Annotated in this window: 78 protein-coding genes; 23 read left to right on the top strand and 55 right to left on the bottom strand. The window is 74.7% G+C overall.

Features of this window, described 5'->3' with window-relative positions; genetic code table 11:
- Positions 1-82: 82 nt before the first annotated feature.
- From cimA to serA, 3 genes are all read right to left on the bottom strand, one after another.
- On the bottom strand, positions 83-1,657 hold the full coding sequence (gene cimA / locus ACI78Z_RS11250; protein ID WP_457036618.1) for a citramalate synthase: 1,575 nt from the start codon (positions 1,655-1,657) through the stop codon (positions 83-85).
- Between the two features lie 284 nt (positions 1,658-1,941).
- Complete coding sequence (locus tag ACI78Z_RS11245; protein ID WP_457036617.1) at positions 1,942-2,964, bottom strand: 3-isopropylmalate dehydrogenase; 1,023 nt, start codon at positions 2,962-2,964, stop codon at positions 1,942-1,944.
- 16 nt (positions 2,965-2,980) lie between these two features.
- On the bottom strand, positions 2,981-4,582 hold the full coding sequence (serA, locus tag ACI78Z_RS11240; protein WP_457036616.1) for a phosphoglycerate dehydrogenase: 1,602 nt from the start codon (positions 4,580-4,582) through the stop codon (positions 2,981-2,983).
- A gap of 185 nt (positions 4,583-4,767) precedes the next feature.
- Between serA and ACI78Z_RS11235 the strand changes: the two genes are divergently transcribed.
- The gene (locus ACI78Z_RS11235) at positions 4,768-5,523 is read left to right on the top strand and encodes a hypothetical protein (RefSeq protein WP_457036615.1); all 756 of its coding nucleotides are present in this window, start codon (positions 4,768-4,770) and stop codon (positions 5,521-5,523) included.
- A gap of 20 nt (positions 5,524-5,543) precedes the next feature.
- The gene (locus tag ACI78Z_RS11230; RefSeq protein ID WP_457036614.1) at positions 5,544-5,969 is read left to right on the top strand and encodes a hypothetical protein; all 426 of its coding nucleotides are present in this window, start codon (positions 5,544-5,546) and stop codon (positions 5,967-5,969) included.
- A 123-nt stretch (positions 5,970-6,092) separates the two neighbouring features.
- Here the strand turns inward: ACI78Z_RS11230 and ilvC are convergent, their stop codons facing one another.
- The 6 genes from ilvC to ilvD form a co-directional block, all read right to left on the bottom strand.
- Positions 6,093-7,121 carry a ketol-acid reductoisomerase gene (gene ilvC, locus ACI78Z_RS11225; RefSeq protein WP_457036613.1) on the bottom strand — a complete coding sequence of 343 codons (1,029 nt, stop codon included), beginning with the start codon at positions 7,119-7,121 and terminating at the stop codon, positions 6,093-6,095.
- Between the two features lie 191 nt (positions 7,122-7,312).
- Complete coding sequence (gene ilvN / locus ACI78Z_RS11220) at positions 7,313-7,840, bottom strand: acetolactate synthase small subunit (protein WP_457036612.1); 528 nt, start codon at positions 7,838-7,840, stop codon at positions 7,313-7,315.
- 95 nt (positions 7,841-7,935) lie between these two features.
- Positions 7,936-9,807, bottom strand: coding sequence for an acetolactate synthase large subunit (locus ACI78Z_RS11215; protein ID WP_457036611.1), 1,872 nt, complete (start codon positions 9,805-9,807; stop codon positions 7,936-7,938).
- Between the two features lie 302 nt (positions 9,808-10,109).
- Positions 10,110-12,797 carry a putative bifunctional diguanylate cyclase/phosphodiesterase gene (locus ACI78Z_RS11210; RefSeq protein WP_457036610.1) on the bottom strand — a complete coding sequence of 896 codons (2,688 nt, stop codon included), beginning with the start codon at positions 12,795-12,797 and terminating at the stop codon, positions 10,110-10,112.
- On the bottom strand, positions 12,797-15,433 hold the full coding sequence (locus ACI78Z_RS11205) for a putative bifunctional diguanylate cyclase/phosphodiesterase (RefSeq protein WP_457036609.1): 2,637 nt from the start codon (positions 15,431-15,433) through the stop codon (positions 12,797-12,799). The genes ACI78Z_RS11210 and ACI78Z_RS11205 overlap by 1 nt, the downstream gene beginning before the upstream one ends.
- Positions 15,434-15,551: 118 nt before the next feature.
- A complete protein-coding gene (gene ilvD / locus ACI78Z_RS11200) occupies positions 15,552-17,258 on the bottom strand; it encodes a dihydroxy-acid dehydratase (protein ID WP_457036608.1) in 1,707 nt (568 codons plus the stop codon).
- A gap of 171 nt (positions 17,259-17,429) precedes the next feature.
- On the opposite strand from ilvD, the gene ACI78Z_RS11195 reads away from it, so the two are divergent.
- From ACI78Z_RS11195 to ACI78Z_RS11185, 3 genes are read left to right on the top strand one after another with little or no spacing between them, the layout of a single operon-like run.
- On the top strand, positions 17,430-18,257 hold the full coding sequence (locus ACI78Z_RS11195) for a helix-turn-helix transcriptional regulator (protein WP_457036607.1): 828 nt from the start codon (positions 17,430-17,432) through the stop codon (positions 18,255-18,257).
- Positions 18,258-18,291: 34 nt separating this feature from the next.
- Entirely contained in the window at positions 18,292-18,663 is a 372-nt protein-coding gene (locus ACI78Z_RS11190) for a PH domain-containing protein (protein ID WP_457036606.1), read from the top strand.
- A 40-nt stretch (positions 18,664-18,703) separates the two neighbouring features.
- Complete coding sequence (locus tag ACI78Z_RS11185; RefSeq protein ID WP_457036605.1) at positions 18,704-19,867, top strand: PQQ-dependent sugar dehydrogenase; 1,164 nt, start codon at positions 18,704-18,706, stop codon at positions 19,865-19,867.
- A gap of 112 nt (positions 19,868-19,979) precedes the next feature.
- Here the strand turns inward: ACI78Z_RS11185 and gatB are convergent, their stop codons facing one another.
- The 4 genes from gatB to gatC all read right to left on the bottom strand — a co-directional run bounded on the left by gatB (position 19,980) and on the right by gatC (position 23,674).
- The gene (gene gatB, locus ACI78Z_RS11180; protein ID WP_457036604.1) at positions 19,980-21,479 is read right to left on the bottom strand and encodes an Asp-tRNA(Asn)/Glu-tRNA(Gln) amidotransferase subunit GatB; all 1,500 of its coding nucleotides are present in this window, start codon (positions 21,477-21,479) and stop codon (positions 19,980-19,982) included.
- Positions 21,476-21,655, bottom strand: coding sequence for a hypothetical protein (locus ACI78Z_RS11175; RefSeq protein ID WP_457036603.1), 180 nt, complete (start codon positions 21,653-21,655; stop codon positions 21,476-21,478). The genes gatB and ACI78Z_RS11175 overlap by 4 nt, the downstream gene beginning before the upstream one ends.
- Positions 21,656-21,728: 73 nt before the next feature.
- Positions 21,729-23,252 (bottom strand): Asp-tRNA(Asn)/Glu-tRNA(Gln) amidotransferase subunit GatA, encoded by a 1,524-nt coding sequence (gene gatA / locus ACI78Z_RS11170; protein ID WP_457036602.1) that lies wholly within the window; start codon positions 23,250-23,252, stop codon positions 21,729-21,731.
- Positions 23,253-23,260: 8 nt separating this feature from the next.
- Positions 23,261-23,674, bottom strand: coding sequence for an Asp-tRNA(Asn)/Glu-tRNA(Gln) amidotransferase subunit GatC (gatC, locus tag ACI78Z_RS11165; protein WP_457036601.1), 414 nt, complete (start codon positions 23,672-23,674; stop codon positions 23,261-23,263).
- Between the two features lie 204 nt (positions 23,675-23,878).
- Here gatC and ACI78Z_RS11160 point away from each other — a divergent pair, with 204 nt between their 5' ends.
- Entirely contained in the window at positions 23,879-24,556 is a 678-nt protein-coding gene (locus ACI78Z_RS11160) for an ACT domain-containing protein (protein WP_457036600.1), read from the top strand.
- A 144-nt stretch (positions 24,557-24,700) separates the two neighbouring features.
- Here ACI78Z_RS11160 and ligA read toward each other — a convergent pair whose 3' ends face one another.
- The 11 genes from ligA to ACI78Z_RS11105 all read right to left on the bottom strand — a co-directional run bounded on the left by ligA (position 24,701) and on the right by ACI78Z_RS11105 (position 39,311).
- The gene (ligA, locus tag ACI78Z_RS11155) at positions 24,701-26,866 is read right to left on the bottom strand and encodes an NAD-dependent DNA ligase LigA (protein WP_457036599.1); all 2,166 of its coding nucleotides are present in this window, start codon (positions 26,864-26,866) and stop codon (positions 24,701-24,703) included.
- Between the two features lie 57 nt (positions 26,867-26,923).
- A complete protein-coding gene (locus tag ACI78Z_RS11150) occupies positions 26,924-27,985 on the bottom strand; it encodes a methionine synthase (RefSeq protein ID WP_457036598.1) in 1,062 nt (353 codons plus the stop codon).
- Between the two features lie 126 nt (positions 27,986-28,111).
- Positions 28,112-29,185: a tRNA 2-thiouridine(34) synthase MnmA gene (gene mnmA, locus ACI78Z_RS11145; protein ID WP_457036620.1), complete on the bottom strand. Its 1,074-nt coding sequence runs from the start codon at positions 29,183-29,185 to the stop codon at positions 28,112-28,114.
- Positions 29,186-29,187: 2 nt separating this feature from the next.
- On the bottom strand, positions 29,188-30,378 hold the full coding sequence (locus ACI78Z_RS11140; RefSeq protein WP_457036597.1) for a cysteine desulfurase family protein: 1,191 nt from the start codon (positions 30,376-30,378) through the stop codon (positions 29,188-29,190).
- The gene (locus tag ACI78Z_RS11135; protein WP_457036596.1) at positions 30,375-31,844 is read right to left on the bottom strand and encodes an MFS transporter; all 1,470 of its coding nucleotides are present in this window, start codon (positions 31,842-31,844) and stop codon (positions 30,375-30,377) included. The genes ACI78Z_RS11140 and ACI78Z_RS11135 overlap by 4 nt, the downstream gene beginning before the upstream one ends.
- A gap of 184 nt (positions 31,845-32,028) precedes the next feature.
- Positions 32,029-32,991, bottom strand: a complete 963-nt coding sequence (locus ACI78Z_RS11130; protein ID WP_457036595.1) for an electron transfer flavoprotein subunit alpha/FixB family protein — start codon at positions 32,989-32,991, stop codon at positions 32,029-32,031.
- Between the two features lie 31 nt (positions 32,992-33,022).
- Positions 33,023-33,802 (bottom strand): electron transfer flavoprotein subunit beta/FixA family protein, encoded by a 780-nt coding sequence (locus tag ACI78Z_RS11125; RefSeq protein WP_457036594.1) that lies wholly within the window; start codon positions 33,800-33,802, stop codon positions 33,023-33,025.
- Between the two features lie 133 nt (positions 33,803-33,935).
- On the bottom strand, positions 33,936-34,721 hold the full coding sequence (locus tag ACI78Z_RS11120) for an enoyl-CoA hydratase/isomerase family protein (protein ID WP_457036593.1): 786 nt from the start codon (positions 34,719-34,721) through the stop codon (positions 33,936-33,938).
- A gap of 228 nt (positions 34,722-34,949) precedes the next feature.
- Complete coding sequence (locus ACI78Z_RS11115; protein ID WP_457036592.1) at positions 34,950-36,578, bottom strand: glycosyltransferase family 39 protein; 1,629 nt, start codon at positions 36,576-36,578, stop codon at positions 34,950-34,952.
- 211 nt (positions 36,579-36,789) lie between these two features.
- A complete protein-coding gene (locus tag ACI78Z_RS11110) occupies positions 36,790-38,433 on the bottom strand; it encodes a hypothetical protein (RefSeq protein ID WP_457036591.1) in 1,644 nt (547 codons plus the stop codon).
- Between the two features lie 86 nt (positions 38,434-38,519).
- The gene (locus ACI78Z_RS11105; RefSeq protein WP_457036590.1) at positions 38,520-39,311 is read right to left on the bottom strand and encodes an ABC transporter ATP-binding protein; all 792 of its coding nucleotides are present in this window, start codon (positions 39,309-39,311) and stop codon (positions 38,520-38,522) included.
- Positions 39,312-39,386: 75 nt separating this feature from the next.
- Between ACI78Z_RS11105 and glgX the strand changes: the two genes are divergently transcribed.
- Positions 39,387-41,519, top strand: a complete 2,133-nt coding sequence (glgX, locus tag ACI78Z_RS11100) for a glycogen debranching protein GlgX (RefSeq protein ID WP_457036589.1) — start codon at positions 39,387-39,389, stop codon at positions 41,517-41,519.
- 313 nt (positions 41,520-41,832) lie between these two features.
- On the opposite strand, the gene ACI78Z_RS11095 is transcribed toward glgX, so the two are convergent.
- A complete protein-coding gene (locus ACI78Z_RS11095; protein ID WP_457036588.1) occupies positions 41,833-42,816 on the bottom strand; it encodes an FHA domain-containing protein in 984 nt (327 codons plus the stop codon).
- 141 nt (positions 42,817-42,957) lie between these two features.
- Complete coding sequence (glgP, locus tag ACI78Z_RS11090; RefSeq protein ID WP_457036587.1) at positions 42,958-45,507, bottom strand: alpha-glucan family phosphorylase; 2,550 nt, start codon at positions 45,505-45,507, stop codon at positions 42,958-42,960.
- A gap of 183 nt (positions 45,508-45,690) precedes the next feature.
- Here glgP and ACI78Z_RS11085 point away from each other — a divergent pair, with 183 nt between their 5' ends.
- From ACI78Z_RS11085 to ACI78Z_RS11065, 5 genes are all read left to right on the top strand, one after another.
- Positions 45,691-47,718, top strand: coding sequence for an alpha-1,4-glucan--maltose-1-phosphate maltosyltransferase (locus ACI78Z_RS11085; protein WP_457036586.1), 2,028 nt, complete (start codon positions 45,691-45,693; stop codon positions 47,716-47,718).
- 46 nt (positions 47,719-47,764) lie between these two features.
- A complete protein-coding gene (gene treS / locus ACI78Z_RS11080; RefSeq protein WP_457036585.1) occupies positions 47,765-49,591 on the top strand; it encodes a maltose alpha-D-glucosyltransferase in 1,827 nt (608 codons plus the stop codon).
- Complete coding sequence (locus tag ACI78Z_RS11075) at positions 49,588-50,970, top strand: maltokinase N-terminal cap-like domain-containing protein (RefSeq protein WP_457036584.1); 1,383 nt, start codon at positions 49,588-49,590, stop codon at positions 50,968-50,970. The genes treS and ACI78Z_RS11075 overlap by 4 nt, the downstream gene beginning before the upstream one ends.
- A 40-nt stretch (positions 50,971-51,010) precedes the next feature.
- On the top strand, positions 51,011-53,926 hold the full coding sequence (gene glgB, locus ACI78Z_RS11070) for a 1,4-alpha-glucan branching protein GlgB (protein ID WP_457036583.1): 2,916 nt from the start codon (positions 51,011-51,013) through the stop codon (positions 53,924-53,926).
- 576 nt (positions 53,927-54,502) lie between these two features.
- Positions 54,503-55,654, top strand: coding sequence for a neutral zinc metallopeptidase (locus ACI78Z_RS11065; RefSeq protein ID WP_457036582.1), 1,152 nt, complete (start codon positions 54,503-54,505; stop codon positions 55,652-55,654).
- Between the two features lie 67 nt (positions 55,655-55,721).
- On the opposite strand, the gene ACI78Z_RS11060 is transcribed toward ACI78Z_RS11065, so the two are convergent.
- The 5 genes from ACI78Z_RS11060 to ACI78Z_RS11040 form a co-directional block, all read right to left on the bottom strand.
- The gene (locus ACI78Z_RS11060) at positions 55,722-56,690 is read right to left on the bottom strand and encodes a tetratricopeptide repeat protein (RefSeq protein ID WP_457036581.1); all 969 of its coding nucleotides are present in this window, start codon (positions 56,688-56,690) and stop codon (positions 55,722-55,724) included.
- A gap of 49 nt (positions 56,691-56,739) precedes the next feature.
- Positions 56,740-57,261, bottom strand: a complete 522-nt coding sequence (locus ACI78Z_RS11055) for a MarR family winged helix-turn-helix transcriptional regulator (RefSeq protein ID WP_457036580.1) — start codon at positions 57,259-57,261, stop codon at positions 56,740-56,742.
- 127 nt (positions 57,262-57,388) lie between these two features.
- Complete coding sequence (locus ACI78Z_RS11050) at positions 57,389-58,858, bottom strand: phytoene desaturase family protein (RefSeq protein ID WP_457036579.1); 1,470 nt, start codon at positions 58,856-58,858, stop codon at positions 57,389-57,391.
- Between the two features lie 23 nt (positions 58,859-58,881).
- Complete coding sequence (gene meaB, locus ACI78Z_RS11045) at positions 58,882-59,901, bottom strand: methylmalonyl Co-A mutase-associated GTPase MeaB (protein WP_457036578.1); 1,020 nt, start codon at positions 59,899-59,901, stop codon at positions 58,882-58,884.
- A 73-nt stretch (positions 59,902-59,974) separates the two neighbouring features.
- Positions 59,975-61,165: an acetyl-CoA C-acetyltransferase gene (locus ACI78Z_RS11040; RefSeq protein WP_457036577.1), complete on the bottom strand. Its 1,191-nt coding sequence runs from the start codon at positions 61,163-61,165 to the stop codon at positions 59,975-59,977.
- Positions 61,166-61,434: 269 nt separating this feature from the next.
- On the opposite strand from ACI78Z_RS11040, the gene mce reads away from it, so the two are divergent.
- The 6 genes from mce to ACI78Z_RS11010 all read left to right on the top strand — a co-directional run bounded on the left by mce (position 61,435) and on the right by ACI78Z_RS11010 (position 67,392).
- Complete coding sequence (mce, locus tag ACI78Z_RS11035) at positions 61,435-61,890, top strand: methylmalonyl-CoA epimerase (protein WP_457036576.1); 456 nt, start codon at positions 61,435-61,437, stop codon at positions 61,888-61,890.
- Positions 61,891-62,010: 120 nt separating this feature from the next.
- On the top strand, positions 62,011-63,342 hold the full coding sequence (gene ccrA / locus ACI78Z_RS11030; RefSeq protein WP_457036575.1) for a crotonyl-CoA carboxylase/reductase: 1,332 nt from the start codon (positions 62,011-62,013) through the stop codon (positions 63,340-63,342).
- A 251-nt stretch (positions 63,343-63,593) separates the two neighbouring features.
- Positions 63,594-64,865, top strand: coding sequence for a hypothetical protein (locus ACI78Z_RS11025; protein ID WP_457036574.1), 1,272 nt, complete (start codon positions 63,594-63,596; stop codon positions 64,863-64,865).
- Between the two features lie 101 nt (positions 64,866-64,966).
- Entirely contained in the window at positions 64,967-65,824 is an 858-nt protein-coding gene (locus tag ACI78Z_RS11020; protein WP_457036573.1) for a hypothetical protein, read from the top strand.
- An 85-nt stretch (positions 65,825-65,909) separates the two neighbouring features.
- Positions 65,910-66,761, top strand: coding sequence for a DUF4397 domain-containing protein (locus ACI78Z_RS11015; protein WP_457036572.1), 852 nt, complete (start codon positions 65,910-65,912; stop codon positions 66,759-66,761).
- Between the two features lie 10 nt (positions 66,762-66,771).
- Positions 66,772-67,392, top strand: a complete 621-nt coding sequence (locus tag ACI78Z_RS11010) for a class F sortase (RefSeq protein ID WP_457036571.1) — start codon at positions 66,772-66,774, stop codon at positions 67,390-67,392.
- A 69-nt stretch (positions 67,393-67,461) separates the two neighbouring features.
- Here ACI78Z_RS11010 and ACI78Z_RS11005 read toward each other — a convergent pair whose 3' ends face one another.
- From ACI78Z_RS11005 to nucS, 3 genes are all read right to left on the bottom strand, one after another.
- Entirely contained in the window at positions 67,462-67,698 is a 237-nt protein-coding gene (locus ACI78Z_RS11005; protein WP_457036570.1) for a hypothetical protein, read from the bottom strand.
- A gap of 73 nt (positions 67,699-67,771) precedes the next feature.
- Positions 67,772-69,553, bottom strand: coding sequence for a 3-hydroxyacyl-CoA dehydrogenase family protein (locus ACI78Z_RS11000; RefSeq protein ID WP_457036569.1), 1,782 nt, complete (start codon positions 69,551-69,553; stop codon positions 67,772-67,774).
- Positions 69,554-69,664: 111 nt separating this feature from the next.
- Entirely contained in the window at positions 69,665-70,336 is a 672-nt protein-coding gene (gene nucS / locus ACI78Z_RS10995) for an endonuclease NucS (RefSeq protein ID WP_457036568.1), read from the bottom strand.
- Between the two features lie 78 nt (positions 70,337-70,414).
- On the opposite strand from nucS, the gene ACI78Z_RS10990 reads away from it, so the two are divergent.
- Entirely contained in the window at positions 70,415-71,266 is an 852-nt protein-coding gene (locus ACI78Z_RS10990) for a hypothetical protein (protein WP_457036567.1), read from the top strand.
- Between the two features lie 57 nt (positions 71,267-71,323).
- Here ACI78Z_RS10990 and ACI78Z_RS10985 read toward each other — a convergent pair whose 3' ends face one another.
- Positions 71,324-72,670 carry a dicarboxylate/amino acid:cation symporter gene (locus ACI78Z_RS10985; protein ID WP_457036566.1) on the bottom strand — a complete coding sequence of 449 codons (1,347 nt, stop codon included), beginning with the start codon at positions 72,668-72,670 and terminating at the stop codon, positions 71,324-71,326.
- 209 nt (positions 72,671-72,879) lie between these two features.
- Positions 72,880-73,653 carry an enoyl-CoA hydratase-related protein gene (locus ACI78Z_RS10980; RefSeq protein WP_457036565.1) on the bottom strand — a complete coding sequence of 258 codons (774 nt, stop codon included), beginning with the start codon at positions 73,651-73,653 and terminating at the stop codon, positions 72,880-72,882.
- Between the two features lie 55 nt (positions 73,654-73,708).
- Between ACI78Z_RS10980 and ACI78Z_RS10975 the strand changes: the two genes are divergently transcribed.
- Together ACI78Z_RS10975 and ACI78Z_RS10970 are read left to right on the top strand one after the other, a co-directional pair.
- A complete protein-coding gene (locus ACI78Z_RS10975) occupies positions 73,709-74,437 on the top strand; it encodes a YqjF family protein (RefSeq protein ID WP_457036564.1) in 729 nt (242 codons plus the stop codon).
- A 23-nt stretch (positions 74,438-74,460) separates the two neighbouring features.
- Positions 74,461-75,486, top strand: coding sequence for a Gfo/Idh/MocA family protein (locus ACI78Z_RS10970; RefSeq protein ID WP_457036563.1), 1,026 nt, complete (start codon positions 74,461-74,463; stop codon positions 75,484-75,486).
- Here the strand turns inward: ACI78Z_RS10970 and ACI78Z_RS10965 are convergent.
- Positions 75,483-77,501, bottom strand: coding sequence for a protein meaA (locus ACI78Z_RS10965; protein WP_457036562.1), 2,019 nt, complete (start codon positions 77,499-77,501; stop codon positions 75,483-75,485). The genes ACI78Z_RS10970 and ACI78Z_RS10965 overlap by 4 nt on opposite strands.
- Positions 77,502-77,597: 96 nt before the next feature.
- Here ACI78Z_RS10965 and ACI78Z_RS10960 point away from each other — a divergent pair, with 96 nt between their 5' ends.
- Complete coding sequence (locus ACI78Z_RS10960; protein WP_457036561.1) at positions 77,598-77,915, top strand: hypothetical protein; 318 nt, start codon at positions 77,598-77,600, stop codon at positions 77,913-77,915.
- A gap of 66 nt (positions 77,916-77,981) precedes the next feature.
- Here ACI78Z_RS10960 and ACI78Z_RS10955 read toward each other — a convergent pair whose 3' ends face one another.
- Both ACI78Z_RS10955 and murA read right to left on the bottom strand, forming a co-directional pair.
- On the bottom strand, positions 77,982-79,013 hold the full coding sequence (locus ACI78Z_RS10955; RefSeq protein ID WP_457036560.1) for an adenylate/guanylate cyclase domain-containing protein: 1,032 nt from the start codon (positions 79,011-79,013) through the stop codon (positions 77,982-77,984).
- 40 nt (positions 79,014-79,053) lie between these two features.
- Complete coding sequence (gene murA, locus ACI78Z_RS10950; protein ID WP_457036559.1) at positions 79,054-80,331, bottom strand: UDP-N-acetylglucosamine 1-carboxyvinyltransferase; 1,278 nt, start codon at positions 80,329-80,331, stop codon at positions 79,054-79,056.
- A gap of 140 nt (positions 80,332-80,471) precedes the next feature.
- Here murA and ACI78Z_RS10945 point away from each other — a divergent pair, with 140 nt between their 5' ends.
- A complete protein-coding gene (locus tag ACI78Z_RS10945; RefSeq protein WP_457036558.1) occupies positions 80,472-81,098 on the top strand; it encodes a cob(I)yrinic acid a,c-diamide adenosyltransferase in 627 nt (208 codons plus the stop codon).
- Between the two features lie 59 nt (positions 81,099-81,157).
- Here the strand turns inward: ACI78Z_RS10945 and ACI78Z_RS10940 are convergent, their stop codons facing one another.
- The 16 genes from ACI78Z_RS10940 to prfA all read right to left on the bottom strand — a co-directional run bounded on the left by ACI78Z_RS10940 (position 81,158) and on the right by prfA (position 94,291).
- Complete coding sequence (locus ACI78Z_RS10940) at positions 81,158-81,562, bottom strand: DUF2550 domain-containing protein (protein ID WP_457036557.1); 405 nt, start codon at positions 81,560-81,562, stop codon at positions 81,158-81,160.
- A gap of 39 nt (positions 81,563-81,601) precedes the next feature.
- Positions 81,602-81,991, bottom strand: a complete 390-nt coding sequence (locus ACI78Z_RS10935) for a F0F1 ATP synthase subunit epsilon (protein WP_457036556.1) — start codon at positions 81,989-81,991, stop codon at positions 81,602-81,604.
- A gap of 133 nt (positions 81,992-82,124) precedes the next feature.
- Entirely contained in the window at positions 82,125-82,304 is a 180-nt protein-coding gene (locus ACI78Z_RS10930; RefSeq protein WP_457036555.1) for a hypothetical protein, read from the bottom strand.
- Between the two features lie 257 nt (positions 82,305-82,561).
- The gene (atpD, locus tag ACI78Z_RS10925; protein WP_457036554.1) at positions 82,562-83,998 is read right to left on the bottom strand and encodes a F0F1 ATP synthase subunit beta; all 1,437 of its coding nucleotides are present in this window, start codon (positions 83,996-83,998) and stop codon (positions 82,562-82,564) included.
- Positions 83,999-84,075: 77 nt separating this feature from the next.
- Entirely contained in the window at positions 84,076-85,050 is a 975-nt protein-coding gene (locus ACI78Z_RS10920) for a F0F1 ATP synthase subunit gamma (protein WP_457036553.1), read from the bottom strand.
- A 2-nt stretch (positions 85,051-85,052) separates the two neighbouring features.
- Entirely contained in the window at positions 85,053-86,690 is a 1,638-nt protein-coding gene (atpA, locus tag ACI78Z_RS10915; RefSeq protein ID WP_457036552.1) for a F0F1 ATP synthase subunit alpha, read from the bottom strand.
- 55 nt (positions 86,691-86,745) lie between these two features.
- A complete protein-coding gene (locus ACI78Z_RS10910; protein ID WP_457036551.1) occupies positions 86,746-87,618 on the bottom strand; it encodes a F0F1 ATP synthase subunit delta in 873 nt (290 codons plus the stop codon).
- Positions 87,618-88,208 carry a F0F1 ATP synthase subunit B gene (locus tag ACI78Z_RS10905; protein WP_457036550.1) on the bottom strand — a complete coding sequence of 197 codons (591 nt, stop codon included), beginning with the start codon at positions 88,206-88,208 and terminating at the stop codon, positions 87,618-87,620. The genes ACI78Z_RS10910 and ACI78Z_RS10905 overlap by 1 nt, the downstream gene beginning before the upstream one ends.
- 44 nt (positions 88,209-88,252) lie before the next feature.
- Positions 88,253-88,492, bottom strand: a complete 240-nt coding sequence (atpE, locus tag ACI78Z_RS10900; protein WP_457036549.1) for an ATP synthase F0 subunit C — start codon at positions 88,490-88,492, stop codon at positions 88,253-88,255.
- Between the two features lie 79 nt (positions 88,493-88,571).
- Positions 88,572-89,402, bottom strand: a complete 831-nt coding sequence (gene atpB / locus ACI78Z_RS10895) for a F0F1 ATP synthase subunit A (protein ID WP_457036548.1) — start codon at positions 89,400-89,402, stop codon at positions 88,572-88,574.
- A complete protein-coding gene (locus tag ACI78Z_RS10890) occupies positions 89,399-89,623 on the bottom strand; it encodes a hypothetical protein (RefSeq protein WP_457036547.1) in 225 nt (74 codons plus the stop codon). The genes atpB and ACI78Z_RS10890 overlap by 4 nt, the downstream gene beginning before the upstream one ends.
- Positions 89,624-89,742: 119 nt before the next feature.
- Positions 89,743-90,216 (bottom strand): hypothetical protein, encoded by a 474-nt coding sequence (locus ACI78Z_RS10885; RefSeq protein ID WP_457036546.1) that lies wholly within the window; start codon positions 90,214-90,216, stop codon positions 89,743-89,745.
- The gene (locus ACI78Z_RS10880; RefSeq protein ID WP_457036545.1) at positions 90,213-91,466 is read right to left on the bottom strand and encodes a glycosyltransferase family 4 protein; all 1,254 of its coding nucleotides are present in this window, start codon (positions 91,464-91,466) and stop codon (positions 90,213-90,215) included. The genes ACI78Z_RS10885 and ACI78Z_RS10880 overlap by 4 nt, the downstream gene beginning before the upstream one ends.
- Before the next feature lie 217 nt (positions 91,467-91,683).
- Positions 91,684-92,340 (bottom strand): L-threonylcarbamoyladenylate synthase, encoded by a 657-nt coding sequence (locus tag ACI78Z_RS10875; RefSeq protein ID WP_457036544.1) that lies wholly within the window; start codon positions 92,338-92,340, stop codon positions 91,684-91,686.
- A gap of 14 nt (positions 92,341-92,354) precedes the next feature.
- Complete coding sequence (gene prmC, locus ACI78Z_RS10870) at positions 92,355-93,197, bottom strand: peptide chain release factor N(5)-glutamine methyltransferase (protein WP_457036619.1); 843 nt, start codon at positions 93,195-93,197, stop codon at positions 92,355-92,357.
- 14 nt (positions 93,198-93,211) lie between these two features.
- Positions 93,212-94,291 (bottom strand): peptide chain release factor 1, encoded by a 1,080-nt coding sequence (gene prfA, locus ACI78Z_RS10865; protein ID WP_457036543.1) that lies wholly within the window; start codon positions 94,289-94,291, stop codon positions 93,212-93,214.
- Positions 94,292-94,421 lie beyond the last annotated feature (130 nt).

Here is a 94,421-nt window from a genome sequence, read left to right as displayed (position 1 = left end):
GCCTGTGGCGCGTTACCGCCGGGAACGCGCCACAGGCGCACACCACCCGGTCACCGGAGGAGCCGTCGCTCCGCCGCCGAGGTCAGCGGTTGCGGACGGCGTAGGTGAGGGCGTCGACGAGGGCGTGCCAGGAGGCCTCGACGATGTTGTCGTGGACCCCGACGGTGGTCCACTCCCCCACCCCGTCGGTGCTGTCGATGAGCACCCGGGTCGTGGCGCTGGTGCCGCCCTTCCAGCCGAGGATGCGCACCTTGTAGTCGGCCAGCGAGACGTCGGCCAGCTGCGGGTACCGGCTGACCAGGGCCTGGCGCAGCGCGTTGTCCAGCGCGTTGACCGGGCCGTTGCCCTCGCCGGTGCTGATGACCCGCTCCCCGTCGACGTGCACCTTGACCGTGGCCTCGCTGACGACGACGCCGTTGCCCCAGTGCTCGACCGAGGTCCGGTAGCTCTCCAGGTCGAACAGCGGCGGCGGGGCGTCGGGCAGCTCGGCGCGCAGGAGCAGCTCGAAGGAGGCGTCGGCGGCCTCGAACGACCAGCCGTCGGCCTCCAGCACCTTGACCCGGTCGACGACCCGGCCGATGACGTCGGAGTGCCCGTCGAGGTCGACGCCGAGCTCGCGGCCCTTGAGCTCGACCGAGGCCCGGCCGGCCATCTCGGTGACCAGGATGCGCATGTCGTTGCCCACGACCGCCGGGTCGAGGTGGTTGTAGAGCTCGGGGCTGACCTTGATCGCGCTGGCGTGCAGGCCGGCCTTGTGCGCGAACGCCGAGGCGCCGACGTAGGGCTGGTGCTCGTCGGGGGCGATGTTGGCCAGCTCGGCGATGGCGTGGCTGACCCGCTGCAGCTCGGCCAGGCAACCCGCGGGGACCACCGGCAGGCCCATCTTGGTGACCAGGTTGGCGATCAGCGCGAAGGTGTCGGCGTTGCCGGCGCGCTCGCCGTAGCCGTTCGCCGTTCCCTGCACGTGGGTGACCCCGGCCTCCACCGCGGCCAGGGTGTTGGCGACCGCGCACCCGGTGTCGTCCTGGCAGTGGATACCGAGCTTCCCGTCGACCCGTGCCCGGACGTCGGCGACGACCCGCCCCACGCCCATCGGCAGCATCCCGCCGTTGGTGTCGCACATGACCCCGACCTCGGCGCCCGCGGCGAAGGCGGTCTCCAGCACCCGCACCCCGTAGTCCGGGTCGGCGGCGTACCCGTCGAAGAAGTGCTCGCAGTCGACGAACACGCGCCGGCCGTGGCCGACGAGGAACGCCACGGTGTCGCGCACCATGGCCAGGTTCTCCTCGAGGGTCGTCCGCAGGGCCTCGCGCACGTGCCGGACGTCGGACTTGGCGACCAGGCAGACCACCGGCGTCTCGGCGTCGAGGAGGGCCCGCACCTGGGCGTCGTCCTCGACCCGCACGCCGGCCTTGCGGGTGGAGCCGAACGCCACCAGGACGGCGTGGCGCAGCTTGAGCTCGGTGCGGGCGCGGGCGAAGAACTCGGTGTCCTTGGGCAGCGCGCCCGGCCAGCCGCCCTCGATATACCCGACGCCGATCTCGTCGAGCAGCCGGGCGACGGCCAGCTTGTCGGCGACGGAGTAGCTCACGCCCTCGCGCTGGGCGCCGTCGCGCAGCGTGGTGTCGAAGACGTGGAAGTCGGTCTCGGTGGCCATGACGAGCTCCTGGTCGGCGGGCGGGACCCGGCAAACAAAAAGACCCCCCGGGAACGGGAGGTCTGCGCGCAGTCCGGGGAGGTGGACTGCGCGCTAGGCGATGGTGATCGTGCCGGTGGGGTGCATCGCCTCCAGTAGACCACGCTCCCCGCCGTCCCCGGCACCGGGGACGGCGGGGACGGCCACCCTTCGGGGGCCCTCGCCGAGCCTGGTGAGAGAGAGGACACCCTTGCCCCCCACCGCTCGCGAGCTCCCGGCGGGGCCCTGCACGGGGGACCGGCTTCTCAGCCGCCGGCGAGCGCGCCGAGGCGGTCCCCGACCTCCTGGGTGCGGACGGGGGCCTCCGGGTCGCGGGTGGAGAGGTCGAAGGCGACCGCGGCGTTGACCTTCTTCGCCTGGTCGGCGTGGCCGAGGTGATCGAGCAGCAGGCCGACCGACAGCACCGTGGCGGTCGGGTCGGCGACGCCCGTGCCGGCGATGTCGGGGGCCGAGCCGTGCACCGGCTCGAACATGCTCGGGTTGGTGCCCGAGGCGTCGAGGTTGCCGCTGGCGGCCAGCCCGATGCCGCCGGTGACGGCCGCGGCCAGGTCGGTGACGATGTCGCCGAAGAGGTTGTCGGTGACGATGACGTCGAAGCGGCCGGGGTCGGTGACGAAGAACATCGAGGCGGCGTCGACGTGCTGGTAGGCGACGGTCACCTCGGGGAACTCCGCGGAGACCTCCTCGACCGTCCGCGACCACAGCGACCCGGCGTGGGTGAGCACGTTGGTCTTGTGGATCAGCGTGAGGTGCCGGCGCGGCCGGGCCAGCGCCCGCTCGAAGGCGTAGCGGACGACCCGCTCGACGCCGAACGCGGTGTTCAGGCTGACCTCGGTGGCGACCTCGTGCGGGGTGTCCTTGCGCAGGACGCCGCCGTTGCCCACGTAGGGCCCCTCGGTGCCCTCGCGCACGCACAGCATGTCGATGCCGCCGGGAGCCGCCAGGGGGCTGCGGACGCCGTCGAACAGCCGGGCCGGGCGGAGGTTGACGTGGTGGTCCAGCTCGAACCGCAGCCGCAGCAGCAGCCCGCGCTCGAGGATGCCCGGCGGGACGCTCGGGTCCCCGATGGCACCCAGCAGGATCGCGTCGTGCTGGCGCAGCTCGTCGAGCACCGTGTCCGGCAGCAGCTCGCCGGTGCGCTGCCAGCGCGACGCACCGAGGTCGTAGGGGGTGCTCTCGACGTCCGGGGCGACCGCGCGGAGGACCTTGAGGCCCTCGGCCACCACCTCCGGGCCGATGCCGTCTCCGGGGATCACTGCCAGGCGCATGGGATCCGACCCTAGGTCAGGCGGCGGTGAGGTCCGCCGAGCGGGCCTCCCGCGCGCCGATCCGGCCGGCGATGTCACCGAGCAGCTCGGCCGGGACCGGGCTGTCGACGGTCACCGCCATGAGCGCCTCGCCGCCGCGGGTCGTGCGGCTGACCTGCGCGCCGGCGATGTTGATGCCGGCCTCCCCCAGCGCGGCGCCGACCGTGCCGACGACGCCGGGCCGGTCGGTGTAGACGAAGAAGAGCAGGTAGCCCGAGGCGTCCAGGTCCATGTCGAAGCCGTGGACCTCCACCAGTTTCGGCACCTGGTTCTTGCCGAAGAGGGTGCCCGAGACGGTCACCTCGGTGCCGTCGGCCATCGCGCCGTGGACGCTGATCAGGTTGCGGTAGTCCGGGCTCTCCACGTCGCTGGTCAGCCCCACCTCGAGGCCGCGCTGCTCGGCGAACAGCGGGGCGTTGACGTAGGTGACCTGCTCCTCGACCACGTCGGAGAAGACGCCCTTCAGGACGGCGAGCTGGACGACCGAGTCGTCGAACTCTGCGATCTTGCCGCGCACGTCGACGGTGAGGGACTGGGCCAGCCCGCCGGCGACGGCGGTGAACACCCGGCCGAGCTTCTCGGCCAGCGGCAGGGCGGGGCGCACGTCCTCGGCGACGACCCCACCGGCCTGGACGTTCACCGCGTCCGGCACGAAGTCGCCCTGCAGCGCCAGCCGCACCGAGTGCGCCACCGCGGTGCCCGCCTTGTCCTGCGCCTCCGTCGTCGACGCGCCCAGGTGCGGGGTGACGACGGTGTTCGGCAGCCCGAACAGCGGGCTGTCGGTGCACGGCTCCTTGGCGTAGACGTCGATGCCCGCCCCGCCGACCTGGCCCGACGCCAGCGCCTCGGCCAGCGCCGCCTCGTCGACCAGCCCGCCGCGGGCGGCGTTGACGATGATCACGCCGCGCTTGGTGGTGGCCAGCTCGGCGGCGCCGATCAGGCCGAGGGTCTCCGGCGTCCTGGGCAGGTGGATCGTGATGAAGTCCGACTCGCGCAGCAGCTCCTCCAGCGACACCATGCGGACGCCGAGCCCTGCCGCGCGGCCGGGCTGGATGTAGGGGTCGTAGGCGATCAGCGTGACGTCGAAGGCGGCCAGCCGCTGCGCCACGAGCTGGCCGATCCGGCCCAGGCCGACCACGCCGACGACCTTGTCGGTGACCTCGACGCCGGTGAACGCCGAGCGCTTCCAGGTGCCCTGGCGCAGCGACGCGTCGGCGGCCGGGATGTGCCGGGCGGCGGCCAGCAGCAGCGCCACCGCGTGCTCGGCCGCGCTGACGATGTTCGACGTCGGCGCGTTGACGACCATCACGCCGCGCTCGGTCGCCGCGGCCACGTCGACGTTGTCCAGGCCGATGCCGGCGCGAGCGACGACCTTGAGGTTGGGCGCGGCGGCGAGCGCCTCGGCGTCGATCTGCGTGGCGCTGCGGATCATCACGGCGGAGGCGTCGGCCAGCGCCGGCAGCAGCGCGGCGCGGTCGGCGCCGTCCACGTGCCGGATCTCGACGTCGCGCCCCAGCACCTCCAGCACGCTGGGGGCGAGTTCCTCGGCGATCAGGACGACGGGCGCGGTCGCGGTCACGGGACCACAGCCTAGGGACGGCGGTCACCCCGGGGCCGACCAGCCCCTTCCTGCCACCGCCGACACCTCCCGCCGAAGGGGTGGGGTCGCTTGCCCGGGTGGGCAGCGGCCGACATCCTGGCCGCACGGCCGGGCGGACGTCCGGCCGTGGAGGTCGGCGGGGGCCGGCGCCGACGGAGGAGACCATGAGCACCCACGACGACGAGCACGGCTCCGGCACCGATCCGCGGTACCGGCCGCCGCAGCAGTACGGGCAGCCGCCGCAGCCCGCGGGCGGCGGACAGTCCGGCCAGCCGTACGGGAGCCAGCAGTACCAGCCGTCCCCCTACGGCCACGGCCAGCCGAGCCAGCCCGGCCAGCCGCAGCAGTACGGCCAGCCCGGCGGCTACGGCCAGTACGCACCGCCGGGCCAGTACGGGCAGTACGGGCAGTACGGGCAGACGGCGGTGCCGGCCCGGCCCACCCCGGTCGTGGTGGCCGCGGTGCTCGGCTTCGTCTTCGGTGCCTTCGGCGCGCTGGTGGCGTTCGGCCTGATCCTGGGCGGCGCGGTGGTCGGGACGATCCTCGAGGACCTGACCGCCAGCGACCCGGCCTTCGAGGACCTCGACACCAGCGGTGTGGACACCGGCCAGATCACCGGCGTGCTCGTCGCCCTGGGGGTCCTCGCGCTGGCCTGGACCGTGCTCGTGATCTGGGGCTCGGTGCGCGCGCTGACCGGTCGCGGCCGCGTGCTGCTGCTGGTGGGCGGCTCGATCGCCGTGGTCGCGACCGGGTTCTTCCTGATCGCCGTCCTCTCGGGGCTGTCGACGGGCGGGGTCGGCGGCGGTGAGGTGGTCTTCACGCTGCTGCTGTTCCTCGCCGCCCTGGCGATCGTCGTGCTGCTCTGCCTGCGGCCGGCCGCGCAGTTCTACGCCGCGCACCGCGCGCGGCGGGGTCGTTGACCGCGGGCGAGGGGCCCGGGGTGTCCCGGTTCGGTCGCCCGGTGCCGGCCGGCGGCGAGGGGCGCCCGCCGCACGTCGTGCTGGCGGCGGTCGCCGGCTTCGTCGAGGCGGTCCTGCTGATGATGGCCGCGTTGCTCTACTTCACGTACAGCGGGCTCGGCCCGTGGCTGGCGGCCTTCGGCGTGGTGTTCCTGGGTCTCGCGGTCGCCTGCGTCGTCGGCGGCGTCCTGGCGCTGCGCGGACGGACGCCGCGCGTCCTGCTCGTCGCCGGGGCGGCGTCCGCCGCGATCGCGCTCGTCCTCATCGCGATCTCGGTGGCCGGCGGGAGTGGCTTCGACGCGTTCTCCGCGTCGGTCGTGCTGCTCGGCGTGGCCGCCGTGGTCCTGCTGCTCCAGGCGCCGTCCCGCGAGTGGTACGCCGCGCGCCGCGGCGACCGGTCCCGGTAGGAGCGACGAGAGGCCCCCGCTGCCGGGCGGCAGCGGGGGCCTCTCGTGAGGTACGGGAGCGGCCACCCTCCAGGGACCCGCCGCCTGAGCCTTCGAGGCGTGGGCGGGAGGGTGGCCCTTCCATCAGCTCCGCGCGGCGGTGCCGGTGTAGTCGTCGGACGCCGACACCCAGCTCATCAGCCCGCGCAGCTTGCGCCCGGTCTCCTCGATCGGGTGCGCCTCGGCCTCGGCCCGGCGGCGCTTGAAGTCCGGCGCACCGGCGTCCTGGTCGGCGATGAACTCCGCGGCCCAGGAGCCGTCCTTGATGCGGGCCAGGACGTCCTTCATGGCGTCCTTGACGTGCTGGTCGATGATCTTCGGGCCCGAGGTGTAGTCGCCGTACTCGGCGGTGTCGGAGACCGACCAGCGCTGCTTGGCGATGCCGCCCTCGTACATGAGGTCGACGATCAGCTTCAACTCGTGCAGGCACTCGAAGTAGGCGATCTCGGGCTGGTAGCCGGCCTCGGTGAGGGTCTCGAACCCGGCGGTGATCAGCGCACTGGCGCCGCCGCAGAGCACGGCCTGCTCGCCGAACAGGTCGGTCTCGGTCTCCTCGGCGAAGGTCGTCCTGATGACGCCGGCGCGGGCACCGCCGATGGCCTTGGCGTAGGACAGCGCCAGCTGCAGCGCCTGGCCGCTGGCGTCCTGCTCCACGGCGACCAGCGCCGGCACGCCCTTGCCGTTCTCGAACTCACGACGCACCAGGTGGCCGGGGCCCTTGGGGGCGACCATGGCGACGTCGACGCCGGCCGGGGGCTTGATGTAGCCGAACCGGATGTTGAAGCCGTGGGCGAAGAACAGCGCGTCGCCGTCCTGCAGGTTCGGCTCGACCGACTCGGCGTACACCCTCCGCTGCACGTGGTCCGGGACGAGGATCATGATCAGGTCGGCCTCGGCGGCGGCCTCGGCCGGCGTCACGACCCGCAGGCCCTCGGCCTCGACCTTGGCGCGGCTCTTGCTGCCCTCGGGCAGGCCGACGCGAACGTCGACCCCCGAGTCGCGCAGCGACAGGGCGTGCGCGTGCCCCTGGCTGCCGTAGCCCAGGACGGCGACGGTGCGCCCCTGGATGATCGACAGGTCGGCGTCGTCGTCGTAGAAGATCTCGGCGGCCATGTGCTGTGCGGTTCCCTTCGGTGCAGTGGACGGGGGGGGGGGGGGGGGGGGGGGGGGGGGGGGGGGGGGGGGGGGGGGGGGGGGGGGGGGGGGGGGGGGGGGGGGGGGCGGGGGGCGCCGGGGGGGGGGGGGGGGGGGCGCCGCGCCCCCCCCCCCCCCCCCCCCGGAGGTTCGGCCCGGGGGTTCGGGGTTCAGGCGGTCCGCTCGACCGGGCGCAAGGTACCGGCGCCCGACATAGAGCGCGGACCCCGGCCCAGGGCGACCGTGCCCGACTGCGCCATCTCCTTGATCCCCAGCGGGGCGAGGACGGCGAGCAGGGCCTGGAGCTTGTCCGGCGTGCCGGTCGCCTCCAGGGTCACGGTGTCGGTGTTGACGTCGACGACGCGGGCGCGGAACAGCTCGGCGGTCTGCAGCACCTGCGTGCGGTCGGCCATGGGCGCGCGGACCTTGACCAGCAGCAGCTCGCGCTGGACGGCCGCGGCCGAGTCCAGTTCGACGATCTTGATGACCTCGATGAGCTTGTTCAGCTGCTTGGTGATCTGCTCCAGCGGCTGGCTCTCCGCGTCGACCACGATCGTCATCCGGGACAGGTCGGGGTTCTCCGTCGGCCCGACGGCCAGCGACTCGATGTTGAACGCGCGCCGGCTGAACAGCGCCGAGACGCGGGCCAGGACGCCGGGGTTGTTCTCCACGAGGACCGACAGGGTGTGGCGGCTCATGCCAACGTTCCTTTCAAGGCCATCCGGCTGGGCGGCCCCCGTTCAGGGGCCCGCCACGAGCGGAGCGAGGGGTGGGGGGAACGGGGTCCTTCGACTCACACCTGGTCGTCGCCGAAGACCGGGCGCAGGTCGCGCGCGGCCAGGATGTCGTCGTTGCTGGCGCCCGCGGCGACCATCGGCCACACCTGGGCGTCGGCGCCGACGATGAAGTCGATGACCACCGGCGCGTCGTTGATGGCCATGGCCTTCTCGATGACCGCGTCGACGTCGTCCTTGGACTCGCAGCGCAGGCCGACGCAGCCCAGCGCCTCGGCCAGCGCCACGAAGTCGGGGATGCGCACCGGCTTCGGCCGGCCCTCGGCGTCGACCGGGTGCAGCTTGGTGTTGGAGTAGCGGCCCTCGTAGAAGAGGGTCTGCCACTGCCGCACCATGCCGAGGTTGCCGTTGTTGATCAGGGCGACCTTGATCGGGATGCCCTCGATGGCGCAGGTGGCCAGCTCCTGGTTGGTCATCTGGAAGCAGCCGTCGCCGTCGATGGCCCAGACGGTGGTGTCGGGGCAGCCGTACTTGGCGCCCATGGCGGCGGGGACGGCGTAGCCCATCGTCCCGAGACCGCCGCTGTTGAGCCAGGTGCCCGGCTTCTCGTACCTGATGAACTGGGCGGCCCACATCTGGTGCTGGCCGACGCCGGACGCGTAGATGGCGTCGGGCCCGGCGAGGGCGCCGAGCCGCTCGATGACGTACTGCGGGGACAGCGTGCCGTCCTCGGGCCAGTCGTAGCCCAGCGGGTAGGTCTGCCGCCAGCGGTCCAGCTGCGCCCACCAGGCAGACAGGTCCGGCGTGCGGCCGGCCTCGCGCTCGGCCCGCACCGCCGGGATGAGCTCGGCGATGGTCTCCCGCGCGTCGCCGACGATCGGGACGTCGGCCTTGCGGTTCTTGCCGATCTCGGCCGGGTCGATGTCGGCGTGCACCACCTGCGCGTGCGGCGCGAACGTCGAGAGCTGGCCGGTGACCCGGTCGTCGAACCGGGCGCCGAGGGCGACGATCAGGTCGGCCTTCTGCAGCGCGGTGACCGCGGTGACGTTGCCGTGCATGCCCGGCATGCCCAGGTTCTGCGGGTGGCTGTCGGGGAAGGCGCCGCGCGCCATCAGCGTGGTGACGACGGGCGCGCCGGTGAGCTCGACCAGCTCGGCCAGCTCCGTGGTGGCCTGTGCCTTGAGCACGCCGCCGCCGACGTAGAGCACCGGACGGCGGGCGGCGGCGATCAGCGCGGCGGCCTCGCGCACCTGCTTGCCGTGCGGGCGGGTGGTCGGCTTGTAGCCGGGCAGGTCCAGCCGCGGCGGCCAGGAGAAGTCGGTCGTCGCCTGCAGGACGTCCTTGGGGATGTCGACCAGCACCGGGCCGGGCCGGCCGGTGGCGGCCAGGTGGAAGGCCTCGGCGATCCGCTGCGGGATCTGCCGGGCGTCGGTCACCAGGAAGTTGTGCTTGGTGATCGGCATCGTGATGCCGCGGATGTCCGCCTCCTGGAAGGCGTCGGTGCCGATCGCGGCCGTCGGCACCTGGCCGGTGATGGCGACCATCGGCACCGAGTCCATGTAGGCGTCGGCCAGCGGGGTGACCAGGTTGGTGGCGCCCGGGCCGGAGGTGGCCATGCAGACGCCGACCTTGCCGGTGGCCTGCGCGTAGCCCTGCGCGGCGTGCCCGGCGCCCTGCTCGTGGCGGACCAGCACGTGGCGGACCCGCGAGTCGAACAGCGGGTCGTAGGCGGGCAGGATCGCCCCGCCCGGGATGCCGAAGACGACCTCGACGCCGACCGCCTCGAGCGACCGCACGAGGCTCTGCGCCCCGGTGATGCCGCTGAGCGGCTCGGCGGCGGCCTCCTCGACCGAGCGGGCGGCCGTCTCGACCCCGGTCAGTGCCTCGGCGGCCTCACGGGTGGCGGACCCACCCGGGGTGGTGCTGGTCATGGCGTCTCCTGGCGGTGCCTGTGTCATGGCCTTGCTCTCTGCGGGGCGCCCCGGGGAGGGGCCGTGCGGTGTGCGGCGCGGGTGCCTGCGGCGCGGGCCGGCGGCCGTCGGTGGTGAGGTCGGGGCCCGCAAACGAAAGACCCCCCGTGCCTGCGGGCACAGAGGGGTCAGCGCGTCGGTCGGGAGGGACCGACGCGCTAGGCGACTACGAGGAGCAGGCAAGCCGGGCGCACGGGGCCACTGTGCGCCTCGACGCGGCCGGTCGTCAACCAAGCCGTCCCATTGCGTGGGACCGCGTGTCGTCAGACGTGGGACGCGAGCTCCGCGCCGTCCAGCACGCCGGAGACCGGTGCGGCGAGCACCGCGGGCAGCTCGGCGGCGGGGACGGGGCGGCCGAGCAGGTAGCCCTGCAGGAACCGGCAGCCCAGCCGGCGCAGCGCGGCGAGCTGTCCGGGGGTCTCCACGCCCTCGGCGACGACGTCCATGCCCAGGGTCCGGCCGAGCTCCACGACGCTGGCCACGACGGCCGCGGTGCGCGGGTCGTCCTCGATGCGGGCCACGAAGTCGCGGTCCATCTTGAGCACGTCGACGGGCAGCCGGGACAGCCGGGCGAGGGTGGAGTGGCCCTTGCCGAAGTCGTCGATCGAGATGACGCAGCCGGAGTCGCGGAGCGCGGCCAGCTCCTGCTCGACCCGGTCCTCGGCGTCGACGAGCACCGACTCGGTGATCTCCAGCATCAGCCGGGCGGCCGGGACGCCGGAGGCCGTCAGTGCCCGGGCGACGTCGGCGGCCAGGCAGCCGGCCTGCAGGTGCCGGACGGAGACGTTCACGCCGAGCTGGAGGTCGTGCCCCTCGGCGAGCAGGGGGGCCAGGGCCGCGGTCGCGGCGCCGAGCACCCAGCGCTGCAGCGGCACGATGAGGCCCTCGTCCTCGGCCACGCCGACGAACTCCTCCGGCGGGACGTCGCCCAGCACCGGGTGCCGCCAGCGCACCAGTGCCTCGAGCCCGAGCACGCGACCCTCGTCCACGCCCACGACGGGTTGCAGGACCAGCGACAGGCCGCCGTCGGCGATGGCGTCGGGCAGCTCGCGGGCCAGCCGGGCGCGCCGGTCGACCACCCGGTCGAGCGCCTCGCCGGTGGTCCGGACGCAGTTCTTGCCGGCTGCCTTGGCCGCGCGCAGCGCCAGGTCGGCCCGGCGCACGGCCTCGGCGGGGTCCCCGCCGGCGCGCAGCTCGGCCACGCCGACGCTGCCGGAGATCGGCAGGACCAGCCCGCCGCGGGCGCTGCCGTCGGGGGCCGGCGGCCGGTGGTCGCGGTCGAGCAGCACGACCAGGCGCTCGGCCAGCACGGTGGCCTCCGCCCGGCCGGCCCGTACCAGGACGGCGAACTCGTCACCGCCGAGCCGGGCGACGACGTCGTCCTCCCGCGCGGCCGCGCGCAGGGTCTCGGCCACCTCGCAGAGCAGCCGGTCACCGGCGTCGTGCCCGGCGACGTCGTTGACCGCCTTGAAGCCGTCCAGGTCGACCAGCAGCAGGCAGCCGGGGGCGGCGCCGTCGGACACCTCGTCGAGGGCGGCCATGAAACGGGCGCGGTTGGGCAGCCCGGTGAGGAAGTCGGTGTAGGCCATCCGCTCCAGCTCGCGCTGGCTGCTGCTGCGGTCGGTGACGTCGCGCAGGTGCAGGACCAGCCCCCCGCGGGCGGCGGGCCCGGACACCCCCGCCGGGGCCGCTCCGGCCCGGGCGGCGCCGGTGACGTCGACGTCGCGCCGGTCCCCGGTCCGGGTCCTCAGCCGCACGGTCGCGGGCAGCACGCCCACGGTGGTGCCGCCGCGCACGGCCTGCGCCACCCGGGCCACCAGGTCGCGGTCGCCGTCGTCCAGCAGCTCGGCGAGCGGCCGCCCGGTGAGCTCGCGGTCGGTCCAGCCCAGCTGGGCCTCCACGGCGCCCGAGGCCCAGCCGATCCGGCCGGTGCCGTCGAGCACGAGGGTGACCGCGTCGCCGCTGTGCACCAGGGCGCGGAAGTAGCCCTCGGTCCGCAGCAGGCGTCGGGTGAGCCGGTGGCCGTCGGCCGCCCAGAGGACCATGCGCAGGGCGGTGAGGACGACGAGGGCCGCTCCCGCGGCGGCCTCGGCCGGCGCGATCGGCCGGCCGAGCAGGACGCTGAGGACGAGCACCAGCTGGACGGCGTAGGCAGCGGCCGACGCGAGCACGACACCGCGCAGCGGGACGGCGGGCTGATCGTGGTCGGGCGCTGCCGGGTCCCCGCGGTCGGCCCGCACGCCCAACACCACGGCGGCGAGCATGGCCACCCAGGCCTGATCGGTGACGACGACGGTCGCGGTGCTGCCGACGGTGTGGCCCAGAGCGCCGCTCACCGCGACGACGGCCATCGCGACGTAGGTGAGCAGCAGCCAGCCGGCCGCACGTCGGCGGGCGCGGCGGACCGCGGTGACGGTGACCAGCCCGACGCCGCACAGCAGCGCGCCCGCGGCCGGGTAGCCGACCGAGATCAGCCCGTCGGCCGCGCTCTCCACCTCGGAGAGCCGGTCGGCCAGGAGCACGTGGCCGACGACCCCGACGGCCAGGGTGAGGATCGCGCCGTCGAGCAGCACCCGGGACCCCAGCCGGCGGGACGACCGCGCGGGCAGCAGCCGGACGGCCGCCACGACGGCCACCGGCACGGCCGCGAGCATCGGCACGTCCTCGACGCCTCCGGAGCCGAGGTCGCCCCCGGCGCGCACCGCCGTGATGCCCTGTCCCACCGCGAGCAGCGCCGCGGCGAGCGCGAGCGCGCGCCAGGGCGCCCCGGACGGGCCGGACAGCCGGGTCGCGGCCCGGCCGACCACGGAGGCCGTCGCGCCCGAGGCGAGCGCCAGGCAGGCGTGGACGAGGACCGCCCTCAGCGGGTGACCGGTCAGCTCCAGGGACGCGGTGACGACGGCGAGCAGGCCGAGCAGCGCCAGCACGGGGACGGCCCGGACGGCGGGCATCAGTGGGACCCCACGAGGCCCGGCCACAGCTGGCCGGCCCCGTCCCCGAGCACGTCGACGAGGTCCTGCGGGCGCATCGGGCGGGCCAGCAGGAAGCCCTGCGCGAAGCCGCAGCCCGCAGCGCGCAGCGAGCCGAGCTGCGCCGGCGTCTCCACGCCCTCGGCCACGACGTCCATGCCCAGCGCGGCGGCGATCCCGACGACCGACTCGCACAGCGCACGCGCCTTCGGGTCGCGGTCCACCCGGAGCACGAACGTGTGGTCGAGCTTGAGCACGTCGATCGGCAGCCGGGTCAGGTGCGCCAGCGAGGAGCGACCGGTGCCGAAGTCGTCGAGCGCCACGTGCACGCCCATGAGCCGCAGCGCCTCCATGTCGACGGCCACGTGCTCGCCCTCGGACATCAGGGTCGCCTCGGTGATCTCCAGGATCAGCCGCTCCGGCGCCAGCCCGGTCGACTGCAGCACCGCGGCGACGTCGCGGACCAGGGTCCGGGCAGAGACGTGCGAGGCGGAGATGTTCACGCCCAGCCGCAGCGGCGTGCCGGCGTGCGGCAGGGTCAGCACGACCGCGGCGGCGTGCTCCAGCGCCCACCGCTGCAGCTCCCCGATGACCCCGGCGCGCTCGGCGATCGGCACGAACTCCGCCGGGGGCACCTCGCCGAACACGGGGTGCTGCCAGCGCAGCAGCGCCTCCACGCCGGTCGCCCGCTGCTCCGCGAGGGAGACCACCGGCTGGAAGAGCACCGACAGCTCGCCGCGCTCCCAGGCGCCCGGCAGGTCCTCGCGCAGGCGGGCCCGCCGGTCGGCGGCGCTGCCGAGGGCCGGCCGGTACCGCTGCGCGGTCCCCGGGCCGGCGGCCGTCGCCGCGCGGACGGCGAGCTCGGCGCGGGTCAGCAGGTCGGGCACCGACTCCGCGGAGCCGAGGTCGACGACGCCGATGGCGGCGCTGAGGTCGAAGACGCCGGCGCTGGTGTCCAGCGGCTGCTCGATCACCGACAGGCAGCGGTCGGCCAGCAGGTCCACCGCCTGCGGCGTGCCATCGGCGAGGACGGCGAAGGCCCCGCCACCCACCCGGCTGACGGGGTCGGAGCCGCGCACGGTGGCCCGCAGCCGCCGCCCGACCTCGACCAGCACCTCGGGGACGACGTCGCGGCCGGCGTCCTCGCGCACCTCGTCCAGGCCGTGGAGCTCGATGAGCAGCAGGCTGCCGCAGGCCGGCCCGCCGGAGGCCAGCGCCTGCTCGAGCCGGCGCTCGCAGCCGGCCCGGTTGGGCAGCCCGGTGACGGGGTCGGTGAACGCGACCTGCTCGAGCGTCTCCTCCCGCGCGACCCGCTCGGTCGTGTCGCGGCAGTGCAGGACGACGGCGCCCACGACCGCGTCCGAGCGCAGGTCCGAGATGCCGGCCTCCAGGTGCCGCCAGCTGCCGTCGGCGTGCCGCAGCCGGAGCTGCAGCACGCCGGCCGGCGCGGCGGACCCGGCCGCGGGCTGCAGCGCCCGGGCGAGGGGCGAGGCGTCGTCGGGGTGCACCAGCTCGCGCAGGTCGGCGCCCACGGGAACGGCCCCGGCGTCGCCGAGCGTCGTCCCCAGGCTGGGTGAGGACCAGGTCACCCGCAGACCGCCGTCGAGGATGAGGACGGCGTCGCTGCTGGCGGCGACGAGGGAGCGGAAGTAGGCCTCGCTGCGCCGCAGCCGGGCGCCGAGGTGCTGTTCCTCGCGGGCGGTGAGCCAGCGGTGCAGCACGGCCAGCACCGCGCACAGCGAGCCGCCGACGGCGATCACCGGGTTGATCCGGTGCCCGGTGAGCGACACCGCGGCGGCGCCGAAGCAGGCGACGGTCATCGCCAGGTGCGGCAGCAGCTGGCGCAGGAGCGTCGACCGGCCGGTGCGCGGGTGCCGGCGGACGTCGGGGCACGGGCCCGGGTCGAGCAGGGCCGCGGCGCCGAGCAGCACCAGCCCCGCGGCGACGAGGAAGCGGCCGACGTCGCCGACGGCCTGCTCCCCGAGCAGGGTCGACGAGGTGCCCAGCGCCCGGCCGGGGGCCAGCAGCGTGGTGGCCGCAAGGAGGACGAGCGCCACGTGCTGGCGGCGGCTCTCGATGACGCCGAGGAGCAGGACGGCGGCGGCCACGGTGGCCGAGGTGACGACGACGGCCGCGGCGAGGACGGCGCGCCCGGTCGGCGTGAGGTCCAGCCAGCTGAGGTCGGGGCCGAGCACGAGCACCTGCACGACGAGCACGCAGGCGGTGAGGAAGAGGGCGAGCTCGACGGCCGGGCGTGCTCCGCCCCGCAGCCGCGCGGGCGGCACGAGGGTGAGGATGGCGACGACGGCGATGACGTAGCCGGGGACGGTGGGCAGCCAGCGGACGGCGGCCTGCTCCAGCGGCGAGTCCGGCGCCGCGACCGTGACCGCGACCAGGCCCAGCACCGGCATCAGCGGGGCGAGGGCGAACAGCCGCCAGCCCCGCCACCCGGAGGGCCCGGACCGTCCCGCGATCCACAGCACGGCGGCGGTGGCGACGCCGAGCGCGGCGAGCGCGAGGTCCCCGAGGTACCCCGGGCCGGGCGTGCCGGCGCACACCGCGCAGGCGACGCCCACGGGCACGGTGCTCCCGAGGAGCCACCACCGCAGCTTGTCCACACCTGCTCAGTCGGCAGGTGGCCGGGGTTCCGACACCCGCGGAGCCCCGGCCCTCACCCCTCCGGGGGACGGCCCCGCGGCCGGCCCCCCTCGCAGGGGCGGGCGCGGGGGTCCGCTGCTAGCCGCAGACCGCGCCCTGGGCCGCCGAGCTCACCAGCTTGGCGTACTTGCCGAGGACGCCGGTGGTGTAGCGCGGGGCCAGCGGCCGCCAGTCCTGCCGCCGGCGGGCGAGCTCGTCGTCGTCCACCAGCAGGTCGAGGGTGCGGGTGGTGAGGTCCAGCCGGATCCGGTCGCCGTCCTGCACGAAGGCGATGGGGCCGCCGTCGGTGGCCTCGGGCGCGACGTGGCCGACGCACAGGCCCGTCGTCCCGCCGGAGAACCGGCCGTCGGTGAGCAGCAGGACGTCCTTGCCCAGGCCCGCACCCTTGATGGCACCGGTGACGGCGAGCATCTCGCGCATGCCCGGCCCGCCCCGGGGACCCTCGTAGCGGATCACCACGACGTCGCCGGCCTGCAGCGTGCCCTCGGTGACGGCGTCCATCGCGCCCTGCTCCCCGTCGAAGACGCGGGCGGTGCCCTCGAAGACGTCGGCGTCGAAGCCCGCGGACTTCACGACCGCGCCGTCCGGGGACAGCGAGCCGCGCAGGATGGTCAGCCCGCCGGTCCTGTGGATCGGGTCGCTCATCGCGTGGACGATCGTGCCGTCCAGGTCCGGCGGGGAGATCTCGGCCAGGTTCTCCGCCATCGTCTTTCCGGTCACGGTGAGGACGTCGCCGTGCAGCAGGCCGGCGTCGAGCAGGGCGCGGAGCACCACCGGGACGCCGCCGACGCGGTCGATGTCGGTCATGACGAACCGGCCGAACGGCTTGACGTCGGCCAGGTGCGGCGTGCGGTCGCCGATCCGGTTGAAGTCGTCGAGGGTCAGGTCGACCTGCGCCTCGTGCGCGATGGCCAGCAGGTGCAGGACGGCGTTGGTGGAGCCGCCGAGCGCCATGACGACCGTGATCGCGTTCTCGAAGGCCTTCCTCGTCATGATCTGGCGGGCGGTGATGCCCTGCCGCAGCAGGTTGACCACGGCCTCGCCGGAGGCGATCGCGATGGCGTCGCGGCGGCTGTCGGGAGCGGGCGGCGCGGCGCTGCCGGGCAGCGCCATCCCCAGCGCCTCCGCGACGCTGGCCATCGTGTTGGCGGTGTACATGCCGCCGCAGGAGCCCTCGCCCGGGCAGGCCGCCTTCTCGATGGCGTCGAGGTCCTCGCGGCTGATCAGCCCGCGCGCGCAGGCGCCGACGCCCTCGAAGACGTCGATGATCGTCAGGTTGTCCCGGTCGCCGAGCCGTCCCGGCAGGATCGAGCCGGAGTAGACGAAGACGCTGGCCAGGTCGAGCCGGGCGGCGGCCATGAGCATGCCGGGCAGGGACTTGTCGCAGCCGGCCAGCAGCACCGAGCCGTCGAGCCGCTCGGCGAACATCACCGTCTCGACCGAGTCGGCGATGACCTCCCGGGAGACCAGCGAGGCGCGCATCCCCTCGTGGCCCATCGAGATGCCGTCGGAGACGGAGATGGTGCCGAACTCCAGCGGGTAGCCGCCGGCGGCGTGCACGCCCTCCTTGGCCCGCTTGGCCAGCCGGTCCAGCGAGAGGTTGCAGGGGGTGATCTCGTTCCACGACGAGGCGACGCCGATCTGCGGCTTCTCCCAGTCGTCGTCGCCCATCCCGACCGCGCGGAGCATCGCCCGCGCCGGGGCCCGGGTGATGCCGTCGGTCACCTCGCGGCTGCGGGGCTTGACGTCGGCGGTGGTGGTGCGGGGGTCCTCGACGGTCGTCACTCGTTCTCCTCGCTGGCGCTGGTCGACCTCGTGCCGACTCGTCGTGCTCTGTCGCTGCGCGAGCTGGCGGGCTCCCGCACGTCACAGCAGCGTAGGCCGGTCGGCCGGGTGGCCCCAGAGACGACTGATACTGGTACCGACACCACCACCGAGACCCTCCCGGAGTCCGCCGTGCCCCCCAGCGCCACCGCCCGCCGCGAGCTCGCGGAGTTCCTGCGGTCGCGGCGCCGCCAGGTCGACCCCCGGGTCGCGGGGCTCCCGTCGGGGGGTCCGCGGCGGACGCCGGGCCTGCGCCGCGAGGAGGTCGCGCTGCTCTCCGGGGTGAGCCACACCTGGTACACGTGGCTGGAGCAGGGCCGCGACATCCGCCCGTCGCGGCAGGTGGTCGACGCGCTGGCGCGCACGCTGCGGATGTCGCCGGCCGAGCACGAGTACGTGCTGCGGCTGACCGGGCACGGCGGCGTCGCCCCCGCCTGTGCGGCCGACGAGCTGCCCGCGCACGTGCAGCGGCTGCTCGACGCGCTGGGGCCCTCTCCCGCCTACGCGATCACGGCCGGCTGGACGATCGTCGGCTGGAACCGCGCCTACGAGCGGCTCTACCCCGGCGTGGCCGCCGTCCCCGCGGCCGAGCGCAACCTGCTCTGGCTGGTCTTCACCGATCCGGCCGTCCGGGGCCTGCTCGGCGACTGGACCACCGACAGCCGCCGCTTCCTCACCCAGTTCCGCGCCGAGGTCGGCCCGCGGCTGGCCGACCCGGAGGTGGTCGACCTGGTGGCCCGGCTGGAGGCGGCCAGCCCGCACTTCCGCGCCGGCTGGGCCAGCCACGACGTCGACCGGTTCAGCTCCTCGGAGCGGCGCTTCGAGCACCCGCGGGTCGGGACGCTGCTGCTCGAGCACCACCAGCTCACCCCGGCCGACGCCCCGGGCCTGCAGCTGGTCGTCTACACCGCCGCGGAGGGCGGCGACGCGGCCGACCGGCTGGCGCGGCTGTCGGCCTGATCCGGCCTGATCCGGTCTGGGAGGATGTCCGGACGTGGCGACGGCGAGCTTCCGGATGAGCCGGGTCGCGCTGCTGCCGGTGCTCGTCCTGGCCGTCTGCACCGTGCCCCTGGCCTCCGCCGCGGTGTGGACGCCGGTGTTCCTGCTCGTCCCCGTCGTGGCCGCGGCCTGGGTGCTGCGGGTCGGGGTGGACGTCGGCGACGGCGGCGTCACCGTCCGCTCCCTGGCCGCTGCCCGGTCCGTGCCGTGGACCGAGGTGGCGGGGATCCGCGTGGCCGAGCGGGGCGACCTGTGGCTGGTGACGACCCGCGGCACCGAGCTGCGGCTGCCGGTCCTGCGCGCCCGCGACCTGCCCCGCCTGGCCGCCGTCTCCGGTGGCCGCATCGCCGCACCCGGCCCCGCCTGATGCGGCCGCGCTCCCGGCCCCCGCACGTACTGTTCGAGGAGTGAGCCGGCAGCGCGCGCGACGGGGACGGGGCCTGGCGGGCGCCGCCCTGCTGGCCGTCGTCCTCGCCGGCTGCGGCAGCGACGGCTACGAGCCGGCCGGCCCGTTCCGCCCGCGGCCGGAGGGCCCCCCGCCGCAGGTGGGCCCACCCACGGAGACCCCGCAGGCGCCCGGGCCGGGCGATCCGGCCGACCCCGAGGCCGAGGAGGAGGCCGGCGACCCGAACGTGGTCGCCTCCGGCCTCACCGTCCCCACCGGCCTGGTCGTGCTGCCCGACGGCAGCGCGGTCGTCGGGGAGCGGGAGACCGGGCGGCTGCTGCAGGTCTTCCCCGACCGCTCTCCCGCCCGCGAGCTGATGACCGTCGGCGGCATCGACACCGCCGGCGACGGCGGGCTGCTGGGCCTGGCCCTCTCGCCGACCTTCGCCGAGGACGGGCTGTTCTACGCCTACGTCTCCACCGCCACCGACAACCGGGTGGTCCGCTTCCCCATGGGCGGCACCCCGAACCCGGTCTTCACCGGCATCCCCCGCGGCGAGGTCCACAACGGCGGCGGGCTGGTGTTCGCCGCCGACGGCACGCTGTTCGTGGGCACCGGGGACACCGGCAACCCCGCGCTGGCCCAGGACCCCGCATCGCTGGCCGGCAAGGTGCTGCACGTCGACGTCTTCGGCCGCCCGGTGGGCGCCGGTCCGGTGTACAGCACCGGCCACGCCGATGTGACGGCGCTGTGCCTGGGCAGGGAGGAGTCGCTCCACGCCACCGACGACTCCGCGCAGGGGCCCGACGAACTCGACGCGGTCACCGCGGGTGGCGACGCCGGCTGGCCGACCGAGGGGCCGGACAGCACCGGCCCGGTCGTGCAGTTCCCCGCGGCCGAGGGCGGCCTCGGCGGCTGCGCGGTCGCCGGGCGCACCGTCTTCGTCGGCGCGCTGGACGGCCGCCGCATCCACACCGTGCTGCTCGACGGCAGCGGCGCGCTCGCCGAGGAGCCCGCCGAGTTCCTCACCGACCGCTACGGCCGGCTGCGGACCGTCGTCCTCGACGGCGAGGGCGCGCTGTGGGTCACCACGTCCAACAAGGACGGCGTCGGCACCCCGGCCGAGGACGACGACCGCGTGCTGCGCGTCTTCCCGCCGGGCGGGGCCTCCGACTCGCCGCTGTGACACTGCGGTCCTCCGGACCGCACCGCGGCCACGTGCCGTCCCCGGTCGCGTGGAGCCGCTGCGTCGTCCCCCGTGGGGACCCTCCGGGCCCCACACCGAGGACCACCAGGCACTACTGACCGACCACGCGCTCCTCGAGCATGCGCTTCACCGTTGCCGCGTCGGCCTTGCCGCGGGTGGCCTTCATGACCGCACCGACCAGCGCGCCGAGGGCCTGCACCTTGCCGCCCCGGACCTTGGCGACGACGTCGGGCGCCCCGGCGATCGCGGCCTCGACGGCAGCCACCAGCTCGTCGGACTCCCCCATCACCGCGAGACCGCGGGCCTGCACGACCTGCGCCGGGTCGCCCTCGCCGGCGAGCACCCCGTCCAGGGCCTGCCGGGCCAGCTGGTCGTTCACGGTGCCCTCGGCGACCAGCCGGGTCAGCTCGGCGACCTGCTGCGGCGTCACGGCCAGCTCGGAGAGCTCCACGCCGGCGTCGTTGGCGCGCCGGGCGAGCTCGCCCAGCCACCACTTGCGGGCGTCGGCCGGCGTGGCACCGGCGGCCACCGTGGCGTCGACCAGGCCGAGCGCGCCGGCGTTGACCAGCCAGGCCATCTCGGTGGCCGACAGGCCCCACTCCTCCTGCAGCCGCGCGCGACGGGCGGCGGGCAGCTCCGGCAGCGCGGCCGCGAGCTTCTCGACCCACTCGGCGTCGGGCGCGACCGGCACCAGGTCGGGCTCGGGGAAGTACCGGTAGTCGGTCGCCTCCTCCTTGCTGCGGCCGGGCGAGGTGCTGCCGGTGTCCTCGTGGAAGTGCCGGGTCTCCTGCAGCACCCGGACCCCGGCGTCGAGGACGGCGGCCTGACGGCGCATCTCGTACCGGACCGCCCGCTCGACGCTGCGCAGGGAGTTGACGTTCTTGGTCTCGGTGCGGGTGCCCCACTCGAGGCTGCCGATGGGCGCCAGCGAGGTGTTCACGTCGCAGCGCAGGCTGCCCTGCTCCATCCGGACGTCGGAGGCACCCAGGGTCTGGATGATCTCGCGCAGCTCGGTGACGTAGGCGCGGGCGACCTCGGGGGCCTTGGCGCCGGCGCCGGGGATCGGCCGGGTGACGATCTCGACGAGCGGGATGCCGGCCCGGTTGAAGTCGACCAGCGAGTGCGAGGCGCCGTGGATCCGCCCGGTGGACCCGCCGACGTGCAGGTTCTTGCCGGTGTCCTCCTCGAGGTGCACGCGCTCGATCTCCACGCGGTGGGTCTCGCCGTCGACCTCGACGTCGAGGTGGCCGGCGGTGCACAGCGGCTCGTCGTACTGGCTGGTCTGGAAGCCCTTGGGGATGTCCGGGTAGAAGTAGTTCTTCCGGGCGAAGCGGCACCACGACGCGATCCGGCAGCCCAGCGCGAGGCCGATGCGGATGGTCGCCTCGATGGCGGCCGCGTTGGCCACCGGCAGCGAGCCGGGCAGGCCCAGGCAGACCGGGCACGTCTGGGTGTTGGGCTCGGCGCCGAAGGTGGTCGCGCAGCCGCAGAACATCTTCGACGCGGTGCCGAGCTCGACGTGGGTCTCCAGGCCGATGACCGGCTCGTACCGGGTGAGGAGCTCGTCGTAGTCGACCAGGGTGTCGCTCATCGGGAGTCGTTCTCCTTGCGGACGGAGCGGCCGGTCAGCACGGCGCCCACGGCGGTCAGCACGCCCAGGACGAGGAAGACGGCGAAGAAGGCCTCGCCGGTGGTGATCCAGCCGATGAGGCCCACCAGGACGACGAACGCGGTGAGGCCCCACGCCGCCTTGAGCGCGCCGTTCACGCGTCCTCCTCGGTGGCGCTCGTCGGCCGCGTGACCGCGGTGGCTGTGCTCATGCGTGAGCTCGCAGGCTCGCTCACGAGGCGGCCCACCGCTTCGCCAGCTCGTCGAGCAGCCGGGAGCCGCGGGCGGCGTCCAGGGCCGCCTCGACCGCGGCGGCGACCCGGTAGCAGCGGTCGTCGGCCAGCGCGGGCGCCATGACCTGGAAGCCGACCGGCAGCCCCTCGGACAGCCCGCACGGCACGGAGATGGCCGGGAGCCCGGCGAGGCTGGCCGGCAGGGTGCACAGGTCGGCGGCGTACATCGCCAGCGGGTCGTCGACGCGGGCGCCGAGCGGCCACGCCACGGTCGGGCTGGTCGGGCTGACCAGCACGTCGACGTCGTGGAACGCGGTGGTGAAGTCGCGGGTGATCAGCGTGCGGACCTTCTGCGCCTGCCCGTAGTAGGCGTCGTAGTACCCGGCCGACAGCGCGTAGGTGCCGAGCACGATCCGCCGCTTCACCTCGGGGCCGAAGCCCTGCTCGCGGGTCAGCGACATGACCTCCTCGAGGGAGCGGCTGCCGTCGTCGCCCACCCGGAGGCCGAAGCGCATGCCCTCGAAGCGGGCCAGGTTCGACGACGCCTCGCTGGGCGCGATCAGGTAGTAGGCCGGCAGCGCCAGGTCGAACGCCGGGCACGAGACCTCGCGGACCTCGGCGCCCATGCCCTCGAGCAGCTCGACGGTCTCCCGCACCCGGTCGAGGACCCCGGCCTCGTAGCCGTCGGTGTGCCCGTCGCCGCCGAGCTCGCGGACCACGCCGACCCGCAGGCCGGCCAGCTCGCCACGGGCGCCCTCCTGCGCGGCCTTGATGAGGACCGGCACGGGGGCGTCGATGCTGGTCGAGTCGCACCGGTCGTGCCCGCCGATGGCCTCGTGCAGGATCGCGGCGTCGAGCACGGTTCGCGCCATCGGGCCGGCCTGGTCGAGGCTGGAGGAGAACGCGATCAGGCCGTAGCGGGAGACCGAGCCGTAGGTGGGCTTGTGCCCGACCAGCCCGGTCACGGCGGCGGGCTGGCGGATCGAGCCGCCGGTGTCGGTGCCCAGCGCCCACGGGGCGAGCCCGCCGGCGACCGCCGCGGAGGACCCGCCCGAGGAGCCGCCGGGGATCCGGTCGGGGTCCCACGGGTTGCGGGTCGGACGGTAGGCCGAGTTCTCGGTGGAGGAGCCCATCGCGAACTCGTCCATGTTGGTCTTGCCGAGCAGCACCGTGCCGGCGGCCTTGAGCCGGCGGACGACGGTCGCGTCGTACGGCGGGTGCCAGCCCTCGAGGATCTTCGAGCCGCTGGTCGTGGGCACGCCCTCGGTGACGAAGACGTCCTTGACCGCGACCGGCAGGCCGGCCAGCGGGCCGGGCTCCGCACCGGCGGCGCGGGCGGCGTCGACCTCGCCGGCGCGGGCCAGCGCGGACTCGGCGTCGACGTGCAGGTAGGCGCCGAGGACGTCGTCCTGCGCGGCGATGCGGTCGAGGTAGGCCCGGGTGAGCTCGACCGAGCTCGTCTCGCCGGCCGCCAGCCGGCGGCCGAGCTCGGCGGCGTCCAGGTTCGTCAGGTCGGTGTCCACCGAGGTCCTCACTCCTCCTCCCCCAGGATCTGCGGCACGCGGAAGCGGTCGTCCTCCGCGGCCGGCGCCTGCGCCAGGACGGCGTCCCGCGGCAGGCTCGGGGTGACGACGTCCTCGCGCGCGACGTTGGTCAGCGGTACCGCGTGGGTCATCGGCGGGACGTCGGCGACGTCGGCCTTCCCCACCGCGGCCACCGCGTCGAGCACCGCGGACAGCTGCCCGGCGAAGTGGTCGAGCTCCTCGTCGGTGAGCGCCAGCCGGGCCAGCCGGGCCAGGTGCGCGACGTCATCGCGCCCGAGTCCGGCGGCGTCATCGCGCCGGAGTCCGGCGGCGTCCTCGCGCCCGAGTCCGGCGGCGTCCTCGCGGCCGAGCGCGGCCGGCGCCTGCGACTCGGTCGTCTCCTGCGGGGAGGGGGTGCTCATGCTGGGGCGGGACTCTCCTCGGTCGGCGCTCGACGGGCGCTCGTCACCACGGTCGGAACCCAGCCACTGTACGTGGCAGCACCCCTGCGCCGGTCGGCCGGAGGCGGCTCCGGGAGGTCGCTCGACCGGCGGGCGGTCGATGCGGGAAGCTGTCGCCACCCGCGATCGACGGAGATCGGCCCGAACCTCGAACACGGAGGAACCGTGTCCCATCTCCTTCGGCTGGTCGTGCCCGACCGCCCCGGCATCCTGGGCGCCGTGGCCACGGCACTGGGCGAGGCGGGCATCGACATCGTGTCCGTCGACGTGCTCGAGCGGGGCGGCGGCGTCGCGGTCGACGACATCGTCGTGGACCTGCCCGCCGGCCGGCTGCCCGACAGCCTGATCACCGCCGCGCAGGCGGTGCCCGGCGTGCAGGTGGAGGCCCTGCGCCCCTTCCACGGGCCGCTCGACACCCACCGCGAACTCGAGCTGCTCGAGGCCCTCGCCCGAGCGGCGACGCCAGGCCCGCCCACCCTCGCCGTGAAGCTGCTGGCGGCCGAGCTGCCGCGGGTCTTCCACAGCGGCTGGGCCGCCGTCCTCTCCGGGGACGGGGGCCCGTGCACGGTGCTGGCCGCGTCCGACGCCGCGCCGGCCTTCGACGGGATGACCCTGCCCTGGCTGCCGATGACCGGTGCGCAGCTGCTGCCCAGCGAGGCCGACTGGCTGCCGGAGCGCTGGCGGGAGATGGCGATCGAGATGATGGCCACCCCGTTCGGCAGCCCGCGGACGGCGGTCGTCCTCGGCCGCTCGGGCGGGCCGGCGTACCGCCGCTCGGAGCTGCTGCGGCTGGTCCACCTCGCCGGCATCGCGGCCGGCGTCGCACACCTGCCGCCGGCCTGAGATCCGCGGCCCGGCCGTTCGGCACGGCCACGCTGCCGAGTGGGCGGTTGCGGTCGTCCCCGACGGCGTGTCGGCGCGTGTCGCCGACCGCGACTGCGCACTCGGCCAGGACCCGCTCCGGAAGCCGGTCTCCGCCGTGGCGACTCAGTCGTCGGCGGGCCGGGCGGCGGCCGGCTCGCTGCCGTCGCCGATGGTCGCCACCGCGCGGGCCGCGTCGGGCCCGTCGTCCAGCAGCACGCGGAAGCCGTCGTCGTCGAGGACCGGCGCCTTCACCTGCACCGCCTTGTCGTACTTGCTGCCCGGGTCGGCACCCACGACCACGAAGCCGGTCTTCTTGCTCACCGACCCGGTCACCTTGCCGCCGCGCTCCTGGATCGCCGCGACCGCCTGGTCGCGGCTGAAGTCGCGCAGCGAGCCGGTGACGACGACGGTGACGCCGGTGAGCGGCCCCGGTCCGGCGCCCTCCCCCTCGTCGGCCATGCGCACCCCGGCGGCCCGCCACTTCTCGACCACCTCGCGGTGCCAGTCGACGGTGAACCAGTCCGTGACCGAGCGGGCGATCGTCGACCCCACGCCGTCGGCCGCGGCCAACTCCTCCTCGGAGGCCTCGGCGATCCGGTCCAGCGACCGGAAGTCCCGGGCCAGCGCCTGGGCCGCGGTCGGGCCGACGTGCCGGATCGACAGCGCGACCAGCACCCGCCACAGCGGCACGTCCTTGCGGGTCTGCAGGTTGGCCAGCAGCTTGCGCCCGTTGGCCGACAGCGCGCCGTCCTTCTTGGTGAAGAACGCCGTCCGCTCCAGCTTCTCCTCGTCGAGGGAGAACAGGTCGCCCTCGTCCTGCAGCAGGCCGCCCTGCAGCAGGGCGATCGCGGCCTCGTACCCGAGGTTCTCGATGTCGAAGGCGCCGCGACCGGCCACGTGGAAGACCCGCTCCCGCAGCTGCGCGGGACAGGACCGGGCGTTCGGGCACCGGATGTCGGCGTCGCCCTCCTTCTCCGGCCGCAGCTCCGTGCCGCACTCCGGGCAGTGCGTGGGCATGACGAACTCGCGCTCGTCGCCGGTGCGCGCGGCGACCACCGGGCCCAGCACCTCGGGGATCACGTCGCCGGCCTTGCGGATGACGACGGTGTCGCCGATCAGCACGCCCTTGCGCTTCACCTCGCTGGCGTTGTGCAGCGTCGCCAGCTGCACCGTCGACCCGGCGACCTTCACCGGCTCCATGTAGGCGAACGGCGTGACCCGCCCGGTGCGCCCGACGTTGACCCGGATGTCGAGCAGTGTGGTGGTGGCCTCCTCCGGCGGGTACTTGAAGGCGATCGCCCACCGCGGCGCCCGCGAGGTGGAACCCAGCCGGCGCTGCAGCGCGACCTGGTCGACCTTGACCACCACGCCGTCGATCTCGTGCTCCACCGAGTGCCGCTGCGCGCGGTAGCGCTCGATGTAGGCCCACACGCCCTCGAGGTCGTCGACCACCTCGAACCGGTCGCTCACCGGCAGGCCCAGCGCGCGCAGCCGCGCGTAGGCGTCCGACTGCCGCTCCATCGTGAACCCCTCGCTCGCGCCGAGACCGTGCACCACCAGGCGCAGCGGGCGGGAGGCGGTGACCCGCGGGTCCTTCTGGCGCAGCGACCCCGCGGCCGCGTTCCGCGGGTTGGCGAACGGGGCCTTGCCCTGCTCGACCAGGCCCGAGTTCACGTCGGCGAAGCCGGCGATCGGGAAGTAGACCTCGCCGCGCACCTCGAGCAGCGGCGGGACGTCGTCCCCGGTGAGCTGCTGCGGGACGTCGTCCATCGTGCGCACGTTGGCGGTGACGTCCTCCCCCGTGACGCCGTCCCCCCGGGTGGCAGCGCGCACCAGCCGGCCGCGCTCGTAGACCAGGTCCACCGCGACGCCGTCGACCTTGAGCTCGCACAGGTAGACGGCGGCCGTGCCGACCTCGCGCTCGACGCGGGCGGCCCACGCGGAGAGCTCGTCGCCGGAGAACGCGTTGTCCAGGCTCTGCATCCGCTCCAGGTGCCGGACCGGGGAGAAGGTCGCGGCGAAGCCGCCGTTGACCTTCTGGCTCGGCGAGTCCGGCGTGACCAGCGCCGGGTGCGCGGCCTCGATGGCCTTGAGCTCGCCCATGAGCTCGTCGTACTGGCCGTCGCTGACCAGCGGCGCGTCCTGCACGTAATAGGCGAACGCGTAGCGGTCGAGCTCCTCGGACAGGTCGCGGTGCCGGGTCCGCGCGTCGTCGGGGACCTCGGTGAGGTCCTCGCGCTCGATCGGGGCCTCGACCTGCGGCTCGTCCAGTTCGGCGTCGGTGGTCACGGCCGAACGGTATCCGGCGGCTACGACGGCGAACCCGCGATCACCCGGCCGTGTACGTCACTCGGGCAGCAGGTACTTCGCGGCCTCGCGGACGTGGGCCATGGCCCGGCGCGCGTAGCCGGGCGTCGCGCCGGCCAGCCCGCAGGAGGGGGTGAGGGTGACCGCCTCGTGCAGTTGCTCGGCGGGGAAGCCGAGCTCGCGCCACCACGCCTGCAGCCGGGACGCGGTCGCCTTCGGCGCGGGCAGCGGGGCGTCGGTGCCCGGGACGACGCCGGGGAGCAGGTGCGTCCCGGCCTCGATCGCGGTGCCGAGCGCGTCGAGGTCCTGCACCAGGCCGAGGTCGAAGGAGACGGCGGCCGCCCCCGCGGAGCGGAGCAGCTCCAGCGGCGCCCGGTCGGCGCAGCAGTGCACCACCACCGGGCCCGGCAGCGCACCGACGACGGCGGCGAGCTCCTGCTCCACCACCGTCGCCTCGACGGCGGGCAGCTGGCCCCACCCGCTCGCGGTGGGCAGCGCGCCGGCGAGGACGGCGGGCAGCGACGGCTCGTCGAGCTGCACGACGACCCGCGCACCGGGCACCCGCGCGGCGACGGCGGTGACGTGCGCGGCGAGCCCCTCGGTGAGCGACTGCGCCAGGTCGCGGCGCGCTCCGGCGTCGACGACGGCGCGGTCGCCGCGGGTGCGCTCGAGGCCCGCGGCCAGCGTCCACGGCCCGGCGGCCTGCACCTTGAGGGGGCCCGTGTAGCCCTCCGCGACGTCGTGCAGCGCGTCGAGGTCACGGGCCAGCAGTTCCTGGGCACGGCGCTGGTCGATCCCCGACCGCGGCACCAGCCGCCAGCCGGCCGGCGTCAGCTCGACCGCCAGGTCCACCAGCAGCGCGGCGCTGCGCCCGACCAGGTCCGCACCGGGACCGCGGCCGGGCAGCTCGGGCAGGTGCGGGAAGTCCGGCAGCTCGCCGGTGACCACCCGCAGCGCCTCGGCCGGGTCGTCGCCGGGCAGCGAGCCGACGCCGGTGGCCGGTCCCCACGGCGCCGGCCCTGCACCGCGGCTCCCCGGTGCGGCGGCGAGGTCGGACGGGACGTCGGGGTCGGTGGGCGAGACGGGGTCCAGCGGGGCCACGGCGGCGACGGTAGTCCGTCGGGCGGCGGCGGGCGGCCCCCTGCAGGTGGAAGGACGCCCTCCCCCTCCGCTCGCACGCTCGCGGCGGGACCCGGGAGGGGGCCGAGTGGGGGGGCAGGGGGTCCTTCACGAGGTGGCGAGGACCGTGCCCTGCCCCAGCACCAGGTCGCCGAGGTCGGCGTCGGGGGCGTACAGCACCGCCGACTGCCCGGGTGCCACGCCGCGCTGCCGGGCGCCGAGCAGCAGCCGCAGCCCACCGTCGTCCCCCGCGGTGACCTCGCACGGCACCGGCGTGCCGTGCGCGCGCAGCTGGACCTCGGCGCGGAAGGGCAGCGCGGGCACCGCGCCGGTCCAGGTCGGCGGGGCGGTGCGCACGTCGGACACCCCGGCGAGGTCGGCGGTGCCGATGGTCACCGTGCGGGTCACCGGCTCGATGCCCAGCACGTAGCGCGGCCGCGAGTCGCCGACGGCGACGCCGAGCCCGCGGCGCTGGCCGACGGTGAACCCGTAGGCGCCCGCGTGCTCCCCCACCGTCGCGCCGGTGGCCGCGTCGACGACCGGCCCCGGCTGCTCCCCGAGCCGGCGGGCGAGGAAGCCGCGGGTGTCCCCGTCGGGGATGAAGCAGATGTCGTGCGAGTCGGCCTTGGTCGCGACGGCGAACCCGCGCTCGGCGGCGATCTCGCGGACCCGCTGCTTGGTCATCGACCCGAGCGGGAAGACCGCGCCGGCCAGCTGCCCGGCGGTGAGGACGGCGAGCACGTAGGACTGGTCCTTCGCCGCGTCGACCGACCGCCGCAGCTCCCCGCCGGACAGCCGGGCGTGGTGCCCGGTGACGACCGCGTCGAAGCCGAGCGCCTGCGCCCGGTCCAGCACCGCCGAGAACTTGATCTTCTCGTTGCACCGCAGGCAGGGGTTGGGTGTGCGGCCGGCGGCGTACTCGGCGACGAAGTCCTCGACGACGTCCTCGGCGAACCGCTCGGCGAGGTCCCACACGTAGAACGGGATGCCGAGCTCGTCGGCGACCCGGCGCGCGTCGTGGGCGTCCTCGACGCTGCAGCAGCCGCGGGCGCCGCTGCGCAGCGTCTGCCGGTCCGGCGACAGCGCCAGGTGGACGCCGGTGACGTCGTGCCCCGCCTCGACGGCCAGCGCCGCGGCGACCGCGGAGTCCACACCCCCGCTCATCGCGGCGAGCACCCGCATGGTCACCGCCGCCCCATCCCGGCCCGCCGCGCCCGCTCCACGACCGGACCGATCACGTCGAGCACCGCGTCGACGTCGGCGTCGGTCGAGGTGTGCCCGAGGCTGAACCGCAGCGAGCTGCGCGCTCGGTCGGTGTCGGCGCCGGTGGCCAGCAGCACGTGGCTGGGCCGGGCGACACCCGCGCTGCACGCCGACCCGGTGGAACACTCCACGCCGCGGGCGTCCAGCAGCATGAGCAGCGCATCCCCCTCGGCGCCGGGGAAGGACAGGTGGGCGTTGCCCGGCAGCCGCCCCGGCCCCCCGGCGACGACGTCGTCCAGCGGGGCGCCGTTGAGCTGGGCGTCGGGCACCTGCGCCACGACGCCGGCCACCAGCCGGTCGCGCAGCACCGCCAGCCGCGCGGCCCGCTCCTCCCGCTCGGCGACGGCCAGGGTGGCGGCCACCTGCAGCCCGACGATCGCGGCGACGTCCAGGGTGCCGGAGCGCACGTCGCGCTCCTGGCCGCCGCCGTGCAGCAGCGGCGTGCACTCGGCCTCGCGGCGCAGCAGCAGGACCCCGGCACCCATGGGGCCGCCCAGCTTGTGCCCGGTCATCGTCAGTGCGTCGACGCCGCTGGCCGCGAAGTCCACGGGCACCTGACCGACCGCCTGGACGGCGTCGGTGTGCAGCGGGACGCCGACCGCGTGCGCCACCTCGGCGAGCGCGGCCAGGTCGCTGACCGTGCCGATCTCGTTGTTGGCCCACATGACGCTGGCCAGGGCGACGTCCTCGCCGCTGCCGAGCGCCGCGCGCAGGGCCTCCGGGGTGATCCGCCCGGTCGGCTCGACGGGCAGCCAGGTGACGTCGGCGCCGTCGTGCTTGGCCAGCCACTCGACGCTGTCGAGTACCGCGTGGTGCTCCGCGGGGCTGACGACGATGCGCCGGCGGCGGGAGTCGGCGTCGCGCCGGGCCCAGAACAGGCCCTTGACGGCGAGGTTGTCGCTCTCGGTGCCGCCGCCGGTGAACAGCACCTCCGACGGGCGGGCGCCCAGGGCCTCGGCCAGCCGCTCGCGCGACTGCTCGGCGACCCGGCGGGCGGCGCGGCCGCTGGCGTGCAGTGAGGAGGCGTTGCCGACGCGGCCCAGCTGCCCGGTCATCGCAGCCAGCACCTCGGGCAGCACCGGAGTGGTCGCCGCGTGGTCGAGGTAGGTCACCTGCCCTCCTCGCCGGCGCTCGTCGGCCACGTGACCGTCATGCTCTGCTCCTCGCGTGACCTCGCGAGCTCGGTCACGGCAGCCAGGGTAGCCGCGGCGTCCGGGACCGCCCCGCGCGACGGGGCAGCCGCCCGGCCGGCCAGCCGGGCGCCCAGGAGGGCCAGGACGGTGAAGACGGCGATCGACGCGGTGACCGCCGCCGGCAGGCCGACCGATCCGGCCGTCGCCGCCGCGACCAGCACCCCGGCCAGCCCGATGCAGAGGGCCGACATGGTGACGTCGGCGATCTGCAGCGCGGCGGAGTCCGCGCCCCTGCGGTGCTCCGGTGACTGGTCGAGCAGCAGCACGCCGACGCTGGGCATGCCGAAGCCCATGCCCAGACCGGCCACGGCCCAGGTCAGGTAGGCCGGCCAGCCGCCGAGGGAGGGGACGGCGGCCAGCACGGTGCCGGCCAGACCCGCGGCCAGCAGCCCGAACCCGAGCCGCAGCAGCCGCTCGCGGGGCACCCGTGGGAACCGGCCCTGCAACTGGGAGGCGAGCGCCCAGCCGACGGCGCCCGCGGTCAGCGGGATGCCGGCCGCGGTCGGGCTGTAGCCGTGCACGGTGGTGAGCAGCAGCGGCAGCAGGGCGTCCATCCCGAAGAAGGCCCCGGCCAGCAGTCCGCGGGACGCGATCACGGCCGGCAGTCCCCGGGCGGCGCGCGCGGTGCCGCGGGGCAGCAGCGTGCGCAGGCCGGCGGCCAGGGCGACCGCCCCGGCGACGGCGACGGGGACGGCGAGGAGGTCCAGCCGCTGGCCGGCGTACTGCAGCGCCGCGATGCCGAGCCCGGCCAGCACCGCCCACCACCGGCGACCTGGGGCGCGCGCGGCCGGGCCGTCCGGCGCGGTGAGCGACCGGCCCGCCGAGAGGACCAGGAGCGCGCCGAGCGCGATCAGCGGCAGCAGGCCGAGGAAGACCAGCCGCCAGGTCAGGTGCGTCGTCACGAGCCCCGCCACGAGCGGCCCGACCAGGGCCGGCAGCACCCAGGCCGCGGAGATCGCGCCGAACAGGCGCGGCCGCAGCACCGGGTCGTACGCCTGCCCGGCGATCACGTACAGCAGGACCACCATGACCCCGGCGCCGAGCCCCTGCACCGCCCGGCCGGCGACGAAGACGGCCATGTGCCCGGCCAGACCGGCGACGAGCAGCCCGGCGGCGAAGGCGGCCACCCCCCACGGCAGCGCGACCCGGGGACCGCGGCGGTCACCGGCGTCGCCGCCGATGACCATGCCCACGACCGAGGCGACGAGGAAGGCGCTGAACGGCCAGCCGTACCAGGCCAGGCCGTCGAGTTCGGCGACCGCGGTGGGCATCGCCGTCCCCACCGCCATGGCCTCGAACGCGATGAACGTGACCAGCATGAGCAGACCCGCGGTGGTCCGCCGGTGCGCTCGATCGAGGATCCCCGGCACCGCGCTCCCGTCCACCTCTGCGCCAACCCGGTCGGCGCCCCGACACTTCCCCCGGACAGCCGTCGAGCGCCGGCCCCCGGAAGGGGGCCGGCGCTCGACCTGGCGACGTGCTGGAACGGCCTCGCTTCAGGGTCCCGCGCCGAGCTGGGGGTACCTCTCGCCTGCGGGGGACAGCGAGGCGTGGGGGCAGCGAGGTCCTTTACTTCCGGGCGGTGATCTGCTCGGTGGCCTGCGGGACGACGGTGTTCAGGTCGCCCACGACGCCGAAGTCGGCCAGCTCGAAGATCGGCGCCTCGGGGTCCTTGTTGACCGCCACGATGGTCTTCGAGGTCTGCATGCCGGCCCGGTGCTGGATCGCCCCGGAGATGCCGACGGCGATGTAGAGCTGCGGGGACACGGTCTTGCCGGTCTGCCCCACCTGGAAGGTGTGCGGGTAGAAGCCGGAGTCGACCGCGGCCCGCGAGGCACCGACCGCCGCACCGAGGGAGTCCGCGAGCGCCTCGATGATCGAGAAGTTCTCCGCGCTGGCGACGCCGCGGCCGCCGGAGACGACGATCGCCGCCTCGGTGAGCTCCGGGCGGGAGGACTTCTGCTCCACGACCCGGTCGACCACGCGGGTGGCCCTGGCGGCGTCGGACAGCTGCACCGCCACCTGCTCCTCCTCGGCCGCGCCGGGGGCCGGTTCGGGGGTGACCGAGTTGCCGCGCACCGTGTAGATCGGGGTGCCGACGGTGACCTTGGAGTGCACGATCGTCGCCCCGGCGAACGCGACCTGGGTCGCGGTGCCGTCGGGGGCGATCTCGGTGACGTCGGTGAGGAAGCCGCTGCCGGTCTTGATGGCCAGCCGGCCGGCGATCTCCTTGCCCTCCGGGGAGGAGGGGATGACGACGGCGGCCGGGGACTTGTCGGCCACCAGCTGCGCGAGCACCTCGGCCTTGGGGGCGACGAGGTACTGCTCGATCTCGTCGGACTCGGCGACGTAGACCTTCTGCGCGCCGTGCTCGGCCAGCTGCGCCTTGGCGGCGGCGGCCGACCCGGGGGCGCCGACGACGACCGCGGCGGGCTCCCCCAGCGCGCGGGCGGCGGTCAGCGCCTCCAGCGTCGTCTTGCGGACCCCCTCACCGGCCGGGTTGAGCTCGACGAGGACCAGGACCTCTGCCATGACTGTGTCTCCTCCTGCGCTTCGATCCGGGTCAGACGATCTTCTGGGCGGCCAGGAAGTCGACCAGCTTGCTCGCGCCGTCGCCCTCGTCGGTGACCTTGACACCGGCGCCCTTGGGCGGGCGGCCGGCGAAGTCGAGCACCTGGCTGGTCGCGGTGGCCAGGCCCACGGTGGAGGGGTCGATGCCGAGGTCGGCCAGCGACTTCTTCTCCACCGGCTTCTTCTTGGCGGCCATGATCCCCTTGAAGGAGGGGTAGCGCGGCTCGTTGATGGTGTCCCAGGTGGACACGATCGCCGGGAGCGGCGCCTCCAGCGCCCAGTAGCCGCCGTCGGTCTGCCGCTCTACGCGGGCCACGCCGCCCTCGACGGTGAGCTTGCGGGCGCCGGACAGCTGCGGGATGCCCAGCCGCTCGGCCAGCAGCGCCGGCATCACCGACAGCTGGCCGTCGGTGGACTCGGCACCGCACAGCACGATGTCGAAGGACATCTGCTGCAGCGCCGCGGCCAGGATCGCCGACGTCTGCGGGGCGCAGGCGCCGTGGATGGCGTCGTCCACCACGTGCACGGCCCTGTCCGCGCCCATCGACAGGGCCTTGCGGATCGCGTCGGCCGCCGAGTCGGGGCCGACGGTCAGCACGGTGACCTGACCGCCGTGTGCCTCCTTGAGCTGGAGGGCCTCCTCGATGGCGTACTCGTCGATCTCGTTGACGACGTTGTCCGCGCTCCCCCGGGCGACGGTGTTGTCCGCCGGGTCCAGGGTGCGCTCGCTCCCGGAGTCGGGGACCTGCTTGACCAGAACGACGATGTCCATCGTCAACCCACCTCCACGCATCAGGTGCGCGGGCCAGCGCCCGCCTGCTCCGATAGTGGACGTTACCGGCCGGTAACGGCCCTGCCGCCGGGGGTCGCGGTGACCTGGGTCACCCCGGCCCCCGGCGGCCGGCTCACCGCCCGGTGAAGGTGGCCTTGCCGGGCCCGTTCTCCAGGAACGAGCGCATGCCGGTGGCCTGGTCCTCGGTGTCGAACAGCTCGGCGAACAGCCGGCTCTCCAGGGCCAGGCCCTCGCGCAGCGGCAGGTCCAGGCCCTCGTCGATCGCCTTCTTCGCGGCGGCCAGGGCCAGCGGCGGGCCGGCGGCGAACTTGCGCGCCATGGCCACCGCGGTGTCGTACACCTCCGCGTCGGGGACGACGGCGTCGGCCAGCCCGATCTCCAGCGCCTCCTCCGCGCCGACGTGCCGGCCGGTGAACACCAGGTCCTTCGCCTTCGCCGGGCCGACCAGCCGGGCCAGCCGCTGGGTGCCGCCCGCGCCGGGGATGACGCCGAGCAGGATCTCCGGCTGGCCGACCTTCGCGCCGGCACCCATGACCCGGAAGTCGGCGCACAGCGCCAGCTCGTAGCCGCCGCCGAGGGCGTAGCCGGTGATCGCGGCGATGACCGGCTTGGGGATCTCCTGGACGGTGGTGAAGGAGTCGGTCAGCTCCCGCCCCCAGGCCACCATGCTGTCGCCGTCGAGCTGCGACATGGCCTTGATGTCGGCGCCGGCGGCGAACACCCGCTCCCCGCCGTAGACGACCACGGCCCGCACGTCCTCGCGCTCCCCCGCCTCCAGGGCCGCGGCGCGCACCTCCATGTGCAACTGCTGGTCGATCGCGTTCATCTTGGGCCGGTCGAGGCGGATGGTCCCCACCCCGTCTGCCACCTGCAGCGTCACGAACTCCGGCTCTGCCATGGGCCCCTCCCGAGGGGTGGACGACGTCGTCGCCCGCACCCTAGCCAGCGGCCCGCCGCGGGCGCGGCCACCCTCCAGGGGCCCGCCGGCCCGTCCCGAGCTCGGTGACGTGCTGGAACGGCCGCCCTCCAGGGCCCGCCGGCCCCGTCTCGGGTCCCGCCCCGAGCCTGCGAGGGGTGGGCAGGACGGGGTCCTTCGACGAGGCGTGGGGGGAAGGGTGGTCCTCCTTCAGGGGACGGCGACCGGGGGGAGGTACTGCAGCCGGCTGTCCTCGAAGATGCGGAGGTCGGGCGCCACGGCGAGCTCGGCCTGCCCCCGCGCGGCCTCCAGCGCGTCGACCAGCTCGCCGCAGCGCTGGGTCGAGGGCACGCGGTAGCCCGGCCCGGTGACGACCCAGACGGCCGATCCGTCGCCGGCGCGCTGCAGCACGTCGGCGGCGACGGCCGGCGACGGGGTGCCGGTCATGCGCCACTCGTAGTCGGTCCAGTCGACCCGGTCGGCCGGCCGCAGGTCCGGGTACCCGACCAGGTCCAGCCGGCGCTCCGGCGGGATCAGCCGGGCCACCGCCGGACCGAGCTGGTCGGGGCAGAAGACGACGACGTCGCCGGGTGCCGCGTCGTCCAGGGCCCGGACCACCTCCCCCGCCTGGGTGCGGGGGTCGGTGAGGTGGGGCAGCGCGGTGGCCAGCCCGAGACCGGCGACCCCGACGAGCGCGACGGCGCGGACACCGGTGCCCGGCAGGGCCGCCACGCCCAGGGCGGCCAGGACGAGGAAGGCGACCACCGCGACGCTGGTGTAGCGGTCGTGGACGGCGGTGCCGGTCAGCCGGCTCACCTCGCCGGCCACCAGGAGGGTGCCCAGCGACAGCGCGAGCAGCACGGCGCGCGGGGGACGCGGCCGCAGCGACAGCAGCACCGTGGGGGCACCGGGCCGCCGGGCGGCGGCCGCCGCGAGGAGTCCGACGGCGGCCAGCAGCACCAGCGCCGTCCCCAGGACGTGGGCGCGCACCTGGCCCCCGCCCTGCCACGCCTCCAGGGCCAGCGGCAGCGCGGCGTAGCCGGGCGACGCCGCCCACGGCGTCCCGGTGTGCGCCAGCTGCACGAGGAACGGCAGCAGCCAGGGGGTGAACAGCAGCCCGCCCAAGGCCAGGCCGGCGAGCACGCGCAGCGCCGGACCGCGGCGGGAGGGCAGCACCGCGAGCGCGACCACCCCGGTGACCGCGACGACGTGGAAGGCCCACACGTGCGTGAGCAGCAGGGCTCCCACGACCCCCCCGAGGCGGAGGACCGGACCGGGGCCGGGCCGGCGCACCACCGCGGCGCCCGCGGCGACGCCGAGGACGGTCAGCAGCACCACCAGCGCGTACATCCGCGTCTCGCTGGCGTAGCGGATCAGGAAGGGGGAGGTGGCCAGCAGCACGACCAGCGCGACGGCGGCCCGGCGGCCGGCCAGCCGGCGGGCGACGTCCCACGCCAGCGGCAGCGTGAGGACGCTGATGACCGTCGACAGGGTGCGCACCGCGGTCGCGCTCTCGCCGAACAGCACCATCCAGCCGTGCAGCACCAGGTAGTACAGCGGCGGGGAGCCGTCCTGCTGCAGCGCGGCGAACAGCTCGGGCAGCGGCAGCCGGGCGATGGCGACGCTCTGCGCCTCGTCGAGCCACAGCTCCGGCGGTGCTACGAAGCGGGCCACCACCCCGGCGCCGACGAGGACGGCGAGGACGACGCCCAGTGCGGTCACCGGCCACGGCTGGCCGGAGCGCTCGCCGAGGCGGGTCCACGGGCCGGACCGGCGGACCGGGCGGACCGGTGCCCGGGAGGTGGGGGCGGCCTGCGTGCCGCCGAGCCTAGGCAGCACGCGGAGAACGGCGGGGCAGCTCCCCGAGGGCCCCGGAGACGGCGGACCCGGCGGGTCCCGCTCCGACGTCGACGGTGGAGCCGGTCCCCGGCAGTGGCCTGCGCACGCGTCCTCCGAAGCTCTCCCGGTGTCCCGGGTCCTGGGCCGCCGCGCCGGTCGTTCCGGCGCGACGGGGCGTCGATACCCCGCTGTCCTGGGGGTGGAACCCGGGTCAGCCCGTCGGTGCGGCCGCGCTGCCGCCCCGGGCAGTCTGACCAGCCTCCGGAACAGCGCGCCACAGCACCGCCAGCCCGGACGGCGAGGTCGCCACCGCTGTGTAGTGGGCCGACAGCTCTGCGGTGACCGCCCGGGTGCGCTCGGCCCGCCGCACGTCGCCGTCGGCCCGGTCGAGGCCCAGCACCACGACGGCGTCCAGGTCACCGCGGACCGCGGGCAGGTCGACCAGCGGCGGGATCCGCTCCAGGCCGCGCAGCTGCCGATCGGCGTCCAGCCGCTGCCGCAGGTACGGCGGCCCGTCGAAGCGCACCTGGAAGTAGGCGTGCACCGCCTCGTAGTGCCCGGCGTCGACGCCCCCGGCGCGGATGGCCAGCCGGCTGGACTCGTGCCGCAGCGGGTCCGGCGACCCGGTGCCGGCCGAGGCCACCGACCGGTCGTACTGCAGGACCGCGACCGTGGAGCCGGGCGGGACCTGCTCGGCCAGCGCGAGCAGCTCGGCGACCTCCTCGGCCGCGGCGGTCTGCGCGGGCAGCCGGACGAGGGCGGCGGCCGACGCGACGGCGACCAGGGCCACGGTGGCGACCGCGCCCACCCGGGGGCCCGGCGGCCGGGTCGCCGCCCACAGGACCAGCAGCAGCGGCGGGAACCAGGCCAGCCGGGCGGCGAGGAAGCCGAAGTCGGCGCCCAGGCGGTCCGGGGCCAGCCAGTAGACCGCCGTGACGCCCGCGAGCAGCGACCCCAGCGCGACCCGCTCGAGTCGCAGACGGGGGGCGTCGGGGCGCGCACGCCGCAGCGCGGCGGCGGCGAGGACGGCGAGGACGACGACGGTCGCCAGCGCGGGCAGCCGCTCGTCGCCCCAGCCGGTGACGAACGGCCGCAGCCCGGTGAGCAGCTCCCGGAGCCGCGCCGAGGACGGCACGACCTCGCCGTCGGCCGGCGGGCCCTCCCCCGTGGCCAGGTAGCGGGCGGTCAGGGCTCCCGACGGCAGGACCGCGCAGAGCACGGGGACGGCGTGCCGGATGACGGCCACGGGGACCGGCTGCCCACCGCGCACGGCGCCGGCGGTCCGGACCCCGGCCAGCACCAGCACGCTGCCGGCCGCGAACACCCACGGCAGCAGGTGCGCGCTCCACGTGAGCACCAGCAGCCCGGCCAGGCCCGCCGCCGCGGGGACCCGCCAGCCGTCGCGGCGGCGCAGCGCCACCGCGAGGACCAGCAGCGCCCCGATCACCCCCAGCACGTAGTTGTAGAAGCCGTAGGCCGCCAGGTTGCTGCCGGCGAAGGGCAGCGCCGCCGCGGCCAGCCACCAGGCCCGGCGGTCCAGCGCGCGCACCGCGCAGGCCAGCGCGGCGACCAGTCCGAGGACCAGCCCGGCGACGAGCACCTTCTCCGCGCCGTCCGGCCCGGCCAGGGGCAGCAGGGCGGACAGCAGCAGGGTGGCGAGCATGTTGGGCACCGGCGTGAGGTCGGAGCGGTAGTGCTCGCGCAGCGCGGCGCCGGTCGGGTCGTCGTCCCCGCTGTGCAGCAGGACCCAGGCGCCGGCCACGTGCGCCGGGCCGTCCTGGCTGAGCACCGTGGGGAAGAGCACCAGCGGCAGGAGCTGGACGCCGACCCCTACCGCCAGGGCGACACCGGCCATGACCGTCGGCGCGGGCGATCCGGCGCGGCCCCCCTGCAGGGGCCCGCCGCGAGCCTGCGAGCGGTGGGGGGCAGGGGGGTCCTGTCTCATGCCGCCCGGCGGGCGGTCCAGCGCCCGTCGGAGCGCTGGACCTGCAGCGCCAGCCCGAAGGTCTGCGACAGCGCCTCCGGCGTGACCACCTGCTCCAGCGGACCGGACGCCACGACCTGCCCACCCCGCAGCAGCAGCGCGTGGCTGTAGCCGGGCGGGATCTCCTCGACGTGGTGGGTCACCAGCACCTGCGCCGGGGCGGAGTCGTCGCGGGCCAGGTCGGTCAGTCGGCTGACGAGGTCCTCCCGGCCGGCGAGGTCCAGGCCCGCGGCGGGCTCGTCGAGCAGCAGCAGCTCGGGGTCGGTCATCAGCGCCCGGGCGATCTGCACCCGCTTGCGCTCGCCCTCGCTCAGCGTGCCGAAGGAGCGGTGCGCCATCGGGGACACCCCCCACTGCTGCATGAGGGCCGCCGCGCGGGTGAGGTCGTGGACGTCGTAGCGCTCCCGCCCCCGCCCGACCACCGCGTAACCGGCGGAGAGGACGACGTCCCCCGTGCGCTCACCGGGCTCGATCCGCTGGGCCAGCGCGGCGCTGGTCAGGCCGATCCTCGGCCGCAGCTCGAAGACGTCGACCGCGCCGAGGGTCTCGCCCAGCAGCGTGACGACCCCGCGGGTGGGGTGCATGTGCGCCGAGGCCAGCTGCAGCAGCGTCGTCTTGCCCGCACCGTTCGGGCCGAGCACGACCCAGCGCTGGTCGGCCTCGACCGTCCAGTCGACACCGCGCAGGAGGTGCGTCTCCCCCCGGACGACGTCCACACCCTGCACCTCGACGACCGGCTCGCTCGACACGTCCCCATCCAACAACCCCGGGCGCCCCCGCGCCGCTGCGGCCCGGAGTCCGCCGGTGCTGTCAGGATCGCTGCCGTGCGCAGCAGCCCCGACGAGTACGAGGTGTGGCCCGGCCGCCCCGCGCCCCTCGGCGCCCACTGGGACGGCACCGGCACCAACTTCGCGCTGTGGTCGGCGGGCGCGCACGCGGTGGACCTGTGCCTCTTCGACGACGACGGCACCGAGCACCGCCACCGGCTGCGGGAGAACACCCACCAGGTGTGGCACGGCCGGCTGCCCGGCGTCGGGCCCGGGCAGCGCTACGGCTACCGCGTGCACGGCGGCTGGGACCCCGGCGCCGGGCTGCGGCACAACCCCGCCAAGCTGCTGCTGGACCCCTACGCCCGCGCGGTCGACGGCGACCAGTCGCTGCACCCGGCGCTGTTCGGCTTCCGGTACGAGGGCGGCGAGGGGCCCGACCCGCGCGACTCCGCGCCGCACGTGCCGCGCGGGGTCGTCGTGCGCGACTCCTTCCCCTGGGACGGCGACCGCTCCCCCGCCACCCCCTGGTCGGACACGGTCATCTACGAGGTGCACGTCAAGGGCGCCACCGTCCGCCACCCCGACGTCCCGCCGGCCCTGCGCGGCACCTACGCGGGCCTGGCCCACCCCGCCTTCGTCGAGCACCTGCAGTCGCTCGGGGTGACCGCGGTCGAACTGCTCCCGGTGCACCACTTCGTCAGCGAGCCGCACCTGCTGCGCCGCGGCCTGACCAACTACTGGGGCTACAACACGCTGGGCTACTTCGCCCCGCACGCCGCCTACAGCGCCGCTGGCACGGCCGGACAGCAGGTCACCGAGTTCAAGGCGATGGTCAAGACGCTGCACGCCGCGGGCATCGAGGTCATCCTCGACGTGGTCTACAACCACACCGCCGAGGGCGACCACACCGGCCCCACGCTGTCGTTCAAGGGCATCGACAACGGCGGCTACTACCGGTTGCGGGAGGGCGACCCGGCCCGCTACCAGGACTACACCGGCTGCGGGAACACCCTCGACGTCCGCCGTCCCCAGGTGCTCGCGCTGCTCATGGACTCGCTGCGCTACTGGGTGACCGAGATGCACGTCGACGGCTTCCGGTTCGACCTCGCCGCGGCGCTGGCCCGCTCGCTGCACGACGTCGACCGGCTGTCGGCGTTCTTCGACGTCGTCCACCAGGACCCGGTGGTCAGCCAGGTCAAGCTGATCGCCGAGCCGTGGGACGTGGGGCCCGGCGGCTACCAGGTCGGCAACTTCCCGCCGCTGTGGACCGAGTGGAACGGCAAGTACCGCGACACCGTCCGCGACGTGTGGTCCGGCGCGCGGGTGGGGGTGCGCGACCTGGCCTACCGGCTGACCGGCTCGTCGGACCTCTACCGCTCCGACGGCCGCCGGCCCTTCGCCAGCGTCAACTTCGTGACCGCCCACGACGGCTTCCCCCTCGCCGACCTGGTCACCTACGAGCACAAGCGCAACGAGGCCAACGGCGAGGACAACCGGGACGGCGAGAGCCACAACCGGAACTGGAACTGCGGCGTCGAGGGTCCGAGCGACGACCCGGAGGTCGTGGCGCTGCGGGCGCGTCAGGTGCGCAACCACCTGGCCACGCTGCTGCTGTCGACCGGCGTCCCGATGCTGACCGCCGGCGACGAGCTCGGCCGCACCCAGGGCGGCAACAACAACGCCTACTGCCAGGACAACGAGATCTCCTGGCTGGACTGGGACGACGTCGACGAGGACCTGCGCGCGTTCGTCGCCCGGCTGCTGCGGCTGCGCCGCGAGTCCCCCGTCCTGCGGCAGGAGGCGTTCTTCGAGGGCCACGAGGTCCCCGACACCGGCGGGACCCGCGACCTGGCCTGGTTCGCCCCCGGCGGCGCGCAGCTGGACACCGGCGACTGGTTCGACAACGACCTGCAGACGGTCGGCATGTACCTCGACGGCCGCGGCATCCGGCACCGCGACGAGCGCGGCCGGCCGGTGCAGGACGACTCCTACCTCGTCCAGCTGCACGCCGGCGCGGAGCCGGTGACCGTGCACCTGCCCGGCGCCCCGTGGGCCGACGGCTACCAGTTCGTCGTCTCGACCGAGTACCCGACCGGGGCGCCGCCGCGGCCGGCCGTGGTCGCGCCCGGGCCGATCGAGGTGCCGGCGCGCTGCGTCTGGCTGCTGAGGGTCCTCCGCCGGCCCTGACACTGCTGTCCTACCGGACAGCACCGCGGCCAGGTGCCCACCTCCGGCGGCGCTGAGCCGCTGCCGTGTCCCGGTCGGTACGAGGACCCCGTCCTCCCCGCCCCTCGCAGGCTCGGGGCGGTGCCCGGGACGGGGCCGCCGGGTCCCCGCGACCGGTCCACCCCGGCCGCTCGCCGTCCCCCTCGTGCGGCGTCCCGCTCGCCTCTGCGGTGCTGCACGCACGCGAGAGCGGAGGGAACACCGCAAGAGCGCGGCCCCCGGGCACGACCGAGAGCCCCGGTCCGCCGCGGACCGGGGCTCTCGGCGTGGGCCGTTACTCGGGCTGCTGCTCGAAGGTGATGACCGTCCAGCCGAGCAGGAGCCGGTCGCCGTCGGAGAGCGGGTGGGCCACGCCGGGCTCGAGCTGGGTCCACTCGGTGGCCTCGGGGCCGGCGACGTGCGTGCCGTTGAGCGAGCCCAGGTCGACCAGCGACACCTCGCGCCCGTTGCGCTGGATCGCGGCGTGCGCCGAGGAGAGGACGTTCTGGGTGTCGGCGATCGGCACCGGCCGTGCGGAGCCGGCGGTCACCAGCTCGTGGTTGTCCGGACGGCGCCCGAGCACGAGGTCCTCGTCGACGGTCACGACCAGGCCGTCGTCGAAGCGCAGCACCGGGGCGGGCGCGGTCTCGGGCTTCCAGAAGGCGGTGGCCTCGCCCTCGTCGTCCTGCTGCCGGGAGGGGGCGGCGGTCGCGCCGTAGCCGGAGGACCCGGCGCTGCCGAAGCCGGCGTCCGAGCCCGCGGTGAACGACGACGCCGCTGCCGCCTGCGGGGCGGCGGCCGACGACGGGTGCGCGACCGCGGCCAGCTGGAGCATCGCGCCCGAGCCGGGGACGGTGCCCTCGACCAGGTCGTACGCCACGCCCGGCGGCATGCTGGGCACCGGCTGGCCGGGGCCGACGTAGAGGGTCTGCCCGAGCTGGAAGCCGCTGGCGAGGGTGCAGCCGTCGAGGCCCGAGCCGGACACCGGGACACCGTCCACGGCCGGCTGGCCCTTGCCCGACCACAGCGCGACGCCGGTGCCCGAGCCACCCGCGGTGTCGACCAGGACGAGCGCGAAGGACGCCGAGCCCCCGCCGAGCGTGGACACCTGTCCCGCGACCGCGGCGAGCACGCGCTCCGCGCCGGGCCCGGACACCCCCAGGCAGGCGTGCAGCGCGGCGACCAGGGCCGGCGAGCCGGGGGCGTCGACCCACAGCAGACCGCCTCCCCGTCGGGCGACGACGGAGTCTCCTGGCAGTACTTCACAGCGGTCGGGCATGGCGTCAGCCTAGATGCGACTCACCCGGCTGGGTGACCGGTCCTCCCCGCCACGCCGATCACCGGGCGGGCGGGCGGGACCGGTGCGACCGGCGTGGCGGATGAGCCGCACGTGAGCAAGGACCTCCCTGCAGGGAGGTCATCAGGCGCTCGCGACGACCCCCAGCTCCGCGGGGTCCGCCAGGTGCTCCGAGTGCGGCAGCACGCGCACCGTGTACCCGAAGGCGCCGGTGCGCTCCAACGGCAGCGTGGCGGTGAACCAGTGCCGCGACCCGTCGGTGTGCTCGTGGGCCATCGGCAGCGTGGTCACCTCGTGCAGGCCGTCGGCGTCGTCCACCCGCCCGTAGGCGGCCTGCACCTGGACGTCGGACGGCGTGAGCCCCGGCAGCTCCACCTCCGCCCGCAGCGCGAGCGTCGAGCCGATCTCCGGGGTGTCGCCGGCGCCGGTGGCCTCCACGTGGGCGACCCGCACGGTGCTCCAGTGGTCGAGCAACCGCGCGCGCCAGCCGGCCTCGGTGCGGGCCGCGCCGTAGCCGCCCTCGGCCATCGCGCGGGAGGAGCGGGCGGCCGGCACGTACAGCTGCTGCACGTAGTCGCGCACCATCCGGGTGGCCAGCACCTTGGGACCGGTCTCGCGCAGCGTGTGCCGCACCATCTCCACCCACCGGGTCGGGACGCCGTCCCGGTCGGTCTCGTAGAAGCGCGGCAGCACCTGGCTGCTGAGGAGGTCGTAGATCGCCCGGGCCTCGATGTCGTCGCGGCGCTCGGGGTCGGCCACCCCGTCGGCGGTCGGGATGGCCCAGCCGTTCTGGCCGTCGAACCACTCGTCCCACCAACCGTCGCGGATGGAGAGGTTCAGCCCGCCGTTGAGCGCGGCCTTCATGCCGGAGGTGCCGCAGGCCTCCAGCGGACGCAGCGGGTTGTTCAGCCAGACGTCGCAGCCCCAGTAGAGGTAGCGGGCCATGCCGATGTCGTAGCCGGGCAGGAACGCGATCCGGTGCCGGATCCCCGGGTCGTCGGCGAACTTCACCATCTGCTGGATCAGCTGCTTGCCGCCGTCGTCGGCCGGGTGGCTCTTGCCGGCGATGACCAGCTGCACCGGGCGGTCGGGGTCCAGCAGCAGGGCCCGCAGCCGCTCGGGGTCGCGCAGCATCAGGGTCAGCCGCTTGTACGAGGGCACCCGGCGGGCGAAGCCGATGGTGAGGACGTCGGGGTCGAACGCGCTGTCGGTCCACCCGACCTCGGACTCCGCGGCACCGCGGGACAGCGCGGTGTCGCGCAGCCGGCGGCGCACCTCCTCGACCAGCCGGCCGCGCAGCATCCGGCGGGTGCTCCACAGCTCGCCGGCGGGGATCCGGTCGACGCCGTCGAAGTGCACCGGGCCCGCGACGTCGACCGGGTCGCCCTGGCTGGTGGCCTGGGTGCCCATCTCGACCAGCTCCCGCGCGGTCCAGGTCGGGGCGTGCACGCCGTTGGTGATCGAGCTGATCGGCACGTCGCCCTCGTCGAAGCCGGGCCACAGACCGCGGAACATCGACCGGCTGACGTGCCCGTGCAGCCGGCTGACGCCGTTGGCGCGCTGGCCCAGCCGCAGGCCCATGTGCGCCATGTTGAACTTCGAGGGGTCCTCCTCGGCGCCCAGCGGGATCAGCTGGTCCAGGGGGACGCCGAAGCCGGCGAAGTAGCGCTCGATCAGCGCCCGCGGGAAGCGGTCGATGCCGGCCGGCACCGGCGTGTGGGTGGTGAAGACCGTGCCGGAGCGCACCGCCTGCAGCGCCTCGGGGAACGACAGCCCGTGCGACTCGGTGAGCTCGCGGATCCGCTCGATGCCGAGGAAGCCCGCGTGCCCCTCGTTGGCGTGGTAGACCTCGGGCGCTGCCGTCCCGGTGAGCTGGCAGTAGGCCCGCAGCGCCCGCACGCCGCCGATGCCCAGCAGCATCTCCTGGCGCAGCCGGTGGTCCTCGTCGCCGCCGTAGAGCCGGTCGGTGACGCTGCGCTCGGCGGGCGTGTTCTCCTCGATGTCGCTGTCGAGCAGCAGCAGCGAGACCCGGCCGACCTGTGCCCGCCACACGTGGGCGAACAGCGTGCGGCCCTCGGGCAGCGGGACGTTGATGACGACGGCGGTGCCGTCGGGCTGGCGCAGCAGCTTCAGCGGCAGGCCGTGCGGGTCCAGCGACGGGTAGTGCTCCAGCTGCCAGCCGTCGGGCGACAGGCCCTGCTCGAAGTAGCCGGCCCGGTAGAGCAGCCCGACGCCGATCAGCGGGACGCCGAGGTCGGAGGCGGCCTTGAGGTGGTCGCCGGCGAGGATGCCCAGGCCGCCGGAGTACTGCGGCAGCACCTCGGTGATGCCGAACTCCGCGGAGAAGTAGGCGACCGTGGCCGGCGCCTCCTCCCCCAGCGACTGGTACCAGTGCGGCGCCGACAGGTACTCCTCGAGGTCGTCGACGACGTCCTGCAGGCGGCGGACGAACCGCCGGTCCCGGGCGAGGGTGGCCAGCCGCTCGGCGGAGACCTCGCCGAGCACCTGCACTGGGTCGCCGTTGCAGGTCCGCCACAGCTCCGGGTCCAGGGCCTCGAAGAGGTCACGGGTCTCGGCGTGCCACGACCAGCGGAGGTTCGTGACCAGTTGGGAGAGCGGCACCAGCTCCTCGGGGAGCGATGCCCGGACGGTGAACCGGCGGAGTGCACGCACGGAGCGAGCCTATCCACGGACCGGGTTCCGAGCCGCCGCAGCGGCGCAGCGCCCGACGCGCCAGGATGAGCCATGGCCAGCCGACGCCCCGGTCACCCGCCCGTCCCACCCGTCGCCCACCCCGAACGCCAGGCGACCGCAGCCGATGTGCTCACCGGACGCGCCCTCGATAGCGTGGCCGGGATGACTGGCCGCGCTGACCTCCGCCTCGGCATCACCGATGTCGCCCCCGTCGTGTCCTGCGGCGCGTTCTCCGGCCGCGCCGTGGTCGGTGAGCACCTGCCCATCACCGCCACCGTCTTCCGCGAGGGCCACGACGCCGTCGCCGCGGACGTCGTGTGGACGGCCCCGGACGGCACCCGCGGACCGTTCAACCGCATGGAGCGCTTCGGCGACCAACCCGACCGCTGGCTGACCACCGTCGTCCCCGACCGCGAGGGCCGGTGGACCTACCGGGTCGAGGCCTGGAGCGACCCGCTGGCCACCTGGCACCACGCTGTCGAGGTCAAGATGGCCGCCGGCCAGGGCGCCGAGGAGCTCGCCAACGACCTGGAGGAGGGCGCCCGGCTGCTCGACCGGGTCGCCGCCGAGGCCGACGGCGAGTGGCAGCAGCGGGTGGCCGCCGCCGCCGCCGCGCTGCGCGACACCTCCCGCGAGCTGCCCGCCCGGGTCGCCCCCGCGCTGGCCGAGACGCTGCAGCGCCACCTGCACGACCACCCGGTGCGCGAGCTGGTCACGCCCGGGCCGGAGTACGAGGTGTGGGTCGACCGGCCCCGCGCACTGTTCGGCTCCTGGTACGAGTTCTTCCCCCGCTCCACCGGCCCCGTCGTCGACGGCAGGCCGACCCACGGCACCTTCGCCACCTCGGCCGAGCGGCTGCCGGCCATCGCCGACATGGGCTTCGACGTCGTCTACCTGCCGCCGATCCACCCGATCGGCACGGTGAACCGCAAGGGCCCGAACTCCGCGCAGTACCCCGGCGGCAACCCCCACGAGGTCGGGCCCGACGACCCGGGCTCGCCCTGGGCCATCGGCAGCGCCGAGGGCGGGCACGACGCCGTCCACCCGCAGCTGGGCACGATGGCGGACTTCCGCGCCTTCGTCGAGCGCACCCGCGAGCTCGGCATGGAGGTGGCGCTGGACTTCGCGCTGCAGGCCGCGCCCGACCACCCCTGGGTCAAGGAGCACCCGGAGTGGTTCACCACCAAGCCCGACGGGACGATCGCCTACGCGGAGAACCCGCCGAAGAAGTACCAGGACATCTACCCGATCAACTTCGACAACGACCCCGAGGGCATCTACGCCGAGTGCCTGCGGGTCATCCGGGTGTGGATCGACGCCGGGGTGCGGATCTTCCGCGTGGACAACCCGCACACCAAGCCGCTGAACTTCTGGCACTGGCTCATCTGGACGGTCAAGGAGACCGACCCCGACGTGCTCTTCCTGGCCGAGGCCTTCACCCGGCCGGCGATGATGCACCAGCTCGCGCGGATCGGGTACACGCAGTCCTACACGTACTTCACGTGGCGCACCGAGCGCGGCGAGCTCGAGGAGTACGGCCGCGAGCTGGCCGCCTGCAGCCACTACATGCGGCCGAACTTCTTCGTGAACACCCCGGACATCCTGCACGCGTCGCTGCAGCTCGGCGGCCCGCCGATGTTCCGGATCCGCGCCGTCCTGGCGGCGATGATGAGCCCGACGTGGGGGGTCTACTCGGGCTTCGAGCTCTTCGAGCACGTCGCGGTGCGCCCCGGCAGCGAGGAGTACCTCGACAGCGAGAAGTACCAGCTGCGACCGCGTGACTGGGCCGCCGCCGAGTCCTCCGGGCGCAGCCTCGTGCCCTACCTGCGCCGGCTCAACGAGATCCGCCGCGCCCACCCGGCCCTGCAGCAGCTGCGCACGCTGCGGTTCCACTCCGTGGACAACCCGAACCTCATCTGCTTCACCAAGACCGACCCCGGCTCGCAGGACGCCGTCCTCGTGGTGGTGAACCTCTCCAGCCACCACACCCAGATCGGGACGACGTCGCTCGACCTGCCGGCGATCGGCCTGGACTGGCACGAGCGGTTCACCGTGACCGACGAGCTGACCGGCGACAGCTGGGACTGGGGCCAGTTCAACTACGTCGAGCTCGACCCCTACCGGGAGCCGGCGCACGTCTTCTCGATCACCTATCCCCGGCAGGTCCAGGTACCGCCGCCGGTGTCCTGAACCGCTCCCACCCGCTCCCCTGCAGAACCGAGGGCGACTTCCTGCGATGACCGTTCCCGACCTCCCCGCCAGCCGCCCCGAGGCGCCGGCGTCGGCGCTGCCGACACCCGGCACCGACCCCGAGTGGTACAAGCGCGCCCTCTTCTACGAGGTGCTCGTCCGCGGCTTCGCCGACAGCAACGCCGACGGCGTGGGCGACCTGCGCGGCATGATCGACAAGCTCGACTACCTGCAGTGGCTCGGCGTCGACTGCCTGTGGCTGCCGCCGTTCTTCGCCTCCCCGCTGCGCGACGGTGGCTACGACGTCAGCGACTACACCGCCGTGCTGCCCGAGTTCGGCGACATCGAGGACTTCACCGAGTTCCTCGGCGCGGCCCACGCCCGGGGCATCCGCGTGATCATCGACTTCGTCATGAACCACACCTCGGACCAGCACCCCTGGTTCCAGGCCAGCCGCAGCGACCCCGACGGCCCCTACGGCGACTTCTACGTCTGGAGCGACGACGACACCCGGTACGCCGACGCGCGGATCATCTTCGTCGACACCGAGAGCTCGAACTGGACCTTCGACCCGGTGCGCAAGCAGTACTTCTGGCACCGGTTCTTCTCCCACCAGCCCGACCTCAACTTCGAGAACCCGCGGGTGCAGGAGGCGATCATCGACGCCCTGCGCTTCTGGCTGGACCTGGGCATCGACGGCTTCCGGCTCGACGCCGTCCCCTACCTCTACGAGGAGGAGGGGACCAACTGCGAGAACCTGCCCAAGACCCACGAGTTCCTCAAGCACGTCCGCAAGGTGGTCGACGCCGACTACCCCGACCGGGTGCTGCTGTGCGAGGCCAACCAGTGGCCGGCCGACGTCGTCGAGTACTTCGGCGAGGACGGCGACGAGTGCCAGATGGCCTTCCACTTCCCGGTGATGCCGCGCCTGTTCATGGCCGTCCGCCGGGAGCAGCGGTTCCCCATCTCGGAGATCATGGCCCAGACGCCGGCCATCCCGGACAACTGCCAGTGGGGCATCTTCCTGCGCAACCACGACGAGCTGACCCTGGAGATGGTCACCGACGAGGAGCGCGACTACATGTGGGCGGAGTACGCCAAGGACCCCCGCATGAAGGCCAACATCGGTATCCGCCGCCGGCTGGCGCCGCTGCTGGACAACGACATGGACACCCTCGAGCTGTTCAACGCGCTGCTGCTCTCGCTGCCCGGCTCACCGGTCCTCTACTACGGCGACGAGATCGCCATGGGCGACAACATCTGGCTCGGTGACCGCGACGGCGTCCGCACCCCGATGCAGTGGACGCCGGACCGGAACGGCGGCTTCTCCACCGCCGACCCGCAGCGGATGAACCTGCCGCTGAACCAGGACCCGGTCTACGGCTACCAGGTCACCAACGTCGAGTCCCAGCTGCGCAACACCAACTCGATGCTGCACTGGCTGCGGCAGATGATCCACGTGCGCAAGCAGCACCCCACCTTCGGGCTGGGCACCTTCGCCGAGATCGGCTCGCGCAACCCGACCGTGCTGTCCTTCGTCCGCGAGTTCGGCGACGACGTGGTGCTCTGCGTGAACAACCTCTCCCGGTTCCCTCAGCCGGTGGAGCTGGACCTGCGCCGCTTCGAGGGCTACACGCCCATCGAGCTGACCGGCCGGGTGGAGTTCCCGCAGATCGGCGTCCTGCCGTACATGCTGACCCTGTCCGGCCACGGCTTCTACTGGTTCGAGCTGGCCAAGCCGGCCGAGCCGGTCGAGGAGCCGGCCGAGACCGACGACACCTCGGTCGCCGACGCCCTGCTGGCCGCGGGCCTCGTCGGCAGCGGGGACGAACCGCCCCCGGGCGGCACGGCCGACACGGGAGGACCCCGATGACCGCCCTGACCGGACTCCTCCGGGACTGGATGCCGTCTCAGCGCTGGTTCGGCGGCAAGGGGCGGGAGTGGGCCGACGTCGCGGAGGAGAGCTTCTTCCTCGACCGCTCCCACCCCGTGCTGTCGATCCACCGGGTGACGGTCACCTACGCCGACGGCGCCACCGAGACGTACCTGGTGCCGTTGTCCTGGCGCGACCACCCCGTGGAGGACCTCGCCTCGGCCCTCGTCGGCACCGTCCCGCACGAGAACGGCGAGAACTACGCCTACGACGCCATGCGCGACCGCGAGGCGACCGCCACCTGGCTCACCCACCTCGCCGAGGGCGCGACGGTGGGCCCCATGCGCTTCGTCCCGGGTGAGGGCGCCGAGATCCCGGCCGGGCTCCCGGGCGACATCGTCTCCACCGAGCAGAGCAACACCTCCCTGGTGTACGGGCAGGAGGCGATCCTCAAGCTGTTCCGCCGGCTCGAGCCCGGCCTCAACCCGGACGTCGAGATCCACAGCGCCCTGCGCCGGACCGACAACCAGCACATCGCACCGCTGCTCGGCCACGCCGAGATCGACCACGACCGGGACGCGGACACCCCGCCGGCCACGGTGTTGATGCTGCAGACGTTCGTGCCCAACGCCAGCGACGGCTGGCGGCTGGCCACCGCCAGCGTCCGTGACCTCTACGCCGAGGGCGACCTGCACGCCGACGAGGTGGGTGGCGACTTCGCCGCCGACAGCGAGCGGCTCGGCGCGGCCACGGCCTCGGTGCACGCCGACATGGCGAAGGTGCTGCCGACCGAGGACGCCGACCCTGCCTGGTTCGCCACGGTCGCCCGGCAGATGAACGAGCGGCTCGACGCCGCCATCGAGGTGGTCCCGCAGCTGGCCGAGCACGCCGACGGGTTGCGCGCGGTCTACGCCGCCGTGGCCGACAACCCCGAGCCCGTCGTCCGCCAGCGGGTCCACGGCGACCTGCACCTGGGCCAGGTGCTGCGCACCGCCACCGGGTGGATCGTCCTCGACTTCGAGGGTGAGCCCGCCCGCCCGCTGGCCGCGCGCCGGGAGCTGGACAGCCCGATGCGGGACGTGGCGGGGATGCTGCGCAGCTTCGACTACGCCGCCCGGCACATGCTCGTCGAGCAGCCGGGTGATCAACAGCGCGCCTACCGCGCCCAGGAGTGGGCAGAGCGCAACCGGAGCGCGTTCTGCGCGGGCTACGCGGCCGCGAGCGGGATGGACGCCTGCGGCAACAGCCCGTTGTTGCGGGCGTTCGAGGCGGACAAGGCCGTCTACGAGTGCGTCTACGAGGCGCGCAACCGCCCGCACTGGCTGATGATCCCGCTGCACTCCCTGTCCCGGCTCACCGCCACGGGCCAGCGCGGTTGAGCACGACCACAGACACACGTACCGAAGAGGACGGCGAGCGATGACATCCCCGGACGAGACCGAGCGCACCACCGACTCCCCCCTGACCGGCGGGCGGCCGCCCGCGTCGCGGGAGGAGTTGCAGGCCGTCGTCGAGGAGAGGACCGCCCGGGCCGAGGCGGCCGAGGACGGGCCGATCGTCAACGCCGCGCCGGCGCGCAAGCGGGCCGCGGCGAAGAAGGCGCCCGCTGAGAAGAAGGCGGCTGCCAAGAAGGCCACCGCTGCCGCGGGCACGGCGGCGAAGAAGACGACGGCCCGGAAGACGGCCGCCGCGGCGACCGACGGCGAGGCGCCCGCCAAGAAGGCGACCAAGCGCGCGCCGCGCAAGAAGGCGGCCCAGGGCGACGTCGTGGTCGAGCAGGGCGGCACCGCCACCCCGGTGGTCGCCCCGGCGCCGATCGCCGAGCCGGGCAGCCCGAGCGGCGCTCCGGCCGGCCAGCCGGAGCCGCCGAGCCCGGACCCGGCGGAGCCGAGCACCCCGCAGGCGCCGGACGAGACGCCCGCCGAGACGACGCCCGCCCAGAGCACGCCCGCCGAGACGAGGCCCGCCGAGACCGTGCCCGCCGAGACCGTGCCCGCCGAGGACACCGCAGGCGGGACCACGCCCTCCGCGGACGCGGCGGGCGGCAGCGGCTCGCAGGTCGCGGCGGCGACCGTCCCCGAGGGGCAGGCCCCCGCCGAGGAGGGCGTGGCCCAGCAGGAGGCGCCCGCCGAGGTCAGCGAGGAGCAGCTGCGCGCCGTCGTCGAGGGCTGGTCCTACGCCCCGCACAGCGTGCTGGGCGCGCACCCCGCCAGCGACGGCTGGGTGGTCCGCACGCTGCGCCCGGACGCGGCCGCGGTCACGGTCGTGGGCGAGGACGGCTCCCGCCACGACGCCCGCCGGCTGCACGACGGCGGCATCTTCGAGGCCCACCTGCCGAGGCAGCCCGGGGACTACCGGGTCGAGGTGGCCTACGGCGACGGCGAGGGCGGCACCAACACCTTCGTCGTCGACGACCCGTACCGCTGGCTGCCCACGGTCGGCGAGCTCGACCAGCACCTCATCCGCGAGGGCCGCCACGAGCGGCTGTGGGAGGTCCTGGGCGCGCACGTGCGGCGCTACGACACCCCCCGCGGGCAGGTCGAGGGCGTCTCCTTCGCCGTCTGGGCACCCAACGCCCAGGGCGTGCGCGTCACCGGCGACTTCGACTACTGGGAGGCCCGCGCCTACCCGATGCGGTCGCTGGGCTCCTCGGGCGTCTGGGAGATCTTCATCCCCGGCGTCCCCGTGGGCACGAAGTACCGCTACCACGTGCTCGGCCGCGACGGCGTCTGGCGGCACAAGTCCGACCCGCTGGCCTTCGAGACCGAGGTCCCGCCGCTCAACGCCTCGGTGGTCACCGAGTCCACCCACGAGTGGACCGACGAGCGGTGGCTGGCCGACCGCGCGCAGGGCGACTGGCACCAGCGCCCGATGAGCATCTACGAGGTGCACATCGGCTCCTGGCGGCAGGGGCTGTCCTACCGCGAGCTCGCCGACGAACTGGTCGACTACGTCGTCGAGCACGGGTTCACCCACATCGAGTTCATGCCGGTCGCCGAGCACCCCTTCGGGGGCTCCTGGGGGTACCAGGTCACCTCCTACTACGCCCCGACGTCCCGGTACGGCAGTCCCGACGACTTCCGCTACCTGGTCGACCGCGCGCACCAGGCCGGCATCGGCGTCATCGTCGACTGGGTCCCGGCGCACTTCCCCAAGGACGACTGGGCGCTGGCCCGCTTCGACGGCACCGCGCTGTACGAGCACGGCGACCCGCGCCGCGGCGAGCAGCTGGACTGGGGCACCTACGTCTTCGACTTCGGCCGCTCCGAGGTCCGCAACTTCCTCGTCGCCAACGCGCTGTACTGGTGCAAGGAGTTCCACGTCGACGGCATCCGCGTCGACGCGGTCGCCTCGATGCTCTACCTGGACTACTCGCGCGACGACTGGGTGCCCAACGTGCACGGCGGCCGGGAGAACCTGGAGGCGATGGCGTTCCTGCAGGAGATGAACGCCACCGTGTACCGCGAGGTCCCCGGCGTGGTCACCATCGCCGAGGAGTCGACCGCGTGGCCCGGCGTCACCCGGCCCACCCACCTCGGCGGCCTCGGCTTCGGCTTCAAGTGGAACATGGGCTGGATGCACGACTCCCTGGCGTACATGTCCAAGGAGCCGGTGCACCGCAGCTACCACCACGGCCAGCTGACGTTCTCGATGATCTACGCCTACTCCGAGAACTACGTGCTGCCGATCAGCCACGACGAGGTCGTCTACGGCAAGGGCTCGCTGCTGCGGAAGATGCCCGGCGACCGGTGGCAGCAGCTGGCCAACCTGCGGGCCTACCTGGCCTACATGTGGGCCCATCCCGGCAAGCAGCTGCTGTTCATGGGCTCGGAGTTCGCCCAGGACGCCGAGTGGGCCGAGAGCCACTCGCTGGACTGGTGGCACCTCGAGGACCCCGCGCACCGCGGCGTCCAGCAGCTGGTGACCGACCTCAACGCCCGGTACAAGGAGACCGCCGCGCTGTGGTCCCAGGACGTCGACCCGGCCGGCTTCCAGTGGATCGACGCCAACGACGCCGCGGGCAACGTGCTGTCGTTCCTGCGCTACGGCCGCCCGGAGGCCGCCGGCAACGGGTCGGACGGCGCCGATGCGGGGGGTCAGGCGCTGGCCTGCGTCGCCAACTTCGCGGGCAACCCGCACCACGGCTACCGCATCGGGCTGCCCCGGCCCGGCTACTGGCGCGAGGTGCTCAACACCGACGCCGAGGGCTACGGCGGCTCCGGCGTCGGGAACATGGGCGGCATCGAGGCCGTCGAGGAGCCGTGGCACGGTCAGCCCTGCTCGGCGACCCTCGCCGTCCCGCCGCTGGGCACCGTCTGGTTCGTGCACGGGTAGCAGGACCCCCCTGCCCCCGCCACTCGATGGAGGACCCCGTCCGGAGCCTCACCCCTCGCAAGCTCGGGGTGAGGCTCCGGACGGGGCCTGCGGGGCCCGGCACGGGGGCCGGCCTCCGGCGCTGCAGCTCCGGGGGCAATCGCTCCGTCTCGATGGGACGATCCGAGGGACATGCCTGCCTCCTCCCTGCGCCGGGGGGGGGGGGGGGGGGGGGGGGGGGGGGGGGGGGGGGGGGGGGGGGGGGGGGGGGGGGGGGGGGGGGGGGGCGGGGGGCGGGGGGGGGGGCCGCCGGGCCCGGGGCCGCCCCCCCCCCCCCGCCCCCCCCCCCCCCCCCCCCCCCCCCCCCCCCCCCCCCCCCCCCCCCCCCCCCCCCCCCCCCCCCCCCCCCCCCCGCTGCTGCCGGTCTCCGGCTGCTCGGTCGTCGTCGCCGGCCTGCCGAGCGCGGCCCGGCCCCCGGCCTCCGACATCCCCTCCGCCGACCTGCAGGTCGTCGGCGCCACCGACGGGCCGATCGACACCCTGGCGCGCAACGCGCTGGCCGACCTCGAGACGTACTGGGCCGAGCAGTTCCCCGACGTGTTCGGGCAGGACCTGGCACCGCTGCAGGGCGGCTACTTCAGCGTCGACCCGAACGACATCGACCCCGGCGCGTTCCCGCAGGGCATCGGCTGCGGCTCCGACCCCCGCGACGTCGAGGGCAACGCCTTCTACTGCCAGGCCCCGGACGCGCCGAACTCCGACTCGATCAGCTACGACCGCGCGTTCCTGCAGGAGCTGGCCGAGCAGTACGGCCGGTTCATCCCGGCGCTGGTGATGGCCCACGAGTTCGGCCACGCGGTGCAGGGCCGGGTCGGCTACCCCGACTTCTCCATCTCGGTGGAGACCCAGGCCGACTGCTTCGCCGGCGCCTGGACGGGGTGGGTGGCCGACGGGCAGGCCGAGCACTCGCAGATCCGCGCGCCCGAGCTCGACGAGGTGCTGCGCGGCTACCTGCTGCTGCGCGACCCGGTGGGCACCAGCATCACCACCGAGGCCGCGCACGGGTCCTACTTCGACCGCATCTCGGCGTTCCAGGAGGGCTTCGACGCCGGCCCCACCGCCTGCCGGGACAACTTCTCCGCCGAGCGGCCCTACACCCAGAGTGCCTTCACGTCGCGGTCCGACGCCGCGAGCGGCGGGAACGCCCCCTTCGAGCTGGCTCAGCAGTACGCCGCCAGCGCCCTGCCCGAGTTCTGGGGCCTCGCGTTCGACCGGACCTTCGGGGAGACCTTCACCCCGCCGGACCTCGAGCCGTTCACCGGCAGCGCGCCGGAATGCGCGGGGGACGACCTCGAGCTGGTCTTCTGCGCCGACGAGGACCTGGTCGGTTACGACGAGCGGGACCTCGCCGCCCCGGCCTACGAGATCGGCGACTACGCGGTGATCACCGCCGCCGCCCTGCCCTACGCCCAGTCCGCCCGGGAGCAGCTGGGGCTGTCCACCGGTGACGAGGACGCGGTCCGCTCGTCGGTCTGCCTCACCGGCTGGTTCTCCGCGGTCTTCACGCAGACCCCGCTCGGCGGTGTGGAGATCTCGCCCGGCGACGTGGACGAGAGCGTGCAGTTCCTGCTCGAGTTCGGCACCGACCCCGCGGTCGTGCCCGAGGTCGCGCTGACCGGCTTCCAGCTGGTCGACCTGTTCCGCAACGGCTTCTTCGAGGGCCCCAGCGCCTGCGACGTCGGCGTCTGAAGAAGGACCCCCTGCCCCCCACTCGCAAGCTCGCGGCGGGGGCCCTGCAGGGGGCCAGGGATCCTCCTCAGTAGAGCGCGAGGGTGAGCTGGCGGCGGGCCGTGGCGACCCGCGGGTCCTGGTCGCCGACGACGCCGAAGAGCTCCACGAGGTGCCGGCGGGCCTGGTCCCGGTCGTCCCCGGCGGTCCGGCGGACGACGTCCAGCAGCCGCTCGAAGGCGCCCTCGACGTCGCCGGTGCCGAGCAGGAAGTCCGCGGCTCGTGCCTGCGCGGCGACGTCGTCCGGAGCGGCGTCGGCGGCGGCGAGCGCGTCGGGGCCCGCTTCGTCCGCGCGCCGGAACAGCTGCACCTGGCGCAGGGCCAGGCCCGCGACGGGGTGGTCGGGCTCGGCGTCGAGGATCGCCTGGTAGGCGGCCTCGGCAGCGGTCAGGTCACCGCGCTCCAGGGCGGCCTCGGCGGCGTCCAGCCGGGGGTCCTCGGCCTCGCCGGGCTCGGCCTCGTCCGCACCCGGGACGGCGCCGCCGGTGGTGGCCCGCACCAGCTCGGTGACGAACTGCCGCGCCTGCTCCTCCGGGATCGCCCCGGTGAACTCGGCGACGAGCTGGCCCTGCCAGACCGCCTTCACCGCGGGGATCCCCTGGACCCGCAGGCCCTGGGCCAGCGCCGGGTTGGCGTCGACGTCGACCTTGGCCAGCACCCACGAGCCGCCGCCCTCCGCGGCCAGCCGCTCGAGCACCGGGGAGAGCTGCTTGCACGGCCCGCACCACTCGGCCCACAGGTCCAGCACGACCGGCACCTGGAACGAGCGGTCGAGCACCTCGGCCTGGAACGTCGCCTCGGTGACGTCGACGACGGCGGCCCCCGGCGCACCGGCGGGCGCGGCGGCGCCGGGCGGCGGTGCGGCCTGGGCCCGGGCCGCCGCCTCGGAGCGGGCCTTGACGGCGGCGAGGTCGACCGCGCCGGCGAGGGAGGCGGCCAGCTGGGCCTGCTGGGCCTGCGCGCGCGGGTCGGGGCGTCCGGGGCGGGTGGGCTGCATGGCCTCGATCATCCCATCGCCGCGGGGGTGGTGTCGGGGGTGCCGGAGCTCAGCGCGCGGACCCGTCGTCCGCCACGTCGCCGGCGCCCCGGCGGACCCGCTCGAGGATGGCGAACAGCGTCTCGAGCTCGTCGTCCGGGACGTCGCCCAGGCCGAAGTCCAGCGCGGTCAGCGCGGCGGTCGCCTCCTCGACGACGGCCCGCCCGCGGTCGGTGATCGCCGCGAGCACGCCCCGCCCGTCGGCGGGGTTGGGCCGGCGGTCGACGTAGCCGGCGGCCACCAGCCGGTCGATGGCGTTGGTGACGCTGGTCGGGTGCACCATCAGCCGGCTGCCGATCACCTTCAGGGGCAGCTCGCCGGTGCGGCTGAAGGTGAGCAGGACCAGCACCTCGTAGCGGGCGAAGGTCAGCGCGTGCGGCCGCAGTGCCTCGTCGAACCGGGCGAGCAGGATCTGCTGCACCCGGAAGACCGACGTCGCGGCCCGCATCGCCGCGGCCGGGCCGAAGCGCTGCTCCCAGGACTCGCCGGCGCGCGCGATGGGATCGAACGGCAACCCCAGCGGACGGACCATGGCTGAACAGGTTACGGCTGCCCATCCCGGCCGTTCCGACTGGCGAGCCGGCGGGGTCTCCCGGGCGAGGAGGCCACGGCAACCCACCACTCGACGAGGTCGGGCCTGGCGAGGAGCCAGCCGGCGGCTACCGCGGCGCGGGGCGCAGCGGCGGGACGTGCCGGAGCCCGAACACCTCGCGCAGTGCCACCTGCGCGGCGTTGTCCCCGCAGGCACCGTGCACCGCGGGCCCGGGCGGGGTCGCCGACGAGGCGAGGTACACGCCCCGCACCGGCGTCTTGTAGGTGTTCCAGCGCGGCACCGGCCGGGCCAGCATCTGCCGCAGCGTCGCCTGGCCGTTGGAGATGTCCCCGCCGAGGTAGGTCGGGTTCCAGGCCTCCATCTGGACGGCGTTCTTGGTGACCCGGTCGACGATCGTGTCCTTGAAGCCCGGCGCGAACCGCTCGATCTGGTCCTCGATCGCCGCGGTCATGTCGACGTCGGAGCCGTGCGGCACGTGCACGTAGGCCCAGAAGACGTGCCCGCCGTCGGGGGCCCGCGTCGGGTCGGGCACGGTCGGCTGGACGGCGAGCACGTACGGGCGGTCGGTGAGCCGGCCCTGGTTGGGGGCCCGCTCGCCGGCGATCGTCTCCTCCAGGGTGCCGGCGACGTGGATGGTCCCGGCCCGCCGGACGTCGGGGTTGGTCCAGGGCACCGGCTCGGACAGGATCCAGTCGACCTTGAAGACGCCGGCGCCGTGCCGGTACCGGTCCACCCACCGGCGGTAGCCCTCGTGCACCCGGTTCCCGGCCATCGACACGAAGGCCCCGGGCGTGGTGTCCAGCAGCACGGCGGGAACGCCGTCGAACTCCCGCAGGTCGGTGACGAGGTGGTCGGTCACGACCTCGCCGCCCTGCTGCTCCAGCGCGGTCACCATGGCGTCGGCCAGGTTCTGCGACCCGCCCTCGACCAGCGGCCAGCCGACGTGGTGGCCCAGCATCGTCAGCAGCATCCCGAGCGCGGAGGTCAGCGGCTGGCTCAGGTCCAGCATCCCGTGCGCGGCCGCCCCGCCGAGCAGCGCGCGGGCCTCCTCGGTGTCGAAGTACCGGTGCGCCAGCCAGCTGACGTTCGGCAGCCCGTTGAGCCCGAAGTACGCGATCTGCGGCACGCTGCGCGTCGGGAGCCGCCGCAGCCGGCTGGTGAGGAAGAAGTCGACGACGTCCTGCCCGTGCTCCACGAGCGGCTCGAACAGCCGGCGGTAGGCCGCGGCGTCACGCCCGAGGCCGGCCGCGGTCTCCTCCAGCGACCGGTACGCCACCGAGGCACGCCCGCCGTCGAGGGGGTGCGCGTAGTTGACCTCCGGCTGCACCAGGCGGACCCCGCGGCCGGCCAGGTCGAACTCGCGGAAGAACGGCGCCGCGGCGGCCATCGGCTGCACGATCGAGCAGACGTCGTGCCGATAGCCCGGCCGCATGAGCTCCTCGGTGCGCATCCCGCCGCCGGGACGCTCGGCTGCCTCGACGACCTGGACCCGCAGCCCGGCCGCGGCCAGCCGCAACGCCGCGGCCAGTCCGTTCGGCCCCGCTCCGACGACGACGGCGTCCGGTCTCCCGTTCACCCCGTCATCGTGCCCTCGGCGGGTCAGAGCCGCGCGAGCAGCGCGTCAGCCGCGCGGAACGGGTCGGTCCGCCCCGCCACCACCTGCTCGGCCAGCGCGCCGAGCGCCGTCGAGCCGCCGACGTCGCCCATCCGCTCCCGCAGCCCGGCCAGCGCGATGGCCTCGATCTCGCGGGCCGCGCGGACGGCCCGGCGGCGGTGCCCCTCCCCCGAGGACGCCAGCCACGCCCGGTGCTCCCCGATCGTCTCGACCAGGTCGTCGATGCCGGTGTACGACGCGGCCACCGTGCGGCGGATCGGCGGCCGCCAGGCACCGGCGAGGTCGGGCCGGCCGCCGAGGGAGAGCGTGTAGCGCAGGTCGCGCACGGTCTGGTCGGCGCCGTCCCGGTCGGCCTTGTTCACCACCAGGACGTCGGCGACCTCGAGGATCCCGGCCTTGGCCGCCTGGATGCCGTCGCCCATGCCCGGCGCGACCAGCACCAGGGTGGTGTCGGCGAGCGAGGCGACCTCCAGCTCCGACTGGCCGACGCCGACGGTCTCGACCAGCACGATGTCGCACCCGGCCGCGTCGAGCACCCGCAGCGCCTGCGGCGTGGCCCAGGCCAGCCCGCCGAGGTGGCCGCGGGAGGCCATGGAGCGGATGTAGACGCCGGCGTCCCCGGCGTGCTCCTGCATGCGCACCCGGTCGCCGAGCAGCGCGCCTCCGGAGAAGGGGGACGACGGGTCGACCGCCAGGACACCGACCCGCAGGCCGCGCTCCCGGTAGGCGCGCACCAGCGCGGTCGTCGTCGTGGACTTGCCGACGCCGGGCGAGCCCGTGAGGCCGACGACCTGCGCGCGGCCGGTGTGCGGGGCCAGCGCCGCGGCGACGTCGCGCAGCGCCGGGCTGGCGTCCTCGACCAGCGAGATCAGCCGCGCCACCGCGCGGGCCTCGCCGTCCCGGGCGCGGGCGACCAGGTCCGCGACGTCGACGGCACGCCGGCCCCGCCTCCCACGCAGGGGGACGGGGCCGGGCGTCTGGACGGCGATGCCGTCGGAGGTCACGCAGCCTCCTCGCCGGCGCTCGTCGGCCGCATGTCCTGCGGTGCTCCGTCCCCCGGTGGACCCGCGAGCTCGGTCACTCCTTCGCGGGCACGTGCAGGATCAGCGCGTCACCCTGGCCGCCGCCACCGCAGAGCGCCGCGGCACCGACACCACCGCCGCGGCGGCGCAGCTCCAGCGCCACGTCCAGCACGACACGGGCGCCGCTCATGCCGATCGGGTGGCCGAGGGCGATCGCGCCGCCGTTGGGGTTGACCTTCTCGGGGTCGATCCCGAGCTCCTTGGTGGAGACCAGCGCGACAGCGGCGAAGGCCTCGTTGAACTCCACCAGGTCGAGGTCCTTGGGGTCGATGCCCTCGCGCTCGCAGGCCCGCTGGACCGCACGCGACGGCTGGCTCTGCAGCGTCGCGTCGGGCCCGGCGACGACGCCGTGGGCGCCGATCTCGGCGATCGGGGTGATCCCCAGCTCGGCGGCCTTCTCGGCGCTCATGACCACGACCGCGCAGGCGCCGTCGGAGATCTGCGAGGCGGTGCCGGCGGTGATCGTGCCGTCCTTGGCGAAGGCCGGCTTCAGCTTGGAGAGGGTCTCCACCGTGGTGTCGGCCCGGACGCCCTCGTCGTCGCGGAACTCGATCGGGTCGCCCTTGCGCTGCGGGATGAGGACCGGGGTGATCGCCTCGTCGAAGATGCCGTTCTTCCCGGCGCGGGCGGCTTTCTGGTGGCTCTCGGCGGCGAACGCGTCCTGCTCCTCGCGGGTCAGGTCGTACCGGCTGTTCGCCTCCTCGGTCAGCTGCCCCATGGCGACCTGGTCGAAGGTGTCCGACAGCCCGTCGTGGGCCATGGCGTCCACGAGCTTCGCGTCGCCGTACTTCGTGCCGGTGCGGGAGTTGGGCAGCAGGTGCGGCGCCTGGGTCATCGACTCCTGGCCGCCGGCCACGACGACGTCGAACTCGCCGGCGCGGATGAGCTGGTCGGCCATCGCGATGGCGCTCATGCCGGAGAGGCAGACCTTGTTCACGGTGATCGCCGGCACCGTCATCGGGATGCCGGCGGCGACGGCCGCGGGACGGGCCGGGTTCTGACCGGCGCCGGCCTGCAGCACCTGCCCCATGATCACGTACTCGACCTGGTCGCCGGAGATGCCCGCGCGCTCCAGCGCCGCCTTGATCGCGATGGCACCGAGGTCGGCGCCGGAGAAGTCCTTGAGTGAACCGAGCAGGCGACCCATCGGGGTGCGGGCGCCGCTGACGATGACCGAACGGGACATGAGCTGCCTCCAGGGCCGGGCCGCCGACGCTGGCGACCCACGTGGTCGATACCGCCGCGACCGAGGCACGGCGTCGATCCCGCCGAGGATAGGCCGCCCGGCGCCATCCGGGGACCGGCGTGACGAGCGTCTCAGTCGGTGCTGGTCGGCAGGTCGAGGTGAGCCGCAGGCGCACGCCCGTCCGCCGCACAGCTGTGTGCGGTGGGCCCTCCCTGGTGTGTGGCCCACCCACCTGTCGTCTCAGACGTCTGGTTCGGGAGGATGTCGCCGTGACCACGGACCCGCGCACCGGCCTGCCGGCCGAGCTGTTCACCACGATCGACCACGTCGGCATCGCCGTCCAGGACCTGGACGAGGCGGTGGCCTTCTACGCCCAGGCCTTCGGCGTGCACTCGGTGCACGAGGAGGTCAACGAGGAGCAGGGCGTCCGCGAGGCGATGCTCGCCGTCGGCGACGGCGAGACGCGCATCCAACTGCTCGCCCCGCTGACCCCGGAGTCGACGATCGCGAAGTTCATCGGCCGCGCCGGCCCCGGCCTGCAGCAGCTGGCCTTCCGGGTGACCGACGTCGAGGCGGTCAGCGCGACGCTGCGCGAGCGCGGCCTGCGGCTGCTCTACGACACCCCGAAGCGCGGGACGTCGGACAGCCGGGTCAACTTCGTGCACCCCAAGGACGCCGGTGGCGTCCTCGTCGAGCTCGTCGAGCCGGCGACGACCGCGCACTGAACCACCCGATCCGACTGCCCGACCGGTGGGCGCGGGCGCTGATTACCCATCGGTAACATCTCGCGCCACCGCACTGCCGCTCCACCGACTCACGAGCCGACGAAGACCCGGGAGACGCACGTGAACGACATCAGGGACGCCATCCTCGCCGACCGGCTGGACGACATCGCCGGCCTCCCGGTGCCGGAGTCCTACCGCGCCGTGCTGGTCCGCAAGGACGAACAGGACATGTTCGCGGGCCTGCCCACCAAGGAGAAGGACCCGCGCAAGTCCCTGCACGTCGAGGAGGTGGCCACCCCGGAGCTGGGCCCGGGCGAGGCGGTGGTGGCCGTCATGGCCAGCTCGGTGAACTACAACACCGTCTGGACGTCGATCTTCGAGCCGGTGTCGACCTTCGGCTTCCTGGAGCGCTACGGCCGCCAGAACGCCCTCACCAAGCGCCACGACCTGCCCTACCACGTCGTCGGCTCCGACCTGGCCGGCGTCGTGCTGCGGGTGGGCCCGGGGGTGAACCGGTGGCAGCCCGGCGACGAGGTCGTCGCGCACTGCCTGTCGGTGGAGCTGGAGGACCCGGCCGGGCACGACGACACGATGCTCGACCCGCAGCAGCGGATCTGGGGCTTCGAGACCAACTTCGGCGGGCTGGCCGAACTGGCCCTGGTCAAGAGCAACCAGCTCATGCCCAAGCCCGCCCACCTGACCTGGGAGGAGGCGGCCGCCCCCGGGCTGGTCAACTCCACCGCCTACCGGCAGCTGGTGAGCAGGAACGGCGCGGACATGAAGCAGGGGGACGTCGTCCTGATTTGGGGCGCGTCGGGCGGCCTGGGCTCCTACGCCACCCAGATGGCGCTCAACGGTGGCGCGATCCCCGTCTGCGTGGTCTCCAGCCCGGAGAAGGCCGACATCGTCCGCTCGATGGGCGCCGAGCTGGTCATCGACCGCACGGCCGAGGGCTACCGGTTCTGGAAGGACGAGGACACCCAGGACCCGAAGGAGTGGCAGCGCTTCGGCAAGCGGATCCGGGAGCTGACCGGCGGCGACGACGTCGACATCGTCTTCGAGCACCCCGGCCGGGAGACCTTCGGCGCCAGCGTCTACGTCGCCAAGAAGGGCGGCACGATCGTCACCTGCGCCTCGACCAGCGGGTACCTGCACTCCTACGACAACCGATACCTGTGGATGAACCTCAAGCGGATCGTCGGGTCGCACTTCGCCAACTACAAGGAGGCGTGGGAGGCCAACCGGCTCATCGACCGCGGCCTCATCCACCCCACCCTGTCGAAGGTCTACCCGATGGACGAGGTCGGCCAGGCCGCCTGCGACGTGAAGAACAACTGCCACCAGGGCAAGGTCGGCGTGCTGACCCTCGCCCCCGAGGAGGGCCTGGGCGTCAAGGACGCCGAGAAGCGCGAGAGGCACCTGTCCGCGATCAACCGGTTCCGGGGCGTCTGAAGACGGACCACCCTCCCTCCTCCCCACGCCTCGTCGAAGGACCCCGTCCTGCCCACCCCTCGCAGGCTCGGGGCGGGACCCGGGACGGGGCCGGCGGGCCCCTGGAGGGTGGCCGCTCCAGACCTCATCGAGCCGGCGGCAGGACCCCGCAGGGTGCCGGCACGTGGCGCGGCCCCGTGCCGTGCTGGCACCCTGCAGGGAACGCCCGGCGACACGCCGGGCCGCCCCGCCGACTCTGCGAGGATGACCGCATGACCGATCCCCGCCGCGACATGCTGCCGATGCGCGAGGCCCAGCACTCGTTCGACGTGGTGCTCCGGGGCTACGACCGGCACCAGGTGGCCGAGACGATCGAGCGCCTCGAGGCCGACATCCAGGTCGCCCTGGCCGACCGCGACGCGGCGATGAGCCGCTCGGCCGACCTCGCCGGCCAGCTCTCGGCGCTGCACGGGGAGATCGACCAGCTCCGACGCAAGGCTGCGTCCTCCGGGCCGACCACCTTCGAAAACCTCAGCGAGCGCATCCAGCACATGCTGCGGCTGGCCGAGGAGGAGGCCGCGGAGATCCGCCGCTCCGCCGAGCAGGAGGCCCAGGCGCTGCGGGAGCACACCGCGGCCGAGGAACGGGCGATGCACGAGCGGCACGCTGCCGGCCAGGCCGAGGTCGACCGGATGATCGCCGAGGCCCGGCAGAACGCCGAGCAGATCGCCAGCAAGGCGCAGATCCGCGCCGACGAGCTGGTCGCCAAGGCCCAGGAGAAGGTCGCCCGGCTCGACGCCGAGTCGCAGGCCCGGCGGGCGAAGGTCGAGGAGGACTTCGAGATCGCCCAGCGGGCGCGCCGGCAGGAGGCCGCGCGGCTGGAGGAGGAGCGCGACCGCTCCTCGGCGGAGGCCGCCCGGCAGCGGGTCGCCGCGGCCGAGAAGCACGCCACCCAGCTGGTCACCGACGCCGAGGCCGCCGCGGCCGCCATCCGCGCCGTGCGCGACGAGCTCGCCGGCCGGCTGGTCGAGGCCCGCCGGCTGCTCGAGCGGCTGCCCGACCTCGGCGACCGCCGGCCCGAGGCGCAGGCCGGCCCCCGGCCCCCCGCGCCGGCGCCGCTCCGCCCGCAGCCCACCCCGCGCTCACCGCAGGCCCAGTCCGAGCCCGCCCGTGACGAGCAGTCCCGTCAGGCACCGGTCGGCCCGGTGACCACCGAGCAGCCGGTGGTGCGCCCGACCACCGCTCCGCAGCCGGCGCAGCGCCCGGTCGAGCCGCCGTCGGGCAACGGTGAGGCAGCCGCGGCCCGGCAGCCCACCCGACCGCCGGCCCCGCCGACGCAACCGGCCGTGACCCCCGCGACCGACGCCATGCCGCAGCAGGCGACGCCGGACCCGCAGACGACCCAGCAGCTGCGCCCGGTCCCGACCGGCAGCACGGCCGCCACGACGCCGTCCCGGGTCGACCCCCCGACGCTGGTGCAGCCGGCGGTCCGACCCGAGGACGCCGACACCGGCAGCCGGCCGGTCACGCCCGGCCGGCGCTGAACCCGGTCGCCCTCCCCCGGTAGCGGGGCAGCGCACCGCCGCCCGCGGGACACCGGCGTCCCGCGGGCGAGCCCGTCCACGGACGCCGGCGAGGAGGCGGAGTGCCCACCCGCCGTGCCCGGCACCGCTCCCGCCCCGGCGCACGGCTCGCCGCCCTCCTGCACGGCCGGCACGGTACGGTCGTCGTCGCGGTCCCGCTCGTGGCGGTGCTCGCCGCGGCCGTCGTCGCCCTCGTCCTCGGCGGGGACCGGGCGGACCGGTCGACCGCTGCCCCCGGGACCGCTCCCACCGGCGGGGCGGCACCCTCCCCGGACGCCGCCGCCCTGCTGGAGTGGGCCGGTCGCGAGCTGCCCGACCGCGCGCGGCTGCGCCCGGAGGACGACGTCCGTGGGGACCTGCTCACCGCCGGCGCCCCTGGCGACCTGGTGGGCAGCGAGGAGCCGACCGGACCCGGCGACCTGGTCCTGACCGTCACCGACGCCGAGCCGCAGGCGGGCGGCCGGGGCGTCGCCCGCTTCGGCCGGCTCACCGTGGTCGACCCCTCCCCCGGCCGGACGACGCCCGAGCAGCTGGACCGCCGGCAGGCGCTGGCCGCGGCGGTGCTGGCCAACCCCACCACGCGCGCCCCCGAGGCGGCCGCCGCGGTGCTGCGGTCGGCCGACGTCGACATGCGGCTGCTGTCCCTGCTGGCGGTGCTCACCGCCCGCGAGGGCCTCGGGATCGCCGTCTTCCCGCGGACCGACGAGGCCGAGGGGCCCGCCCGCAGCGTGCTGCTCGCTGCCGTGGGCAGTGCGCCGGTCGGGACCGGGCAGCCCGCGACCGAGCCGCTGCAGGCCTGGCTGGAGGCGCAGCTGCCGCCGTTCGCCCCCGACCGCGTCGAGGTCACCGCGGACGGCGTCCTGCTGTCCTACCGCTACGCGTCCGACCCCGACGCGCTGGTCGCCGAGGTCTCCCCGTGACGCTCGGTTGGACAGGAGTCGCGAAGGGTGCGCGAATGGGGGTCAGGGCCGGGGACCGGCCCTTTCCAGACCCGCTGGAGGAACCGTGGCCCGTTGGACCCGCGTGCTGGCCGTCACCGCGCTGACCGCCGGGACGGTGCTCGTGACCCCCATCGGGGCCGGCGCCGCCGAGACCGGGCTGCTGCGGCTGGCCCACCTGTCCCCGGACACCCCGGCGGTGGACGTGTACGTCGACTCGGTCGCCGATCCCGGTGACGGGACGGCGCTGCTCACGGTGCCCGGCGTCGGCTACGGGACCATCTCGGACTACCAGGACGTGCCCGAGGGCGTCTACACGGTGAGCATGCGCGAGGCCGGGGCGGACCCGGCCACCCCGCCGGTCCTCTCCACCACCGTGCAGGTCGGCAGCGACAGCGCCCGGACCGTCGCCGGGGTGGGCCGCTTCGCCGACCTGGGCCTGGAAGTGCTCGAGGACGACCTCGCGCCCCCGCCGGCGGGTCGGGCCCGGGTGCGCGTGGTGTCCGCCGCGGCCAACGCGCCGGTGCTGGACGCCTCCGCCGGCGGGACCGACCTCGCCACCGGCCTGGCCTTCGCCGAGGCGGGCGCGTACACCCCCGTGCCCGGCGGCGCCGGGCAGCTGCAGGTGACCGTGGACGGCGAGCCGACCGAGCTCCCGCTCGACCTGGCCGCGGGCTCGGTCTACAGCGCGTTCGTCCTGGACCGGCCCGAGGGCGGGCTGACCGTGCGCACCGTCCTGGACGCGGCCGGTGCCGGAGTGGTCCCGACCGGCGGCGTCGAGACCGGGGCGGGCGGCACCGCGGCCGGGGCACCGGAGCCGGCCGTCGTCGGCGGCGTCGTCGGGCTCACCGCGCTGACCGGTCTGCTGCTGGTCCGGTGGTCGCGGCGCGGTGCCGCGCGGCACGCCACCCGGTCCTGAGGTCCCGCCCGTGGGTCGCCACCGGAGCCCGCGGCGGCGGGTGCCGCCGCTGGTCCGCTGGCTGCTCGCGCTGGCGGTCGTGGCCACCGGCGCCGTCGCGCTGCCGTCCTCCGGTGCCCCGGCGCCGGCCGCCGCCGGGATCTCCGCCACCGCGCCGGTGGTCGCCGAGCGGGGCACGGAGCGGACGGCGGCGGCGCCGGTGCGCGTGCGCGTGCCGGCCCTTGGGGTGGACAGCGAGCTGCTGCGGCTGGGCACCGACGCCGCCGGCGCCCTGGTGCCCCCGGACGACTCTGCCCGGGCCGGCTGGTTCGCCGGCAGCGCCGTTCCGGGCGACGTCGGTCCCGCGGTGGTGGCCGGGCACGTCGACTCGGTCGACGGGCCGGCGGTCTTCGCCCGCCTCCGCGAGCTCGCCCCCGGCGACGAGGTGCTCGTCGACCGCGCGGACGGGACGACGGTGCGCTTCGCGGTCACCGGGGTCGGCCGGTACCCGAAGAGCGACTTCCCGACCGAGGCGGTCTACGGACCCACCCCGCGGGCGGAGCTGCGGCTGGTGACCTGCGGCGGCGAGTTCGACCGCGCCGCGCGCAGCTACCTCGACAACGTGGTGGCGACGGCGGTGCTCACCCGTTGAGCCCGGCGGTCTCCGCGGAGACCGCCGGACCTCGGGCGGCAGTTTCCGCGGAAGCCGCCGGGACGTCGCTCAGCGGCGGTGGCCCCGGGACTCCCAGCACGGCGCGTGCCAGTGCCGGCGCCGGTCAGCGGCCGACTCGGTGTCCCAGGCGTCCAGGTCGGAGTCGCGCGGATAGGCCGGCCAGGTCACCAGGTGCGGCGTCCCGGGGCGGATCTCCTGGTCGCAGCCCGGGCAGCGGTAGGTCTTGCCGCTGGCGGCGCCGGTGAGCCGGCGCACCACCCAGTCGCCGTCGGAGGCCTCCTCCACCGCCTCGGGACGGCGGAACGGGTCCCGGCCCGCAGGCCGCGACCCCTTCCGTCCACTCCGGCGGGGCACCGGCTCAGCGGCGCGCGTGGTCCCGGAACCCGCGGCCGGTCTTGCGGCCCAGGTACCCGGCGGTGACGAGGTGCTCGAGCAGCGGGGCGGGCGCGAAGCCGGGCTCGCGGAACTCCGTGTAGAGCTCCCGCTCGATGGCCAGCGACACGTCCAGGCCGACGACGTCCAGCAGCTCGAACGGACCCATCGGGTAGCCGCAGCCGACCTTCATGGCGGCGTCGATGTCATCGGCGGTCGCGTAGTGCGCCTCGAGCATCCTCACCGCGTCGTTGAGGTACGGGAACAGCAGCGCGTTGACGATGAACCCCGCCCGGTCGGTGCAGGAGACCGCGTGCTTGCCCAGGCGCTGGGACACCGCGTGCGCGGTCGCCGCCACGTCGGGCGCGGTGGAGATCGTCGAGACGACCTCGACCAGCTTCATCACCTGCGCGGGGTTGAAGAAGTGCATGCCGACGACGTCCTCGGGCCGGCCGCTGGCCTTCGCGCACTCGATGACCGGCAGGCTGGAGGTCGTGGTGGCCAGCACCGCACCGGGCCTGGCGATCTCGCCGAGGTTGGCGAACAGCGCCTCCTTGACCGGCAGCGACTCGACCACGGCCTCGATGACCAGGTCGCGGTCGGCGAGCTCGTCGAGGACCGTCGTCCCGCTGACCCGGGCGAGCACCTCGTCGCGGGTGGCCTCGTCGAGCCGGCCGCGCTGCACCTGCTTCTCCAGCGACCTCGCCAGTTCCCGGTGCACCGCCTCGACCTTCTCCGGCGAGCGGGCCACGAAGCGGACGTCGTAGCCGCCCTTGGCGACCACCTCGACGATGCCGGTGGCCATGGTCCCGGAGCCGACGACGCCGACCGTGGACACCTCGCGGGCGCCTTCGGCGGCCCTGCCCTCGGCCGGGGTCCGGGCGTCGGGGACGACCTCGGCGGAGTCCCGCTCGGCGTAGGTGTAGAAGCCGCAGCCGGACTTCCGGCCGAGCAGGCCCGCGGTCATCATCTGCTTGATGACCGGGCTGGGCGCGTGCAGCCGGTCGCGCGACTGGCGGTACATCGTCTCGAGGATCTCGTAGGCCGTGTCGATGCCGATGAGGTCCATGAGCGCCAGCGGGCCCATCGGCAGGCCGCAGCCCAGCCGCATCGCCGCGTCGATGTCCTCGCGGCTGGCGTAGCGGTTCTCGTACATCGAGACCGCGTGGTTGAGGTAGCCGAACAGCAGCGCGTTGGCGATGAAGCCGGCCTTGTCGCCGATGGTGACGTCGACCTTGCCCAGCCGGGCGGCCAGCGCCTCGACGTCCTCGACCACCGACGGCTCGGTGACGACGGTCCGCACCACCTCGACCAGCTTCATGACCGGCGCCGGGTTGAAGAAGTGCATCCCGATGACCTTGCCCGGCCGCCCGGTCGCCACCGAGATCTCGGTGACCGACAGGCTCGAGGTGTTCGTGGCCAGGATGGTGTCCGGCGGGCAGATCTTGTCCAGCGCGGCGAAGATCTCGCGCTTGAGCTCCAGCCGCTCGGGCACGGCCTCCACGACCAGCTCGGCCTGGGCGAGGTCCTCCAGCGACGTGCTGAGCCGGATGCGCCCGAGGATGGCGTCGCGGTCGGCGGAGTCGAGCTTGCCGCGCTGGACCGCCCGGCCGGTGGAGTGCTCGAGGTGCTCCCGCCCGCGGGCCACGGCTGCCTCGTCGACGTCCACGGCGGTCACCGACAGGCCCGCCCGGGCGAGCACCTCGGTGATGCCGGCGCCCATCGTGCCCAGCCCCACCACGCCGACCTCGGTCAGTTCTCTGGCCACGCTGCCATCTCCTCTGCGCCGGCACCCGGCCCCGGGCGCCCCGTCCGCGATCGGGGGGAGTCTCGCACCCGCGGACGAGCCCGCGAAGGCCGGGCTACCGACCGGTAACGCTCAGAACAGCCGCTGCGAGGGGTCGTCGGTGCCCTTGAGGACGGCGTAGTCGACGGTCAGGCATTCGATGCCGCGGTCGCCGGCCAGCACCCGCGCCTGGGGCTTGATCTCCTGGGCGGCGAACACCCCGCGCACCGGCGCCAGCAGCGGGTCGCGGTTGAGCAGCTCGAGGTAGCGGGTGAGCTGCTCGACGCCGTCGATCTCGCCGCGCCGCTTGACCTCGACCGCGACGGTGCCGCCAGCGGCGTCGCGGCACAGCAGGTCCACCGGGCCGATGGCCGTCGGGTACTCGCGCCGGACCAGCGACCAGCCGGTCCCGAAGGTCTCCACGTGCAGCGCCAGCAGCCGCTGCAGCTCGGCCTCGACGCCGTCCTTCTGCAGGCCCGGGTCGACGCCGAGCTCGTGGGAGCTGTCGTGCTCCACCGACTCGATGGTGATGATCAGCTGCTCGCCGGCCTTGTTGGTGACCGTCCAGGTGCCGGAGCCGTCGACCAGCTCGTCGCGGAACGAGCACGGCGGGGTCATCCAGTTCAGCGGCTTGTAGGCGCGGTCGTCGGCGTGCACGGACACCGACCCGTCGGCCTTGACCAGCAGCAGCCGCGACGCCATGGGCAGGTGGGCGGTCAGCCGCCCCACGTAGTCGACCGAGCAGCGGGCGATGACCAGGCGCACGGGGTCCGACGGTACCGAACCGGCAACGACCGGCCGGGAGCCACGGGTGCCTCCGCCGCGGCACGGCATCCTGGCCGCGTGAGACGCGCCCCGCTGCCCGCCGTCCTGGCCCTGCTCGTGCTGGCGGCCGGGTGCGCCGGCTCCGGTGGCGACGCCGCCACCCGGCCGACGCCGGTCCCGGCCGGACCCGGCCGGCTGGTGCTGGAGGTCGAGCACGTCGGCGGCTTCACCACGCCCGAGGCGCAGGCCGCCCGGCTGCCGCTGGTCACCGTCTACGGCGACGGCCGGGTCGTCGCTCCGGGCGCGCAGATCGAGATCTACCCGCCGCCGGCGCTGCCGCCGCTGCAGGTGTGGCGGCTGGACGCCGACGGCGTGCAGGCCGTCGTCGACCGCGCCGTCGCCGCCGGCGTGACCGGCAGCGGGGACCTGGGCAGCCCGCCGGTCGCCGACGCCCCGGCCACCCGGTTCACCCTCGTCACCGACGAGGGGACGGCGGTCCGCGAGGTCGAGGCGCTGTTCGAGCTGCCCGGGGACAGCGGGCTCACCCCCGAGCAGCAGGCCGCGCGCGGGGAGCTGCTGGGTCTGCTGGGCGTGCTGACCTCGCCCGAGCCGCTGGGCGCCACCGGCCCGGAGCCCTACGAGGCCGAGGCGGTGGCCGCCGTCGTCACGCCGTGGACGCCGCCCGCCGACCCCGCGCTGGAGCAGCCGGAGGCCGCCTGGCCCGGCCCGCCGCTGCCCGGTGAGCCGCTGCCCGGCGGGCTGGGCCTGTCCTGCGTCGTCGCCCGCGGGGACGACGCCGGTGCGGTCCTGGCCGCGGCGGCGTCGGCGACCACCCTGACGCCGTGGGTCGCCGGCGACGGCAGCCGGTGGCTGCTGACCCTGCGCCCGCTGCTGCCGCACGAGACCGGCTGCGCCGAGCTCGGCAGCTGAGACGCCGCCGGCCCGGCCCCCATGCGGAGGACCGGGCCGGCAGATGCGGGTGCCCGGCTACACGGTGGCGGGCTGACGCAGGTCGGCGTCCACCCCGCCGGTCTCCTCGACGGCCGCGAGCGGCTCGGCCGGGCGGCCCGACCGGAAGCGAGCCACGTCGAGGATGCCCTCGCGCTTGGCCACGATCGTCGGCACCAGCGCCTGGCCGGCGACGTTCACCGCGGTGCGGCCCATGTCCAGGATCGGGTCGATCGCGAGGAGCAGGCCGACGCCGGCGAGCGGCAGGCCGAGGGTGGAGAGGGTCAGCGTCAGCATGACCACCGCGCCGGTGACGCCCGCGGTGGCCGCCGAGCCGACCACGGACACCAGCGCGATGAGCAGGTAGTCGGTGAGACCGAGGTCCACGCCGAAGAACTGCGCCACGAAGATCGCCGCCAGCGCCGGGTAGATGGCCGCGCAGCCGTCCATCTTCGTCGTCGCGCCCAGCGGGACGGCGAAGGAGGCGTAGGACCGCGGCACCCCCAGGTCCTGCTCGGTCACCCGCTCGGTCACCGGCAGGGTGCCGATCGAGGAGCGGGAGACGAAGGCCAGCTGGATGGCCGGCCAGGCCCCGGCGAACCACCGCAGCGGCGAGAGGCCGTGCAGCTTCAGCAGCACCGGGTAGACGACGAAGAGCACGAGGGCGAGGCCCGCGTAGACAGCACCGGCGAAGACGCCGAGCGAGCCGAGGGACTCCCAGCCGTAGCTGGCGACCGCGTTGCCGATCAGGCCGACGGTGCCGATCGGGGCCAGCAGGATGACCCACCACAGCAGCTTCTGGACGATCGCCAGCGCGGAGCGGGTCAGCGCCAGGAACGGCTCGGCGGGCTCGCCGACCTTGAGCGCGGCGACGCCGATCGCCACGGCCAGCACGATCAGCTGGAGCACGTTGAACGACAGGCCGCCCTCGGCCGAGGACTGCAGACCGAGGATGTTGGCGGGCACCAGCCCGGTGAGGAAGTCCCACCAGGACCCGGTGGTCTCGGGCGCGGCCTGGGCGGCGGCGTCGACCGAGCTGTTGCGGCCCGGCTGGGTGAGCAGGCCCAGGCCGATGCCGAGGGAGACCGCGATGAGCGCGGTGATCGCGAACCACAGGAGGGTCTGCCCGGCCAGCCGGGCGGCGTTGGAGACCTGCCGCAGGTTGGCGATGCTGACGATCACGGCGGTGACGATCAGCGGCGGGACGAGGACCTTCAGCAGCGTGACGAAGGTGCTGCCGACGGTCTGGAGCGTGCTGGTCAGCCAGTTCGGGGTGCTGTCGGCGACGGGACCCATGTCCCGGGCGACGAGCCCGAGGGCGACGCCCAGCACGAGGGCGAGGAGGACCTGCGCCGCGAACGGGACGCGGCGGAGACGAGCGAGCACGGAGGTGCCTTCCGGGGTTCGGTACGAGGGGGACGACGGGCGCGGCGTGGCGTCAACAGCCGGCGGTCGTCATCCGGCCGAAGTCCAGGGCGCGTCGTCGCGTCAGCCCCCACACGTTGTGCACGCAGGGACAAGGCCGTCCCGGCGCCCACTCGTCCCGCGTGTGTGCACTCTCACCCGGACGGCGGCCGAGAGGACCGGGTCCTTCCTCAGTCGGTCCAGACCGGACGACGCTTCTCCAGGAACGCCGACATGCCCTCGACCGCCCCCGGCAGCTGGCTGGCCGCGGCCATGACCTCGACCGCGGTCGTGTAGGCGTCCCGCTCCGGCCGGCCGAGCTGGGCGTGCATCGTCTGCTTGCCCCAGGCCTTGCTCGCCCGGGAGCCGCGGGTGGCCCGGCCCATGAGGTCGGCGACCGCGTCGTCGAGCTCGGCGTCGGGCACCACCCGGTTGACCAGGCCCCAGTCCAGCGCGGTCGCGGCGTCGATGACGTCACCGGTCAGGGCCAGCTCCATGGCCCGCTTGCGGCCGATGTCGCGGGCGATGGCCACCATCGGGGTGTGGCAGAACCAGCCGCCCTTGCCGCCCGGGGCGGCGAAGCCGGCCGACTCGGCGGCGACGGCCAGGTCGCAGGAGGCCACCAGCTGGCAGCCGGCCGCGGTCGCCAGGGCGTGCACCCGGGCCAGCACCACCTGCGGGACGTCGTGCAGGGTCTCCATCAGCTCGGTGCACAGCTGCAGCAGGCTGCGCACCTCGGTCACCGGCCGGCCGGCGACGTCGGCGAAGTCGTGACCGGCGCTGAACACCGGCCCCTCCGCGGCGATGACGAGCCCGGCGGCGTCGCTCTCCCCCACCTCCGTGACCGCGGCCAGCAGCTGGGTCAGGTGGTCGCGGGACAGTGCGTTGCGCTTGGCCGGCCGGCACATCGTGAGGGTGACGACGTCGCCGTCCCGCTCGACCCGGGGTGCGCCCTGTGCAGTCATGGGCCGACCACACCACGCAGAGCGACGGGTGGCAACGGGCTGGCAGGCTCGGGGTGTGGAACCCGAGCCCGTCACCGGGACGGCGCCCCGGCCGGCCGGGCGCACCGTGTTCACGCAGGGCTGGCGCGACGTCGCCTTCCTGCACTGGGCGGTGGACCCGGCGGTGGTCGCGCCGCTGCTGCCCCCGGGCGCCCGGCCCGACGTGCTGGACGGCGCCACGTACGTCGGGCTGGTCCCGTTCCGGATGCGCCGGATCGGTCTGCTCGGTGCGCCGGGCCTGCCGTGGGCGGGGTCCTTCGCCGAGACCAACGTCCGGCTGTACTCGGTCGACGACCGGGGACGGCGCGGCGTGGTGTTCCGGTCGCTGGACGCCGACCGGCTGCTGCCGGTCCTGGTCGCCCGCTGGGTCGCGGGGCTGCCCTACTGCTGGGCGCGGATGCGGGTGCGGCGCGACGGCGACCTGGTCACCTACACGTCCCGCCGGCGCTGGCCCGGCCCGCGCGGCGCGGGTGGGCGGGTCGTCGTCCGGGTGGGCGCCCGACTCACGGACCCCCCTCCCCTGGCCGCCTTCCTGACCGGCCGGTGGGGGCTGCACCAGACGGCGTCCGGCCGCCTGGCGTACTGGCCCAACGAGCACCCGGCCTGGCCGCTGCACGCCGCCGACCTCGTCGCGTGCGAGCAGGACCTGCTGGCGGCCGCCGGGCTGCCCGGTGTCCGCGGCGCGCCCGACAGCGTGCTGTTCTCCCCGGGCGTCGACGTGCGCTTCGGGCCCCGAGTGCGGTGACGCGGGCAGGGCATGATCGCGGCATGGACCCCGTGCGCTTCGGACTGGTCGGGTACGGCTTCGGCGGCCGGTACTTCCACGCCCCCCTGCTGGCCGCCGCACCGGAGGTCGACCTCCTCGGCGTGGTCACCACCTCGACGGAGCGGCGCGCCCGGGTGGCTGTCGAGCACCCCGGCCTGCGCACCTTCGGCTCCCTCGAGGAGCTGGCCGACGCCGGGGCCGAGGCCGTGGCGATCTCCACCCCGGCCGACACGCACACGCCGCTGACCGAGCAGGCCCTCCGCCTGGGCCTCGCCGTGGTGTGCGACAAGCCGTTCGCGCTGGACGCCGCGGCCGCGTACGAGACGGTGCAGCTCGCCGCCGCCCGCCGGCTGCCGCTCGCGCCGTACCAGAACCGCCGCTGGGACTCCGACTTCCGCACCGTCCGCGCGCTGGCCGACGCCGGCCGGCTGGGCAGGGTCACCCGGTTCGAGTCGCGGTTCGAGCGGTTCGACCCCGAGCCCGGCCCGCCGGCCGCGGGCGGCGGCACGCTGCTGGACTTCGGCAGCCACCTGGTCGACCAGGCCCTCGTGCTGCTCGGCCCGGTGACGAGCGTCTACGCCGAGTGGCAGCTGCGCGAGAGCGGGCTGGACGACGACGTCTTCGTCGCGCTCACCCACGCCGACGGCGCCCGCTCGCACCTGTGGGGCAGCTGGAGCCAGGGCGCACCCGGCGACCGCTTCCGGGTGGCCGGCACCGAGGGTGCCTACGTCGTCGGCGGGCCGATGGACGGGCAGGAGGCCGCGCTGCTGGCCGGGCAGACACCGGCCACGCTGGGCGAGCGCTGGGGCGCCGAGCCGCGGGAGCGCTGGGGCCGGCTGGGCCGCGGCGACGAGGGCGTGGTGGTGCCGACCGAGCGCGGGCGCTGGGACACCTTCTACCCGGCCTTCGCCGCCGCCGTCCGTCGTGAGGGGCCGGTGCCGGTCGACCCGCGGGACGCCGTCGCCACCGCCACGGTGCTAGACGCCGCCCGGCGCAGCGCCACCGAGGGCGTCGTCGTGACGGTCTAGCGGGCGGCGGGGACCCGGTCGTCGAGGCCGTTGGCCTCGCGGACCACGTCGACGATCTGGCCCATGATGTCGGTCAGCCCGAAGTCCTTGGGCGTGAAGACGCGGGCCACGCCCTGCTCCCGCAACCGGCGGGCGTCGCTGTCGGGCACGATGCCGCCGACGACCACGGGGACGTCGTCCAGGCCGGCCTCGCGCAGCCCGCGCAGCACGGCCGGCACCACCTGCAGGTGCGAGCCGGACAGCACGGACAGGCCGACGACGTGCACGTCCTCCTCGACCGCGGCGCTGACGATCTGCGCCGGGGTCAGCCGGATGCCCTGGTAGACGACCTCGAAGCCGGCGTCACGGGCGCGGACGGCGATCTGCTCGGCGCCGTTGGAGTGCCCGTCGAGGCCGGGCTTGCCGACCAGGAAGCGCAGCCGCCCGCCCAGCTCCTCGCCCGTGGCGCGCACCCGCTCGCGGACGTGGGCCAGGGTCCGGTCGGCCTCACCGCCACCGGCGGCCGCGGCGACCCCGGTGGGTGCCCGGTACTCGCCGAAGACCTCGCGCAGCACGCCGGCCCACTCCCCCGTCGTCACGCCGGCGCGGGCGCACTCCAGGGTGGCGTCCATCAGGTTCTCGTCGGTGCCGGCGGCCCGGCGCAGCCGCTCGAGCGCCTTCTGCACCGGCTCCGGGTCGCGCTCGGCCCGCCACGTCCGCACGGACTCGCAGGCCGCGGCCTCCACGGCCGGGTCGATCACCTGGATCGCCGCGTCGAGGTCGGCGAGCAGCGGGTTGGGCTCGGTGCCCTCGAACCGGTTCACGCCGACGACGACGTCCTCGCCGCTCTCCATCCGGCGGCGGCGCTCGGCGAGCGAGGCGACCAGCCGGCCCTTCATGTAGCCGGACTCCACGGCGGCGACCGCACCGCCCATCTCCTGCACCCGGGCGATCTCCGCGCGGGCGCCCTCGACGAGCTCGGTCACCTTCTGCTCGACGACGACCGAGCCGGTGAACAGGTCGTCGTACTCGAGCAGGTCGGTCTCGTAGGCCAGCACCTGCTGCATCCGCAGCGACCACTGCTGGTCCCACGGGCGGGGCAGGCCGAGCGCCTCGTTCCACGCCGGCAGCTGCACGGCGCGGGCGCGGGCGTCCTTGGAGAGCGTGACGGCCAGCATCTCGAGCACGATGCGCTGGACGTTGTTCTCCGGCTGCGCCTCGGTCAGCCCGAGCGAGTTGACCTGGACGCCGTAGCGGAAGCGGCGGTGCGTGGGGTCCTCGACGCCGTAGCGGTCCCGCGTCAGCTCGTCCCAGAGCCGGGTGAAGGCGCGCATCTTGCACATCTCCTCGACGAAGCGGACGCCCGCGTTGACGAAGAAGGAGATGCGCGCGACGACCTCGCCGAAGCGCTCCTGCGGCACCTGGCCCGAGTCACGCACCGAGTCGAGGACGGCGATCGCGGTGGAGATGGCGTAGGCGATCTCCTGCACCGGCGTGGCCCCCGCCTCCTGCAGGTGGTAGCTGCAGATGTTGATCGGGTTCCACTTCGGCATGGCCGTCACCGTGTAGGCGACCATGTCGGTGATCAGGCGCATCGAGGGCCCGGGCGGGAACACGTAGGTCCCCCGCGACAGGTACTCCTTGATGATGTCGTTCTGCGTCGTCCCGGCGAGCTTGCCGACGTCGTGCCCGTGCTCCTCGGCGATGGCCTGGTAGAGCGCCAGCAGCCACATCGCCGTCGCGTTGATCGTCATCGACGTGTTCATCTCGTCGAGCGGGATGCCGTCGAAGAGCGCGCGCATGTCGCCGACGTGGGTGACCGGCACGCCGACCTTGCCGACCTCGCCCACCGCGAGCTCGTCGTCGGGGTCGTAGCCGGTCTGGGTGGGCAGGTCGAACGCCACCGACAGGCCGGTCTGCCCCTTGGCGAGGTTGCGCCGGTACAGGGCGTTCGACTCGGCCGGCGAGGAGTGGCCGGCGTAGGTGCGCATGACCCAGGGGCGGTCGCGCTCCTTCGGCGTTGAAGGGAACGGCATGCCCGCGGAGTGTAGGGGCGTTACCCGTCAGTAGAAGCGCCCCCTCCCGGGTGTCACCCGGTGGCACACTCGCAGGCGCGACGGAGGAGGACAGGCATGTCACCGGTGGCCGGCACCCACTACCTGGCGGGCCCGGTGATCGCGTTCACCGTGGTCGCCGGGCTCGCGCTGTTCCTGCGGTGGGCCTTCCGCAGTGAGCCCCGCCGTCGTCCCCCGGCGGACGACGGCCTGCTCACGCGCGTCGCGACGCTCTCCCGGCGGGAGTCGGCGCTGGCGCTGCGGGCCGTGCTCTCCGACGCGGGGATCCGCTCGACGGTGCGTTCCACCGGGGCGCACCGCGCGGAGGTCCTGGTCTTCCCGGAGGACGCCGACCGCGCCCGCGCGCTGGCGGCGTCCTTCCCCTCCCCCGGCTGAACGAGGACCGCCGTGCCCCCCGGACCTCGCTCTGCCCGGGCCCCTGCACGAGGGGCCGAGCGGCGTTCAGCGCGGGCGCTCGGCCGCGTCCGGGTCCCCGTCGGGACCGCGGCGGCTGACCAGCCACGGCTGCAGGTCCTCGAACCCGCGCACCGAGCGGCGCTGCAGCGGCTCGATCCGGTAGCGGGGGTGCTGCCGCAGCCGGGCGGCCAGCTCCCGGTCGACCAGCACGCTGCCGGCGCGGGCCACCGTGGTCAGCCGGCTGGCCAGGTTCACCACCGACGAGTACACGTCCCCGAGCCGGGTGAGAACCTGGCCGTGGGCCAGGCCCACCCGCAGCGGCGGCCGGTCCACGGCCCCCCACTGCTCGGGCAGCGACAGGCCGATCTCCGCCGCGGCGGCCGGGTCGGCGGCGGTGAACAGCACCCCGTCGCCGACGGTCTTCACCACCCGTCCGCCGCCGCGGGCCACCACCTCGGCCGCGGTCGCCTCGAAGTCCTCCACCATGACGCCCAGTTCGGCGCCGCTCATGCCACGCGTGCGGGTGGTGTAGCCGACCAGGTCGGCGAAGCCCACCGCCAGCTCGCGCTCCTCGCCGCCGTCCGGTGCGGCCGGCGCCCGCTCGACCGCGGCGGCCAGGTGGCGGCGCCACACGTGGTCCTGCACGTGGCGCAGCAGCGACAGCAGCCCGTCGGCCGTGGGCGGCACGTCCCCCGGCGTGGTCCCGGGCCGGTCGGGGCGCCCGTCGCGATCCCGGGCGAGGGCACCGGTGAGCAGGGCGGTCTGCCAGTCGGCCAGCCGCGCCAGGGGCTGCGCCAGCGCGCGGGCGAACGACGCCTCCGTGCCCGGGGCGACGAACCCGGCGTCGACGAGGTCCGCCAGGGCGTGCAGCGCGGCGACGTCGTCGTCGGTGAACTCCACGTCCTGCTCGGCGGCCTCGGGGAAGCCCAGGGCGTGCCACAGCCGCCGGAAGTCGTCCGGCGGCATCCGGGACAGCTGGGCCACCTGCGCCCGGGTGTACCGGCGACGGCCACCGAGCAGCAGCCGGTCGAGCCCGGCGCCGGCGGGGGCGGCACGCCCCCTCCCCTCCTCGTGCACCCTCCCGAGTGTGGAGCACGCCCGGGTGGTCGTGCTGGGCTCAGCCGGGCCGCTCGACCCGCTCGATCTTGGCCCCGAGGCCGCGCAGCTGCTCGACGAAGTCGGGGTAGCCGCGGTCGACGTGGTGCACGTCCTGCACCTCGGTGACGCCGTCGGAGACCAGCCCGGCCAGCACCAGGCCCGCGCCGGCGCGGATGTCGGTGGCCAGCACCGGCGCGCTGGAGAGCCGCTCCCGGCCCCGGACGACGGCGTGGTGCCCGTCGGTGCGCACCGAGGCGCCCAGCCGGACGAGCTCGTTGACGAACATGAACCGGCCCTCGAACACGTTCTCGGTGATCAACGCCGTCCCGGTGGAGACCGCGGCCAGCGCCACCGCCATCGGCTGCAGGTCGGTCGGGAACCCCGGGTAGGGCAGCGTGACGACGTCCACGCACCGGGGGCGACCCTCCATGGCGACCCGCAGCCCGTCCGGCAGCGGCTCGACGTGCGCTCCGGCGTCGCTGAGCTTGGCGAGCGCGACGGTCAGGTGGTCGGCGACGGCCCGCTCGATGACGACGTCCCCGCGGGTCATCACCGCGCCGATCGCCCAGGTGCCGGCGACGATGCGGTCGGGCACGGTCGTGTAGGTGACCGGTTCGAGCGCGGGCACCCCCTCGACGGTGATCGTCGACGTGCCGGCGCCCTCGATCCGCGCCCCCATCGCGGTGAGCATCGTGCAGATGTCGGCGATCTCCGGCTCGCGCGCGGCGTTGTCGATGACGGTGGTGCCCTCGGCGAGCACCGCGGCCATGAGCAGGTTCTCCGTGGCCCCGACCGACGGGAAGTCCAGCCAGATGGAGGTGCCCGTGAGGCGCGGGGCGGAGGCCACCAGGAAGCCGTGCTCGCTGTGGATGGTGGCGCCGAGCCGCTCGAGGCCCGAGATGTGCATGTCCAGCCCGCGCGAGCCGATGGCGTCACCGCCCGGCAGCGCCACCTTGGCCGAGCCGCACCGGGCGACGAGCGGGCCGAGCACGCTGATCGAGGCACGCATCCGGCGGACCAGGTCGTAGTCGGTCTCCGTGGACGGCCGGTCCGGGACGTCGACGACCAGCCGGCCACCGCCGCCGAGCGCGTGCCGCTCGTAGGACACCTCGCAGCCCAGCCGGCGCAGCACCTCGCTCATGATCGCCACGTCGAGGATGTCGGGGACCTCGTCGATGGTCGTCCGGCCGGAGGCCAGCAGCGCGGCCGCCATGAGCTTGAGGGCGCTGTTCTTGGCGCCGGTGACCCGCACCCTCCCGGTCAGGGCCGTGCCGCCGGTGACCTCGAAGCACTCCACCGGTCCACCCTACGGTGGCCTCGCTGAGGGTCCCGCCGCGCGGCCCCGTCCCGAGGCTCACCCCGAGCCTGCGCGGGGCGAGGAGGACAGGGTCCTCCTACGGTGGGGCGCAGCGGGGTCCTTCTTCTACGCTCGCCACCATGAGCGTCCGGCTGACCCGCATCTACACGAAGACCGGTGACGCCGGCCAGACGCACCTGGGCGACATGAGCCGGGTGACCAAGACCGATCCGCGCCTGGTGGCCTACGCCGACGTGGACGAGGCCAACAGCGTGCTCGGTGTCGCGCTGGCCCTCGGGTCGCCCACCCCGGAGCTCACCGAGCTGCTGCGCAGCGTGCAGAACGACCTGTTCGACGTCGGGGCGGACCTGTCCACGCCGGTCGTCCCGGATCCGCAGTACCCGCCGCTGCGGGTGACCGCCGCCTACACCGAGCGGCTGGAGGCGGCCTGCGACGCGTACAACGAGGCGCTGCCCAAGCTGGCCAGCTTCATCCTGCCGGGCGGGACGCCCCTGGCGGCGCTGCTGCACCAGGCGCGGGTGGTCACCCGCCGGGCCGAGCGCAGCGTCTGGGCGCTGCTCGAGGCCGACGGCGAGCGCACCAACGCCGAGACCGCGCGCTACCTCAACCGGCTCTCGGACCTGCTGTTCATCCTCGCCCGGGTGGCCAACCCCGGCGGCGACGTGCTGTGGGAGCCGGGCGCGCACAGCGGCGCCCACGCCCAGCGGGCGGCGTCGGCGGCCGCGGAGACACCGGCCGGCGACTGAAGGAGAACCCGTCCTCCCCGCTGCTCGCACGCCCGGAGCGGTGGCCTGGAGGGGGCCGTTCAGCGCACCGGCGGGGCGGACTCCACCCAGGAGAGGAAGCCGGTCACCGTGGAGGGCTCCATGGCCAGTTCTCGCGGGCCGGCCGCGGTGGTACAGGCCAGCACCACCACGTCCTCGGGCAGCGCGTCGTCCGCGGCGCCCGCGCGGCGGCGGCCCTGCACCCGGAACTCCGCACGGCAGAACCGTTGCTGCGGGCGCACCGACAGCGACAGGGCCCGGTACCAGAGCAACGAGTCCCCGCCGTACCAGGCGACACCCACCGACCACCGCCCCGAGCCGCCCGGGCGCAGCCACATGGTGACCGCACCCAGCCCGGAGAGGAGGAAGCGGCGGCGCAGCAGGAAGGCGACGACGAGGCCGACGAGGACCACCACAGCGGCCAGGACGAGCAGTTCGGTCGTCATCCGGGGCGCCGGGCGGTCAGGCGGGCCGTCGGTGGCTGCTCAGGCGTCCTGACCCGCGGCGCGCAGCCGCGACTGGGCGCGCTTGGCGGCGGCCAGGGCCTCGGGGTCGTCCCCGGCGCCCTCGGCGCGGCGCAGGGCCTCACGGGCCCGCTCGACGTCGATCTCGGAGGAGACCTCGGCGGTCTCGGCCAGGATGGAGACGCCGCGGTCGGTGACCGACAAGAAGCCCCCGTGGGCCGCGACGACCATGTCCTCGCCCTCGACGGTACGCACGGTCACGACACCGCCCTCGGCGAGCTGACCCAGCAGCGGTGCGTGCCCGGGCAGGACGCCGAGCTCGCCCTCGGTCGTGCGCGCCACGACCATGCGGGCCTCGCCGGACCAGATCATCCGCTCGACGGCCACCAACTCGACATGCAGGGTCGCCACGACACTCCTCGGGGTCCACCGGTCGGCGGTACGGGTCGCCGCACCCGGAGGGGACACGGCGACGGGTCGGGCACACTCTATCCGCCGTGTCCGCGCCGGACGGCGGCCCGTCCGCGGCCCTGCCCTGGACGGGCTATGCGCAGCGGCGGTACAGCAGCGTCCAGCGGCCCACGCGCACCCACGGACGGCGGACGGTCGAGGCCGGGGCCCACTCGTCGGTGTGGAACTGCCGGCCGCCGACGTAGGGCACGGCGGCCGAGGGCGGCCAGCTCCAGTCGGCGCCGTCCGCCCTGACCCCCGTGCTGCCGTCCACGTCGTCTCTCCCGATCGCCGCCCAGCTGGTCCGGGCGTCCCCGCACCAGATCGGCACGCGGCGAGGAGCCCTTGAGGCGACCCGGACCACGAACCCCGTCCGGGCTGCCGCGGCGGGGCTACCCGCGTCCCGCCCCGGACACACGGAACGGCCGGGTCCCGTTCGGGACCCGGCCGTTCTCGCCGGTGGTGGAACGGCCCCGCTGCAGGGGCCCGCGCCGAGCGTGCGAGGCGTGGGAGGGGCAGCGGGGTCCTTCTTCAGGCCCGCTTCAGCTTGTCGGCGTTGCGCTCGAGGTCCTCGAGGCCACCGCACATGAAGAAGGCCTGCTCCGGCACGTTGTCGTACTCGCCGTCGGTGATCGCCTTGAACGCCTGCAGCGTCTCCGAGCGCGGCACGAACGAGCCCGGCTGCCCGGTGAAGGCCTCGGCGACGAACATGTTCTGCGACAGGAAGCGCTCGACGCGCCGGGCCCGGTTGACCGTGACCTTGTCCTCCTCGGAGAGCTCGTCGATGCCGAGGATGGCGATGATGTCCTGCAGCTCCTGGTAGCGCTGCAGCACCTGCTTCACCGTCTGGGCGATCGCGTAGTGCTCCTGCCCGATGTACTGCGGGTCCAGGATCCGGCTGGTGGAGTCCAGCGGGTCCACGGCCGGGTAGATGCCCTTTTCCGAGATCGGCCGGCTGAGCACGGTCGTCGCGTCGAGGTGGGCGAAGGTGGTGTGCGGCGCCGGGTCGGTGATGTCGTCGGCGGGCACGTAGATCGCCTGCATCGAGGTGATCGAGTGGCCGCGGGTCGAGGTGATCCGCTCCTGCAGCTCGCCCATCTCGTCGGCGAGGGTCGGCTGGTAGCCCACGGCCGACGGCATGCGGCCCAGCAGCGTGGAGACCTCGGACCCCGCCTGGGTGAACCGGAAGATGTTGTCGATGAAGAGCAGCACGTCCTGGTTCTGCTCGTCGCGGAAGTACTCCGCCATCGTCAGCGCCGACAGCGCGACCCGCAGGCGGGTGCCCGGCGGCTCGTCCATCTGGCCGAACACCAGCGCGGTGGACTCGATGACGCCGGACTCGGTCATCTCGGTGATGAGGTCGTTGCCCTCGCGGGTGCGCTCGCCGACGCCGGCGAACACCGAGACACCACCGAACTCCTGGGCGACGCGGCGGATCATCTCCTGGATGAGCACCGTCTTGCCCACGCCGGCACCGCCGAACAGGCCGATCTTCCCGCCGGCCACGTAGGGGGTCAGCAGGTCGATGACCTTGATGCCGGTCTCCAGCATCTCGGTCCGGCCCTCGAGCTGGTCGAACCGCGGCGCGTGCCGGTGGATCTCCCAGCGCGGCGCGTCGCTGCCGTAGCCGGGGGTGTCCAGGCACTGGCCCAGGGCGTTCCAGACGTGGCCGGTGGTCACGTCGCCGACGGGCACCGAGATGGCGGAGCCGGTGTCCCGGACCTCGGCGCCGCGCACCAGGCCGTCGGTCGGCTGCATGGAGATGGTGCGGACCACGTTGTCGCCGAGGTGCTGGGCGACCTCGAGGGTCAGCGTCTTGCCCAGGTCGGCGAGGGTGACCTCCACCTGCAGGGCGTTGAACAGGTCGGGCATCGCGTCGCGCGGGAACTCGACGTCGACGACCGGGCCGGTGACCCGGACGACGCGGCCGGTCGTCTGGGTGGTCGGACGGTCCTCGGTGACGGTCATCTGTACTGCTCTCCTGCCCTCGGGCTCGGTGGATCCGCGTCTTCGGTGTCCCTGCCGCGGGAGCGGCCGGGATGGGGTCAGTCGTCGGCGCCCGCGGACACCAGCGCGTCCGCACCGCCGACGATCTCACTGATCTCCTGGGTGATCTCGGCCTGGCGGGCCTGGTTGGCCTGCCGCGAGAGGTTCTTCGCCAGCTCCTCGGCGTTGTCCGACGCCGATTTCATGGCCCGCCGCCGGGACGCCGACTCCGACGCCGCCGACTCCAGCATCGCCGCGAAGATCCGCGTCGTCACGTACTTCGGCAGCAGGGCGTCGAGGAGGGCGTCGGGCGAGGGCTCGAACTCGTACGACGTGGGGACGCCGGAGTCGCCGGTCGTGACGCCGCTCTCCCGGTCCTCCCGCTCGTAGTCGAACTCCTCGACCTCCTCGACCTCCAGCGGGGCCATCCGCTTGGCGACCGGGATCTGCGCGAGCAGCGACCGGAACTCGGTGTAGACGATGTGCAGCTCGTCCACGCCGAGGACGCCGTCGGCGCCGGCACCGCTCTCGTCGTCGTCCTCACCGGCGGTGAAGGCGTCGATGAGCTGCTCCCCCACCTGCTGCGCGTCGGTGTAGTGCGGCTGCTCCGAGAACCCGGTGAAGGTCTCGGCCACCGGGCGGTTGCGGAAGGAGTAGTAGGTCTCCCCCTTCCGGCCCACCACGTAGAGGACCGGCTCCTTGCCCTCCTGGCGGAGCAGCGAGAGCAGCTCCTCCGTGCGGCGCAGCACGTTGACGTTGTAGGAGCCCGCGAAGCCCCGGTCGGAGGTGATGACGAGCACCGCCGCCCGGCGCGCGCCCTGCCGCTCGGTCAGCAGCGGGTGGTCCAGCGAGGCCGAGGACGCCAGGGCGGACAGCACCCGGGTGATCTCGCGGGCGTAGGGCTTGGAGGCCTCCACCCGGGCCTGCGCGCGCACGATGCGGGCACCGGCGATCAGCTCCTGGGCCGAGAAGATCTTCTTCGTCGACTTCGTGGAGCGGATGCGGCGCCGCAGCGCGCGGAGGTTGCTGGCCACGGTCAGGCGCTCCGCTTGACCTGGACGCGCTCCTGGCCGCGCTCGGACGCGTCCATGGCCTCGGCCTCGTCCTCGTGGATCCGCAGCGTCTCGCCCTCGGAGGTCTGGAACTGGCCGTAGAACTCCTCGACCGCCCGCTCCAGGCCGGAGACCGCGTCGTCGCCGAGGGCCTTGGTCTGCCGGATCCCGTCGAAGACGCCGCCGTGGTTGCGGGCGACGTGGTCGAGGAACTCGCGCTCGAAGCGGCGGACCTCGGGCACCGGCACCTTGTCCAGCTTGCCGGTGGTGCCCAGCCAGATGGAGACGACCTCGCGTTCGACCGGGTAGGGCTGGTACTGGCCCTGCTTGAGCAGCTCCACCAGGCGCTGGCCGCGCTCGAGCGTGGCCCGGCTGGAGGCGTCGAGGTCGGAGGAGAACGAGGCGAAGGCCTCGAGCTCGCGGTACTGGGCGAGGTCCAGCCGCAGCCGGCCGGCAACCGACTTCATCGCCTTGATCTGCGCCGAGCCACCGACGCGGGAGACCGAGATGCCGACGTTGATGGCCGGGCGGACGCCGGAGTTGAACAGACCCGTCTCGAGGAAGATCTGCCCGTCGGTGATCGAGATGACGTTGGTCGGGATGTACGCCGACACGTCGTTGCCCTTGGTCTCGACCAGCGGCAGGCCGGTCATCGAGCCGGCACCCAGGTCGTCGGAGAGCTTCGCGCAGCGCTCCAGCAGCCGGGAGTGGAGGTAGAAGACGTCGCCGGGGTAGGCCTCGCGGCCCGGCGGACGACGCAGCAGCAGCGAGACCGCGCGGTAGGCCTCGGCCTGCTTGGACAGGTCGTCGAACACGATCAGGACGTGCTTGCCCTCGTACATCCAGTGCTGGCCGATGGCCGAGCCGGTGTAGGGGGCGATGTACTTGAAGCCGGCGGCCTCCGAGGCCGGGGCCGCGACGATGGTCGTGTACTCCATAGCGCCGGCCTCCTCGAGGGAGGCGCGGATGGCGGCGATCGTCGAGCCCTTCTGGCCGACGGCGACGTAGATGCAGCGGACCTGCTGGGTCGGGTCGCCGGTCTCCCAGGCCTGCTTCTGGTTGATGATCGTGTCGGTGACGATCGCGGTCTTGCCGGTCTGCCGGTCACCGATGACCAGCTGGCGCTGGCCGCGGCCGATCGGCGTCATGGCGTCGATGGCCTTGATGCCGGTCTGCATCGGCTCGTGGACCGACTGCCGCTGCACCACGGTCGGCGCCTGCAGCTCCAGCGCGCGGCGGCCGGTCGTGGCGATGGGGCCGGCACCGTCGATGGGGTTGCCCAGCGGGTCGACCACGCGGCCGAGGTAGCCGTCGCCGACCGGCACGGAGAGGACCTCGCCGGTCCGGCGGACCTGCTGGCCCTCCTCGATGCCGGCGTAGTCGCCGAGGACGACGACACCGACCTCGCGGACGTCGAGGTTCAGCGCGAGACCGCGGACGCCGCTCTCGAACTCGAGCAGCTCGTTGGTCATGACCGAGGGCAGGCCCTCGACGCGGGCGATGCCGTCGCCGGCCTCGGTGACCATCCCGACCTCTTCCCGCGACACGTCGGGCGAGTACTCGGTGACGTAGTTCTGGATGGCACTGCGGATCTCGTCAGCGGAGATCGTCAGCTCGGCCATGGCGTGGTGTCCTCTTCCCTGCTGGGTGGTGTCTGGGTGGGGGCCGGGTCGCGGGTCAGCCGGCGACCCGTCGGCCGGCGGCCTCGAGGCGGTGCGCGATGCTGCCGTCGATGACCTCGTCACCGACGCGGATGACCAGCCCACCGAGCACGCTCGGGTCGACGGTCACCTGCAGGCCGATCGGCCGGTGGTAGAGGCGCCCGAGGAGCTCGGCGAGCCGGCGCTCCTGCGTCACGGTCAGCGGCACGGCGGTCGTCACGCGCGCCACCGACTGGCCGCGCCGGTGCGAGGCCGCCTCGGAGAGCCGCTCGACGACGTTCTCGGCGTTGCCGGCCGTCCGCCCGGTGAGGTGGTTGCGCAGCAGCATCCCGGTGATCGGGCTGACCCGGGAGCCGACCAGCCGGTCCAGCAGCGCGGCCTTGCCGGCGGCCGGAGCGGTGCGGTCGCTGAGGATCCGGGACAGTTCCGCGTCCCCCGCGACGATGCGGCCGAACCGGAACAGCTCGTCCTCGACGCCGTCGAGCTCGCCACGGGCCTCCGCGGCGTCCAGCGCGGCGTCCGTGGCCAGGGCCTCGGTCGCCTCCACCAGGTCCAGCGGCCGCGACCAGCGCTGCCGGGCCGCCGTCTCGACCAGGTCGAGCGTGGCCCCGGAGACGCGGCCGGACAGCAGCCGCCGCGCGACCCCGGCCCGGTCGCCCGGGGTGGCCGACGGGTCCGACAGTGCCCGGCGCAGCGCGACCTGTCCGTCGAGGAGACGGGCGACGGCGAACAGCTCGTCGGCCAGGGCCACGAGCTCCTCGTCGGTGGCTGCCCGCTCCTGACCGGTCAGGCGGTCGCGCGCCCGCTCGAGCAGGCCCGACGCCGGCCGGGTGAGCTCGGCGAGGCGTTCCCGCACCGCGGCGAGCGCCCCGCGGCTGGAGGCATCCATCAGCGGTCGCCCTGCTGCACGTACACCGAGCTGCCGGTGGCACCGCCGCGGCCGTCCGCCGCGGTGCCGGCGGCCATGCCGTCGAGCTGGTCGAGGAACCGGTCGACGGTGCCGCTGCGGCGCGCCTGGTCCTCGAGGGACTCGCCGACCACGCGGCCGGCGAGGTCGACGGCGAGCCGCCCGATCTGGCCGCGCAGCTCGTTGACGACCTGCTGGCGGGAGGTGGCCAGCTGCTCCTCGCCGCGGGCGACGATCCGCGCGGACTCCTCCTGGGCCTGGGCCCGCAGCTCCTCGAGGATCTGCTGCCCCTCCGCGCGGGCCTGGTCCCGGATCTGCGCGGCCTCGGTGCGTGCCTCGGCCAGCTGGGCGCGGTACTGCTCCAGCGCCGCCTGGGCCTCGGCCTGCATCGACTCGGCCCGCTCGATGCCGCCCTCGATCGCCTCGCGGCGGGCCCGGAAGACCTGCTCGAAGCGCGGCCAGACGAACTTGGCCAGCACGAAGAACGCGATCGCGAACGTGATCGTCCCGACGATGATCTCGCCGACCGGCGGGAGGAGCGGGTTCGCCGACTCCGCAGCCAGGGTGTTCATGCTCTCCACGTCCCTACGTCAGAGGAAGCTGCTCGGGGCACCGATCAGCCGGCGTTGCCGGGCCCGAAGATGAAGGGGACGACCAGACCGATGAGCGCCAGCGCCTCGGAGAGGGCGGCACCGAGGAAGGCGTAGGTCCGGGTCAGGCCTGCCGACTCGGGCTGCCGGGCGGTCGCCTGGATGTACGCGGCCCAGACGATGCCGACGCCGATGCCGGGGCCGATGGCGGCGAGGCCGTAGCCGACGGAGCCGATGCTGCCGACGAGCTCTGCGTTGACGTCCATGCGGGGTGGTTCCTCCTGTGTCGGTCGCCCGGGGTGCTCCCGGGCGGCTGGCTGGGGGTGGTGGTACGGGGTGGAGCGGTCAGTGGGCCGGCTCGACGGCGCCGTTGAGGTAGGTCGCGGTGAGCACGGTGAAGACGTACGCCTGCAGGACGATGACCAGGAGCTCGAAGAAGGTCATGATCAGCGCCATGAGGAAGGAGGCCACGCCGAAGAGGGGGAAGATGCCGCCGGCGGTGAGCAGGTAGACGCCGCCGAGTGAGAACACCACGAGCAGCATGTGGCCGGCGAACATGTTGGCGAAGAGCCGGACGGCCAGGGTGAACGGCCGGATCACGAAGACCTGCAGCAGCTCGATGGGCGTCACCAGGATGAGCGCCCCGATCGGCACGCCCGGCGGGATCGCGGCGTCCTTGAAGTACTTGGCCGCGCCCTGCTCGCGGATGCCGATGTAGTTGTAGAGAACCCAGACGATCACCGCGAGGACCAGCGGGATCGCGAACCGGGAGTTCGGCGAGATCTGCGCGAACGGGAAGATGCTCATGAAGTTGTTCGCGAGGATGAAGAAGAACAGCGACGCGAGGAACGGCGCGAACGGCAACCCCTTCGGGCCGATCACGTCGCGGGCCATGCCGTCGCGGACGAGGGAGTAGCCGCTCTCGCCGATGTACTGGAGCTTGTCCGGCACGACCGTGGCCTTGCGGGCGGCCAGCACGAGCAACGCGAGGATCGCCGCGGTCGCGATCCACATGATGATCGTGATCCGGGTGATCTCGAAGTCGATCCCCAGGACCGAGAACTCGGCGACCGCCGGCGGGTAGAACTCGGCGATGGTGGGGGCCTGGAAGCCGCCCTCCTCACCACCACCTTCGGCGGCGAGCACGTCGGCGAGCGCGTGGGCGCTGGAGGTCACCGTTGTCCCTTCTGCGTCCTGGTCGGGCTGCGGCGCCCGCCCCGGGTGGAGCCGGTGCGCCCGGGCCCCTCGGTCGGGGGCAGGGCGCCGTACTTGACGACCACCAGGTAGATGGCCACCGTCAGGCCGAGGAGCACGCCGATGAGGGCGACGAAGCGGGTACCCCACCAGCGGTCGAGCGCCAGCCCGACCCCGCCCCACACGATGATCCCCGAGAGCATGGTCCCGGTGATGCTCCACCCGATGTCGGCCCCGCTGGGCTGACGGTCGGCGGATGGTGCAGGTCGAGGTCGAGAACCCCCGCTCGCGGAGCTGCCCTCGGCCATCGGCGGGGACACTATCAGCCGCGTGTCGCGGGCGTTTCCGGCGGCGGCGGGGTTCCCCCGGTCGAGGGCGGGGCGGGTGGGGGCACGTAGTACAGCCGCCGGGTCCAGACCCAGCGCTGCTGGACGATGCTCCACAGCAGCGCCCCGGCGATGACCGTCCACGCCAGCGTGCGCCGGTCCACCCAGCCCTCGGCGGGCAGCGACTGCAGCACGGCGGCCAGCACGAGGATCTTCACGAAGAACGAACCGAGGGCGGCGGGCAGCGTGAAGGCGTCCCCGTGCCGCCCGGCCCAGGCGATGACGAGCCCGGACAGCGCGAAGAAGAAGGTGACGACGGCGGCGCCGAGCAGCACGGCGACAGCGGCGTCCCACCCCGCGAGCAGCCCGGCGACCGGCGCGGCCACGGCGGTGAGGGCCGCGGTCACCGCCGTCCCCACGCGCAGGAAGGACAGGTCCCACGGGGCCTGAGCGGTCCCGGTGACGGTCATCGGACTCCCTGGGGGGACGGCTGGCCGGCCGGGTCGGCAGGCCGGCCGGGAACGGACGGAACGGCGGTCGCGCGGACGGCGCGCGCCGTCGGGTGGTCGGCCCGGCTGCGCTGCCGCTGCGCCTCCAGCTCCGCGGCCCGTGCCTCGCGGGCCGCCCGGCGGGCCCGCGGGCTGAGGACGACGACGACGCCGAGGACCAGCAGCACCGCGATGGAGACCAGCAGCTCCACCCGGCCGCCGGTGATGGACAGCCCCACCGCCCCGAACGAGAGCAGCGCGGCCCAGAAGTACATGACGAGCACCGCACGCCGGTGCGAGTGACCGATCGCGAGCAGCCGGTGGTGCAGGTGCATCTTGTCCGGCGAGAAGGGCGAGCGCCCGCGGAGGCTGCGGCGGACGACGGCCATCACCAGGTCGATGAACGGGATGGAGAGGACCGCGATCGGCACCAGCAGCGGGAGGGCCAGCGGCAGCAGGGTGGCGGCGGAGTCGAAGGTCTGCGGGTCGGCCTGGCCGGTGGCCGAGACCGCGGCCGCGGAGAGCATCAGGCCGACGAGCATGGAGCCGGAGTCGCCCATGAAGATGCGCGCCGGGCTGAAGTTGTGCGGCAGGAACCCGAGGCAGGCGCCGGCCAGCACCGCGGTGATGAGCGCCGGGGCGCTGGCGATGTCGTCGTAGCCCTCGGCGCCCAGGTTGTAGCTGTAGGCGAAGAAGGCGAGCGCGGCGATCGCCGAGACGCCCGCGGCCAGGCCGTCGAGGCCGTCGATGAAGTTCAGCGCGTTCACCGTGAGGACGGTCAGCAGCAGGGTCAGCGGGACGCCGATGTCGGGCCCCAGCGAGAGCGTGCCGATGTCGGCGACCGGGAGGAAGACGAAGGCCAGCTGCACGCCGAGGAGCACCATGACCCCGGCCGCGGCGATCTGGCCGGTGAGTTTCGTCAGCGCGTCCAGGCCGAACTTGTCGTCGAGCACGCCCAGGGCGCAGATGAGCCCGCCGGCGACGAGGACCGCGGCGGTCTGCGAGTCGTCGAAGGTCCGCTGGAGGGCCGGCAGCCGGGTGGCCACCAGGACCGCCGCGGCGACCCCCAGGTACATCGCCACACCGCCCCCGCGCGGCGTGGGGATGACGTGCACGTCGCGCTCGCGCGGCGCGGCCATCATCCGCAGCCGGACCGCCGCGAGCCGCACCACCGGCGTGGCCAGGAAGGTCACCAGGCCGGCGGTGAGCAGGACGACGACGTACTCGCGCATGGCTCAGGCCGGGCCGGAGACGGTGCCCCAGGAGAGGGTGCTCATCGCAGCGGTCTCCCGGGGATCGACGACGGACGGTGGCCCCACGGTATCGCCAAGTCGGCTCCAGGTCCCCGACGAGTGGAGGCCCGGAGGGTCTCCCGAGGAGTGGACGACGGCGGCGCCGTCCAGGGCACCGCCCCGAGCCTGCGAGGGGTGGGGAGGACGGGATCCTTCCTCAGTCGACGATCTCGGGGACGACCTCGCGCAACCGGTCGACCGGGATCGCACCGACCCGCAGCACCCGCGGGGCCGGCACGGTGCAGTCGACGATCGTGCTCGCGGCGGAGCCGGCGCGGGGGCCGCCGTCCAGGACGACGGCCGCGTGCATCCCGAGCTGGGCGACCGCCTCGTCGGCGGTGGTGGCGGCCGGGCGGCCGGAGCGGTTGGCGCTGGACACGGCGAGCGGACCGGTGCGCCGCAGCAGGTCGCGGGCGACGTCGTCGTCGGGCAGCCGGACGGCGACGGTGCCCTCGGCGTCCCCCAGGTCCCAGGCCAGCGACGACGCGTGCTCGAGGACCAGGGTCAGCCCGCCGGGCCAGAACGCCTCGGCGAGCTTCGTCGCCAGGGGCGGGACGACGGTGACCAGCCCGACGAGCGTGGAGGCCTCGCCGATGAGCACGGGGACCGGCATCGTCCGGCCGCGGTTCTTCGCCGCCAGCAGCGCGGCGACCGCCGGCGGGGTGAAGGCGTCGGCCGCGACGCCGTACACGGTGTCGGTGGGCAGCAGCACCAGCTCGCCCCTGCCGATCGCCGCCGCCGCGGCGTCCAGCCCGGCGGCGCGGGCGTCGGGGTCGGAGCAGTCGTAGGTCGCCGGGGTCGAAGACGGAGCCACGGGGGGCGAGTCTGTCATCCCCCGGTCCGGTGCGCGGTGGTGTACCGCGGGCGGCCGGCCATGTCGGGGTGGTCCTCGACCCCGGTCCAGCCGCCGGAGGCCCGCACCAGCGCCGGCAGCGCACTCCCCTGCTGGTCGGCGTGCTCGATGCCCAGCCCGCCGCCCGGTCGCAGCAGCCGGGCGGCGGTGCGCAGCAGCCCGCGGACGACGTCGAGCCCGTCCGGACCGCCCCACAGCGCCAGCGGCGGGTCGTGGTCGGCCACCTCGCGCGGCACCGTCGCGCCGTCGGGGACGTACGGTGGGTTGGAGACGACCAGGTCGACCGTGCCGTCGAGCTCGGTCAGCAGCGCCGGGTCGGTCATGTCGCCGGCGAGGACCTCGACCCGGCGGTCCCCGGCGGCGGCGCGGGCGGCGGCGTTGTGCCGCGTCCACCCGATCGCCCCCGGGTCGCGCTCGACGGCGGTCACCCGCGCGCCGGGGTGCTCGTGCGCGATCGACAGCGCGATGGCCCCCGACCCGCTGCCCAGGTCGACGACGACCGGCGCGGGGACGTCGGCCAGCTGGGCGAGCGCCCACTCGACGAGCTGCTCGGTCTCCGGCCGGGGCACGAAGACACCGGGGCCGACGGCGAGCTCGAGGTAGCGGAACGGGGCGCGGCCGGTGAGGTGCTGCAGCGGCACCCGGTCGGCGCGCTGGCCCACGAGGTCCGCGAACCGGGCGGCCGCGTCGTCCGGCACGTCGCCGAGGGTCAGCAGGCCGGTGCGCGAGACGCCGAGCACGTGGGCGAGCAGCAACTCGGCGTCCGCCCGTGGGGAGGCGACGCCGGCGTCGGCGAGCCGCCGCGCGGCGTCGGCCAGCAGCGTGCGTGCGCTCAGGAGCCGGCCGCCAGCAGCTCGGCGGTGTGCGCGCGGGTGAGCGCGTCGATGACCGGGTCGAGCTCGCCGTCGAGCACCTGGTCCAGGTTGTGCGCCTTGAAGCCGACCCGGTGGTCGGAGATCCGGCTCTCCGGGAAGTTGTAGGTGCGCACCCGCTCGCTGCGGTCGACGGTGCGGACCTGGCTGCGGCGCTGGTCGCTCGCGGCCGCGGCGGCCTCCTCACGGGCGGCCGCCAGCAGCCGGGAGCGCAGGACGCGCAGCGCCGACTCGCGGTTCTGCAGCTGGCTCTTCTCGTTCTGCGAGCTGACCACGATGCCGGTCGGCAGGTGGGTGATCCGGACGGCGGAGTCGGTGGTGTTCACGCTCTGCCCGCCGGGACCCGAGGAGCGGAAGACGTCGATGCGCAGGTCGTTGGGGTCGACGGTGACGTCGACCTCCTCGGCCTCGGGCAGCACGAGGACGCCGACGGCGGAGGTGTGGATGCGGCCCTGGGACTCGGTGACCGGCACCCGCTGGACGCGGTGCACGCCGCCCTCGAACTTCAGCCGCGACCAGATGCCCTCGTCGCCGCGGGACTTGATGGCGATCGAGACGTCCTTGTAGCCCCCGAGCTCAGCCGGGACGGCGTCGAGGACCTCGGTGGCCCAGCCGCGGCGCTCGGCGTAGCGGAGGTACATGCGCAGCAGGTCGCCGGCGAACAGTGCCGACTCCGCGCCGCCCTCCCCCGCCTTGATCTCGAGGATCACGTCCTTGTCGTCGTCGGGGTCCTTGGGCAGCAGCAACTCGCGCAGCCGCTCCTCGAGCTCGGGCACCCGCTGCTCGAGCGCGACGGCCTCGGCGGCGAACGAGGCGTCCTCACCGGCGAGCTCGCGGGCCGCGGCGAGGTCGTCACGGACGGCGTCCAGCGCGCGCTTGGTCTCCACCAGCGGGGCCAGCTGCGCGTAGCGCCGGCCCAGCCGGCGGGCGCGGGCGGTGTCGGCGTGGACGGCGGGGTCGGCGAGCTCGGTCTCCAGCGCGGCGTGCTCGGCCAGCAGCCCGCTCAGCCGGTCGGGGGCGGCGTCGGTGCTGCTGCTCATGGGGGGCCTCTCAGGCGGCGGGGGGGGGGGGGGGGGGGGGGGGGGGGGGGGGGGGGGGGGGGGGGGGGGGGGGGGGGCCCCGCGCGCCGCGCGCGGAGGGGCCGGCGGGGGAGGTTAAGGCTCTCGTCTT

The sequence above is a fragment of the Geodermatophilus sp. SYSU D01176 genome, from assembly GCF_054050015.1.
Note: the sequence above shows the minus strand (reverse complement) of the source record. Positions and strands in the feature narration are given on the sequence as shown.

Bases quoted from the DNA above. Each gene is read 5' to 3' on its own strand.
- ACI78Z_RS10885 (WP_457036546.1), bottom strand. From the start codon at position 90,216: ATGACCGTCACCGGGACCGCTCAGGCCCCGTGGGACCTGTCCTTCCTG.
- ACI78Z_RS11110 (WP_457036591.1), bottom strand. From the start codon at position 38,433: ATGGCCGGTGTCGCCCTGGCGGTAGGGGTCGGCGTCCAGCTCCTGCCG.
- ACI78Z_RS11075 (WP_457036584.1), top strand. From the start codon at position 49,588: ATGACCGCCCTGACCGGACTCCTCCGGGACTGGATGCCGTCTCAGCGC.
- ACI78Z_RS10880 (WP_457036545.1), bottom strand. From the start codon at position 91,466: ATGCGCGAGTACGTCGTCGTCCTGCTCACCGCCGGCCTGGTGACCTTC.
- ACI78Z_RS11085 (WP_457036586.1), top strand. From the start codon at position 45,691: ATGACTGGCCGCGCTGACCTCCGCCTCGGCATCACCGATGTCGCCCCC.
- mnmA (WP_457036620.1), bottom strand. From the start codon at position 29,185: ATGCGGGTGCTCGCCGCGATGAGCGGGGGTGTGGACTCCGCGGTCGCC.
- ACI78Z_RS10890 (WP_457036547.1), bottom strand. From the start codon at position 89,623: ATGCTCTCGGGGATCATCGTGTGGGGCGGGGTCGGGCTGGCGCTCGAC.
- ACI78Z_RS11235 (WP_457036615.1), top strand. From the start codon at position 4,768: ATGAGCACCCACGACGACGAGCACGGCTCCGGCACCGATCCGCGGTAC.
- ACI78Z_RS11210 (WP_457036610.1), bottom strand. From the start codon at position 12,797: ATGCCCGCCGTCCGGGCCGTCCCCGTGCTGGCGCTGCTCGGCCTGCTC.
- ACI78Z_RS11055 (WP_457036580.1), bottom strand. From the start codon at position 57,261: ATGGTCCGTCCGCTGGGGTTGCCGTTCGATCCCATCGCGCGCGCCGGC.
- ACI78Z_RS11060 (WP_457036581.1), bottom strand. From the start codon at position 56,690: ATGCAGCCCACCCGCCCCGGACGCCCCGACCCGCGCGCGCAGGCCCAG.
- gatC (WP_457036601.1), bottom strand. From the start codon at position 23,674: ATGAGCACCCCCTCCCCGCAGGAGACGACCGAGTCGCAGGCGCCGGCC.
- atpD (WP_457036554.1), bottom strand. From the start codon at position 83,998: ATGACCGTCACCGAGGACCGTCCGACCACCCAGACGACCGGCCGCGTC.
- ACI78Z_RS10960 (WP_457036561.1), top strand. From the start codon at position 77,598: ATGTCACCGGTGGCCGGCACCCACTACCTGGCGGGCCCGGTGATCGCG.
- ACI78Z_RS11130 (WP_457036595.1), bottom strand. From the start codon at position 32,991: ATGGCAGAGGTCCTGGTCCTCGTCGAGCTCAACCCGGCCGGTGAGGGG.
- atpA (WP_457036552.1), bottom strand. From the start codon at position 86,690: ATGGCCGAGCTGACGATCTCCGCTGACGAGATCCGCAGTGCCATCCAG.
- ACI78Z_RS11120 (WP_457036593.1), bottom strand. From the start codon at position 34,721: ATGGCAGAGCCGGAGTTCGTGACGCTGCAGGTGGCAGACGGGGTGGGG.
- ACI78Z_RS11025 (WP_457036574.1), top strand. From the start codon at position 63,594: ATGACCGATCCCCGCCGCGACATGCTGCCGATGCGCGAGGCCCAGCAC.
- ilvC (WP_457036613.1), bottom strand. From the start codon at position 7,121: ATGGCCGCCGAGATCTTCTACGACGACGACGCCGACCTGTCGATCATC.
- ACI78Z_RS10965 (WP_457036562.1), bottom strand. From the start codon at position 77,501: ATGCCGTTCCCTTCAACGCCGAAGGAGCGCGACCGCCCCTGGGTCATG.
- ACI78Z_RS10980 (WP_457036565.1), bottom strand. From the start codon at position 73,653: ATGACTGCACAGGGCGCACCCCGGGTCGAGCGGGACGGCGACGTCGTC.
- ACI78Z_RS11040 (WP_457036577.1), bottom strand. From the start codon at position 61,165: ATGTCCCGTTCGGTCATCGTCAGCGGCGCCCGCACCCCGATGGGTCGC.
- ACI78Z_RS10910 (WP_457036551.1), bottom strand. From the start codon at position 87,618: ATGGATGCCTCCAGCCGCGGGGCGCTCGCCGCGGTGCGGGAACGCCTC.
- glgB (WP_457036583.1), top strand. From the start codon at position 51,011: ATGACATCCCCGGACGAGACCGAGCGCACCACCGACTCCCCCCTGACC.
- atpE (WP_457036549.1), bottom strand. From the start codon at position 88,492: ATGGACGTCAACGCAGAGCTCGTCGGCAGCATCGGCTCCGTCGGCTAC.
- prfA (WP_457036543.1), bottom strand. From the start codon at position 94,291: ATGAGCAGCAGCACCGACGCCGCCCCCGACCGGCTGAGCGGGCTGCTG.
- ACI78Z_RS10905 (WP_457036550.1), bottom strand. From the start codon at position 88,208: ATGAACACCCTGGCTGCGGAGTCGGCGAACCCGCTCCTCCCGCCGGTC.
- ACI78Z_RS10940 (WP_457036557.1), bottom strand. From the start codon at position 81,562: ATGACGACCGAACTGCTCGTCCTGGCCGCTGTGGTGGTCCTCGTCGGC.
- ilvN (WP_457036612.1), bottom strand. From the start codon at position 7,840: ATGAGCCGCCACACCCTGTCGGTCCTCGTGGAGAACAACCCCGGCGTC.
- ACI78Z_RS10970 (WP_457036563.1), top strand. From the start codon at position 74,461: ATGGACCCCGTGCGCTTCGGACTGGTCGGGTACGGCTTCGGCGGCCGG.
- ACI78Z_RS11095 (WP_457036588.1), bottom strand. From the start codon at position 42,816: ATGCCCGACCGCTGTGAAGTACTGCCAGGAGACTCCGTCGTCGCCCGA.
- treS (WP_457036585.1), top strand. From the start codon at position 47,765: ATGACCGTTCCCGACCTCCCCGCCAGCCGCCCCGAGGCGCCGGCGTCG.
- ACI78Z_RS11215 (WP_457036611.1), bottom strand. From the start codon at position 9,807: ATGACCAGCACCACCCCGGGTGGGTCCGCCACCCGTGAGGCCGCCGAG.
- ACI78Z_RS11125 (WP_457036594.1), bottom strand. From the start codon at position 33,802: ATGGACATCGTCGTTCTGGTCAAGCAGGTCCCCGACTCCGGGAGCGAG.
- cimA (WP_457036618.1), bottom strand. From the start codon at position 1,657: ATGGCCACCGAGACCGACTTCCACGTCTTCGACACCACGCTGCGCGAC.
- ACI78Z_RS11245 (WP_457036617.1), bottom strand. From the start codon at position 2,964: ATGCGCCTGGCAGTGATCCCCGGAGACGGCATCGGCCCGGAGGTGGTG.
- gatB (WP_457036604.1), bottom strand. From the start codon at position 21,479: ATGAGCGACACCCTGGTCGACTACGACGAGCTCCTCACCCGGTACGAG.
- ACI78Z_RS10945 (WP_457036558.1), top strand. From the start codon at position 80,472: ATGAGCGTCCGGCTGACCCGCATCTACACGAAGACCGGTGACGCCGGC.